Consider the following 115,343-nt stretch of genomic DNA (forward strand, 5'->3'; position numbering starts at 1 on the left):
GCCGTGATCTTCGGCGGTGTGCGCCGGATCTCGGGGGTCTCACAGATCGTCGTTCCAGTGGTCGCTGTTGCGTACCTCGTCCTCGGGTTGCTGGTCGTGGCGCTCAACCTTGGTGAGGTGCCGCATATGTTCGAGTTGATCGTCCAGAACGCGTTTGGCATTGAGGAGATCGTCGGCGGTGGTTTCGCCGCGGCGTTCATGAACGGTATCCGCCGGGGCCTGTTCTCCAACGAAGCCGGCATGGGTTCCGCGCCGAATGCTGCCGCCACCGCAGCAGTTTCGCATCCCGTCAAGCAGGGATTGGTGCAGAGCCTGGGCGTCTACTTCGACACACTGCTGGTCTGCTCGATCACGGCGTTCATCATCCTGCTGTCGAAGCCCGAATACGGCACCACAGCCGGCGCCTCGCTCACTCAGAACGCACTGGCCGCCCAACTCGGTGGCTGGACAGTACACTTCCTCGCGATCGCAATCTTCTTCCTGGCCTTCACCTCGGTTATCGGCAACTACTACTACGGCGAGGCCAACATCGAGTTCCTCACAGGTTCCCGGGGTGCACTGCAAGTGTTCCGCGCGCTGGTCGTGGTGTGCGTGTTCGCGGGCGCCGTCGGGTCACTTCCGCTCGTGTGGGGTCTGGCCGATCTCTTCATGGGTGTGATGGCGACGATCAACCTCATTGCACTGGTTCCGCTGTCGGGTGTCGCGTTCGCGTTGTTCGTGCACTACACGCGCCAGCGGATCCGGGGAATCGATCCGGTATTCCATCGCGCCGACCTGCCCGGGATACGCGGTGTGCAGGTATGGGAGGAGACGGACGCCGCGCACGGCGGGATGTCCGATCGTGGCTGAGCAGCTCGCGCAAGCCTGACAGGTCGCCGCGTCCCGTGGCCTGAAACAATGGCGTCGTGACTACCGGAGCCTGGATTGCCCTAGCGGCCATATTGGCCGTACTGCTCGTCGTCCTCGTCGTCGGCTCGGTGCTGTATCGGCGTCGGCGGATCTCGCTGAAAGCACCCGCGAAGCCGGAGCTCGGGACTCCCGAGAAGGACCGGTCGGGCGGCTATCAGGCCGGCGGAGGGTTCAACTTCAGCCAGGGGTCGACCGCCACGGCTCCGCCGCGTGAACCGGTGCTGCCGAAGCCGGTACCGGAACCCGAGCCACCAATCGAGCCCGAGCGTGAGGTCGAGGCACCGGAACCCCAGCGTGAGGTCGAGGCCCCCGAACCGGAGCCTGAGGTCGAGGCCCCCGAAGCTGAGCGTGAGGTGCCCGCGGGCCCACCCGAACCGGTGGTTACCTATGAACCCGTCGTCGCACCCGAGGTCGAGCCGGTACCTGAACCGGCTCCCGCCACCCCTGTACTGGACAAACCTGTACTGGACGAGATCGCTCCCACGGAGGGGCGTCTCGACCGCCTGCGTGGGCGCCTGTCTCGTTCACAGTCCGCGGTCGGTAAGAGCCTGCTCGGATTGTTGGGCGGAGGCGACCTCGACGAGGACTCCTGGGAAGAGGTGGAGGACACTCTCCTCATCGCCGATCTCGGCACAGCTACCACCACGAAGATTGTCACGTCACTCCGAGAGTTGATGGTATCGCGGAGCGTCCGGACCGAAGCCGACGCTCGCGCACTGCTGCGTGAGGTTCTGATCGCCGAGCTGCGACCCGAACTCGACCGTTCGATCCGGGCTGTCCCGCACGAGGATCACCCTGCGGTCCTGCTGGTCGTCGGTGTGAACGGCACGGGCAAGACCACTACCACCGGCAAGCTTGCCCGCGTTCTCGTAGCGGATGGCAGGCGTGTGCTGCTCGGCGCTGCAGACACGTTCCGCGCCGCCGCGGCGGACCAACTCCAGACGTGGGCCGAGCGGGTGGGCGCTGAAGTGGTCCGGGGTAAGGACGCGGCGGACCCGGCGGCCGTCGCGTTCGACGCGGTGGCGAAGGGAATCGAGAACGGCGTCGACGTCGTACTGATCGACACCGCAGGTCGCCTGCACACCAAGACGGGGCTGATGGACGAACTCGGCAAGGTCAAGCGGGTCGTCGAGAAGAAGGCGTCGGTCGACGACGTCCTCCTCGTCCTCGACGCGACCATCGGCCAGAACGGCCTGGCTCAGGCGCGGGTGTTCGCGGAGGTCGTCGACATCACCGGTGTCGTGCTGACCAAGTTGGACGGCACCGCGAAGGGCGGCATCGTCTTCCAGGTGCAGCACGAACTGGGGGTTCCGGTGAAGCTCGTCGGCCTCGGCGAGGGCGCTGACGATCTCGCGCCGTTCGAGCCGGAAGCCTTCATCGACGCGCTGCTTGGATAACCGGGCCACCGCTAGCCGGAACCGGGCTGACCAACCCCCTGGCGAAACCTGTACGAAACACAATTGGCCCCTGCGTTCACCTACGCGCAACAGTGGGGTGGCAAATCCGAAACACCGAGAATCCAAGCTACTCCCAACGGCGTGCAGACCAGCGCGCGACTAGGAGGTAGTAAGTGAGTCCCGAGGAAGTGTTGGCAAACTCCGGCAATGCCGCATGGATGCTGATGTCCGCATCCCTGGTCCTACTGATGACGCCAGGTGTGGCGTTCTTCTACGGCGGCATGTCCCGGTCCAAGTCCGTGCTGAACATGATGATGATGTCGTTCGGTGCGATGGCCGTCATCGCCACCGTGTATGTCCTGTGGGGTTGGTCGATGTCCTACGGCACCCAGGACATCGGCGGCATCTTCGCGAACCCCTTCGAATTCTTCGGACTGAAGGACACCATCACCGATGCGGACGGCAACTTCATCGCCGGCGCCTTCGGGTACCCCAACGTGATCGATGTGGCCTTCCAGGTGACGTTCGCGATCATCACCACCGCGCTGATCAGTGGTGCGCTCGCCGAGCGTGTGAAGTTCGGTACGTGGATGCTGTTCTCCGGCGTCTGGGTCACGATCGTGTACTTCCCGCTCGCCCACATGGTCTGGGGCGGTGGGTTACTGTCGGGATCGGAGGATGGCCTGGCGGCCAAGATATTCGGTACCACGGACGACGGTGACGGTGGTTTGGTTGCTTCGGTCGCCCCGATCGATTTCGCCGGCGGCACCGTGGTGCACATCAATGCCGGTATCGCTGCCTTCGTTCTCGCCGTGATCATCGGGAAGCGCGCCGGATTCGGTAAGACCGCGTACCGCCCGCACAACCTGCCCTTCGTGATGCTCGGTGCGGCCCTGCTGTGGTTCGGCTGGTTCGGCTTCAATGCTGGTTCGGCTTTCGCCGCCGACGGCAACGCCGGCCTGGCCTGGGTCAACACGACCTCTGCGACCGCCGCGGCGATCCTGGGCTGGCTGTTGACGGAGCGGATCCGGGACGGTCGCGCCACCAGCCTCGGTGCTGCTTCGGGCGCGGTGGCCGGTCTCGTCGCCATCACTCCTGCGGCCGGCGCCCTCAGTCCGGTCGGATCGCTCGCACTCGGCGCGGTCGCCGGCATTCTCTCGGCCCTCGCCGTAGGACTGAAGTTCAAGTTCGGCTACGACGATTCCCTCGACGTCGTGGGTGTGCACCTGGTGTCCGGACTGTGGGGCACCGTGGCCATCGGGTTCTTCGGAACGTCGACTGGTTTGTTCTACGGTGGTGACTACAAGCAGTTGGTCGTTCAGTTCGTCATCGCAGCGTTTGCGCTGGTCTTCACCGGAATCCTGACTGCGATCATTGCGTTCGCCCTGAAACCGATGGGCTGGAGGGTGTCCGCCGAAACGGAGGCCCAGGGCATCGACGAGGGCGAACATGCGGAGACCGCGTACGACCTCGTGTGATCCGCAGTGAAAGAGTGAGCACCGAGTACCGGAGAGTTTGGGAAGGGACAACGAAATGAAGCTGATCACCGCAATCGTCAAGCCATTCACCCTCGAGGACGTCAAGACGGGACTCGAGCAGGCGGGCGTGCTCGGCATGACCGTCAGCGAGGTCCAGGGTTACGGCCGCCAGAAGGGTCACACCGAGGTCTACCGAGGAGCCGAGTACTCGGTCGATTTCGTACCGAAGGTCAGGGTCGAGGTCGTTGTGGATGATGCGGCTGTGGACAAGGTCGTCGAGGTGATCGTGGAAGCCGCCCGCACCGGGAAGATCGGTGACGGCAAGGTCTGGGTCTCGCCGGTGGAGTCGGTCATCCGGGTGCGTACCGGGGAACGCGGCACGGATGCCCTCTGACCCCAACGGGTTCGGCAAATCCGGCCCTGGTCCCGCCGCCAAGGCGGCGGGACCAGGGCCGGTTGCGTCAGGCTGCTCTGACGAGGCGGCGTACCTGGCCCGCGCGCGTCGGCAACTGCTCACCGGTGTTTCCGAGTCCGGCCAGGACTCACCAAATCCTGCCGGTCGCGGACAGCAGCTCGATTCCGCTGCTCTGCGAGATGCTTTCGCCGACTTGCACGAGAACTGGTTGTCGACGAAGGGCGCCGAGATCGGCATCAGGCACGACAGCGGCTTCGCGCTCGTCGCCGTCGGTGGACTCGGCAGGCGGGAATTGCTGCCGTACTCGGATCTCGATCTCCTCCTGCTGCACGAGGACATGGATCCTGCGGTCGTCTCTCAGATAGCCGACCAGCTCTGGTATCCGTTGTGGGACGCGCACATCAAACTCGACCACAGCGTTCGCACCGTCCCCCAGGCCCTCCATGTGGCGGACACGGATATCACGGCGGCTCAGGGAATGCTCGAAGCCCGCCACATCGTCGGCGACGTCGAGTTGACCACTCTGCTCATCAATGGGATACGCCGGAAGTGGCGCACCGACATCCGCAACCGCTTCGACGAACTCATCGCACAGACGAAGTCGCGGTGGGAGCGCAGCGGTGAGGTCGCCCACCGTGCAGAGCCCGACCTGAAGAGCGGTCGTGGTGGGCTGCGGGACGTACAACTGCTGAACGCGCTGTCCATTGCACAGCTCACCGACGGCATGCCCGGGCTCGGTCCCGAATCGCCCGGTGGGGGACTGGCTCTCGCGCATCGTCGGCTGCTCGACGTTCGTACCGAACTGCACCGGGTGGCCGGCCGCTCCCGCGATCAGCTACACGCGCAGGACGCCGACGAAATCGGTGCGGCGCTCCGGATCGGTGATCGTTTCGACCTCGCACGCATGCTCAGCGAAGCCGCGCGCACCATCAGCTACTCGGTGGACGTCGGTGTGCGGACTGCGGGCAACGCCCTGCCGCGACGCGGCTTGGACAGGCTCCGTCGACCACCGGTGCGGCGCCCCCTCGACGAGGGTGTGGTCGAGCACGCCGGTGAAGTGGTGCTGGCGCGCAACGCACGACCGGGGAAGGATCCCGGGCTCGTCCTGCGGGTCGCGGCGGCGTCCGCGAGTACAGGCATGCCGATGTCGGCGTCCACACTGAATCGTCTGGCCGACAGTGCTCCGGAACTGCGTGAGCCGTGGCCGAAGGAAGCTGTGAACGACCTCCTGGTGCTGCTCGGGTCGGGCAGTCGTGCCGTCGCGCCGATCGAGGCGCTCGATCGGACCGGACTATGGGGCAGGTTGCTGCCCGAGTGGGGTGCCGTACGAGATCTGCCACCTCGGGACGCCGTGCATACGTGGACAGTGGACCGTCATCTCGTAGAGACCGCCGCCTACGCAAGCGGTTTCACGACCAGGGTCGCACGGCCCGACCTACTGATGCTGGCCGCCCTGTTGCACGACATCGGCAAGGGGCGCGGCGGCGACCACAGTGTGGTCGGTGCCGAACTGGCCACGCAGATCGGTAAGCGACTCGGGCTGTGGCCGTCCGATGTCGCGATGCTGACGGCCATCGTGCGCCATCACCTGCTGCTGCCGGACACCGCGACGCGTCGTGACGTCGACGATCCGGAGACGGTGAAGAGGGTTGTGGAGACGCTCGGCGGCGACGGCGTGCTGTTGGAGTTGTTGCACGCGCTGACGGAGGCCGATTCGCTGGCCACGGGTCCGGGCATGTGGGGGGGCTGGAAGTCCTCCTTGATCGGGGAACTCGTGCGGCGGTGCCGCTTGGTCATCGCAGGTGAGGTTCTGCCCGCACCTGATCCGCTCGATCCGGAACATCTCGCTCTGGCAGCGGCGGGCGGCATTCACGTCGTACTGCTTCCGGCGGACAGCCCGCACACCTATGTGGTGACCGTCATCGCTCCCGATCAACGAGGTCTGCTGTCTAAGGCGGCGGGTGTTCTTGCGCTGAACTCCCTGCGGGTCTACTCGGCGTCGCTGGGCAGTGCAGAGGGGTCGGCGGTCGACTCGTTCGTCGTGTCTCCGAGGTTCGGAGCGCCGCCGCAGGCGGGTCTGCTCCGGCAGGAACTGATCCGTGCGCTGGCAGGGGAGGTGAACCTGCTCGAGATGCTCGCGGCCAAGGAAGAGGAGGCTCGCGAGAACCGGCGTGTGGCAGCCATGGAGGAACGCGGCGAACCCGCGGTTCCAGTGCAGTACGCGCAGGCCCCGCCGCGGGTCATCTGGTTTGATACCACGTCCCCCGGTGAAAGCATTCTCGAACTCAGGGCCGAAGACAGGCTGGGTCTGCTGTCGCGTCTGGCCGACGCGTTCGACACCTGCGGAGCCGATGTTCTCTGGGCCCGCGTAAGCACCCTGGGATCATCGATGATCGACTCGTTCTGCCTCGCCCTCGGTGACGGTGACACCAGAAGAAGGAGGGGCGAGGTCGAGCGTGCGATTTTGGGCGTGGTTCCGCTGACGAAGCCGAAGACGCCGGAGGACGGTGGGGTGCAGTGATCGGCCGGGCGCGAGCGGCTACGCTGGTGCCCGAGAATGTCCATCGCATACTCGTATGACTTCAGGAGCCCACTCGGTGTTCGAATCCCTTTCCGACAGGTTGACCGGAGCCCTCAAGGATCTGCGTGGCAAGGGTCGCCTTTCCGGAGCCGACATCGATGCTACGTGCCGTGAGATCCGGTTGGCACTACTCGAGGCAGACGTCGCGCTGCCCGTGGTCCGCGCGTTCATCGCCAAGATCAAGGAGCGTGCCAAGGGCGTCGAGGTCTCGGGGGCACTCAACCCGGCGCAGCAGGTCGTCAAGATCGTCAACGAGGAACTCGTCGGGATCCTCGGCGGCGAGACGCGTCGACTGGCCTTCGCCAAGACGCCGCCGTCGGTCATCATGCTCGCTGGTTTGCAGGGTTCGGGTAAGACGACCCTCGCCGGCAAGCTCGCGAAATGGCTGCGCGACCAGGGGCACACCCCGCTGCTCGTGGCTTGCGACCTGCAACGGCCCGGCGCGGTCGCCCAGTTGCAGATCGTCGGTGAGCGTGCGGGAGCCACGGTTTTCGCCCCCCATCCGGGCACGTCCATCGGCGGCGGCGACAACGAGTTGGGTATCAGTGCGGCCGATCCAGTCGAGGTTGCCCGCGCCGGCGTCGAGGAAGCACGCAACAAGCAGTTCGATGTGGTCATCGTCGATACCGCCGGCCGTCTCGGAATCGACGCCGACCTGATGGCTCAGGCCGCGGGAATCCGTGACGCCGTGAACCCGGACGAGACGATCTTCGTTCTCGACTCGATGATCGGTCAGGACGCGGTCAGCACCGCAGAGGCGTTCCGCGAAGGTGTCGGATTCACCGGTGTCGTGCTCACCAAGCTCGACGGCGACGCACGCGGTGGCGCCGCGCTCAGCGTCCGTGAGGTCACCGGGCAGCCCATCCTGTTCGCGTCCACAGGCGAGAAGCTCGAAGACTTCGACGTCTTCCACCCAGACCGGATGGCCAGCCGCATCCTGGGCATGGGCGACATGCTCAGCCTCATCGAGCAGGCCGAGCAGGTTTTCGACCAGAAACAGGCCGAGGCTACCGCCCAGAAGATCGGTGCCGGCCAGCTCACCCTCGAGGACTTCCTCGAGCAGATGATGGCCGTCCGCAAGATGGGACCCATAGGCAATATCCTGGGGATGCTCCCGGGTGCCGGTCAGATGAAGGATGCCCTCGCGAATGTCGATGAGAAGCAACTCGATCGCGTGCAGGCCATCATCCGAGGCATGACCCCCGGCGAGCGCGAGGATCCGAAGATCATCAACGCGTCCCGCAGGCTGCGGATAGCGAACGGTTCAGGCGTGAAGGTGTCCGACGTCAACCAGCTCGTCGACCGTTTCTACGAGGCCCGCAAGATGATGGCCGCAATGGCCGGGCGCATGGGCATGCCGGGTGCGCGCAAGCCGCAGCGCAGCAAGAAGGGCAAGAAGGGAAAGAAGGGCGGCAGGGGACCGACGCCGCCGAAGGTCAGCGGAGGATTTCCCGGCGGAATGCCGGGCGGGTTCCCGGGCATGCCGCCCGGAGGTTTGCCCGCGGGCATGCCCGATCTGTCGAAAATGCCAAAGGGCCTGGACGAACTGCCGCCCGGGCTCGAGGGCATCGACCTGTCCGAGCTGAAGCTGCCTAAGAAGTAATCGGTGGGGGCGCTGCACTTTCGGGGGACCGGTCTTCCCGATGAGCGTCAGGTCGAGTATTGGGTGGACCAGGGTGTCATCTCGGCGGAGCCGATTCCCGGTGCCGAGACTGTGTGCGAATCGGGATGGATTGTTCCCGGACTGGTAGACGCACACTGTCACGTCGGCATAAAGTTCGGCTGCGGTGGAGGCGAGAGCGTGGGCGGGCTGATAGCCCAGGCGGAAACCGAGCGCGATGCCGGTGTCCTGCTGATCCGTGACGCCGGTTCTCCGGTCGATACCAGGTGGGTCGACGACCGCCCCGACCTGCCGCGCATCGTCCGGGCCGGACGGCACATCGCCGCCCCAAAGCGATATATCCGGGGACTCCCGGTCGATCTCGAGGACGAAGCGCAACTGCCGGCCGAGATGGTCAGGCAGGCCCGGGCTGGTGACGGGTGGGTCAAACTTGTCGGCGACTGGATAGACCGCTCCACCGGCGATCTGGCCCCGTTGTGGAGCGATGGCATCCTCGTCGAAGCTATCAAAGCAGCCCATCGCGAAGGCGCTCGCGTCACCGCACACGTTTTTGCCGAGGACGCGCTCCCCGGCCTGATCAATGCGGGAATCGACTGTATCGAGCACGGCACCGGGCTCACCGACGAGACGATCGAACTGATGGTTGCCCACGGCACCGCGCTCGTCCCGACCCTGATCAACATCGCGACCTTCCCGCAGATCGCCGACTCCGCCTCGCGGTTTCCGATCTACGCCGCTCACCTGCGCGATCTGCACTCACGGGCAAAGGACACGATCGGTGCTGCCCGGGAGGCGGGTATCCCGATTTACGCGGGAACCGACGCCGGTGGATCGATCGTCCATGGCCGCATCGCCGACGAGGTCGAGGAGCTGAAGGCGGTCGGGCTGTCACCCGTAGAGGCGCTCGGTGCCGCGTGCTGGGACGCGCGGACGTGGCTCGGGCACCCGGGACTCGAGGCGGGCGCAGCGGCGGATCTGCTGGTCTTCCGGAATGACCCCCGCGTGAGCAGCGATGCCCTCGCCGCGCCTGATGTCGTTGTGTTGCGAGGGAACGTCGTCAAAACCAGATGACCTGGTTTCACGCGCGAGGTGTTCGTCTGGCAGAATGGGGCGCTGTTCGTCGCATCCGGTTACGCACCGAGCGGCGGTCACAGGCTAGAGGCAAAACCGGACGCGCTATTCCTGCGCGTCGCTGAATTGCACGTGACACGTGGGCACACTTGTGTGCGCCCCGAAGGAGAAGTACAGCAGTGGCTGTCAAGATCAAGCTCACCCGGCTCGGCAAGATCCGGAACCCGCAGTACCGCATCGTCGTCGCCGATTCCCGCACCCGCCGCGACGGCCGTTCGATCGAGACGATCGGCAAGTACCACCCGAAGGAAGAGCCCTCTTTGATCGACATCAATTCCGAGCGCGCTCAGTACTGGCTCGGCGTCGGTGCACAGCCCACCGAGCCCGTCGAGGCGCTTCTCAAGATCACCGGTGACTGGCAGAAGTTCAAGGGGCTCCCGGGCGCCGAGGGCACCCTGCGTGTCAAGGAAGCCAAGCCGACCAAGCTCGAACTGTTCCAGGCGGCTCTCGCGCAGGCAGAAAGCGAGCCGGCTGCCGAGGCGATCACCCCCAAGAAGAAGAAGGCCAAGGCCGACGAGACCAAGGCCGCCGACGCCGAGGCTCCCGCCGAGGCGGCTACTGAGAACTCCGAGGCTGCACAGAAGTGAGTGCCGTCGTCGCCGATGCCGTGGAGCACCTCGTTCGTGGCATCGTCGCCAACCCCGACGACGTTCGTGTCGAGTTGATGACCGGGCGTCGGGGGCGCACCGTCGAGGTCCACGTCAATCCTGACGACCTCGGCAAGGTCATCGGCCGGGGTGGCCGTACCGCGACCGCCCTGCGCACACTGGTCTCTGGTATCGGTGGCCGCGGGATCCGTGTCGATGTCATCGACACGGATCAGTAGAGGCCGTCCCACAGTGGAGCTCGTCATAGGCCGGGTCGCCAAGTCGCACGGCATCAAGGGTGAGATCGTGGTCGAGGTTCGCACCGACGAACCCGAGGATCGATTCGCCGTCGGTGCCGTACTGCGGGGACGCAAGCCACGCGAGCAGAATCTGAGTACCTACACGGTGGAAGCCGCCCGGGACCATTCCGGGCGGCTTCTGCTGCGTCTCGAGGGTGTCTCGGGTCGCACAGAATCAGATGCGTTGCGGGGCACACTGTTCGTCATCGACAGTGCAGACCTCCAGCCGTCGGATGACCCCGACGAATTCTACGATCATGAACTCGAAGGTCTTTCGGTGCGTCTCGCCGACGGCACCGAGGTGGGCACGGTCATCGAGGTATTACATTCGGCCGCAGGTGAATTGCTTTCGATTCGCCGTGCCGGCGATCAGTCCGGCGACCTTCTCGTTCCTTTCGTCGCCGCGATCGTCACGTCGGTGTCCGTGGCAGACGGCGTCGTTGAAATCGATCCGCCGGAGGGGTTGCTCGATCCCGATTTCGGTGAATCCGCCTACGGGAAGTGAGTAGGTAGCCATGCGTGTCGACGTGGTCACCATCTTTCCCGAGTATCTGGAACCGCTGCGAGCGGCGCTGTTGGGCAAGGCAATCGACAACGGTCTGATTTCCGTTGACGTGCACGACCTGCGGAACTGGGCGCACGACTTCCACAAGGCCGTAGACGATTCTCCATACGGCGGCGGCCCCGGAATGGTGATGAAACCCACCGTGTGGGGCCCGGCCCTCGACGACATCCTCGACGAGGGTGGCAGCGACGTCGACACCCTTCTCGTCGTCCCCACTCCCGCAGGTGTCCCCTTCACGCAGGCGATCGCCGAGCGCTGGGCGGGAGAGAAGCATATCGTCTTCGCCTGCGGGCGTTACGAGGGAATCGACCAGCGCGTCTTCGATGACGCCGCCCGGCGCGTGCGCGTCGAAGAAGTGAGCATCGGCGACTACGTCCTCATCGGAGGTGAGGCGGCCGTACTGGTGATGACGGAGGCCTTGGTCCGGTTGATCCCGGGTGTCCTGGGCAATCAGCAATCGCACCAGGAGGATTCGTTTTCGGACGGTCTCCTGGAAGGCCCGAGTTACACGCGGCCTGCCACGTGGCGCGGACTCGACGTGCCTCCGGTCCTGTTGTCCGGGGATCACGGCAGGGTGGCCGCCTGGCGCCGCGAGCAGTCGCTGCGGCGTACCGCCGAACGGCGACCGGACCTGTTGCCCTGAACTAGTTTTGGGGCTTCGCCCAGTCGTCGACCACACCGCTGGGGAAGAGCGTCCTCACGACGTCGGTCACGGTGTCCCGGGCGTGCCGGGCGCTGGAGTCTCCCGTCACGTCCATGGACGCCGTATCGGGGTACCCCTCTTCGCCGTCGTCGTATGTGATGTTCTCCCGCGACGCGACGACCAGAACGTAGCGGTTGTCCTCGCCGATCACCCCGGTGGACAGGTGAATCCACCGGCTCGCCACGCAGCACATCCAGCCCTGCTTCACCCCGAGGACCTTCTCGCCCGATAGTCCATCAGGAATGCCGAACCTCTGGTCGTAGCCGTCGGTCCCCATCGGAGTCGCCGAGCGAAGGTAGCCCAGGAACTCGGCGCTGCGGTCGGGCCCGATGCCGTCGCGGTCGTGGAGAAGCCCGACATAGAACGTCACCAAATCTGCGGCCGTGGTCTCGGTGTTCCACCACATGCCGTCCCTGGGTGCGGTGGTGGAGGTGAGCCCGTAGCGGAATGCGACATCGGGCACGATGTCGCTGCCGCCGAGATCGCTCCAGAGTGTGTTGGCGGCGTTGTCGTCGGAGGACTCGAGCATCGGCGCCAAGAGGAGGCGGTCGTACTGGGAGATCGGCCGCTCGCCGAGGGCGTCGAGGTGGAACAGTTGGGCGGCGATGAACAGTTTGGACAGTGACGCCGTCTCGATCGGTTGACTGCCCGCCGACTCCAGGTAGCTTCCTGTGGCGCGGTCGAGCACGGCGATCGACACGTCGGCGCCGCGGGCCGCAGAGGCCGTCGCGACCGCCGCCGAGATGCGTTCGACGAGAGGTGCGACAGGGAAAACATTCGCGGCTGGAAGGGGTTCGAGGTTCGTCGCGGTGGAGGACCCGTCGGGGGTCTGGGTGGCGACCACGGTGTTCGTGTCCGTGGGGATCGTGCTGATGAGTGCCGCGCCGAGCAAGAGGGCAGCGACCGCCAGGTACCAGGCCGGCCTGGGCATAACCTTCTCCTGAGTTTTCAATGACGGCATCACCGCCGACGCCATTGTCTCAGCCTAGCGGTAGTGTCGATTTCTGTGATTCTCAGGACCGTGAACCAGCGTATTGCCGAGGAACTCGACGTTCGGGAAAGGCAGGTCGCCGCGGCCGTGGATCTTCTCGACGGCGGTGCGACCGTGCCCTTCATTGCCCGCTACCGCAAGGAGATCACCGGAACGCTGGACGACACTCAGCTCCGCCAACTCGAGGAACGTCTGCGGTACCTCCGGGAATTGGACGAGCGCCGGGTTGCTGTGCTCGAGTCGATCGACTCGCAGGGAAAACTCGACGATCAGTTGCGTGGGCAGATCATGGTCGCCGACACGAAGGCGCGCCTCGAGGACATCTATCTCCCTTTCAAGCCGAAGGTTCGTACGAAGGCGCAGATTGCGCGCGAAGCCGGCCACGAGCCCGTCGCCGACGCGTTGATCACCGATCCTTCGACCGATCCTGCGTCCTACACGGCGGAACAACTCGAGGGTGCACGCGCGATCCTGGTCGAGCGCTTCGCGGAAGACGCCGACCTGGTGGGCGAGCTTCGCGAGCTGATGTGGACCCGCGGGCAACTGGTCTCCGCGGTCCGTAAGGGCAAGGAGACCGAGGGCGCGAAGTTCGCCGACTATTTCGAGTTCTCCGAGCCGTTCGCCAAGCTTCCGTCCCACCGGATTCTCGCGGTGCTACGCGGTGAGAAGGAAGAGGTGCTCACGCTCACCGTGGCGCCTCAGACGGAGGAGTCGGTCCCGGGGGAGCCCACGATCTACGAAGGCCGGATCGCGGGACGTTTCGGCATCGCCGACCGCGGTCGTCCCGCCGACAGGTGGCTTTTGGACGCCGTGCGGTGGGCGTGGCGGACCAAGCTGATCGTCAAGCTGGGTATCGACACCCGGATGCGTCTGCGCCAGTCGGCGGAGAGGGACGCCGTCGACGTGTTTGCCACCAATCTGCGCGACCTGCTGCTGGCGGCACCCGCCGGTACCCGGGCCACGATGGGCCTGGACCCTGGCTTCCGGACCGGCACCAAGGTCGCCGTCGTGGACGCCACCGGCAAGGTTGTGGCCCACGAGACGATCTATCCTCATCAGCCGCATAACAAGTGGGATGCCTCCCTGGCCACTCTCGCCGGTCTTGTCGCTCGGCACGGCGTCGAGCTCATTGCCATCGGGAATGGAACCGCCTCCCGTGAGACGGACGCGCTCGCGACCGAGCTCATCGCCAAGTTGGGCGCCACGAACCTGACGAAGATCGTGGTGTCCGAAGCCGGGGCTTCCGTGTACTCGGCGTCGGCGTATGCATCTGCGGAGTTGCCCGACCTCGACGTGTCGATCCGCGGCGCCGTCTCCATCGCCCGTCGTCTGCAGGATCCCCTCGCGGAACTGGTGAAGATCGACCCGAAGTCGATCGGTGTCGGGCAGTACCAGCACGACGTATCGGAGACGCTGCTCGCTCGGTCGCTGGGCGCCGTCGTCGAGGACGCCGTGAACGCCGTCGGTGTCGACGTGAACACGGCGTCTGCGCCGTTGCTGTCCCGTGTATCCGGGATCGCCGGGTCACTGGCAGAGGGCATCGTCGCGCACCGTGACCTGAACGGCCCGTTCCGCACCCGCAAAGGACTCAGGGATGTCACGAGGCTCGGTCCCAAAGCCTTCGAGCAGTGCGCAGGCTTCCTCCGTATTCCCAACGGTGACGACCCGCTCGACGCATCGAGCGTCCACCCCGAGGCCTATCCGGTGGTACGCAAGATCGTTGCCGCGAGCGGCGGAGGCGTTCGCGAGATCATCGGCAATACATCGGCCCTGCGCAATCTGAATCCTGCGGATTTCGTTGACGACCGGTTCGGTCTCCCCACGGTCACCGACATCGTCGGAGAACTCGAGAAACCGGGGCGCGACCCCCGTCCGGAGTTCAAGACGGCCACGTTCGCTGTCGGCATCGAGAAGGTGTCCCATCTGAAGCCGGGAATGACGTTGGAGGGGGTCGTCACCAACGTGGCGGCATTCGGCGCATTCGTCGACGTCGGCGTGCACCAGGACGGACTCGTTCATGTTTCAGCGATGTCCCACAACTTCGTCAAGGATCCCCGTGATGTCGTGAAGTCGGGTGACGTGGTGAAGGTGAAGGTTCTCGAGGTGGACGAGGCCCGCCAGCGGATCGCGCTGACCCTACGGTTGGACGACGAGGTGGGAGCGGTCGGTCGCAAGAACGACGGCCCCCGGTCCGGCCAACGGCAGGAGCGTCGCGAGGGCGGGAAGCCACAGCAGGAGCGTCGCGAGGGCGGGAAGCCACAGCAGGAGCGTCCCGAGGGCGGGAAACCACAGCAGGGTGGACGCGAGTCCCGGTCCGCGCCGGGTGGGTCGATGGCCGACGCCTTGCGAAAGGCGGGTTTCGGCAAGTAATTCGGCCGCCGAGGTGACCATCGGCGATTCGGCATTGAAGATTCGGTGGAACCGCTAGTTCTTTACTGAAATAGTGGGTGCGATGCACGATTGGCTGGATAGGGAAATCATTGCGCAGGGACACCTGCCCCTGCTCTTCTTTCTGCTCGGATTCCTCGGGGCGTTCCTGTTCGTCCGGTTCAGCGTGCGGATGATTCGAGCCGAGGTCTCGTGGTGGCCTGGCAACGTGACGCCGGGCGGACACCACGTCCATCACGTTGTCTTCGGCGTGGTGGCCATGGTCGTGTCGGGGGTCTCCCTCATCGCTGTGTACGAAACCGGCACCCAGATCACCGGCGCGGTCCTCGCCGCGTTCTTCGGGGGCGGTGCTGCCCTAGTGCTCGACGAGTTCGCGCTGATTTTCTATCTGCAGGATGTCTATTGGGAGGAAGAGGGCCGGACCTCGGTCGACGCCGTATTCGTTGCGATCGCCGTAACGGGCCTGCTGCTACTCGGGCTCCAACCGCTCGAGGTAATGGACGTCACCAGTTTCCGCGACTCTCCGGATCTCGGGGTCCGAGTCGGGATCGTGCTGTTGTCCGTGGTCAATCTGCTCATCGCGGGAGTGGTGCTGCTGAAAGGGAAGATATGGACGGGGCTGCTGGGTCTGTTCGTCCTCCCGATCTTGTTGATCGGCGCGATCCGGTTGAGCCGGCCGGGCGCGCCCTGGGCCCGCTGGCGTTACACGTCCCGGCCCAAGCGGATGCTTCGGGCGCTCGAACGAGAGCGCAAGTGGCGGAGGCCTGTGACCAGGGCCAAGATCTTCGTCCAGGACTTCATCGCAGGCCCGCCCAGCGCGGAACACGTGAAGAAGGCCGCAGAGCATGCGAGGGTCGCGGCGGAAGCGGAACTCGACCAGGTTGTGTATCCGGCCCCACCACCGGTTTCATCTCGGTCGGTGGTGTCTGGCACAATTGACGGGTTGCCTGGACCAGGCAGCACTACTTGATCAGAGCACGAACCAGACGAGTACCGGTGTCCTTCGGGTCTATGCGTGCCGCTCGGTTCCTCTGCTCCTGCGAAACGCAAGGATGGAACACCCGATGAACACTCTCGATTTCCTGGACAAGAAGTCTCTCCGCGACGACATTCCCGATTTCCGCCCCGGTGACACCCTGAACGTGCACGTCAAGGTGATCGAGGGCTCGAAGGAGCGCGTGCAGGTCTTCAAGGGCGTCGTGATTCGCCGCCAGGGTGGTGGCGTCCGCGAGACCTTCACCGTCCGGAAGGTTTCCTTCGGTGTCGGCGTCGAGCGCACCTTCCCCGTGCACAGCCCCAACTTGGCGCAGATCGAGGTCGTCACCCGCGGTGACGTTCGTCGCGCCAAGCTGTACTACCTCCGTGATCTGCGTGGCAAGGCTGCCAAGATCAAGGAAAAGCGCTGACCTTTCTGATGAGCCCGGCACCGCGTACGCGTGGTGCCGGGCTAATCTGGCTCAAAGACAGATTCTTCGAAGGAGTTCGCATTGTCGTCGGAATCCGAGACCACCGGCGATTCGGCCGCCACCCCGAACGGTGACGGCAGTACCGCGAAGCCCGAGAAAAAGACCCGCTCCTTCTTCCGCGAGTTGCCGATCCTGATTCTGGTCGCGCTCGTCCTGAGTTTCGTGCTGCAGACGTTCATCGCCCGGGTGTACCTCATTCCGTCGGAATCGATGGAACCCACGTTGCACGGGTGCGAAGGTTGCACCGGCGACCGCATCGTCGTGGAGAAGATCGGCTATCACTTCGGTGACCCCCAACCTGGTGACGTCATCGTGTTCCGCGGCCCCGATTCGTGGTCGCAGAACTTCGAGTCCATTCGTTCCTCCAACACGGTGATTCGTGGCGCGCAGGAACTCGGTTCCCTCGTCGGACTCGTTCCGCCGGACGAGAACGACCTCGTGAAGCGCGTGATCGCCACCGGCGGACAGACCGTCGAATGCTGCGACGATCAGGGCCGCATCCTGGTTGACGGCCAACCACTCGACGAGCCGTATGTCGTCATGGACTTCCCCTTCGTCCCCGGCTCCCAGACCTGTGACACAGCACTGAAATCCGCGCGCTGCTTCGGGCCCGTCACCGTGCCCGGGGGGAATCTGTGGATGATGGGAGACAACCGGAGCAACTCCGCGGACTCGCGCTATCACGTCGGCGACGAACTGCAAGGCACCATCCCAATCGACAATGTGATCGGGAAGGCCGTGTTCATCGTGTTGCCGCCCACTCGGATGGGCACGATCAGTTCGCCCGACATCCAGGGCAAGTGACGTCCTGGCCTCCACGCATCGTCATTCGCAGGTCGTCCGGTCTGCGAACGATGGAGTCTGCCCTGATTCGCAGCGGACTCGGTCCGGTGGCCGGTGTCGACGAGGCCGGCCGCGGGGCGTGCGCGGGTCCGCTGGTGGTGGTGGCGTGCGTGCTGGCTCTCAGGCCCAATCCCGCGCTCGCCCGCCTGGACGATTCGAAGAAGCTCACCGAGCGCACACGAGAAGAACTCTTCCCGGCCATCACCAGGCTTGCGCAGGCATGGAGTGTCGTGTCGTTTCCTGCCCACGAAGTCGACCGGATGGGTGTGCACGTAGCCAACATCGAGGGGATGCGACGGGCGGTCGCGGGGCTTTCGACCACGCCCGGTTACGTCCTCACCGACGGCTTCCGGGTTCCCGGACTGCCGGTTCCGTCGCTGCCGGTGATCGGTGGCGACGGGGCCGCTGCGTGCATCGCGGCAGCGAGTGTGCTCGCCAAGGTGTCTCGTGACCGCGTGATGGTTGGGATGGACGACACCCACCCCGGGTACGGGTTCGCGATTCACAAAGGTTACGGCACGCCCGCTCATCTAACGGCGCTCGAGGAGCTGGGCCCGTGCCCTGAGCACCGCCGTTCGTGGTCGAATATCGCCGCACTGCTGGACCGAGTGGATAACATTTCCGAAAGTGCGAGATGATGACCATTCACACCAGAGCAGGAGGATTCCGAGACAGATGAGTGCCGAGGATCTCGAAAAGTACGAAACAGAGATGGAGCTGTCGCTCTACCGCGAGTATCGGGATATCGTCGGCCAGTTTTCCTATGTCGTGGAAACCGAGCGCCGGTTCTATCTGGCCAACTCGGTGGAACTGCTGCCGCACAACGCGGACGGGGAAATCTACTTCGAACTGCGGATGTCCGACGCCTGGGTGTGGGACATGTACCGTCCCGCCCGGTTCGTGAAATACGTCCGCGTCATCACATTCAAGGACGTCAACATAGAAGAGCTCGACAAGCCAGACCTCCGACTGCCGGACAACGGCCTGTCGTAGAGGGCTGACCGCTCGCACGCAGGCTTGACAGCTCCGACCTGGGGTTCTCGCTTGCGTATTTGCCACGGTGTGCCGGGTTGTCCACAACTCGTGACTCATGCACAGCCCAGTCCGTTTGCCCAGTTTGCGCAGATTTCTCGAAAGCTCCGGTGGGGCACGGTGGTGCGAGGCGCGGTCCGCATCGGCGGATCGCCGCGGACGGAGTGGGGGTTGCTGTGGCGCACAATCTCGCGCTCGGAGCACATGGTGAGGATCTGGCCGCCCGGTATCTCACCGAGGCGGGCATGGAGATTGTCGACCGCAACTGGCGGTCCCGATACGGTGAAGTCGATCTCATTGCAGCAGAGGGGGACTGGCTGGTCTTCATCGAGGTCAAGACCCGGCGCGGGCTTCGCTACGGCAGCCCGGCGCAGGCGGTGACGTTCTCGAAGCAGCGGAGAATCCGAATGCTGGCAGTGGAGTGGCTGCGGGACTCGGGCCGGCATTGGTCGCGGGTACGGTTCGACGTCGTTGCGATCATGGTCGGCCACGGCCCTAGGCCGCAGATCGACCACGTTCGGGACGCGTTCTGATGGCGCTGGGACGTGCGCACTCGGTGGCGGTGACGGGGGTGGACGGTCAATTAGTGGAGATCGAGGCCGACATCGGACGTGGTTTGCCCGCAGTCCATCTGGTGGGGCTGCCGGACACGGCGCTGCAGGAGGCGCGGGATCGGATTCGCGCAGCGGTGGCGAATTCCGGTGAGGAGTGGCCGGATTCGAAGGTGATACTCGCACTGTCACCGGCGACGCTGCCGAAAGTCGGGTCGGTTTACGATCTGGCATTGGTCGCTGCCGTTCTGGATGCAGCCAAACAGGTCAAGCGCCAGAAGCTTCGCGAGACCGTCTTGCTCGGGGAGCTGGCTCTCGATGGCCGACTCCGATCGGTCCGCGGCATCCTGCCCGCGGTGCTGGCCGCGAAGAATGCAGGGTGGGCCACGGTGGTGGTTCCGGTGCAGTCGATGCCAGAGGCAGGACTCGTGAGCGGTATCGAAGTGCTCGGCGCGCACGACCTGAAGGCGGTGATCGGATGGCTTCGGGAGGAACGTGAACTCGACTCTCCCGAACCGACGCCACGGATTGCGCAACCGGTGTGCGGGGATATGAGTGAAGTGGTGGGGCAAGCCGAGGCCCGATGGGCCATAGAGGTGGCGGCGGCGGGAGCGCACCACCTTATGCTGACCGGCCCACCAGGCGTCGGGAAGACAATGCTGGCACAGCGGCTTCCTGGCGTGCTGCCGATTCTCACCGAGAGCGAATCACTGGAGGTGACGGCAATCCACTCGGTGGCAGGGCTTCTCCCCCCGGAGCGACCTCTCGTTGATGTGCCGCCTTTCATCGCACCTCACCACACGGCGTCGGTGAGCGCGCTCGTCGGCGGCGGAAGCGGTGTGGCGAAGCCGGGCGCAGTCAGTCGCGCCCATCGTGGGGTGTTGTTTCTCGACGAGTGCGCCGAAATCGGAACCAAGGTACTCGAAGCCCTGCGAACGCCGCTCGAGGATGGTGAGGTGCGGATCGCGCGACGGGACGGGGTGGCCCGGTATCCGGCGCGGTTTCAGTTGATCCTCGCGGCCAATCCGTGTCCGTGCGCGCCGGCGCGGGAGGCGGATTGCGTCTGTGCTCCGACCGCACGGCGTCGCTATCTGGGGAAGTTGTCGGGACCGCTGATTGATCGGCTGGATCTGCGGGTTCGGATGCAGGCGGTGGCAACCGATGCGTTCATCGACGAGGTTGGGGAGAGCACGGAAATGGTCCGGCAACGAGTGTCCGAGGCGCGCGCTGCCGCCGGTGTGCGTTGGTGTGACTACGGGTGGCGCACGAATGCCGAGGTGCCGGGTCCGGCGTTGCGACAGAAGTTCCGGTTGTCGCGTCCGGCATTGGTGCCGGTAGAGCGAGCGCTGCGGAAGGGGCTCATCACGGCAAGGGGTGCAGACCGGGCGTTGCGCGTGGCCTGGACGGTGAGTGATCTGGCCGGATTGGACATGCCCGGCCCGGACCAGGTTGTGACTGCGCTCGGATTTCGTGAGCGGAGCTTTCAATGACGGTGGAGACTCGAAAGGACGCTGACGATGTACGCGGGCACGATCCGCGGCGGCTGGCGTGGGCGTATCTGTCGAAGGTGGTGCAGGGTCCGTGTCCGCCGCTTTCGAGGCTCGTCGAGGACGTGGGGCCGGAGGAGGCTGCCAGGGCGGTGCGCGAACGTGATCTGTCGGAGATGCTGGGGAAGAGGACTGTTGCCCGATCAGGTGTGGATACGGCGGTGCACGATCTCGACCTCGTGACGGGGATGGGTGGCCGTCTCGTGACACCGGACGATGACGAATGGCCGCGGTGGCGACTGCTCGGTTTCGAGAATCAGTCCCGGTCCCGTGACGAGGGCCCGCCGTTGGCGTTGTGGGTGCTCGGTTCACGTTCGGTGGTTGAACTCACCGACCGGGCGATCTCTATCGTGGGGACACGGGCCGCGAGCGGTTACGGCGAGCATGTGACTGCGGAAATTTCAGGTGACCTCGCCGTCGACGGGTGGACGATTGTCTCCGGTGCGGCGTTCGGGATCGATGGCGCCGCCCATCGGGCCGCGTTGGGCGTCGGGGGCCTCACCGTGGCGGTTCTGGCCTGTGGTGTGGATCGGGCCTATCCGGCGGGGCATGCCCGACTGCTGCGGCAGGTCGCCCAGAACGGCGCCGTGATCAGTGAGTATGCGCCGGGGGCGACACCCGCCAAGCACCGGTTCCTCGCACGGAATCGATTGGTGGCGAGTCTGTCCGACGGTGTGGTCGTGGTGGAGGCGGGCTGGCGCAGTGGCGCTCGGAATACGGCGAGTTGGGCGCGCAAACTGGGCCGGCCGGTGATGGCAGTGCCGGGGCCGGTGACATCGGCGTCGTCGACCGGGTGCCATCGGATGATCAGGGAAGGTGAGGCACGGCTTGTGGCGAATGCCGGCGACGTGGTGGAGGAGGCCGGTCCGATCGAATTGAGGGAAGTCGGCGACGCCGGGGTGAGGCGTGATCTCGACGCGCTGTCGGGTGATGCGCTTCTCGTGTATGAGGCGTTTCCGGCGGTCGGGTCGAGGGGGGTTCGGGAGTTGTCCGAGTTGTCCGGGGTTGCGGTCGCCCAGGTTCGGGCGGTGTTGCCGCTGTTGGAGATGGAGGGTTTCGTAACCTCGGACGACACCGGGTGGTCTCTTCAGAGGTGAGAATTGTCGGACTGCCGCAGCGGGGAAGCCCGAGAGTATCGTGGGGGTTCAGTCGATCAACAACGCGCCGCAACACCTGCTGTCGAAATGCTCAGACTTTTAATGCCCAGCGGCACAACAAAGTCGACGAACGAGAACAGAGGGTGGTGTGATTGTTGTGGGTCAGTACGTGGATGTAACCAAGCAGTCCGGCGAGTCGTTCACCGCCTATCTGACCGTGCCCGCGCAGGGATCAGGGCCGGGGCTGGTCTTACTCCAGGAGATCTTCGGGATCAACGACTACATGCGGGACATGGCCGATCGGTACGCCGAAGAGGGCTACGTGGTTCTGGTGCCCGACCTGTTCTGGCGCTCCGGCGCCCGGCACGAGCTCGGCTACGACGAGGAGGGATTCGCGCGTGGCCTAGCGCTCCGAGACGAGCTCAGCGAGGATCTGGTCGTGGAGGACATCGGCGACACGGTACGTGCCCTCCGCGCACGGGGTGACCACGCGGGCGGCGTGGGCGCCATCGGCTACTGTCTCGGCGGACTCCTCGCGTATCTGTCCGCGCTGCGGCTGGACATCGACTGCGCCGTCAGTTACTACGGCGTCGGCGTCCAAGACCACCTCGGCGAGGCGGGTTCACTGACGGTCCCCATGGTCTTCCATCTCGCAGAACTCGACAGGTACTGCCCGGACGCCGCCCGGAATGAAATCAAGGCGGCCTTCGAGGGCAACGACGTGGTCCGAATCTATGACTACCCCGGTGTGGATCATGCCTTCGCGACTCATGGCCGGGACGTGTACGACCCGCTTGCGGCGGGGTTGGCCTATTCGCGGACACTCGCGGTTCTCCGGGACACGATAGGTCCGCGTTACGACCTCTCGGCGCTGTGGGACAGCCACACGTACTACGAGTTCGAGGCCCGCGACGTGCCTGCCACGATGTCGACCATGGTCGACGAACCCTATGTCAACCACATTCCGACGATGACCGGCGGCGTCGGGCAGCGGGACGTCGCGCGCTTCTATGCGCATCACTTCGTTCCCGGCATTCCCGATGACACGAAGACCATCCCCATATCTCGCACGGTCGGTGCCGACCGGGTCGTCGACGAAATGCTCTTCTGTTTCACGCACGACCGCGAGATCGAGTGGATGCTGCCCGGGGTTGCGCCGACCGGCCGTTACGTCGAGATCCCGCTGGTCGCCGTGGTGACGCTGCGCGGCGACAAGTTATACAACGAGCACATCTACTGGGATCAGGCGAGCCTTCTGGTGCAGATCGGCCTACTCGATCCCGACGGTCTCCCGGTCACGGGTATCGAGCAGGCTCACAAGTTGGTGGACAAGTCGCTGCCGTCGAACGAACTCATGCAGAGTTGGCCCGACAGCGAAGGAAAACCGATCGAATAGCCACTTTATAGACAGCCCCCGTTGGCGTGGTGCGTTCGTCGCGGTCGAACTGCCGCACGAGGCGGCTCCGGGCCGAGACGCGTGCAGGGCGTGGGTGCCGCCGCGCCCAGGGGGAAGGAGTCTGGGTGCCGTCGGTGTCGGTCACCGCGCGTCTTCTTGCGAAGTGGCCTACGCTTGAAACGTTTCCTGCGAGGAGGCGCCTGTGGCGAATGTGGCTGCGGCACTCTGGCATCGACTTGATCGAGCATCGGCGTGATTGAGCACCGACTGATCGATCGGGCCGGCGTCGAATGATGCCCCGAGTGGACTTCGAGAACGATCAGGGCTGGGTGCGCGACCGTCCTCGCGGCGAGGGTCGACTCGTTCGAGTGTGCGCCGCGTGTTGTGACGTGTCGATTGGCAACGCGTGCACCCGAGCCGCCGGTTCCGGCGCGCGCGATCCGGAGGAGGTGCGACACCCTTCTCGCTCTGTCGGGGGCCTCCAACGGCAGGCTGTCCGTCGAGGGTTTCAAGCAACTCGAGAAGCGAACCGGACGACCCCTGGTACACCTGGCCGAAGGCAGTGAGGAACGCCGGATCACATACGCCGACACGCAGTCCCGTCCGGTTGCTGTAATTACCAGCCCAGAATGGTCCGGCAGCGAAACCGGTGGCCGCCAGTACGCGCCGTTCACGATGAACATCGAGGAACTCGTACCGTTCCACACCCTCACCGGGCGGATGCACTTCTTCCTCGACCACGACTGGATCGAGGAACTGGGAGAGCAGTTGCCGATCTACCGTCCGCCGCTCGACCTGACCAGGCTGTTCGAGGAATCGGCCCTCGGTACGAATCGGGCCGGCATCGGGCTGACCGTCCGCTATCTGACGCCGCACTCGAAGTGGTCGATCCACTCCGAATACCAGGACAACCTGTTCATGCTGTCGCTCTCCCGCGGAGGTCCGACCATGTGGATGAGTCCGAACGACGCTGCGAAGATCGATGTGCGCGACAACGACTGGATCGAGGCAGTGAATCGAAACGGCGTCATCGTCGCTCGTGCCGTCGTCTCGCACCGAATGCCCGACGGGGTCGTGTACGTCTATCACGCACAGGAGCGCACGATCGATGTGCCGCTCACCGAGAAGACGGGCAAGCGTGGTGGCATCCACAACTCGCTGACCAGGGTGCTGATCAAACCGACGCACCTGGCCGGGGGTTATGCCCAATTATCCTTTGCCTTCAACTATCTCGGTCCCACCGGGAATCAACGTGACGAGGTGACGGTCGTTCGGCGTCGATCACAGGAGGTGACGTACTGATGCGGGTCATGGCGCAGCTTGCGATGGTGATGAATCTCGACAAGTGCATCGGATGCCACACCTGTTCGGTGACGTGCAAGCAGGCATGGACCAATCGCTCCGGGACCGAGTACGTGTGGTTCAACAACGTGGAAACGCGTCCCGGACAGGGTTATCCGCGCACCTACGAGGACCAGGAGAAGTGGAACGGCGGGTGGGTGCGTGACAAGAAGGGGCGGCTTCGTCTGCGTGACGGCGGGCGCCTGAAGAAGCTGTCGCGGATCTTCTCGAATCCGAAGATGCCGTCCATCGACGACTACTAGCGGTCCGAGGACGGCATCGTGCTCGTCGACCAGGACAAATGCCGCGGCTGGCGGATGTGCGTGTCCGGATGCCCTTACAAGAAGGTGTATTTCAATCACAAGACCGGCAAGGCCGAGAAGTGCACGTTCTGCTATCCGCGTGTCGAGGTGGGACTGCCGACGGTGTGCGCGGAGACGTGCGTCGGCCGACTGCGCTACATCGGACTGATCTTCTACGACATGGACAAGGTGCTGGCTTCGGCATCAGTGGAGAAGGACACCGACCTCTACGCGGCGCAACTCGACGTGCTGCTCGACCCCCACGACCCGGAGGTCATTGCCGGCGCCCGCGCAGAGGGTATAGCCCAGGAGTGGATCGATGGCGCACAGCGCTCGCCCATCCACGCCCTGAGCAAGGAGTACCGGGTGGCGCTTCCCTTGCATCCGGAGTACCGGACGATGCCCATGGTCTGGTATGTGCCGCCGCTTTCGCCGGTGGTCGACGCCGTGAGCCGTGACGGCCACGACGGAGAGGACGTCGGCAACCTGTTCGGCGCGCTCGAGTCGTTGCGAATACCCGTGGAATACCTGGCGGGCCTGTTCACTGCGGGCGACACCGACGTCGTCGACGGTGTGCTGCGCCGTCTTGCCGCGATGCGGTCGTACATGCGCGACATCAACCTCGGCCGGGAACCGCAGGCCCGCATCCCGCAGGCGGTGGGGATGGCCGAGGAACAGATCTACGAAATGTACCGGCTGCTGGCGCTGGCGAAATACGAAGAGAGGTATGTGATTCCCACGGCGTACGCCACGGACGGACACCGTCTCGAGGAGGTTGCCACCGAGTGTGCTCTCGACTTCGAGGGTGGACCCGGCATGCATGAGTCGGGCCCCTTCGGCGAGGCCAGCGGCGGGCCCGTTCCGGTCGCCGTCGAGACGTTCCATGCTCTACGCGAGAGACAGACCACCGACGAGATGTCGGCGGACGCGAGCCGTCCGTCGCGGGTGAACCTGCTGAACTGGGACGGCAAGGGATCGCCAACCGGAATGTTCCCCGAACGGGGGGATCGGCCGTGACCCGTCTTCCCACACGGTTGGCACCTGCGGGCTTCGGCCGTCGCCGCCGGGACCGGGGCCAGGATCGCCTGGTCTGGCACACGGCGGCACTGTTGCTGGCCTATCCGGACGGGGACCAGGACGAGCGACTCGACATCGTCGCCGACTTTCTCGAGCACCTACCACCGGCGTCTCGGGCGGTGCTCGGTGAGACCCACCGATTCCTGGGCGAGACGGACATCTATCGCGCCGCGGCCCAGTACGTCGACACGTTCGATTTCCGGCGCCGCACCACCCTCTACCTGACCTACTGGACTGCAGGCGATACCCGCAACCGAGGGCGCGAGATCCTGGCCCTTGCCGACGCGTACCGGTCGTCCGGTGTCGAACCGCCGGGAGACGAGTCGGCCGATCACCTGGCCGTGGTGCTCGAGTTCGCCGCGCTCGTCGACGCCGCCGCGGGTGCGGAACTCCTGTCCGCGCACCGGGTTCCGCTCGACATGTTGCACGCGGTGCTCGGCGAGTCGCGCTCGCCGTACACACCCGTGTTGGGCGCCGTGTGCTCAACCCTGCCGCCTGCGACCGACCAGGATGTGGCGCGGGCCCGGCGCCTCGCCGTGGCAGGCCCGCCAGCCGAAGCCGTAGGGCTCGAGCCCTTCACCCTGACGGTCCCACCGCGACGCGAAGGAGTGAGGTGACATGTCCGCGGGTGAACTGTTCTGGGACGTCGTCCCGTACGTAACCCTGGCGGTCTTCGGGGTCGGCACGTGGTGGCGGCACCGATACGACAAATTCGGGTGGACCACCCGTTCTTCCCAGCTCTACGAACATCGGCTGCTGCGTATCGCCAGCCCGCTCTTCCACTTCGGTATCCTCGTCGTGATCGTCGGACATGTCATCGGACTCGTGATTCCCCAGTCGTGGACCGATGCCGTAGGGATGAGTGAGCAGGTCTATCACAACCAGGCGCTCGTACTTGGTGCCATTGCGGGTGTCGCGACGCTTACCGGCGCGCTGCTCCTGGTGTATAGGCGGCGCACCCGCGGCCCCGTATTCATGGCCACCACCTGGAACGACAAGCTGATGTACGCGGTACTGCTGGCCGCGATCATCGCGGGGCTCACGACGACGGTCCTCGGGGCCGGTGTCGTCGGCGAGGAGAGTAACTACCGCGAGACCGTGTCGCCGTGGTTCCGGTCGATCTGGATACTGCAGCCCCGTGGTGATCTCATGGCCCAGGCGTCACTCGCGTTCCACATCCATGTCGCGATCGCGCTCGCGCTGTTCGCGCTGTGGCCGTTTACACGCCTGGTACACGCATTCAGTGCTCCCGTGACCTATCTGTTCCGGCCCTACATCGTCTATCGCAGCCGCGACGTGGCCCGCAAGGATGAACTCGTCGGTTCCCCTCCGCGTCGGCGGGGATGGTAAAGCTCGGCGCGATGGGGAAGCGTCGGCGGACCGTCTGATTCGGTCGGTCAGGTCTTCGCTTCGATACGCAGGTGCCACACGGTCGCCACCAACAGGATCAGGCACAGCAGGGCCGCCGGCCACACCAACACCGAGCCGACCGGCTCGAGCCATGCGGTCGATGCCGCCGCCGCTACAGTGAGCGACGCCGCCGATGTCATCCCCATCGGAAACGTCGTCGACCACCGCCGGACGTCGTAGTGAAGTCGCGGCCAGCGCACCTCGCATGCCACCAGCACTGCATAGCAGGCCAAGACGCTCCCGATGATCACGACGCCCGCGATCTGCAGAGACCGATGCAGGGAGACGGGCCAGCCCAGCACCTCGGCAGCCATTGCGAGTTCGCCGGCAGCCAACGCGCTGATGGCCAACGCCCCGGCGAACACCCACTGGTCACCCGCGCCGACCCGCAGCTGGTTGAACGAGAACCGGGCGAGCACGATCAGATAGAAGCCGAGGCCGAGCACGAACATCCCCAACGCTGTGGCCGCGAGCCATTGCGCACTCTTTGCCGCGGCGAGGGTCGAACCGAGCACCGCGAGTCCCTGGGTGGCAACACACAGCAGGAAATGCGCCCCTACCGTCGGTGCGGTCCAGTGCCGCACCACCGCCGGCATCAACACGATCCACGCGATTGCCGCGATCACCAGCGCCGCTACTCCGACTGATTCCCACCCGATCAGCACACATCGGGCGCCGAGCACGCTCGTCGCCGCCACACCGGTCAATGCAGGCGGTGTGTCCGCCTCGTCTACCCAACGGGCACGGTCATCAGCCAGTCGCGCTACGAATACCAGGACCAGTACCGACCAGATGAGAACACCGATGACGAACCACAGCCGAGACAACAACTCGAATCCGGCGAGATGTAGAGCCACCGACACGATGCCCGTCGACATCGCGGCGGCCCCGGCACCCGGCGGGATCACCTCGAGCGTGCGGCCGGTGGACGACTTCGCTCGGTGCTCTCGAGACACGTCCCCATGTTGCGCGGCCAAGCCCCCGTCAGACACGCATGCTGCCGATGCTCGGCGCATTCAGCGCACGGGGTCGGGCCCGAACATCAGTCGTCTGCCGCTGATCTCGGTGGGGGTGATCTCCACATAGTTGTACTTGGGCGTCGGAACCCACGAGTGCAACGGCAGTTCGTCTGCCGCGGCGATTTCCTGGGACGTCTGCAGTCGCCGGGCCGTGCCGTGCATGACTACGCTCCACCCGGATTTCAGGTCCACGTGGTCGGCTTCGAATGCGACCTCGCGGTGGATGGTGAGTTCGACGAGTTTGGTGCCCTCGGCGGTGCGGAAGAGGACCTTGCCTTCGTGTGTAACGTAGTTGACCGGGAAAATGTCGACGCGACCGGAGGCACTGACGATCAGCCGGCCCAATTGTTCGGTGCCGAGCAGATCCCAGCTTTCCTCGGCTGTGAGTTCGGTTACAGGGTCGTCGGGACTGTCCTTCGCGGATGTGGTCATGTCCGATGATGGCACTGATGGGTCCCGGTTGTCACCGGTCCGGGTTCTCATCGGGCGCCCGGATCCAGCATGGTCAGCATCAGCGTCGAGGGTTCCAAGGCGGTGACGGCGTGGCGAAGCCGAGTCGTCATGTGCACCAGTCCCCCCGGTCGCAGATCGATGGTCTGATCGTCCGCGGTCACGCGGAGGTGCCCGGATAGCGCCTGCAGCAGGATCGGGAAGGCGGCGGAGTGCTCGCGCAACTCCTGGTCGGCGTCGAACGCGAAGATCACCACCCGGGCACCCTCGGCGACGAGCGCACGGTGCGAGCGCGGCCTGGCTGGGTCGGTCTCGACGAAGGTGCGTAGGTCGTGGTGACACCACATCCGCGCGGCGAGTCCGTCGGAGTGGTCGCAATCGTCGGTGACGCTTGTCGGGGTTGGCTGATCGGTCATGGGGACCTCCTATTTCGGACCTAGTTTATACAAACAAATGTTGTGTAAAATAGAGCGCGCGACCTACGCGGCGCCGACACCCCTCGTTATGGCCGCATTGCCCCCGCAGAGGTGAGGAAAATATTGTGCAACCCGGAAAGAGCGCTGCGGTTCGTAGCGGAGGCGGACTTGGTGATGCTCGATCGGGCCGCCGCGACGAGGTCCTCGCGGTTCTGCGATCCGCGGCAGGGCCGCTGAGCATCGTCGAGGCCGCGGACCTGATCGGGGTGCACCCGAACACTGTGCGGTTTCATCTCGACGTGTTGATCGACGCCGGACAGATCGAACAGTTGCCCGTAGCACCGGCGGGCAGAGGACGTCCGCCGCTTCGTTTCCGGGTCCGGCCGGGCATGGACCCGACCGGGCGCAGGAACTACCTGCTGCTGGCCGAGATCCTCACCGGAGATCTAGCAGCACACCGCGATGGCCGCACCCGCGCGATCGAGGCGGGGCGGGCGTGGGGTCGCGGCATCCTTGGTTCGCCGACCCGGCCGACGGGCACCGATGCGATCACCACGCTGACCGCTCTGCTTGCCGACCTCGGATTCTCTCCCGAGGCCCGCTCCACCGCCGACGGGCGGCAGATCGGGCTGCACCACTGCCCGTTCCTCGACCTCGTCGGGACCCGCGCGGACATCATCTGCCCACTGCACCTCGGCCTCATGCAGGGTGCGATGGCGACGCTCGAATCGCCCGTGACGGTTCAGCGCCTCGAGCCCTTCGTCGAACCGGACTTGTGCCTGGCGCACCTCTCACCCGACTCCGCAGACGCTGCCCCGCCCCAACCGGTCAACCCTTCGCGGCGGGGTGATCGTCGATGACCGTGGCACCGGCAGTGGGCACGGCGGTGACGTTCGTGTGGCTCGGTATGGTGCTGGCCATCTCTTTCGTGGAGGCCCCGCTCAAATTCCGCGCACCGGGTGTCACGGTGCAGATCGGGCTCGGAATCGGGCGACTCGTCTTCCGCGCACTCAACACCGTCGAAGCAATCCTGGCGATCGTGTTGGTCATCGCGGTCGTCGTCGCCGACAAACCCACCTGGATCATGGTCGCCGCACTCGTCGCGGTTGGGGCGCTTGCCGCACAACTATTCGCGGTCCGTCCGAGGCTGACCCGGCGTTCGGATCGGATCCTCGCCGGGGAGGACGCCCCGCGCTCACACGCTCACTTTGCCTACATCGCGCTGGAAGCGGTGAAGGTCCTCGCCCTTCTCGCCACCGGCGTTCTCCTGCTCGCTACCTGAACGCTCGCCACCTGAACCTCTGGGTGCAACGGGCGGTCCACGTTCGGCTCTGCCCACCCGCGGTTCGTCCCGCACCTCGAGTGCGACAACTGCTGTCCCGCGAGTGGGCCGGGTCGGTGAGTGCGAGTGACACCCAATCCGTGTACTACAGCGAAGACATGCCCATCGGTGGCATCATTCCCATCTGCTGCATCATCATGTTGCACATATCCATCATGTCCATTCCCATCATGTCCATTCCCATCACCTCCCTTCGGATCGACTCAACTGAGATAGTCGAGGCGGGTCATCATTCCTGAATCTTGGTGATAACCATTGTGGCAGTGCAGCATCCAGTCACCAGGATTGTCGGCGACGAGGTCCACCGCGAGCGAGCGCATGGGCAGCACGATGACGGTGTCCTTCCGGGGTCCGGGGGTGCCGTCGGGTTTGACGATCTGGAACGTGTGCCCGTGCAGGTGCATCGGATGCCACATCATGGTTCTGTTCGTGAAGGCCAGGCGGGCGCGTTGCCCCTGGTGGATGGTCAACGGTTCGGTCTGGTCGTAGGTGCGGCCGTTGATGGTCCACGTATAGCTCATCATGCCCCCACCGAGGTCCGCTGCAAGGTTCACATCGGTCCGGCCCCGGGGCAGCAGGACTTCGTCGGCGGCGGCGAAGGTGTCCACCGTTCCGACCCGGCCGCTCAGCTCACCGGGCACAAGCGTGGGATCCGGCTCGGACCCGGCACCGGTGCGCAGAAGCGCGCGGGCGTGCCCGTTCTTGCCTTCGGCCGCAGCGACGAGGGGGAAGACGCCGTCCTGGGCGGTGACGATGACGTCGTAGCGTTCGCCCATGCCGAGCAGGAGGGCGTCGACGTCGACGGGCACGACGGGGAATCCGTCGGTGTGGGTGACGGTCAAGGTGTGCTGGGCGAGGGCGACGCGGAAAGCAGTGTCGGCGCCGGCGTTGATGATGCGGATACGCACTCGTTGACCGGGTGCGGCGGTGAAGGTCGTCGGGGCTTCCGGGACACGCCCATTGACGAGGTAAACGGGGTAGTCGACATCGCCGGCGTCACCGCCGAGGAGGGTGCTGGCACCGACTCCGTGCGGGTCCGCGTTCACCGAGGCGGGGGTGCTGTTCTGATCGGGTCCGCGACCCGTGCCGCCCATTCCGGGCATGTTCCCCATGCCAGTTCCGCCCATCGATCCCATTCCGCCCGATTGCAGGTTCGAGAGAATCTGTTGCGGGCTCTGGCCGATTCCCTCGGTCCAGTCGTCGAGGACGACGATCCACTCGGCGTCGTAATTGCCGGGTTCGTCAGGGTCGTCGACGATAATGGGCAGGTAGAGGCCGTAGTCAGTGTCGAGTCCGACGTGTGGGTGTGCCCAGTACGTTCCCGAATGCGGCACCGAGAATCGGTAGGTGAAGCTTTGGCCTGCGTCGACGTTAGGGGTGGCGGGCGCGGCTCCGTCCATGTCGTTGCGCAGTGCAATGCCGTGCCAGTGAACCGAGGTCTCATGGTCGAGGCCGTTGGACACGGCGACCGCGACCTCGTCGCCGACGTTGGCCCGTACCGCGGCGCCAGGAATGCTGTTCCCGTAGGCCAGTGTGCGAACCGTCGGCCCGCCGAGGTCGATCTCGGCGCTCTGCGGGGTAAGCGATGCGTTGACGGTGCGGCCGGTGTGTGGTCGGGCTTCCTCCGCAAGGGAGATGGCGTTCTCGTCGACCGAAGTCACGTCGGGGGAGGATGGGCTTCGGTTGCAGGCGGCCAGCACGAGGCCACCCAGCCCTGCAGCGGTGGCGGTGGCGGTGGCGGTGAGGAAGGTGCGCCGGTTGAGTCCAGAGGCGTTGTCAGGCGAAGAAGTCATGGGGTCTGGTCTTGCCCGGCGCGTAGGTGGGCTCTGCGGATGCGGTACTCGTCGACGTCGATCTCCCCGCGCGCGAAGCGTTCGTCGAGGATGGTGTCCTCGCTACGGGTGTTGGTGTCGTTGGCCACGTAGGTCGGATTGGGGTTTGTGCGGATGTTGCGGAAGAGTGCCATCACCCCGAAGATGACCAATGTCCAGAAGGCGACCATCGCCAGGACCATCAGCACCCAGCCGCCCCAGCTCATTCCGTAGCCAATTCCGTCGTTCCACATCATGGTCGTTCACCTCACCTGATCGTTGTTCGGTCTTCATTGCTGTTGATCGTGGACCCCATCGTGGATTTTGGAACCAGGGGAATCGATGAGGGTTCTGTGTAATTTCGATGAAGATGTGGCCTGCCACGGTGACTGGCACACGACAGGAAGAACACAAGCTGCGACACGTCCACCGGCGGCTCCGCTCAGCGCGCCCGCAGGAGTCCTACTCCCGCGGGCGGGCCGCCACGAACCGCCGCGTTGCCGACAAACTGGGCAGCATGCCGTCGAAGCCACCGCGCCTGACAACCGCACAGAGCACTTCCTCGCGAAACCGGCCATGAACCTCCCCGGTGTGCGTAGCATCTAGACCATCTCGTTCGATTCCCTTCGGGAGGCAGACGTGCGCGGACTTGGCATCGATCTCGGAACCACGAACACTGTCGTCGGGACGCCCGAAGACGGGATCGTCCTGAACGAACCGTCTTTCATGCTGGTTCGGAACAAAGATCCGCACCGCGCCCTCGCGATCGGCCAGGAGGCGCGGAGCGTTGTCGGCCGAACGCCTGCAGGAATCAGTCAGGTTCGGCCCATGCGCGACGGCGTCATCGTGGATCTGGAGTCGGCCCGAGCATTCGTGACGGCCGTCATCGAGAAGGCCGCTCCGCGCAGATGGTACGGCCGGCGGCGCAAGGCCGTCATCACGGCTCCCGCCGGGGCCACCCCACTTGAGCGTCGCGCGCTGCTCGAGGTAGGGCATGAGGCAGGCCTGCGAAAGGTCGGTCTGATACCGGAACCGGTGGCGGGTGCTCTCGGGTGCGGTGTCAATCCACTCGAGCCTCGTACCCATCTCATCGTGAACGTCGGCGGCGGCAACTCGGAGGTCACCGCCATCTGTTTCGGTGGCGTGATCTCGCACCGCAGTTGTCCACTGGCGGGGGAGGAACTGACCGAGGCGTTGCACCACTACCTGCGTGAAGAGCACCAGATCATCGTCGGCGAGCTGACCGCCGAGCGCGCCAAGATAGGCGCACCCGACACCGCCGACGGGGAATCGCTCGTGGTGGAGGGGCTCGACGCCGTCACGGGTCGCGCACGGCTGATCTCACTCGACGTCGAGGAGATCGTGGAAGCGCTGCGGCCGACCACGACCGGAATCGTGCAGACGTTGACCGCCTGCCTGGAAGACCTTCCCCCGCAGGCGATCAGTGACGTGATGTCCGAAGGGGTCCTGGTGATCGGGGGCGGTTCAATGCTCCGCGGACTGTCTCACCTGTTCGAAGAGTCGTTCGGCCTGCCGGTGAAGACGGCCGAGCGGCCGCTGACGTGCGTCGCTGAGGGTGCGACGGCCTGTCTGGATCACCCGGAGATCGTTGCCGCCTACAGCAGCTGATCAGCGAGGCGGTGCCTCACTGGGAGTCCCCGAGGCGGTGCATAGTGCGGCGTGGGAGAAGCAATTAGACAGTACGGTTTGACATAATTCGGTATGCGAGTTGCTCCTCTGGCTTTGTGTGACGGCGATCGAGCGAGACTTGCGACGTTGGCGCGGTCCTCGTCGGTGCGTGCCGGGTTGGCGCAGCGGGCGCAGATCGTGTTGTTGGCGGCGGGCGGCGAGCCGAACACCGAAATTTTGCGGTTGGTGGGTGTCTGACCCGTCAGACAGTGATGTCGTGGTGTGCGCGCTACGACGCGTCCGGAATCGACGGCCCTGTCGGACGAGCAGCGGTCTGGCCGACCACGCACGATCGACCACAGCAAGATCGTGACCGCCACGCTGACGCCTCCACTGAAGAAGCTCGGGGTCACTCATTGGAGTACCCGGTTGCCGGCCGACAAGCTGAAGATCAGCAACAGCACCGTCGCTGATGCGTGGCGTGAGTATGGGATACAGCCTTGGTGTAGAGAGACATTCAAATTCCTCACCGATCCGGAGTTGGTCGGGAAAGTCACCGACGTTGTCGGGTTGTACCTGGATCCGCCGAAGAACGCGGTCGTGCTCTGCGTGGACGAGAAGTCCCAGATCCAGGCGCTGGACCGCACAGTGCCTACGTTGCCGATGCGGATCGGGATTCCTGAACGTCAGACCCATGACTATGTCCGGCACGGCACCACCACGCTGTTCGCCGCGTTGGAGGTGGCGACCGGGACTATGTCAGCCTCGGCACCGCCATCAGGAATTCCTTCGGTTCCTCAGGCATGTGACCCGCCCGTACCCCGACCAGGAGTTGCACTTGGTGATGGACAACTAGGCCACCCGCAAGAAGCAGGAAGTGCGTGATTGGCTGGCGGGGAATCCGCGGATCACAGTCCATGTCACACCCATCTCAGCGCCGTGGATGAACCTGGTCGAGGTGTGGTTCGGAGTCATCGAACGCCAAGCCATCCACCGCGGGACCCTCCACAGCGTCAAGCAACTCGTCGGAAGTATCCGCGACTTCATCAAGGGCTGGAATTCGCGGTCTCAGCCCTTCGTCTGGACAAGACCGCCGACCGGATCCTCACCAAGGCACACCGTCCAACAACTTCAAGAACGACGCACTAGCCCGGACGTTCCGCGAGGTAGCGCTCGAGGATCGACTTGACCACGGGGCCGGACGTTGCCGATCCGAATCCCCCGCCACGGACCATCACCGTGACGACGACTTCGGGAGACTCGAAGGGCGCCACCGCGGAGAACCAGGCGTCGAGACCATCGCCCGGCGCCGACGGATCCTCCGCCGTTCCGGTCTTGGCGCCGGCCGACACCGGCAAGGTGGCGAGCTGCCCGGCCGTACCGGCAGCGGCCGAAGCCCTCATCCCGGCCCGCACCGGATCAAGCAGATCGGCGAAGGGAAGCCGATCAGGCTCCGCCGTCGGAATCGACGCGCCCTCCCCGGTCCCGTAGGCGGCGGCGAGCTGTGGAGTGACCATTGCTCCGGTGCCGATGCCGGACGTCCACCCTGCCACTTGCAGCGGGGTCGCTGTCACGGTGCCCTGCCCGATACCCATCAACACCGTCGAGCCCGGATACCAGGTGGCCCCGATTTCACCGACCGACTCCGGTGTCCCCAGGAAACCTGCGGACTCACCGGGCAGATCGATCGCCGAGCGCCGGCCCACACCCAATTGGTCGGCGACCGTAGCGATCCGCTCGGGACCGAGGAGTAGGGCGAGCTTGTAGAAGTACACGTTGTCCGACCACTGGATCGCCTGCAACAGGTTACTCGGACCCATCGGCTGCCAATTCGCGAACGTGTGCCCTCCGTAGGTGAATGCGGCACCGGTCGCGATCGGCTGCTCCGGATCCAAAACCTGATCTTCCGCGTTCGCCGAGGCGACAACGATCTTGAACGTCGAGCCGGGTGGCGCGGCGGTCTGGTACGCGTGGTTGAGCATCCGGCTGGGCCCCGGACCCTCGGTTTGAGCGGCCAGCGCTACGGCATCGACCGGAGGACCGTAGACGTTGTTGTCGTACCCGGGGACGCTGGCGAGCGCCAGCACCGCGCCGGTCCGGGCGTCCATCACCACCGCGGCGCCCAGGTCACCCTTGCTGCCGCGGACTGCCTGGGTCAGTGCCTCCGTCGCCACATTCTGCAATCCGATGTCCAGGTGCAGCCGCAGGTCGTGGCCCGGCACCGGATCCACGCGCTCTCCCGGAGCGACCACATTTCCCATCGGGTCGACGTACAGGCACTGCTTGCCGTCGCTGCCGCGCAGCAGCGCGTCGTATTGCTTCTCGAGTCCCGCACTCCCGACCCGCGACCCGAGCGCGAGCTGCGGCCAGCGTTCCATGTCCTGCGGATCGCCGATGCCGACGTATCCGAGGACGGAGGCGAGCGAATCCCCGTACGGATAGTGCCGACGCCCGGAGGGAACGACGAGGACGCCGGGGACCTGCGCATCGATGATTTGGCGAGCCTGATCGGGTGCGACCCTGCCGACGACGGTCTCCATCTCCCCGACGCCGCGTTCATCCAGGGTGTTTGTCAGCTCGTCTTGAGAAATTCCGAGCAACGCGGCGAGTGAACCGGGGTCGTTCTCGTCGAACATTCGAGTGACCACCGAAATGGAGTATTCGGCAACATTGGTCGCCAAGGGCACGCCGTTCCGGTCGACGATCTGACCGCGCTCGGCAGGCAGACGGATGCAGCGATTCATCTGTTCATCGCTCAACGCGCGCAACTCAGAACCGCGATCGCCCTGCAACTGCCAGGTGAACACGGACATCGCGACGAGGAGTGCGGTGACCGCGGCGGTTCCCACCGTCATGCCCCGAGGCCGTCGCCGACGTGTCGGCGGCTGAGCCCACAGCGGCCGAGCGACACCGTCTCGGCGAACTGCGAGCACCAGCCCGATCGCAACGAATCCGACGAGTGCGACCGTGCCCCCGTAACTGAACATCGGGAGCGGCATTCCGGTATGGGGCAGCAGCGACAGGCTCGCACCGATCGACAACACTGCGTGGATCCCGAACAACCCGCCGATGCCCGCGGCTACGAGCGCAGCTTCTCTGGTCCTGGCCCTTCGTGCGGCGAGAGCGGCACGCCACGTGATCACCAAGCTGGCTGCCACGACTGCAAGGCCCGCGAACAGACCCCACCCGTACACGACGCTCGCGAACGCAAGGTCGTGCTCCGATTCGGGAAGGTATTGCGCCCTCAGTCCGTACATGGGCTCTCGCGCCAGGCCCCACAGCCCACCGCTGCCTACCGCGATGTCGGCCTGAAGCGATGCCCAGCCCGACCCACTCGGGTCAGCATCGCTCGACAGGAACACCTGGATCCGTTCGAGTTGGTACGGGCGGAGGAAAAGTCCGAGAATGGGCAGCGCGGCGATTACCAGTCCGAACAGCGGCAGTAGCGGCAACATCGGCACCCTGGCGAGGATCAGCATCAGCGCCGCTACCGACGCCAGCACCACGGCACTCGACAGGTCGGGCTGGACAGCGACCAGGGCAATCACGCCGCTCGCGATCAACAACATCGTCACCAACCGGCCGAACGTGTAGCCGCGGGCCAGGATGGTCGCCGACACCAGGACCACACCGAGCTTGGCGATTTCGGAGGGTTGAACGGAAAACAGGCCGAAATCGAGCCAGCGTTGTGCGCCCTTGACCGATACCCCGACGAACGGCACCGCTATCAGCATCGCGACGGATACTCCGAGAGTCACCCATCCGAATCGTTGCAGTTTGCTCACCCGCATGCGCGAGATGAGAAACATCACCCCGATGCCGACGACGGCAAAGCTCGCGTGGCGGACCGCTTGCGATGTGAGTCCGATCGACACCAAGTTGAGAAGGCCGAGAACGGTGAGAACGACCGCGGCCGTGACAATCCAGGGATCGGACTCCCGGTCTTGTCCCCGCACAGGAACACTGTCTCCGCTCATCAGCAGGTCGCTTCCTCGGCAGGCACGTACAGCGGCTCCGAAGCAGTAACTGCCGGGGAGCTCGTGACCGCAGCGACAGCCAGGGCGTAACCGGGCGGCACGAACGTCTTGCTCAGGCCGTATACCTCATCCCGACCCGGCTCGGCACGCATTGTGACGTCGCCGCCCGATTGCACCTCTCCGGTGCATCGGTCGTAGACATTCAGCTTCCAGGTGACCGTGTCAACGGTGGCGGCCGGGTCGAGCCGAACGTCCACTCGTACGGCACACGTCTGTCCGGCGCTACACGATCCGTCTGCGAAACTCGCTGTGACGCCAGTGATCTGACCCGCACTGGCCGGGGCGCCGGTCTGGACGGCCGCCGGCTCGACGCCGCCGGCATCCGTCGCGGCCACGGACGGGTCCGCAGGTACGGCCGGCGGCGGTGACACCGGGCGAAGGGTGTCTTCATCCGAGAGGGTCACCGGATTGACGACCGTGTTCCAGCCATTATTCAGCTCCGTCCACACACGGGGGCCCGTCGCTACGGCCCCGACGACAACGACGATCGCGAGCAGGGTGAACACTCCCTGACGCCAGGAGGGCCTTCTCCGACGACTGTGCCAGGCGTTTCGGACCGGCGGATACCAGCCGGCGGATGGCGCGAGGGACCCGGCCGGCACGTTGGCCCGATCTTCCATCGCCCGATCATCCGGAAGGGGCCGTTCCATCGTCGCCTTGACGAGTTCGCCGATCTGGCGTCTCCGCCGGGTCTCGTCGTCCGGGTCGAACTCGGGAGCGACTGCCCGGCGAACCCGGCGCACCAGATCCTCCAGATCTGTTGTTTCTGATACCGATTCGATTACAAGATCGCCGAACTCCGGCCCCCGGCAGTTCGTCGCGATAGCCCGAAGCAGGCCCGTGATCGCATCGTTCATCTCGATGCGTGATGCGGCGCTCGCGGGGCCATCGATCGTGATCTGTCCGCCGTCGGACACCATCACGGCGTCGTCCCGCAGGGCGATCGGACGACCACCCCCGCCGCCCGCCAGTTCGAGCTGGCCGGCCAAGTCCGTGACCAGTTGCGCAGCTTGCGCCGGTGTCAGCCTCGCGACCGCGAGCAGCGTCGGGAGTGCGACACGGACACAGTCTCCACCTGAATCGTCATCGATCAGTTCGGGTGGTTCCGATCGGGCCGCGGCGGGCGCGCCGCTGCTCGCGTGGACTCCCAAGGCTGCTTCGTTCATCGCGCACCCCGAAACGGTCTGCCTCCCGCGGGTGACACCGAACCGGAACGGGTGGGCGGTGGACTGGGCTGTGCTTGTTCCTGTCGAAACCCTTGCGCCTGCTCGAATCTATTTAACTCCGATCCGGTCCGTCGAGGGGAGAAATCGCGAAGATGAAAGGGCTCGAGCGCCCGCCCGGCGGGCGGGAGACGCCCACGGCCGGGGCGCCTGCCCCACTACCTGTCGGCCGCGACGGCGGCCCTCGGCGCATTCGCGGTGGTGTACGGGAAGGGCTGTGCCTATCGCGTGCGCTGGCGGGCGGTCACGTCGGCGCTTGGACGGCACGGGGCGGCACGGGGCGGCCCTCGACGCCGACGGTGAGAATCTGCGCCGACGGATCCCACGCACCACGCCCGACGATGCGGCTCCGGCTCGGGCGAGCGATGCACCTGCGCGGGTGGTCGCCGCTGATCGTCGTGCGACTGCTCGTCGCCTGCCCGATGCATGGCTGGCAGGTACGCGCACGGCAAGGTGACACCGCGCTTCCAAGCGCGGTGTCACCTATCAGTGTTCTTGCGCGGCGCGTAGGTGGTCTCTGCGGATGCGGTACTCGTCGACGTCGATCTCCCCGCGCGCGAAGCGTTCGTCGAGGATGGTGTCCGCGCTACGGGTGTTGGTGTCGTTGGCCACGTAGGTCGGATTGGGGTTTGTGCGGATGTTGCGGAAGAGTGCCATCACCCCGAAGATGACCAATGTCCAGAAGGCGACCATCGCCAGGACCATCAGCACCCAGCCGCCCCAGCTCATTCCGTAGCCAATTCCGTCGTTCCACATCATGGTCGTTCACCTCGCCTGATCGTTGTTCGGTCTTCATTGCTGTTGATCGTGGACCCCATCGTGGATTTTGGAACCAGTGGAATCGATGAGGGTTCTGTGTAATTTCGATGAAGATGTGGCCTGCCACGGTGACTGGCACACGACCGGAAGAGCGCAAGTGGCGACGCAGTGTGACGATGGAGGGCATGGACAAAATGCCAGCCCTCTCATCTGAGGGCACCGGATATCGGGCGTTGGTGGTCGACGATGAGCGCCCGTTGGCCGCGATCGTTGTCGGCTACCTCGAACGGGAGAACTTCGAGGTCGCGGTGTCCTACAACGGGGTGGATGCGCTTGCGCGCGCCCGGGAGATCGACCCCGATGTCGTGATCCTCGATCTGGGGTTGCCCGGCATGGACGGAATCGAGGTGTGCCGGGGGCTCCGGACGTTTTCCGACGCCTACGTGGTGATGCTGACCGCTCGAAACGCGGAAATGGACACAATCATCGGCCTGTCCGTCGGCGCTGACGATTACGTCACCAAACCGTTCAGTCCGCGGGAGCTGGTTGCCCGTATCCGTGCGATGTTGCGCCGGCCCCGGAATGGGTCGGCAGATGAGCCGCGGTCGCCTGAGCCGCGTGCTGGTGAGATTGCGCTGAGGGTGTTCGGTGCGCTGAGAATTGACGTCACCGGACGGGAGGTTCATCTCGGTGAGAGTCCGGTGATGTTGACCCGCACCGAGTTCGATGTTCTGGCGGCGTTGTCGTCTCGGCCGGGTATGGCCTTCAGTCGGCGTCAGTTGATCGAGGCGGTGTGGGGGGAGTCCTGGGTCGGTAACGAGCACCTCGTCGACGTGCATGTCGGGCACTTGCGCCGAAAACTTGGCGACGACGCCGCCGCGTCCCGGTACGTCAACACCATCCGCGGGATCGGGTACCGGATGGGTACCGGGCAATGACGGGGCCACGCTCAGCGCGCTCTCTCATCCCGCGCAGGGTGAGTGGCGGCCCCGGCCTCGGACTGCGTCTGCTGCTGGCGCAGTCGATGGTGCTCGTCGCAGGTGGTGCGACCTCGTGGGTGGTCGCGGGGTTGGTCGGTCCACCGCTGTTCCGCGAGCATCTGAACCGCGCCGAGGTACCGGCCTCGTCCGATGAGCAGTTCCATGCCGAGCTGGCATATCACTCCGCTACGGCGATTTCCTTGGCGGTGGCCATTGGGGCGGCCGTTCTGGCGGCGTTGGTCGTGACCTGGTATTTCAGTCGGCGCTTGCAGCGCTCGGTGACGGAAGTGTCGTCGGCCGCCACCGCGGTGGCCGACGGTTGCTATGGCATCCGGGTCTCGCCACCGCACCTGGGCGAGGATTTCAACGCACTCGCCGAAGCGTTCAACCGGATGGCCGTCCGGCTCGAGTCGGTGGAATCCACTCGCCGTCAACTGCTCGGTGATCTCGCCCACGAGATCCGCACACCGGTGTCGGTGCTCGAAGCGTACATGGAGGCACTCGAGGACGGTATCGAGACGTTGGACGCCGATACGATCGCGATGCTCCGCACCCAGACTCACAGGCTCGCCCGATTCTCGGAAGACGTCGGTTCACTCTCCCGTGCAGAGGAGACCGGAGCGTCGATCGAGCCCGCATGGGTGGCCCCCGGGGTGCTGATATCCACCGCGCTCACCGCCGCCGCCGACCGCTACGCGGCCAAAGAGGTGGCGTTGGCCGCGCATGTTCCCGCGGACCTCCCTCGGCTGTGGGCCGACCCGGAGCGGCTCGGGCAGGTGCTGGGCAATCTACTCGACAACGCATTGCGCCACACCCCGCTGGGTGGCCGGGTGGATGTGACCGCGGAACAGCGACTCGGGGTGCTCGCGATCTCGGTGACCGACCTCGGCGACGGAATCTCTGCCGGACACCTCCCGTACCTGTTCGAGAGGTTCTATCGGGTCGACGCGGCTCGCGACCGAGAGCACGGAGGAGCAGGGATCGGCCTTTCGATCGCCAAGGCGCTTGTCGAGGCGCAGGGCGGTCACATCACCGCGAGCAGCGACGGCCCGGGAACGGGAAGCACCTTCACCATCACCTTTCCCCTCCGCCGGCACCTGCGATGAGGAAGTACCGCCGACTGCGATCGCACGACATGGGCGCGGCCGCTTGATTTATCTCCCGCCCGGCGCAACTGTTACCAGGATGAGCACGGACCTCCCGGCGCCGCTGAAACGGGTACTCGACGAGTACGCGCGGCATCTCGAGCTCGAACGCGGCCGTTCACAGCACACAGTGAAGGCCTACGTCGGGGATGCGAAGTCGCTCCTTCAACACTGGTTGTCGACATCTCCCGAAGCTCATCTCGGCGAGCTCGACATCAAGGTGCTGAGGGCGTGGCTGGCTGGTCAGTCCGCGGCAGGTGTTGCCCGGACGACACTCGCTCGGCGAACGTCGTCAGTGCGCAACTTCACTGCCTGGTTGCTGCGGACGCGTCGTATCTTTGTCGATCCCGGAGCTCGTTTGGGTGCGGCGAAGGCTCACCGCACACTGCCCGCGGTCCTACGGCAGTCGCAGGCGGCCGATGTGATGGACGCCGCCGAATCGGGTGCGCAGCAGCAAGATCCGATTGCTCTGCGCGACCGCCTCGTCGTGGAACTGTTGTATGCGACGGGGATTCGGGTGGGGGAACTGTGCGGCCTCGATCTCGGATCGGTGGACCGTGAACGACGCCTCCTGCGCGTGATAGGTAAGGGAGACAAGGAACGTTCGGTGCCCTACGGAAAGCCTGCGGCAGAAGCGGTCGATCTGTGGTTGCACGTCGGCCGACCGACGGTCGCGACGGCCGCCTCCGGGCAGGCCCTTCTGCTGGGCAAACGAGGAAAGCGGCTGGACCAGCGGCAAGCACGCACAGTCGTGCATGACGTTCTGTCAGCGGTTCCGGGTGCTCCCGACCTCAGCCCACACGGCCTCCGTCACACCGCAGCCACACACCTCCTCGAAGGTGGCGCCGATCTGCGCGTGGTCCAGGAACTGTTGGGGCATGCGAGCCTCGCGACCACCCAGTTGTACACCCATGTTTCCGTCGAGAGGCTGCGTGCGGTCCACGATCAGGCGCACCCCCGGGCCTGACCCGTTCAATTGCGTCGCGTGACGAACCTTCAGTCAACCTCCGGGGGTACGGACGGGTTCGAGCCGCACCGGTGCGACACGGACGAGGCCGAGGGGGTTCAGGTACTTGCGGTCCCGGCGCAGGCCCCAGTGCAGGCACGCCGCGACGGGCGCGACGCAGCCCGGGTGGCCGGGTTCGAGGATGCCGAGCACGGTGCCGCGGCCGACCCGCATCCCGGCGGTGACGCGGGCGGTGACAGGCTCGTATGTGGTGCGCAGGCCGCCCGGATGGTCGATCGAAACCACCGGTTTACCCGCGACTGTGCCCGCGAACGCAACCACACCTGTGCCGGCAGAGAGCACGGCCCGATCGGGTGCGCCCTCCAGGTCCACCCCGCGATGCCCGGGCAACCAGTCGTGTTCGGGGTTGTCGTACGCCCGAACCACCCGTGGCCGCGGATGCAGCGGCCAGTCGAAAGCGCTGGTCGATGCGGCATCGGCGGGTGGTGCGAGAAGGGCGGCGCCGGTGAGGAGAGTGGCAGCAGTGGCTGCCGCCGTGAGCGCTCGCGCGATAGCTCCGCAGATCGTCATGCGTCGACGATGTCGCATCTCCGGGTGCAAAACGGGCGGCGGAAGAAACTGTGGATGGACGTTGAGCCGTCCACAGATTGTGCGGAACCCTTGTGCCGGCGGTCAGGACATGAAATGGGGGAGTGCGGTTAGGACATGAAATGGGGGAGTGCGGTTAGGGCCAGCGACATCGAGGCCGTACACTGATCAGGCGGTCTGTGCTCCCACAGTCCGACTTCGCGCATCCGTGCAAGTTATCGACCATCGGCTGGTCTCGTATCTTGATGCGAGTTCCGGTGGTTCGAGGGTGCCAGGGCGGAGCGTTACCGACGCTCCGCATCAACCGGTAATGAAAGAGAGATACACAGCTATGGCTGTCGTAACAATGAAGCAGCTGCTGGACAGCGGCACACACTTCGGTCACCAGACTCGCCGGTGGAACCCGAAGATGAAGCGATTCATCTTCACCGACCGCAACGGCATCTACATCATCGACTTGCAGCAGACACTGACGTACATCGACAAGGCGTACGAATTCGTCAAGGAGACCGTTGCCCACGGCGGCACCGTCCTTTTCGTCGGCACGAAGAAGCAGGCCCAGGAGTCCGTTGCGGCCGAGGCCGCTCGCGTCGGGATGCCCTATGTCAACCAGCGTTGGCTCGGCGGCATGCTCACCAACTTCACCACCGTCCACAAGCGTCTACTCCGCCTCAAGGAACTCGAGACGATGGAGCAGACCGGTGGATTCGAGGGTCGCACCAAGAAGGAAATTCTCATGCTCACGCGTGAGATGACCAAGCTGGATCGCACCCTCGGTGGTATCCGCGACATGGCCAAGGTTCCTTCCGCCGTGTGGATTGTCGATACCAACAAGGAGCACCTCGCAGTTGCCGAGGCTCGCAAGCTGAACATCCCGGTCATCGCGATCCTGGACACCAACTGCGATCCCGACCTGGTCGACTACCCGATCCCGGGTAACGACGACGCCATCCGTAGCGCCGCTCTGCTCACCAAGGTCGTCGCTTCCGCCGTCGCCGAAGGCGTGCAGGCGCGTGCCGGACTGAGCGTCGACAAGGACGCGAAGCCCGAGGCCGGCGCCGGTGAGCCCCTCGCCGAGTGGGAGCAGGAACTGCTGTCGCAGGCAGCTCCCGCCGCAGAGGTAGCGGCCACGGAGAGCACCGAGGTTGCTGAAGCCCCCGCAGCAGAGGCGACGGCCACTCCGGCTGCCGAAGCCCCCGCAGCAGAGGCCCCCGCGACCGAGGCCTGATCTATCGCACACGGCCCTGACCAGAGATCCTGTGGTCGGGGCCGTTTGCTGGTCTGCCCCCGCGTACTACCCTGACTTACGTCCGAACAGACATATGAGGAGGCTCGCTCACCATGGCGAACTACACTGCCGCTGACGTCAAGCGGCTCCGCGAACTCACCGGCTCCGGAATGATGGCCTGCAAGAACGCTCTCGCCGAGGCTGACGGCGACTTCGACAAGGCCGTCGAGCAGCTGCGAATCAAGGGTGCCAAGGACGTCGGCAAGCGTGCCGAGCGCACCACGGCCGAGGGTCTGGTCGTCTCCAAGGACGGCGTTCTGCTCGAGATCAACTGCGAGACGGACTTCGTTGCGAAGAACGACGACTTCCTTAGGCTCGCCGAGTCGATCGCCGCGGTCGCCGCAGTCGCGAAGCCCACCGACATCGAGGCACTCAAGGCTCTCGAGCTCGACGGCAAGAGCGTTGACACGGTCGTTCAGGAGCAGTCCGCGAAGATCGGTGAGAAGCTCGAACTGAGCAAGATCGCCTCCTTCGACGGACCGGTTGCGGTCTACCTGCACAAGCGCAGCGCGGACCTCCCGCCAGCCGTCGGCGTCCTGATCGAGTACACCGGTGAGGGCCAGGGCGCTGCCGAGGCTGCCCGCGGTGCTGCAATGCAGGTCGCGGCCCTCAAGGCGAAGTACGTCACGCGCGACGAGGTCCCCGAGGACATCGTCGCGGGCGAGCGTCATATCGCCGAGGAAACCGCCCGGGCCGAGGGCAAGCCGGAGCAGGCTCTGCCGAAGATCATCGAAGGCCGCGTCAACGGCTACTTCAAGGATGTCGTGCTTACCGAGCAGTCTTCGGTGCAGGATTCGAAGAAGTCCGTAAAGGCAATTCTCGACGAGGCCGGCGTCACCATCAAGCGTTTCGTTCGCTTCGAGGTCGGCGCCTCGAGCTAGTCGCGTGAGTCGTAGGCCCCGTCGGACAAATGTGCTCGCCCGGCGGGGCCTACGTATGCCGCCACGGTCCTGATAAGGCAGGATGAAGACGGCGAGGGTCGAATGGGTATAGAGCGGTGCGTGGGTGCACTCGTCTGCCGTAGAGGAGTCGACGAGTGCTGTGGAGACCAGTGATGTGGAACTGAGGAGAGCGATGTCCGAACCAGTCAGCGAACGTGGGGGATTCCATCGAGTCCTTCTCAAGCTCGGCGGAGAAATGTTCGGTGGTGGGAAGGTTGGCCTCGACCCCGACGTGGTGACCAAGGTAGCGCAGCAGATCGCCGGAGTCGTACGGTCCGGAGTCCAGGTGGCAGTCGTCATCGGCGGCGGAAACTTCTTCCGTGGAGCGGAACTGCAGCAGCGAGGATTGGACCGGGCGCGTTCCGACTACATGGGCATGCTCGGGACCGTGATGAATTGCCTTGCGCTGCAGGATTTCCTGGAGAAGGAGGGTATCGACAGTCGTGTCCAGACGGCGATCACGATGGGCCAGGTCGCCGAGCCGTACATTCCACTGCGCGCCCAGCGGCATCTGGAGAAGGGTCGCGTTGTGATCTTCGGCGCAGGCATGGGCATGCCCTACTTTTCGACGGACACGACGGCGGCGCAGCGTGCACTCGAGATCGGCGCCGAGGTTGTCCTGATGGCCAAGGCCGTCGACGGCGTGTTCACTGCGGACCCGAACCTCGACCCGGACGCCTCGATGTACACGCAGATCACTCACCGGGAAGTGATCGAGCAGGGACTCAAAGTGGCCGACGCGACCGCTTTCAGCCTTTGTATGGACAACGAGATGCCGATCATGGTGTTCAATCTGCTGACCGAGGGGAATATCGCTCGAGCAGTGTCCGGTGAGAAGATCGGAACGCTCGTCAAGTCATGACGCGCGACACGCTCGACGCAGCGTCTTCTCGAAACAGGGCTCTCGCGAAACAGGGCTTTCTCGAAACAGAGGCAGTGACGAATCGATGCAGAACGACATGGAGGAACAGCTGTGATTGACGAAGCTCTCTTCGAAGCCGAGGAAAAGATGGAGAAGGCTGTCAGTGTGGCCAAGGACGATCTGGGATCCATCCGGACGGGCCGCGCGAATCCGAGCATGTTCAACCGCATCGGGATCGACTACTACGGGTCCTTCACCCCGATCACTCAGTTGGCCAGCATCAACGTGCCGGAAGCGCGGCTCGTGGTGGTCAAGCCCTACGAGGCTGCACAACTCGGCCCGATCGAGACCGCTATCCGCAATTCCGACCTCGGCGTCAACCCCACCAACGACGGAAACCTGATCCGCATCTCCGTTCCGCAGCTCACCGAGGAGCGTCGGCGCGAGTTGGTCAAACAGGCCAAGTCCAAGGCCGAGGACGCAAAGGTGTCGGTGCGCAGCGTACGCCGGAAGGCCATGGACGAACTGTCGCGGATCCAGAAGGACGGCGAGGCAGGCGAGGACGAGGTCGGGCGAGCAGAGAAGGAACTCGACAAGACGACGGCCCGTTACGTCGGGCAGATCGAAGAACTGGTGAAGCACAAGGAAGCCGAATTGCTGGAAGTTTAGCTATGAGACGAGGAGTGGATCGGGGACAGTGACCGTGCCAACAGAACACGGGACCCCACGCGGACCCACATCAGAAGGTGACTCCTCAGGACCTCGCTCCGAGGGCAAGCCTTCGCGAGAGGCGGCCACTACCACGAAGTCGAAGGCAGGCCGAAACCTGCCCGCGGCAATCGCGGTCGGTGTCGGACTTGGCGCCGCCCTCATCGCGGTTCTGATCTACCTGCCCCTGGTGTGGATCGGCGTTGTATCAGTTGGGATGGCGGTGGCCACCTGGGAGGTCACCAAGCGACTCCGGGAGTCGGACATCAGCGCGCCCCGGATTCCGTTGCTCCTCGGCGGTCAGGCGATTCTGTGGCTCGCGTGGCCCTTCGGCCCGGTGGGGGTGCTCAGTGCGTTCGCGGGCACGGTGCTGGTCTGCATGGTGTGGCGCCTGTTCGACCACGGTCTGAAGGCGACGCCGCGGAACTTCCTCCGAGACACCGCGATCACAGTGTTCGTGGCCTCGTGGATTCCGCTGTTGGCGTCGTTTGCTGTCCTGATGGTGTTGCAGGAAGACGGTGCCGGTCGCGTCTTCTGCCTGATGATCGGCGTCGTCTGCTCCGACGTCGGCGGCTATGCGGCGGGCGTTTTCTTCGGCAAACATCCGATGGTCCCCGCGATCAGCCCCAAAAAGTCGTGGGAGGGGTTCCTCGGGTCGCTGCTGTTCTGTGTGATCGGCAGCGTCCTTTCGGTCACTCTGATCCTCGACGCGAACTTGATGATCGGTGTGCTCCTCGGCGTCGTCCTGGTGGTCGTGGCAACGCTCGGAGATTTGATCGAATCCCAGGTCAAGAGGGAACTGGGCATCAAGGACATGGGCACGCTCCTGCCCGGGCACGGCGGCATCATGGACCGTCTCGACTCCCTTCTGCCGTCGGCGTTCGTGACGTGGCTCGTGTTGACGGCCCTCGTCTGACCGCCTGGTCGCGATGATTCCGAGCCCGAACATCTGGCATTGGCCGGATGTGTACGAAGTCGAGAACCGCGCCCAGGACGTCGACGGAGCGATTTTCCGGTACCTGCGAGCGACCTTCGATTGGACTGGCAACACCGTCGTCGACGTCGGTTGCGGGTCGGGATTCCACCTGCCCGTGTTCGCGGAATCCGCGCAGACGGTCATCGGTGTCGAGCCGCACACCCCGCTGCTGAACCTAGCCCGCCAACGTGTGGCCGACATGCGCAACGTCCGGGTGATGGACGCCTCCGCCGAACGGATACCCCTCGGCGATGCGAGCGTGGATCTCGTGCATGCGCGCACGGCCTACTTCTTCGGTCCGGGGTGTGGCCCCGGAATCGCTGAGGCGTTGCGTGTTCTCCGACCGGGCGGAGCGCTCGTGGTGGTAGATCTCGACGCCACCGCTCATCCGTACGGCACGTGGATGTGTTCGGACCTGCCGCAGTACCGTTCGGGGCCCGTAGAGACATTCTTCGCCGCACAGGGCTTCGACCTCGTGCGGGTGGAGACGAGGTGGGCGTTCTCCGATCGCGAATCGCTCCGCGGAGTTCTGAACATCGAATTCACGAAGCGGACGGCGGCGAGGGCGTTCGCACGGACACCGGGCCTGTCGCTCGATGTGCGCTATCGCATACACGCCCGCCGAAAGCCCGCCGTCCTCGAAACACTCTGATCGCCGCGTTGCTACTGCGGGGCGTTGTACCGCTACTGCGGGGGCCAATCTCTTGACGGCGGGGTCTTGACCGCGGGGTAATGTCTCGCTACCGCGGGGCAACGTCGAATAGTCGCGCGAGAGCGTTGATCTTCTTCGCCTTCGCGAGCTTGGGGGCATCGCTGCCGTCTCGGATACCCGATCCGTCCTCGCCGAGGTCGGCGATGACGTCGCGTGCCCACTCGGCCTCGGCCGGCGATGGGCTCAGCGCGTCGTTGACGGGCGCTGTCTGCGCAATCGTCATGCACAGTTTCCCGGTCATGCCCATCGACAGGGTCAGGGCCGCCGCCCGTGTCAGCGCGTCGACGTCGGTGCCCAGTGTGGGGCCGTCGATCGGGGCGGCGATGCGAGCCGCTCGACTCGTCACCGACAGCCTCGACCGCGGATACGCCATCGCCAACGGCGAGTCGTCCATGCCGGTATCGCGGCGGAAGTCGCCACTGCCGAACGCGAGCCGGAATGTGGCCTCGGTGCGCGCGATCTCGGGTGCAGCCTCGAGACCCACAGCGGATTCGATGAGGGCAAGAACCTTGGTGCCACCGCGGAGTCTGTCCGCGGTCGCGTCGACCTGCATGCCGCTCTCGGTCTTGGCGAGCATGACGCCTTCGAGGCCGGGCACATCACTGAGGGCGTCCAGGTCGTCGGCCCAGTAGGGGGTGGTGGCGTCGTTGATGCGTACCCACGCTCGACGGCGCTCGCTGAGCCACGCGACGACATCGGCCCGGGCCTGGGGTTTGCGGTCCGGGGTGACGGCGTCCTCGAGGTCGAGAATGACAGCGTCCGCGGCACTGGTGTGTGCCGCCTCGAAGTTCTCGGGTTTTCCAGCGGGAACCAGGAGCCAGGAACGCGCCTGTTCAGCAGCGATGCGCGGTGCGATAGTCGTCTCCATGTCGGCTGTCTCCATGTCGGCCTTCACAGTCGTGTCTCTTCGGTGATGTCCACGACAACAATCATGCTCGTTTAACGCCCCTACGATCCACTCGCGTAACTACTGTTCGGTCAGTTACTTGTGTTCAGCTTGCGCCGCAGGCGAGCCGCATGTCGAATCTGGACGGTTTCAGCGCCGACCGACGCCGGAACCGCGACCATCGGGGATCTTCGAAAGCGAGTTCGAGGAGTCGTCCGGTGTTGTCGGCATACATTGATCTTCGTCCACCCGGACCGGTTCCGTGTGTGCATCGGGCGAGTGGACGACGATGATCTGGCATGCATGCGAGAGCCACGGCGGAATCAATGGGACAATGGCAGAACTATGGTTGTTTCGCTTCCTCTCGTGTTCAACGCGCCCCGGCGTGGGATGCCCCCTCGGCATCTCGCGGACCTCGACTCCGCCGAACGTCGGGAGGTGGTGAAGGAACTAGGGCTCCCCGGATTCCGCGCCGACCAACTGGCCCGGCAGTACTATGGCAGGCTCGAAGCAGACGCCGAGAAGATGACCGACCTGCCGGCGGCGGTGCGAGACCAAGTGGGCTCGGAGCTGTTCCCGGTCCTGCTGACCCCGGTCAAGCACCTCGCGTGCGACGGCGGCGAGACGCGGAAGACGTTATGGAAGGCGAACGACGGCACGCTGCTCGAAAGCGTCCTCATGCGCTACCCGGACCGTGCGACCCTGTGCATCTCGAGCCAGGCAGGTTGCGGAATGGCTTGCCCGTTCTGCGCGACCGGCCAGGCCGGACTGCAACGCAATCTGTCAACGGCCGAGATCGTCGACCAAGTGCGTGCCGCGGCGGCGGCGCTGCGGGACGGCGAGGTGGCCGGTGGCCCGGGTCGACTGTCCAACGTCGTGTTCATGGGAATGGGCGAGCCGCTCGCCAACTACAAGCGGGTGGTGGCGGCCGTGCGCCGGATCACCTCACCGGCCCCGGACGGCCTCGGGTTGTCGCAGCGGTCGGTGACCGTCTCGACCGTAGGGCTGGCGCCTGCCATCCGCAAGCTGGCCGACGAGGATCTCAGCGTCACTCTGGCGGTGTCCCTGCACACGCCCGACGACGAACTGCGGGACACACTGGTTCCGGTCAACAACCGGTGGTCGGTCGCCGAGGTCCTCAAGGCTGCCCGGTACTACGCCGACAAGACCGGCAGGCGGGTTTCGATCGAGTACGCGATGATACGAGATGTCAATGATCAGCCGTGGCGCGCAGATCTGTTGGGCAAGAAGTTGCGCAAAGCCCTTGGCGCCTTGGTGCATGTGAACCTTATCCCGCTCAATCCCACTCCGGGCAGCGAATGGGACGCGAGTCCGAAGCCGGTCGAGAAGGAGTTCGTCCGGCGCGTGCTCGCGCAAGGCGTGTCCTGCACTGTGCGTGACACGCGCGGTCAGGAGATCGCAGCAGCCTGCGGTCAACTCGCGGCCGAAAACTGAAGTCGCGAAACGCAAGCAGAGTCCGATGAACCCATTCGTTCCCGACTGATCGGGACGAGCGGGTTCATCGTCAGTTCGCCTTCGAAATTGGCTTGGTTTTCGAAACTAGCGGGGCTTGCGCCGCACGACGATGTCGCGGATGAGGATGCCGACCAGCAGGGCTGCGGAGCCGATCAGCCACAGGTCCTCGACCCTGCCGGTGTGGTTGCCGATGATCAGGGTCAGCAGGAAGACCGCGAAGAACCACCCGAAGAAACGGAACGTCTTGGGGGCTTCACCACTCCAGCCCCAGGCTGCGGACGGAACCTCCGCGGTGTCGACGTGCGAGGCCACGATGGGGTCGCTGGACGAGGGCTCCAACTGGGTACCGGCCACGATCGATCCTCCTGCAGATTCGGTTGCGCTACTCGACATATCGTGGCATACGACCGCCTGTCGTACGTAGCGGGGCCATCCGTTGCCGGAAACCGCAGAGCCATCAGGAACAATGGTCGGGTGGATGAAACCAGGCCCACTCGTGTCCTACTGCTCGGCAGTACCGGTTCGATCGGCACCCAGGCGTTGGAGGTGGTTGCCGCCAACCCGGACAAGTTCGAAGTCGTGGGTTTGTCCGCGGGCGGGGGAAACGTCGATCTGCTGGCACAACAGATCCGGGACACGGGTGTGTCCTCCGTTGCAGTCGCAGACCGCGGGGCCGCCGGCGCACTGGGCCTGCCAGGTGTGCTGAGCGGTCCCGACGCGGCAACCGAACTGGTGCGGACCACCGAGGCGGACGTCGTCCTCAACGCTGTCGTCGGATCCTTGGGGCTCGAGCCGACCCTGGCGGCACTCGAGTCGGGGGCGCGCCTCGCGCTGGCGAACAAGGAGTCACTTGTTGCGGGTGGGCCACTCGTGACGGCCGCTGCGGCACCCGGCCAGATCGTGCCCGTGGACTCCGAACACTCCGCGCTGGCGCAGTGCCTGCGTGGGGGGCGCTCGGAGGAGGTGGACAGGCTCGTGCTCACCGCGTCCGGAGGGCCCTTCCGCGGCTGGAGTGCCGAAGATCTCGAGAGTGTGAGCCCGGCGCAGGCGCAGGCGCATCCCACATGGTCGATGGGTCCGATGAACACACTGAATTCCGCAACCCTGGTCAACAAGGGACTCGAGCTGATCGAGACCCACCTGCTGTTCGGTGTCGACTACGACCGGATCGACGTCACCGTCCATCCTCAGTCGGTTGTGCATTCGATGGTGACGTTCACCGACGGTTCGACGCTGGCACAGGCCAGCCCGCCCGACATGAAGCTACCCATCGCGCTTGCGCTGGGCTGGCCGGACCGGGTCGCGGGGGCCGCGGCCGCGTGCGACTTCACGGCGGCGTCCACCTGGGATTTCGAGCCGCTCGACGGTACGGTCTTTCCTGCTGTCGACCTCGCTCGGGACGCCGGCAAGAGAGGCGGATGTCTCACCGCCGTCTACAACGCTGCCAACGAGGTCGCCGCTCAGGCATTCTTGGACGGCATCATCCGGTTCCCCGCCATCGTCCGCACCGTCGCGGCGGTGCTTTCGGAGGCGGACGAGTGGTCGGCTCCACCGACTAACGTGGAAGACGTCCTGGCCGCAGACGGCTGGGCACGTGATCGGGCGCGTCAGCTCGTGAAGCAGGAAGGCTAGAACTGCATGGTGTTCGTAGTGGGCGTTGTTCTCTTCGCCCTGGGGATCGCACTGTCGATCGCGCTTCATGAAGCGGGCCACTTGTGGGTGGCAAAGGCCACCGGCATGAAGGTGCGCAGGTACTTCATCGGTTTCGGACCCAGGATCTTCTCGTTCCGTCGCGGGGAAACCGAGTACGGGCTCAAGGCGCTCCCACTCGGTGGGTTCTGCGACATCGCCGGTATGACGGCGATGGACGAACTCGAGCCGGACGAGCAAGACCGCGCCATGTACAAGAAGGCCACCTGGAAGCGGCTCGCGGTGATGTCGGGCGGCATCGGCATGAACTTCGTTCTCGGCCTGGTCCTGGTCTTCGTACTCGCCGTCGGGTGGGGGCTGCCCAACCTCAGTCCTCCACCCGCGACGGCGCTCGGCGATATGAGTTGTGCGCCCGCCACCCAGTCCGAGGATGGTCGGGTCGCAGCGTGCACGGGAGATGGACCTGCCCAGCAGGCCGGCCTCCAGCGGGGTGACGTGGTCACCGCCGTGGGTGACACCCCGGTCGACACGTGGGCGCAGTTCGTGTCCGCGACCCAGGCACAGACCGGTCCGGTGGACTTCACCGTCGAGCGTGGCGGCGAGACCCTTACGTTCGCCGTGGTGCCACAGGAAGTGCAGCGGTATGTGATCGACCCGCAGACCGACGAGAAGTCGTCGGAGACGGTGAGCGCGATCGGCGTCGGACCCGACTATTACCTTCCGACCCAGTACAACGCGCTGGCGGCGATCCCGGCATCCGTGGCCTTCACAGGTGACATGTTCACCATGACCGCGGAGCGCATGGTCGAGCTGCCTGGCAAGGTCGTGGATCTGTGGCATTCCGTGACCGGCGGGGAGCGTGACCTGGATACCCCGATCAGCGTCGTCGGCGCCAGCGTCATCGGTGGTGAGGTGGCCGAGCGCGGACTGTGGGAGGTGTTCATTCTCCTGCTGGCCAGCCTCAATTTCTTCCTGGGGATGTTCAACGTCCTCCCGCTGCTCCCGCTCGACGGCGGACACATGGCGGTGGCGGTGTACGAGCGCGTCCGGGACTTCTTCCGCGGCCGCCGGGGACTGGCGCACGGCGGACCGGTCGACTACATGAAACTGCTGCCCGTCACCTACGTTTTCATCGTCGTCGGCGGCGCGTACATGTTGCTGACTCTGACCGCCGACATCGTCAACCCGATCCAGCTCTTCCCGTGATCGCTAAACTCGACCTCGAGCTACGAAAGAAGGCCCCCACGTGACCAGCCCGGTCGGATTAGGAATGCCGGAAGGCCCGGCCGCGGTTCTCGCGCCCCGACGCAAGACCCGCCAACTCGAGGTCGGAGCGGTTGGTGTCGGCAGCGACTCTCCGGTGTCCGTGCAGTCGATGTGCACCACGAAGACCCACGACATCAACGCCACCCTGCAGCAGATCGCCGAACTCACCGCGTCCGGCTGCGACATCGTGCGTGTCGCCTGCCCGCGTCAAGAGGACGCCGACGCGCTCGCGATCATTGCGAAGAAAAGCCAGATCCCCGTCATCGCCGACATCCACTTCCAGCCGCGCTATATCTTCGCCGCCATCGATGCCGGCTGCGCGGCCGTACGCGTGAATCCCGGCAACATCAAGGAGTTCGACGGGCGAGTCGGGGAGGTCGCGAAGGCGGCCGGGGACGCCGGCATCCCGATTCGTATCGGTGTCAATGCGGGCTCGCTAGACCCGCGTCTGATGCAGAAGTACGGCAAGGCGACGCCCGAGGCGCTCGTGGAGTCGGCGCTGTGGGAGGCGAGCCTGTTCGAGGAACATGGCTTCGGCGACATCAAGATCTCAGTCAAACATAACGACCCGGTCATCATGGTCGAGGCGTACCGCCAACTGGCCGCTCAATGCAACTACCCGCTGCACCTCGGTGTAACCGAGGCAGGCCCTGCGTTCCAGGGCACCATCAAGTCCGCGGTCGCATTTGGCGCACTGCTCGCCGAGGGTATCGGCGACACGATCCGAGTGTCGTTGTCCGCGCCGCCCGCAGAAGAGATAAAGGTCGGCACGCAGATACTGCAGTCGCTGAACCTGCGCCCACGGAAGCTCGAGATTGTGTCCTGCCCGTCGTGTGGTCGCGCGCAGGTCGACGTGTACACGCTGGCGGACGAGGTCACCGCGGGACTCGAAGGCATGGATATCCCGCTGCGCGTGGCCGTGATGGGGTGTGTCGTCAATGGCCCCGGTGAGGCACGGGAGGCTGATCTAGGTGTTGCGTCGGGCAATGGCAAGGGGCAGATCTTCGTCAAAGGTAAAGTCATCAAGACTGTGCCCGAGGCGCAAATCGTCGAAACTCTCATTGAGGAAGCGATGCGGATCGCGGAGGAGATGGAAGGCGATTCGACGTCCGGTTCACCCGTCGTCACGGTCAGCTGACCGGAGGTCTACGGTGGCCGTCGAAACGACTCCCGTTTTCGGCAAGTTCGTGGCAATCTAGTGGGCACGACTACTAGCTGACAAGGTTGGGTAGATGCTCAAGCTCCTCGGTGCGAAACAGTTGAGCAGTCGAGACGCGGCACTCGCGCTCCGCGTGCTCGACGCCGATCCTGTCGCTGCCTGCATGGTCGCCGCCCGGGTGGAGCATGGCGGAACCGACCCCCGGATGATCCATGGAGAGTTGTGGAGTCGCGGCGGGCCACTCGAATCGCTGTGTTTCTCTGGCGCGAATTTCGTCCCGCTTCGCGGCAGCACCGATGATATGCGGGCGTTCGCAGATCGGGCCTGCCGGACACCGCGCATGTGTTCGTCCCTGGTCGGCCGGGCCGAGCTGACCCTGCCGCTGTGGGGGATGCTCGAACTGGACTGGGGGCCCGCCCGTGAGGTCCGCGCCGATCAGCCGTTGCTGGCCTTGGCAAGTACACCGCTGTGCCGACCAGATCCGCTGGTACGGCAGGTGCGGATGCGCGAACTCGACCAGTACCTTCCCGCCGCTGTCGCGATGTTCATCGAAGAGGTCGGCATCGACCCCCGCGCCAACGACGATGGTCGTGGCTACCGCCGGCGCGTCGCGAACCTCATCGCGGCGGGCCGGGCGTGGGCGCGGTTCGAGGACGGTCAGGTGGTCTTCAAGGCCGAGGTGGGATCGGTGTCCTCCCGGGTAGGGCAGATTCAGGGTGTCTGGGTACATCCGAGGTACCGGGGGCTTGGATTCGGAGCGGCCGGTACGGCGACGGTAGCTCAGGCGGTCATCGCCGACGGCCGGGTCGCCAGCCTGTACGTCAACAGTTTCAACACCATCGCCCGCAGTGTGTACGCGCGCATCGGCTTCAGCCAGGTTGCGACTCTCGCCACAATTCTCCTGGACTGACATCGCGCCCTGCCTACCCTGCCGACAGTGTTCGTCGACATAGCATGGGCGGCGATGAACCTTCGGCCCTTCCTTCACACACGCATTCTTCACGCACGTATCGTCCGGTCGATCGCCCTCGGTGGGGTCGCTGTGCTGATCGTGGGTGTGACGGCGTGCACGCCGCGACCGGACGGCCCGGAACCGGCGGCCCAGGCGTTTCTGGCAGCCTTCGCCGAACGGGATTCCGAGCGGGCCGCGGGCCTCTCGGACCGTCCCGACGCCGCCCGGCAGACCCTCGAGTCGACGTGGAAGTCACTGCAGGCCGAATCTCTCGAGGCTGAGACGACGGACGTCCGCGTAAGCGGTGACACGGCCACCGTGGGTTACACCTACGAATGGCATCTGACGAAGGATCGGGTGTGGACATATTCGGGCGAACTCCAGATGGGCCGACGCGGCGGCGACTGGGCTGTGCGCTGGAGTTCCACCAACGTCCATCCCCGACTGGGGGATCGTCAGACGATGTCGCTGCGTACCGTTGCGGCGCCCAGGGCGCGAGTCAACGAGCATTCCGGATCGGACGTGCTCGTGCCAGGTGTCGTATATCGCGTGAAGTTCGATGCGACGGAATCAGGCAATGTGATCAGGAGCGCGCAGTCATTGGCTTCGACGCTGGCGACGTTCGACAGCACCCTCACCGCGCAGTCGATCGCGGAATCCGCCACCGCGGTGAATGGTGACTACCTCGTCACCCGGCTGAGGTTGGAGGACTACGACCGGGTCGCGGGCGTGCTCGGTGGGATCCCCGGTGTGACGGTGTCCGACGAGGCCGACCTGGTGGCTACCGACCGGACGTTCGCCCCCGATCTCATCGGCCAGGTGAAGAAGACGGTGATCGACGAGGTCGACGGTGAGGCCGGTTGGAGCGTGGTCACCGTCAATCAGAACGGCGTCGACACCGATGTGCTCACCGAGACACCGCCCAAGCCCGTCCCGTCGTTCTCGATCAGTCTGGACCGGCCCATACAGATTGCCGCGCAGAATGCCGTGAACGCCCGACCTGACCAGACGATGATGGTGGTCGTTCAGCCCTCGACCGGCAACATCCTCGCCGTGGCTCAGAACGAGGCGGCCGACAGGGACGGACCAGTCGCCCTGACCGGCCTGTATCCGCCGGGTTCCACCTTCAAGATCATCACTGCGGGTGCGGCGATCTCTTCGGGTATCGCGACACCCGACACGATGGTGCCTTGCCCCGGTCGTATCGAGATCGGTGAGCGAAGCGTGCCGAACTACAACGAATTCGCGCTCGGCACGGTGTCGATGGCCACTGCGTTCGCCCGGTCGTGCAACACCTCGTTCGCGAAACTGGCGAGCGAGATGAAACCGAACGCGCTGACCGTCGCGGCTTCGCAGTTCGGAATCGGTGCCGACTACAAGGTCGTCGGTCTGCCAACCTACACAGGTTCGGTACCGGAAGCCGATGATCTGGTCCAACGAACGGAGGACGGTTTCGGACAGGGCAGGGTGGTGGTCAGCCCCTTCGGTATGGCGTTGGCAGCCGCGACCATCGCGCATGGTTCGACACCGCTGCCGGGGTTGATTGCCGGACGGGAAACGGCGACCGACGGCGACCCTCCGCCGATCAGTAGCGAGATGGTCGACGGTCTCCGCACAATGATGCGACTCGTGGTGACGAGCGGCACCGCCGGGCGGATCGCGGATCAGGGCGAGGTGTACGGCAAGACGGGTGAGGCCGAGGTCGAGGGCGGGTCGCACGCCTGGTTCGTCGGCTACCGCGGCGATCTCGCCTTCGCGACCCTTGTGGTGCGAGGAGGAAGTTCAGACAATGCCGTCGCCGTGACTCGCGACATGTTCGCGGCGCTGCCCGAGTGGTACTGACCTGCGTGGCAACGGATCGCTAGGGGAGTGGCCCGAGTTTGCGTGCGGTGACCACCGCCTCGTGGCGCGACCGCGAGTCGAGCTTGCTCATGGCGCTGCGTAGATGGCTCTTCACCGTCTCGGGGCCGACTGAAAGGCGTTGTGCTGCGTCGAGGTTCGTGCATCCGAGCGCAATGTGGGACAGCACGTCGATCTCGCGTGGCGAGAGGTGAACGCCGGTCTCCTCGACGTCGGAGTCGGCTCCAGGCCGGAGTGCGCCTGCGATCCGTTGCGATAAACCCGCGTAGCCGGGCCTGCAACGAAGGATCGGTGATCGTCTGTGCAACGCTCCGTAGTTCCGCGTGAATGTCACGCATTTCTTCGGCGCTTGCGCCGTCGACACCGTTGTCGTCGAGAGTGCCCATCATTTCGAGACGGCGATCGATCTCGTCGCGGATGGCGGCGTAGAGGACGGCACGTGAGGTGCCCCGCACAACGACGGGCACCGCGAGGACGGACCGAAGGCCCTCGCGGTGGACGTGCCGGTCGAAGTGGTGCGTGATGGTCGAGGAACTGCCGTAGTCGTCAACCGAGGCTGGGGCGCGCTGGGCAACCACCCGACCTCCCAGACCGGAGCGTGACGGTATGGCCAGCCCCTCGAGGTTGTTTGTGCGGGTACCGACGAACTCGCTGAGGTGCAGTGTGTCGTCCTGCACCTCCCTGCCGAACAGGACCGGTGCGAGGGCGTGAGCTGCGATCGAGCGCAGCTCACCACGCAATGCGTCCCCGTCACGAGGGCGCAGCAACGACGGTGCGTGAGCGTCCAAGTCGGGCACCCCATTCCGGGGTAGTCTTGGCGAGCTGTGAGCAGGATCATAACCGTAGCGAGTTCGAGTGAGAGCCGAACCTTCTGTACCGAGCACATGAGAGCGCAAGGAGTGCCGCATGACCACAGATCCCACCGCACGCGTGCGTGAGCTGCTGAACCAGTACGACACGCCGACGGCGTCCGCGGCGGAATTGCTCTGTGATCGGCACCCAGCAGATGACGTGGCGTTCACCGTCGTGGAGGCGGACCTGTCGTCGACGGACCTCACCTACGGATACCTACGCGAGCAGTCGACCAGGTTCTCGGCCGCACTCGCGGATCTCGGTGTCGAGCCCGGTGACCACGTCGCAACGTTGATGGGCAGGTCCGCGGAACTGGTTGTCGCACTGCTCGGCATCTGGCGCCGCGGCGCCGTCCACGTCCCGCTGTTCACCGCCTTCGCTCCACCGGCCATCGAGTTCCGGCTCGCTGCCAGCGGCGCGAAGGCCGTGATCTCGGACGCTGATCAGCTCGACAAGCTGCTTCCGGACAAGGACATTCCCGCGGACGCGTCGTGGAGGGTGGTGGTTGCGGGAGGAGACGGCACCGCCGCGCTCGATTTCGGCATGCTGGTGGAGGAGCACGATCCCGGCGACTCAGGGGGTGTCGCCGTGACTGTCGGCGGCAACGGACCTTTGGTCCAGCTGTTCACGAGCGGCACCACAGGAACTCCGAAAGGCGTGCCTGTGCCCCTGCGCGCGCTCGCCTCATTCCACGCGTACCAGGAATTCGGATTCGATGTACGTAAAGACGATGTGTTCTGGAACGCGGCGGACCCTGGCTGGGCGTACGGCCTGTACTACGCGCTGCTCGGGCCTCTCGCCGCCGGTAGCCGCAGCATCCTGCTTCACGCCGGGTTTTCCGCACCGCTCATGTGGAAGGTGATGGAGCGCTTCGGCGTCACCAACTTCGCGGCAGCGCCGACCGTGTATCGGAGTCTGCGCGCTGACCCGACACCAATCCCCGACACGGTGCGGTTGCGTCGCGCCTCTTCCGCGGGCGAACCGCTGACACCCGACGTGATCTCATGGTCGAAGGCCAACCTGAACGTGCTCGTGCGCGATCACTACGGCCAGACCGAACATGGCATGTTCATCGCCAACGCCTGGGTGGAAGGCCTGCGGGAAGTGGTCCGGGAAGGCTCCATGGGCAAGCCGCTGCCAGGCTGGACGTGTGCAGTTCTCGAGAACGACTCCGACACCATCGCCCCGCCTCGCACCCCCGGGCGGGTCGCGATCGATACCCTGAGCAGCCCATTGATGTGGTTCACCGGATACGCCGACGCTCCCGAGAAGACCGCGCAGCGGTTCACCGAGGACGGTCGTTGGTACCTCACCGGTGATGCAGGGCAGACCGACGAGGACGGCTTCTACTTCTTCTCCGCCCGCGACGACGACGTCATCATCATGGCCGGCTACCGGATCGGCCCCTTCGACGTCGAGAGTGTGCTGGTGATGCACGACCACGTCCTCGAGGCCGCGGTCGTCGGCATGCCCGACGAGTTGCGCGGCGAGGTTCTCGAGGCGTTCGTAGTGCTCCGCGACGGTATCGACGGCACCGACGAACTCGAGGTCGAACTGCAGACGCTGGTCAAGAAGAAGTTCGCTGCCCACGCCTACCCGCGCGCCGTGCATTTCGTCCCGAATCTGCCGAAGACTCCCAGCGGCAAGGTGCAGAGATATCTCCTACGTCAGAAGTAGCCTGGTTGTTCCTGGCGCCCAACTCCCGACGCCCGACGGGTGAGCGGCTCGGTGAGTTGTCTATGCCTCGCGTCGAAACAGGTAGTACTGTGCCGAACGCTTGAATGCCACTCCGCGTTGGCTGGTGAGGATCTCTTCGAATCTGTGGTCGGTTGGGCGTTTCGCTACCTGAAAGTCCGTGAGATCGCTGGTACGAAACGAGTGGGCAGTTGCGGTTTGGACGGCGATCAATCGGTAGCGGGGATCGAGCATCGCAATCGATGCATCACCGTGTGAATTGTTCGCCAAGAGGTACCCACCCACCTTTAGGTAGCGGGTGCAGAAATGCGATATCGGTCCTGCAAACAATGAGATGAGTACGTCAGCAGAATCGTCGTCGACCTCGGAAATCGGCTCCTGGTAGTCGGTAATGAGGAACCTCGCGCCCGGTGGCGTGTGGTCGAGGTTCCGCACCCGTTTTACGTAGTTTTTGTCCTTGTCGACGAAAGTCACCTCGGCCCACACGTTGAGTGGAGTCGCGTCGAGGAACGAGCCCGGATACAGTGCGACGCGACCACCGGCGAGCTCACGCGCTGCTTCGTATACCGCAGTGCGGTCACCGATCTTGGCCAGGTAATCCTCGAACATCGCTTCGACTCTAGACCAGTTGTGCGGTTGGCCGCGCGGCGTTTCCTGCCCGGCAGGAGAACTTTCCGAGGGAATGAGGATTGGGGCCCGTGGAGTGGTGTAAATCGTCGGGCGCGTGGTTCCGTGGTGTCGGCGACCATGCTGATCGCGCACCATCGGACTGGTGGGCTGGCTGAAGATGGTGCGGACCGCTGTGGTCAACCCTCCGGCTCGGCCTTACGTATGCTGGCGAGCATTTAGTATGCCTCAGTGATTACCGCGTGCCGGTCAGTTCGATGGAGGCAGACTGGTACAGCGCCGTCGCGCGGTCTCCCTTCAGAGTCTGCGAGGAAAATCGACGCAATCCGGCCTTCGAGAAGGGCGTTGAAATACATGAATGGTCATCCTGACGCAGTAGTTGTCGGCGCCGGTGTAATCGGCAGTTCGATCGCTTTGCAACTGGCAAAACGGGGAAACGACGTCCTGGTAGTCGACAAAGCCGGCGGCCCCGGCTATGGATCGACCAGCGCGTCGAGCGCCATCATCCGATACAATTACTCCACTCTCGACGGAGTTGTGACCGCTTGGGAATCAGGTCAATGCTGGACCAATTGGCGAAGCTACCTAGGTTTGGATCAGGATGTCGCGGTCGCCCAGTTTCACAGGACCGGAATGGTTTTTCTCGATGCCGACATAGCTCCCCGAGACCGCACCATCAAGCTGTTCAAGGGTGTCAACATCCCCTACGAGGAATGGGACACCGCTGAGCTGGTCCAACGCGTACCCGGAATCGACCCTGGCCGCTACTTCCCACCCAAACCGGTCCACTCCGACGAATTCTTCGATGATGCCACTTCCACGCTGGGTGCCCTCTTCACCCCCGACGCCGGATTCGTCAACGACCCCCGGCTCGCGGCCGCCAATCTCGCGCAAGCAGCCGCTGCTCACGGAGCCACCTTCAGGTACCGGGCAGCCATTGTCCAGATCGAGCAGACCACCGACGGACTGTGGCACCTACGTCTAGGCGACGGCACCACCATCGACACACCGGTCGTAGTCAACGCCGCCGGACCCTGGTCTGGGGCACTGAACAAGATTGCCGGCGTCGGAGCCGACTTCACAGTATCCGTCGCCCCTATGCGTCAAGAAGTCCACCATGTCAGTGCGCCCCCCGGATTCAACGCCGGAGGACAGCTCGGCCCGAGCATCGCCGATATGGACTTGGGAATCTACACACGACCCGAAACCGGGGGCGGCTTCCTCATCGGCGGAACCGAACCCGACTGTGACGCCCTCGAATGGATCGACGATCCCGATACCGTCAATCTCAGTAGAACCGCGGACCGCTTCGAATCCCAAGTGATGCGAGCTGCGCGACGGTTCCCCGATCTGACCGTGCCGTCTCAACCAAGTGGCATCGCCGGCGTCTATGACGTGGCGTCGGATTGGACGCCGATTTACGACAAGACAGATCGAGACGGGTTCTACGTGGCGATCGGAACCAGCGGCAATCAGTTCAAGAATGCTCCCCTCGCAGGCGAGTTCCTGGCCCAGATCATTACGGAAGTCGAGGCGGGTCACGACCACGACCACGACCCGGTCCAGTACATCGGGCGCACGACAGGGCTTACCGTCGACCTCGGGTCGTTTTCCCGGAAGCGCGCGCTGAATGCCGAATCTTCGGGAACTGTTCTCGGCTGACCATCTTGCGCACAACCTGAATCGCCGCTGGGCGGTTCGATAGATGTCAATGAGTTTCCAGAATCCGAACCGATGATTGCCAGATTGAAATGGTTCATCGGTTCGGCTCCACGGCGTTGTGGCCGTGAGTCAGGGCGAGCTACAGATCTACTTCGGGGAACGACTACGCCCGCGGCTTGTCGGATGTCAGGAAGAGGACTTGGCTTCGGTGAACTCCTCGAGGATGTTGCGGACCTGCTTCATGATCTCGGGGGAGTCCATGGTGTCGTGCGTTGCGGCCACCGTTCGCTCGGTGATGCTTCCTTCCACGAACTCTGCCCACTGAGGGCCTAGTGGTTCACTTGGCTTTCCGTCGTGAGTGGTATCAGCACGAACTATCAGCAGATCTCCTACGTAAATGGGGGACTGGTAGTCCCGTCGGAGTCTTGCGTTGTTGACAAAAATTTCGAGGAGCGAGTCCTCGAGGGCTGAGAATTCTGGAGAATTCGTGATATCGCCGTATCTGACTTCTGCGGCCGCGCGAAAATCCTTCTGAATTGCGGCCTCGTCTGTCATGACTTGCCTAGTTGGCTCGTGGTTGGCAGGAATGCTTGGTGCGCTATCCATCAGGACAAGCTGAGTCACTGATCGCCCCCGCCGATCAAGCTCGACTGCCATGGCGTGCGCGACGACACCACCAAACGACAAGCCGAGCAGTTCGATTGGGCCACTAGGTGAGAGGGCAACCACTTCGTCGACGTAGTCGTTCACCATTTCCGGTATCGAGCGTGCGAGTGGTGCAGTGCCGTCGAGGCCGTGGGCTTGGAGACCGTAGATCGGTTGGTCCGGAAGGTGCTGCGCCAGAGCCAGATAGCTCCAGGCAGACCCTGCACCTGGATGGATGCAGAAAAGGGGCGGCCTCGAACCGGAGGGACTAATGGTGAGGAGTGGGGCCAGGGGGTTCGTTGATTCGATCGTGAAGTCGCGGTGTAGCAGGGGGCTCAGTTCGGCGATGGTGGGTGTGTCGAACAGTGCCCGGATGGGGAGTTCGATGCCGAGTTCGGTGCGGGCCCGGCTCACGAAGCGGGTCGCGAGGAGGGAATGGCCGCCGAGGTCGAAGAAGGAGTCGTCGATCCCGACCCGGGGGATTCCGAGTATTTCGCTGAACAGTGCGGCCAGGGTGTGTTCCTCACCGGTGCGGGGGCCCGGTAGTGGCCGGTGTCGAAGTCGGGGGCGGGTAGGGCTTTGCGGTCGAGTTTGCCGTTGGCGGTCAACGGGAGTGCGTCCAGGACCACGATCGCGGCGGGCACCATGAAGTCGGGGAGTTTGTCGCCGACATACGCCCGGAGGTGGGAAACGAGGTCGGATACCTGGTCCTGGTCCTGGCCCTGCTGGTCGAGGACGATGTATCCGACGAGTTGGGTGTCGGCTGTGGTGGGTTCGTGGCCGGGGTCCGGGTTGGTGGGGCGGGCGATGACCACTGCGTGGGTGACGGCGGGGTGGGAGGTCAGGGCCGCTTCGACTTCGCCGGGTTCGACCCGGAATCCGCGGATCTTGACCTGTTGATCTGCTCGGCCGATGAACTCGAGGACACCGTGTGTGCTCCAGCGCACCAGGTCGCCGGTGCGGTACATGCGTGTGCCGCCGGTGTCGAACGGGTTGGCCAGGAATCGTCCCGAGGTCAGTGCGGGCTGTCGGGTGTAGCCGCGCCCGAGTTGGGCACCGGCAATGTACAACTCGCCTACAACCCCGACCGGGACGGGGTGCAGTCCGGTATCGAGGACGTAGACCTGCACATTCGCCACTGGTGTCCCGATCGGCACACTCGCCGTGTCAGCCGCGGAAACCCTGTGGAATGTCACATCCACCGCGGTTTCGGTGGGGCCGTACAGGTTGTGTAGTTGCGCTGAGGGGAGCGCGGTGCGGCAGTGCTGGGCGAGACCGTTCGAGAGGGCTTCCCCACCCGCGAAGAGGTGCCGCAGCGAGGTGCACAACGCGAAGTCTGGGTGGTTCACCACCGCGTCGAGTACGGAGGGCACGAAGTGGACCGCCGTCACGTCCTCTTCTCGAATTACTCGGAGAATCTGGGCCGGGTCTTGGTCGGCATCGGGGGGTGCCATCACCAGTCGGGCGCCGACCTGTAGTGGCCAGAAGAGCTCCCGGACCGACACATCGAACGAGATCGAGGTCTTCTGTAGCACGGAGTCGCCGCTGGTCAGTGGGTAGGAACGCTGCATCGAGTGCAGTCGGTTCGCTATCGCACGGTGGCTGATCGCGGCGCCTTTGGGGGTTCCGGTGGATCCGGAGGTGTAGATGAGGTAGGCGAGGTTGGCCGGGTGTAGTGGTGTGGTGCGGTCGGCGTCGGTGGGGTTCCCGGGTGCGACACCGGGTTCATCGGTATCAGCGGCACCGGGTTCATCTGTGTCGGTGAGCATGTGGGTCAGGGGTGTGGGGGGGAGTCCGGTGGCGGTGGTGGTGTCGGTGATCAGGAGTTCGGGGTGGGCGTCGGTGAGGATGAAGGTGGTGCGTTCGCTGGGGTAGTGCGGGTCGAGGGGGAGGTAGGCGGCACCGGTTTTGAGGACGGCGAGGAGTGCGATGATCAGGTCGGTGGAGCGGGGGAGTGCGACCGCGACGATGGATTCGGGGCCGATCCCGGCCCGGATCAGTCGCCATGCCCACCGGTTCGCTGCGGTGTTCAGTTGCGTATACGTCCACTGCCCGTTGCCGCAGGTGACGGCGATCCGGTCCGGGGATTGTCGTACCTGGTGTTCGAACAGGGTGGGCACGGTGGATCCCGGTACCTTGGCCGCGGTGTCGGCGGCGGTGGTGGTGTTGTTCCACACCTCGAGGATGTTGCGGCGTTCCTGGTCGTCGAGGAGGTCGAGGGACCCGAGCCGATCGATTCCGCCCACGGACACCTCGTGCACCAAGGCCTCGAGGCGCTCGAGTAATTTGTCGATATCCGAGCCGGTATAGCGTTCGGCGTCTGCTTCGATCTCGACACCGATGGCCTGGTCACGACCACCGTAAATGAAAATTATGGAGATATCGCGCACCGGACCGGTGCGAACCAGATGGTAGGAGGCATCGACTCGGCCGATTTTCAAGTTCGAGTTGAATTTCATGACGTTCAGAGACAAGCCGAAAAGCGGAGTGGAATGGTTTGCTCCCCTACCGATTCTCATCCACTCCATCCGAAACCTCTGGTGCGGCAGGGCGGACCTCAACGCGTCCGAGATGGCGGATACCACATCCCCGAAGCGGCCGAAATTATCGCCTTCAACAGCGATCGGGATCATATTGGAGACCGTTGTTGGAGCGCAGAGAGAATCGGGGTACGGCCGACCTGTCACCGGAAGCCCGAAAGGAAGTGTGGCACTACCGGACATTCGCTGACCGAACAGATATCCAAAAGCTATCAGAGTAGAGGTGAGAGAGAAATCCAGTCTGCTGCTCACATCGTGAACGGCTGAGGATACGGAACTGGAAAATTCTGTACGCCTACGTACTACCTTCTTGGCCAAGGTGGGCCACTGCCCAGACAGGGTCACGGGTGCAGGAAGGCTACGTACCCGGTTCTCCCAGTATTTTTGATCCATGGAGAATTCTTCGGAGCGTTGGTACTCGGAATCTATCTCCAGCATCCGGTCGAGAGGGACGAACCACCCGGGCGGCCGAGACACGGACTCCGTGATCGACCCGTACAGCTCGGCTATTCTCGAACAAATCAGTGACGCACCGTATCCGTCCAATGCGATGTGGTGGCAAAAGATGAACAGTAGCGAGCGGTCGCGACTTATCGTTATGAGGGCGCAGTTTGTGGCGAATTTGTGGGCTAGAAGACTTTGTTCATTCAGCTTACGTGACATCCAATCCTCGGCGGACTGAACTGGATCGACCTCCTCGGATACGTCGACGGTCTCGATATCGAACTCCCGCGTATCGTAGATGATCTGCTCGATCGAATTCATACCGACACGAAAACTGGACCGTAGGGCTTCAGACTCTGTGATAATGACACGTAGTGCCGCGCTGAGTGCATCTCGATCCACACACGACCGTATTTCCAAATATTCTCCGATATTGAATGTCGACGACTTCGGATCAAGAATTTCGGAAAATGAGATTTCAACCTGACCGCTCGTGAGCGGAAGAGTGCGGAAGCCGACGGTCTCTGACATTGAGTAATCCTGATTCTGTAAAGCTGGCCAGAAGGGTAAGTCAGCTAGTCCCTCGGTATCGGGCAAGAAATCTTCTCGAGTGAATTCTTCGGCGCGCCTCACCGGGTGACGGTTGCGCCCTCTACCGGTGGCCGATCAGTGCATCACGCAAGCTCTTCGGGCGAACGAAGGCCAGAGGGAACGCTGGTCTTCGGTATTCACCAGAACGTAGAATTGACTGTTGTCATCGTCAAACGGGTTGTCGTCTCGGTCCAAATCACCGTTGCACCAACGTGTCGTCATCGCGCAACACTCACGCGTTGATCGCCCGGCATGTTGATGGTCGGTTCTCGATGGGCTTTGGACTCGACCCTGTTTCTACAGATCGCCGATGGCTGTCCCATCTCGCCTGTCTTGCTGGGTCCCGTCGGGTGTGGCCGTCACCGAGTGTGGTGAGGTCACTCGACCGTACGCAGCGAAGATTCTCAGGCGGGGCTGATAATTCCCAACGTGGAACACGCCAGTGATCATGGTGGAAGCGTATCGACTTGTCAACCGCCGCAACGAGTTTAGTTTGGAGTGGCAAGAGTTGACGTTAACTTTACCCGCGCTTGAATGTTGTCGATGGAGGTCGGGAGATGGACGGATCGGTTGCCGGTCGTGATGTTGTAGACACCGGACGAGGGATGGGCTCAACGAAGGGGACGGGTCTCCCGTCGGCGAGTGCCGTCGACGACTCGTGCAGCGTTGCCGGTCTCGTCCCCCTCATATCGCCGCCGAAATAGGCATCTTTCGTGCCTGCGCCGACAAGTGGGTAGGCCGCTACCGTGACTTCGGCGAGTGGGTCTGCTCGACCGACCGAGTGTGCCGCGCCACCAGCCGACGGCCACACCAGCCGAGGTCGTGGACCCGATCGAGTGGTTGCCGTCGAGAGAAGAAGTGGTTGGCCCGCAGGATCGCCCTGGAACTGGTCGGTGAGAGTCTTGGTACGCACAATCTGCCGATACCTGGCCCATGTGGGATTGAACGGGGTGGGTTGCTCGACCCGACCGGTGAGAGCAACCGGGCGTCGCGACGAGTCGTCGCACACTGACCGGGACACATGGTTCACGTCGATGCGAAGAAGGCACGACGGGCACCCGACGAAGGTGCTGGCGGGTACACGGCCGCGGCAGAGAGCTGGCCAGGAAGGCTGGCCGCGCCGAGACCGCTGGTGCGCGATCCGGACACGCCTACTTGCATTCCGTTGTGGACGGGTTCTCCCGTCTGGCCTATCCCGCGTCAAGAAGTTCACCACGTCTGTGCTCCCTGGATTCGACACCGGAGTACGGCTCGGTCCGTGTATCGCCGACCTGGACGCGGGGATCTACGCTCGGTCCGACACCCGAAGCGGCCTCCTCATCGTGCGAGGTGCGCGGCGGTTCCCTGATCTGACCGAGCCGTCTCAACCACGTGGCATCGCCGGCGTCTACGACGTCGCGTCGGATTGGACGCCGATTTACGACAAGACAGATCGAGACGGGTTCTACGTGGCGATCGGAACCAGCGGCAATCAGTTCAAGAATGCTCCCCTCGCAGGCGAGTTCCTGGCCCAGATCATTACGGCAGTCGACGCGGGTCACGACCACGACCCGGTCCAGTACACCGGCACACGACAGGGCTCACCGTCGAGCTCGGGTCGTTTTCCCGCAAGCGCGCGCTGAATGCCGAATCATCGGGAACGGTTCTCGGCTGACCACCTGGCGCGGACCAGACGTGGTCACAACTTAGACCTCGAGCTCGGTGTTCAGGGCGGCGGAGAGATGGGCGTCGTGCTCGGCGGCCTGACTGAGAGCGGCACTGGCCAGCCCTGACAGCGAGCGCACCCCTTGCTGCTTGGTGTGCAGCGCGGTGATCAGAGAGAACGCGTCGTTGCAGATCCCGACCCAGTGCCGGTCGGTCTCCCCGCGGACGGAGGAAGGCTCCGCGGCCACCTCGGACGCGATATCTGGACGGCAGACCGGGCACGGCCGACGGTCTTCGACCCGCGAATTCGTCGGCCTTCATGTCGGCGACCGCGGGCAGGTTCTTCCCCGTGATCACCGAGCAGTCGGCTCGGTGCGCGACGCAGGAGACCCCCCACCCGGTGGGCGATGAACAGACCACCCTCTTTCCGGTAGATGCTCAGTTCGGTCCAGTGCAGCGAGTCCGGTCGCTCACTGGTGATGTGCGCGAGCAGGGTGCCGGTGAACGCCACGACCCGGATTCCGTCGCGGATTTCGATCCGCTGCATGGGTCCGTGGACCGTCGGGTCGACGTCCAGGTCGTCGTCCAGGAGGTGCGGGGTGTGCGGGTCCAGTTCGGCTCGGTCGCCGTCGATCTCGGAGTCGGGCAGGGGGTGATTGACATGTGAACACATCGTAGTGGTCTCTTTCCTGTCGGTGTTGCCGGAAGGATCACCCCGCATTCGCGAGGACCACGGCGTGTTCCGTTGGTGCACGCACCTGTGCCGGCACAACCCCCTTCATCCACGGGGAACACGCCCTTCGTTTCCAATGATGAACTCGAACATGGGATCACTCCCGCATTCGCGAGGACTACCGGCGTATCTGACTGCCTTCTGCGCCACCCACCGAAGTGACGCTGTGCCGCGCCCGGCGGGTCCGGAAACAATGGGTCCGTGCCCAGGTCTAACCTGGTAGTCATGTCTGTCCGCACCGCGCTGAGCCCTGGAACCGTGTCTCCCGTCCTCGCCGTACCGATGAGTATCGAGCGTCCCGAGTATGCATGGAGACCTACGGCGAACGAGGGCAACGAGCCCTGGGTGCAGACCCCGGAGACCATCGAGGCCATGCGGGTGGCGAGCAAGATCGCGGCACGGGCGCTGCAAGAGGCGGGTAAGGCTGTGGCGCCCGGTGTCACTACGGACGAACTTGACCGGATCGCCCACGAGTACATGATCGATCACGGCGCCTACCCGTCGACGCTCGGCTACAAGGGGTTTCCCAAGTCGTGCTGCACGTCGCTCAACGAGGTCATTTGCCACGGAATCCCCGACTCGACGGTGATCGAAGACGGGGACGTCGTGAACATCGACGTCACCGCGTACATAGGCGGAGTGCACGGCGACACCAACGCCACGTTCCTCGCGGGGGACGTCGCGGAGGAGAACCGCCTGCTGGTCGAGCGAACCCGTGAAGCGACGATGCGTGCGATCAAGGCGGTCAAGCCGGGTCGCGAACTCAACGTGATAGGCCGCGTCATCGAGTCGTATGCCAACCGTTTCGGCTACGGCGTCGTGCGTGATTTCACAGGCCACGGCATCGGCGAGACCTTCCACAACGGGCTCGTGATCCTCCACTACGACGAGCCTTCCGTGGATACGGTGATCGAACCGGGGATGGTGTTCACGATCGAACCGATGATCAACCTCGGCGACATCGGGTGGGAGATCTGGGAAGACGACTGGACCGTCGTCACCAAGGACCGCAAGTGGACGGCTCAGTTCGAGCACACCATCGTGGTCACCGAGACCGGCAACGAGATCCTCACCCTGCCTTGAGTGTCGAGCGGTGGAAGGGGGCCTTGCTCGTAGCCGGTACAACGTCGGACGCGGGCAAGAGCGTGCTCGTGGCGGGGCTGTGTCGGATGTTGGCTAGACGAGGGGTGCGGGTCGCGCCGTTCAAGGCCCAGAACATGTCGAACAACTCCGTCGTCACACTGGACGGCGGCGAGATCGGGCGCGCACAGGCGTTCCAGGCGGCCGCCTGCGGTCTCGAGCCGAGCGTCCGGTTCAACCCTATTCTGCTGAAACCGGGGAGTGACCGCACTTCCCAACTCGTGGTGCGTGGGCGAGCGGTGACGTCCGTCGGCGCCCGCGACTACATCGAACATCGTGAACATCTGCGTGCGGTGGTGACCGAGGAACTGAGCGCGCTGCGCGCTGACTTCGACGTCGTGATCTGCGAGGGAGCTGGTTCTCCGGCCGAGATCAATCTGCGTGCAACCGATCTGGCCAACCTCGGTCTCGCGCATGCAGCGGAGATCCCTGCAATCGTTGTCGGCGACATCGACCGCGGGGGAGTGCTGGCCCACCTGTTCGGCACAGTGGCGGTCCTGCAGCCGGAAGACCAGGCCGTCATCGCGGGGTTCGTGATCAACAAGTTCCGTGGCGAGGTCTCGCTGCTGACACCGGGGCTCGAGCAACTGACGGCGATGACGGGCAGGCCGACGCTCGGTGTGATTCCCTTCGCCGACGGCCTGTGGATGGATGCGGAGGACTCACTGGGGGTCGTCGCTGATGCGGCGGTGGGGCGACCCGCTCCGCCGATCGGCGAAGACTGGTTGCGCGTGGCGGCCGTTCGACTGCCCCGCATCTCCAATTCGACCGATGTCGAGGCACTCGCGTGCGAGCCCGGAGTGTCGGTGCGCTGGGTTACCGATCCTTCGCGCCTGCATGACGCTGATCTGATTGTGGTACCGGGTAGCAAAGCGACTATCGCCGACCTGGAATGGTTGCGTCGCAACGGTATTGCGGATGCGATTGTGGGTCACGCGAAGCGAGGGCGACCGGTGTTCGGCATCTGCGGCGGCTATCAGATGCTGGGGTCCGTCATTGTCGACGATATCGAGTCCGGCCGCGGCACGGTGGCCGGACTCGGACTGCTCGACCTGGAGGTGGAGTTCGAGGTGGACAAGGTACTCACGCAGGTTCGCGGCGATGCCCACGGAGTACCAGTGTCCGGCTACGAGATCCACCACGGCCGCGTGCGTCGCAGTGGCGATGACCCACTGCTGCATACGGGGGCCGGTGCGGCGGAGGGAAGCATTCGCGGCGCCGTGTACGGAACTCACTGGCACGGCCTGCTCGAGGCCGACGAATTTCGCCGACTGTTGCTTGACGATGTTGCCGTGCATGCGGGGAGAACCGGATTCGTGGCCGCCCCTGATACGGATGTCGCTGCCGTCCGGGGCGCGCAACTAGACGTGCTGGCGGATCTGGTCGAGCAGAACCTCGATCTCGACGCACTCGAAGTGCTGATCAGCGAGGGCGCACCGAAAGATCTTCCCGCGATTCGGTCGGGACTGACGCTCTAGGAGCTGCACCTTCGGTTCGAACCGAAGGTGCAGCCGACGTCAATGGGTCTGTAGCCAGCCGCTCGGCGAGCGATGAAACGGGGGTCCACAGCCTCGCTGGTGGACTCCCGTTTCAGTGAAGTGCGGGTCTATTGCATGTTGCCGCCGTCCCCGCCCGAAGATCCGAGGGACTCCAATAGCTTCTTCAAGATGTCTTCAACACTCTCCATGCTAACTCTCAATTCCATTGTGTCGATTTTGCATTGGGCCGCGCGCGTGCCCTGGAATGTACTCGTATGGGCGCGGAATAGTAACCCATCAGGCGCAGAAATGGATCTGAATCAGGAGAATAGCTCTATTGCTGTGGTGGCCAGGGTGATCGAGGTGGTGAGGTTTGCTCACACTTCTTCCGATACGGCCGAGGCCGCGCAGTCGGGGTAGGAACCTGGCCCCTCCGCCCAGCAGATCGCGGCCGGATGAGAGGGGCGGGATTTCAGCGCTCGGGCGAACGTTCGGCTGTACCGGCCTTCCTCCGGCGGTACTGTTGCCATACTGCGGTGACGATCACGGCCCCGATGAGTGATCCAAGGATACCGCTGGGGCGCAGTGATACTCCGTCACCTGCAACCATGCTCGCGAGCAGTCCGCCCACCAGTGATCCGGTGATGCCGGCGATGAAGGCAAAAGTCCAGTCCAGTCGTGCGACGGCCGTGCCCAGTATCAACTGGGCTCCTGCTCCCACGAGTATCCCGAAGAGAAGTATTCCAATGATGAGCATGAGTCGGTATGTCCTTTCGCGAGAGGGCGAGCGAGAACTACTCAGGTGACCTGAACATGCACTTCGAGTCATTCTGGCTGCATTTCTCGTCATGCGTTGGCGAACGCGCACGAAACAGATGGCCTGTCAGAAAGCCGTGCCGTCGCATCGAGTCCCGATCGCGTAGTTTTTAGCCATGGAACTGACCCACGTGGCGCTGGCAGAAGGCAATTGCGCGGTTCGGATTGACGGACCGTTGAGCAAACACACTGTTCTTCTCCTGCCAGGAGCTGGCGACAGCGCGGCGGTTTACGACGGCGTCTGTGAGCGCCTCCACAATTCGGATCTGCGCACGATCGTGCCCGAGGACATCACCGGTCTCGACGATCGGTCGATCATGGCTCTGCTCGATGAACTGAAGGTGGGGTGGGTCAACCTCGCAGGCAGTAGGGAAGGTGCCGGGTTGGCCTGGTCGTTGGCGGCCCGCCAGTTCGGCCGTTTCGCCAGCCTGGTGGTGGCCGATCGAGGTCACCCTGCGGCACCCGACTCGGAGGGCGTCGTGCGCGGATCCGACTGCCCACCGGTCGAACTCCCCACGACGGTAATGGTGGGCAGCCCCGACCGGCGGGCCGAAGCAGATGCGAGTGGGCGTTTCGTCTACTCCGATTTCCGCGTGGTCCAACTCGACGGCGTCGCCAACATTCCGGCGTCCGCTCCCGCCGAGTTGGCTACCGAGATCGTTCTGCGGACCAGTCCCTGGTAGGCCTCGGAATGCACACGACGATGCTCAGCGCGGGGCATACATGATCACTGCCATACCCAGCAGGCAGATCAGGGCGCCCGAAACGTCCCACCGATCCGGGCGGAATCCGTCGGCCACCATGCCCCAGATAAGGGAGCCCGCGACGAACACTCCGCCATAGGCCGCGAGGATTCGACCGAAGTTGGCGTCAGGTTGCATTGTCGCGACGAAGCCGTACGCTCCTAGCGCCGCTACACCGGCGCCGATCCAGATCCAGCCCCGGTGCTCGCGGATACCCTGCCAGACCAGCCAGGCACCCCCAATCTCGAACAGCGCCGCGACCACGAACAGCGCGGCAGACCTGGCGATCGTCACTTGAGTGGCACGTCGAGGCCGAGGAGAGCGTTCTCGACCACCTCGGGGAGTGCCGGGTGGATCCAGTACTGCCCCCGTGCCATCTGCTGCGCCGAGAGTCCGAAGCTCATCGCCTGGATCAGAGGCTGGATGACCGTGGGTGCCTGCACACCGATCACGTGGGCGCCCAGCAATTGCCCGGTGCCACGCTCGGCGATGATCTTGCAGAGTCCCTCGTCGTCCTCCATCGCCCACCCGTAGGCGACGTCGCCGTACGGTTGCACCTTGACCGTCACGTCCCAGCCCGCGTCGCGTGCCTGCCGCTCGGTGAGACCGACGTGCGCAATCTGCGGGTCGGTGAACACGGCAGCGGGAACGAACCGGTGGTCGGACCGGCGCAAATCCGCCCCATCAGCCCACGCATCTTGCAGGAGGTTGTGTTGGACCACCCGGGCCTCGTGGTTGGCGACATGTTTGAGCTGATACTCCGACGAGACGTCTCCGAGCGCGAAGACTCCCTCGGCACTGGTCCGGTGGAACCCGTCGACGACCACGCGCCCGTCGTCGGCGACGGCGATCCCGCCGGCGGCTGCCCCGAGGGTGTCGCCATTGGATCGGCGTCCGGTGGCGACGAGGAGGGCGTCACCGGAGACGACAGTGCCGTCCTCGAGTTCGACTGCGACGCCGTCACCGCCTCGGCGCACGGCCGAGACGGCGTGGCCGCGGTGCACGTCCCATTTCTTCTCAGCCAGATCAGTAAACCGATGGGACACGTCGTCGTCAAGGTGTCGGAGCAGGTGAGGGCCACGCGCGATGATCGACACCCGCGTGCCGAGCGCGGAGAACACGTGCGCGAACTCGGCGGCGATAAACCCCGCACCGATGATCACAAGGTGTTCAGGGAGTTCGGGAAGCCGCATGATGTCGTCGTTCGTGTAGTACGGCACTCCCGAATCCTGGACGACCTCGGGAATGATCGGCCGCGATCCGGCCGCGATCACCACCTGATCGGCGCTGATGACTTGCCCGGTTCCGGTGTCGATGGTGCGTTCGCCGACGAATGTCGCGTGCCCGCGGAACAGCGTCGTATTCGGGCTGTCCTCGGCGCGGTAACGCTCACCGCCGGCGGAGATCGGGTCGATGCGGCCGAAGACCCGCTTGACGATGTCAGACCAACGCACACCCTCGAGTTGCGCATCGACACCGTATTTCCCGGAGTCGGTGACCGTACGCGCCACCTCGGCGGCGTACACGAACATCTTGGTGGGGATGCAACCCACGTTCAGGCACGTCCCGCCGTAAGTGCTCTCTTCCAGAATCGCGATCTTCTGATCCGCGAACCGGTCGTCGGGCAGCGAGTTTCCAGAACCTGAACCGATGATCGCCAGATCGAAATGAGTCATCGGTTCGCCTCCGCAGCGTTGTGGCCGTGCAACCAGTCCAGCCATAGATCCACCTCGGTGAACGCCTTGGCCCGAGGCTCGTCGGAAGATAGGAAAACGTCGTGCCGGGCGCCGGGAATGGGCACGATCGTGGTGCGGTCACCGAGACACCCGGCCCACCGCGCGATCTGCCGGACATCGAGCACGGCGTCGGCCGTGTCGACCGCGGGATCGTAACGCGGGGCGAAGTACGACGCCTTCGACCGCAGGATCAGGGCGGGGACCCCGATGTCGAGCCCGCGGTGCAACTGTGCGTGCCCGCGTCGCACGGCGCGCAGCCACCCGAACGTCACGGGGAAGCCGCCGAGCGGCTTCCAATCCAGGTTGTAGTTCCAGATGCCGTTGCCCTCGACGTGCAGACTCACGCCGTAGGTGTCGAGGTTGGTCTTCGGGATGACGGACTTTTGCTTGACCCGACCCAGTGCTCCGACGGCCATCGTGCCCACGTTCCGCATATACGAAGGCCCCTGCAAGTCGAACCACGGGCTGTTGAGAATTACCCCGCTGATACCGAGGGCCGCAGGGCCGCCGCCCTTGCGCTGCAGACGGTTCAGCCACAGCGGCAAGACCAGGCCGCCGGTCGAATGCGCGACCAGCAGGACCTCCCCGCCATCGGTTTGGTCACGGACCAGGCGCAGCGCCTCGTTCAGTTCGGCGTCGTAGAAGGAGAGGTCGGAGACGAAGTGCGCCGTCTGCCCCGGCTCGAGTGAACGACCGCACTTGCGCAGGTCGAGTGCGAAGAACGCGTAGCCCTGCTTCGCGAAGTGCTCGGCCATGTGCTTCTGGAAGAAATAGTCGGTGAATCCGTGGACATAGAGTACGGCGCGGCCGGTCCTCTTCGTCACTTGTGCTGGTTGATAGCGGATCAACGTCGCCTTCACCTCGCCCTCACCGTCGGGGTCGGTGCCGAGTGGAATGGTCAGCTGTTGATATCCGTCGCCGAGAACGTCGGCGGTCCATGTAGTCACAAATCACAATCTAATAGGCGCGTTGGCGGCGCGTGGAGGCGCACAATCAGGGGAGGTAATTCCTGCATCTACGCGCGGGTAACCTGATCGGCAAACACGGCAGGCGTATTCACGTACGGCTATGGACAAGGAAGTCGATATTCCAGTGTCAGATCAGAATGCGGTAGAGACGAAAACGGATGTAGTGCTCGTAGGTGCGGGCATCATGAGTGCGACGCTGGGAGCGATCCTGCGTCAGGTGCAGCCCGACTGGTCGATCACCACATTTGAGCGGCTCGATGCAGCGGCCGCCGAGAGCAGCGACCCGTGGAACAACGCTGGCACCGGCCACTCCGCACTGTGTGAGCTCAACTACACCCCGCAGAACTCCGACGGCAGCGTGGACGTGGCAAAGGCCGTCAACGTGAACGAGCAGTTTCAAGTTTCGCGGCAGTTCTGGGCACACGGCGTCGAGACCGGTGTGCTGACCGAGCCCAAGGATTTCATCAACCCCGTCCCGCACGTGAGCTTTGTGCACGGCGAGGCCAACGCGAAGTACTTGCGAGCCCGCTACGCCGCGCTCGTCGGTCATCCCCTGTTCGCGGGGATGGAGTACATCGGTGACCCCGACGAGTTCGCCCGCCGACTGCCGTTGATGGCAAAGGGCCGTGACTTCAGCGATCCGATTGCCCTCAACTGGAGCAAGGACGGCACCGACGTCGACTTCGGTGCCCTCACCAAGCAACTCCTCAGCTATATCGGATCCTCCGGCGGGGTTGTCCACTTCGGGCACGAGGTCACCGATCTCACGAAGCAGTCCGACGGTAGCTGGGTGGTGAAGATCACCAACCGGCGTAACGGTGCCAAGAAGGTCGTGCGCTCGAAGTTCGTGTTTGTCGGTGCCGGTGGCGGTGCACTGCACCTGCTGCAGAAGTCGGGGATCGCAGAGGCGAAGGGCTTCGGCGGATTCCCCGTCAGCGGTGCCTTCCTGCGCTGCACCAACCCCGAGCTCATCGACGAGCACCGTGCCAAGGTCTACGGCAAGGCCGCGGTAGGCGCGCCGCCCATGTCGGTGCCGCACCTCGACACCCGCGTCATCGGCAACAAGCCCGGCCTCTTGTTCGGCCCCTACGCCGGCTGGTCGCCCAAGTTCCTCAAAGAAGGCCGTGTCACCGATCTGCCCAGCTCAGTGAAGCCGAACAATCTGCTGTCCATGCTCGGTGTCGGCGTCACCGAACTCGGCCTCGTCAAGTACCTGATCAGCGAGCTCGCGATGTCCGAGGCCGGTCGGATCGAGACCCTCCGCGAATTCGTTCCGAAGGCGCTCGGCAAGGACTGGGAACTGATCACCGCGGGTCAGCGCGTGCAAATTGTCCGCCGCGCCAAGGGCAAGGGTGGCGTTCTCGAATTCGGCACCGCCGTGGTCAACGCAAGTGACGGAAGCCTCGCCGGACTGCTCGGCGCGTCTCCCGGTGCGTCGACCGCAGTGCCCGCCATGCTCGACGTGCTGCAGCGCTGCTTCCCGACCCGGTACGAGTCGTGGAAGCCGAAGCTCCAGGAGATGGTGCCCTCGCTGGGCGTCAAGCTGAGCGACGACAACGAAATGTTTTCGCAGGTTTGGGACTGGACGTCGAAGGTGCTGCAGCTAGACACCAGCCATGTCGAGGATGCGTCAGTCGCGGTCTGAATTCCTGGCCGATGCGGGCGTGCGGTCGCGTGCGCTACGGGGCGTTGTGGGATAGTTGCCTGTCATGACGGCAGTTGCGTTGAAGCGTTCGTGGGCGCTCGATCTCGACAACAAGACGCTCTACCAGTTGCTCGAGCTTCGTGTGCAGGTCTTCGTCGTCGAGCAGGCGTGCCCATACCCGGAACTGGACGGCCGCGATCTGCTTGTCGAAACGCGCCACTTCTGGCTCGAGCAGGACGGTCGGGCCGTCTGTAGCTTGCGCCTGCTCGAGGAACATGAAACCGGCTCAACGTCGTTCCGCATCGGGCGGCTGTGCACCGCCGCCCCTGCCCGGGGGCAGGGGCACGCCACGCGTCTCCTGCGCGCCGCGCTGGCCGAGGTGGGGGAGGCGCCGTGCCGGATCAAGGCGCAGACCTACCTCGTAGACATGTACGCACAGCACGGTTTCACGCCGGAAGGCGAAGAGTTCGTCGAGGACGGGATCCCGCACGTCCCCATGTGGCGCGGCGGCGGTGCCGCTCGTGTTGCCGGCGGCGGTGCCGCTCGTGTTGCCGGCGAGCTCGCCGAACCAGACCCGTCGTCTTCGGGTCGGTGACCGCCGACTAGGGTCGGCGAATGAATGTCCGTGGGGAAGTCCTGTTCGAATCAGGCGCGGTCCCGCCACTGTGATGGATCCCTGATCTGCCGCCACGCGGCAGTCTGTCCGGTTTCCTAGCCAGATTGCCGCGGCGTTCGCAACGGCCAAGCTTCCGGCGAGGAAACCGGGACGTGAAGGGATGCATCGTGCGCACGGATCGTGAAGTGGACCAGCCTCGACCGGACTTTTCAGCTCAACCTGATTTCTCACAGGGATTTCCGTTCAGTGCGGTCGTCGGCCAGGAACGGTTGCGACTTGCGCTCGTCCTCTGCGCGATCCATCCCGGAATCGGCGGCGTCCTCGTTCGAGGCGAGAAGGGCACGGCGAAGTCGACGGTGGTTCGCGCACTCACCGCCTTGTTACCCGCAGTCACCGACGAGGACGGGACGCGGCCCGCGCGGCTGATCGAATTGCCCGTCGGTGCCACCGAGGACCGCGTCGTCGGCTCCCTCGATCTAGAGAAGGTCCTTCGCGACGGGGAGCGCGCGTTTCAACCCGGTCTCCTGTCGGCGGCCCATCAGGGGGTCCTCTACGTCGACGAGGTCAACTTGTTGCACGACCACCTGGTCGACGTGCTCCTCGACGCGGCGGCGATGGGCCGCGTTCACGTCGAGCGGGACGGCATCTCGCACTCGCATGCCGCCCGTTTCGTGCTGGTCGGCACCATGAACCCGGAAGAGGGCGAACTGCGGCCGCAACTGCTCGACCGATTCGGATTGGCTGTCGACGTCGCGGCGTCGCGGGATGTGGACGTGCGTATGGAGGTGGTCCGGCGACGCCTCGACTTCGAGCGTGACCCCGAGCGGTTCGCCGAGCGCTATGCCGATCAGGATGCCGCTCTCGCGGCCACGATCCTCGTGGCCCGTGACCGGCTCGACTCAGTCGAACTCGACGACATCGAGTTGCGTCGGATCGCCTCTGTCTGTGCGTCGTTCGACGTGGACGGCATGCGTGCCGATCTCGTGCTCGCCCGGACCGCGACGGCTCACGCCGCCTGGCGGGGCGCTGAAGCGGTCACGGCGGAGGATGTCCGGGTGGCAGCGGAACTCGCCCTGCCACATCGTCGCCGGCGCGACCCTTTCGACGAACCCGGACTCGACCAGGAACAACTCGACGACGCGCTCCGACAGGCGGACGAGGACGCCTCGGTCGGCGCCGAGCAACCGCCAGAGCAGGAATCAGGGACTGGACCGGAGAGTTCGGGTGGCACGGACGCCGACCCGGACGACCCCGACGACCCGGACGACCCCGACGACCCAGACGACCCGGACGGACCGGGAGGCGGGACTCCGCCGCCCGCCCCACCTGAGCGTCCGGCCGGGCCGACCGGAACCCAGTTCACCACCAAGCTTCTCGAGGTGCCCGGAGTCGGCGAAGGAGCGCCGGGCCGGCGTTCCCGCGCGCGCTCCTCTCGTGGCCGTGCAGTGCGCTCCACCTCGGACCAGGGCCACGGCCTGCATCTGGTGGGCACACTCTTCGCGGCGGCCGGCCAACAGGTTGCCCGCGGCCGAACCGCCGGTCGGATGATCCTGGACTCTGCCGATCTGCGCGGTGCGATCCGCGAGGGTCGCGAGGGCAACCTCGTCGTGTTCGTCGTGGACGCGTCGGGGTCGATGGCCGCGCGCGATCGGCTTTCGGCCGTCACCGGGGCCGTCGTCTCACTTCTGCGTGACGCCTACCAGCGCCGGGACAAGGTCGCCGTGATCACCGTGCGGGGACGTTCGACTGAACTCGTCCTGCCGCCCACCTCGTCCGTCGATATCGCTGTCCGCCGCCTGCGAGGAATGAAGACAGGTGGAAAATCTCCTCTGGCAGAAGGCTTTCTGCGTGCCAGGGAGGTCGTGTTGCGGGAACGTTTGCGCGATCCGCAGCGCCGGGCTCTCGTCGTCGCCCTGACGGATGGGCGGGCGACGGGCGGCAAAGATGCGTTGCACCGTGCAAAGGTGGCCGCGGGACTTCTCGCCGACAGCGCCGTCGCCTCGGTGGTCGTCGACTGTGAGACGGGCATGGTCCGACTGGGACTGGCCTCGGAACTCGCTCGCTTGCTGCGAGGCGGATACGTCCGCCTCGGCGAACTGTCCGCCCAGCAGGTCGCGGGTGTCGTCCGAGCCGCGGCGTAATCCCAACGCGAACCGGCAGGAGAAGGCAAGACATGCCCAAGGGTGTTCCCGAGAACGTTCCGCAGGACGGACTCACCACGCGGCAGCGTCGCAATGCGCCCGTGTTCGCAGTTCACACCGGAGCAGGGAAAGGAAAGTCGACGGCGGCGTTCGGTATGGCGTTGCGTGCGTGGAACCAGGGCTTCGACGTCGGGGTGTTCCAATTCGTGAAGAGCGCCAAGTGGAAGGTGGGAGAGGAAGCCGCCTTCCGCGCCCTCGGGCAACTGCACGAGGACACCGGTGTCGGCGGCGCAGTGCAGTGGCACAAGATGGGTGAAGGCTGGTCGTGGACGCGCAAACACGGCAGCGAGGAAGATCACGCCGCCGCGGCCGCCGAGGGGTGGCGTGAGATCGCCCGCAGGCTGGCATCCGAGGAACACCGGTTCTATGTGCTCGACGAGTTCACGTATCCGCTGAAGTGGGGGTGGGTGGACGTCGACGAGGTAGTCGAGGTCCTGCGGAACCGCCCCGGCAACCAGCACGTGGTTATCACCGGCCGGGATGCGCCGCAGGCGCTGATCGACGCTGCGGATCTGGTGACGGAGATGACCAAGATCAAGCACCCAATGGATGCAGGCCGAAAAGGCCAGCGAGGGATCGAGTGGTGACTACGCTTGACGCGGTTCCGGCGGTGGTCATCGCGGCACCCGCATCGGGAAGTGGAAAGACCACTGTTGCAACAGGGTTGATCGGAGCGCTACGGGAGTCGGGCCGTGTGGTGGCGCCGTTCAAGATCGGCCCCGACTACATCGACCCCGGCTATCACGGACTTGCCGCGCGGCGGCCCGGCCGCAACCTCGATCCGGTGATGGTGGGCACATCGCGGATCGCCCCGCTGTTTCGTCATGGCAGTTCCGGCTGCGACATCGCGGTGGTCGAGGGCGTCATGGGATTGTTCGACGGGAAGATCGACGCGGGCTCGCACGAGCCCTCGGCCGAGGGCTCGACAGCCCAGGTAGCGGCGCTGCTCGGCGCACCCGTCGTACTGGTGGTCGATGCTCGCGGGCACAGCCAGAGCCTGGCGGCCGTGCTGCACGGCTTCTCGACCTTCGACTCCGGGGTGCGCATCGGCGGCGTGATCCTCAACCGGGTCGGGAGTCCCCGGCACGAGCAGGTGCTTAGGCAGGCGTGCGAACGCATCGGGCTACCCGTACTGGGCGTGGTCCCGCGCATGGCCGAACTGGCGGTCCCGTCCCGCCACCTCGGTCTGATCCCGGCTGCCGAACACGGCGCCGCCGCGGTGAACGCCGTCGACGCGATGACTCGCCTCGCTGCGCGCCACCTCGACCTTTCCGCGATCAGCACCCTCGCGTCCTCGACTGTCGACGGAGCAGCGTGGGATCCCGCTGCCGAGGTCGGACCGGTTGCGCCCGGTGACCGTCCGGTCGTGGCGATGGCGGGCGGCCGGGCCTTCACCTTCGGGTACGCCGAACATCGCGAACTCCTGGACGCGGCGGGCGCAGAAGTGGTCACGTTCGACCCGTTGCACGACGAGCTGCCGGTGGGCACGCGCGGCGTTGTACTTCCCGGTGGATTCCCCGAGGAATACGCCGTCACGCTTGCCGAGAACACCGCACTGCTGACGCAGATACGAGAGCGTGCGGCCGCGGGAGCGCCGATACACGCGGAGTGCGCAGGCCTGCTCTACCTCGCGCGCAGCCTGGACGGCCGCGCGATGGCCTCCGTGATCGGAGTCGATGCGTCGTTCGGGTCACACCTGACGCTGGGCTATCGCGAGGCCGTCGCGCTGACGGACTCGTCACTCTTCACCGTGGGTGAGCGGGTGGTCGGTCACGAGTTTCATCGCACATCTCTCGCCGACTCCGACGTCGACAGCGGGGCCGCAGGGTTCGCCCCTGCCTGGGGCTGGCGGCCCTGGGACGGCGCGCCTGCCCGCGAAGGTTTCGTGGGAGACGGAGTGCACGCGTCCTACCTGCACACCCACCCTGCGGGTCATCCGGGGGCGATCGCACGATTCGTGGCCGCGGCGCGGGCGTTCTCTGCTCATGGCTGACATCTGTGTCGGCATCGGTTTTCGCGCCGGAGCCGGCAGCGAGGACCTCCTCGCGGCGGTCCGGCATCTGCTGACCTCCGCGAATTTGGATTCGGACACGACCCTCTGTTGCTTCGGCACCCTCGCCCGCAAGGCGAGCGAACCCGCGGTACTCGGCGCTGCGTCTGTGTGGGGGGTTCCGGTCCTGGGATTCGGTGCCGGGGAACTCGCCGCCGTCACCGTTCCGAATCCGTCGAACCGGGTGTACTCGGAGACGGGATCGTCGAGCGTGGCGGAAGCGGCGGCCGTGCTCGGTGCAGGGGGTGGACCCCTGATCGTGACCAAGTCGTCCGAGAATGGCGTCGTCGTCGCGGCAGCCCGTAAAGTTTCGTAGGTTCGAAAGGACACTTGCAGAATTTTCAAGAGAAACGAGGAGAACGCGTGCCTGCTGCCACCGGAGACGAGACCAACTATCTGGTCGGACTCAACTTGGCCGATCGTCGTGTGGTCGTAGTCGGTGGCGGAACCGTGGCCCAACGCAGGCTGGGATCCTTGATCGCCTCGGGCGCGCGCGTTCATCTGATCAGTCGCGCGGTTACGCCCGCGGTCGAGGGGATGGCGACGGCTGGGCAGATCACGGTGGAACTGCGCGAGTACCGAGACGGTGACCTCGACGGTGCCTGGTATGCCATCGCCTGCACCAACGAGCCGGATACCAACGCGGCGATCGTCGCCGAAGCCGAGCGGTACCGGATTTTCTGCGTCCGTGCCGACAACGCCCGCCGAGGCACGGCCGTCACACCGGCAAGCGCACGTTACGACGGCATGAGCATCGGCGTCCTGGCGGGTGGTGATCATCGCCGGTCCGCGAAGGTGCGAACCGCACTGGTGGAGGGTCTGCAATCGGGTGCCGTCGCCGACACCGCCGAGGCGTTGTCCGCCGGTGTCGCGCTCGTCGGCGGCGGCCCGGGGGATCCCGACCTGATCACGGTGCGCGGCCGGCGTCTACTCGCCCGCGCGGACGTCGTCGTGGCCGACCGCCTGGCCCCGCCGGAGTTGCTCGCCGAACTGGGATCGGACGTCGAGGTGATCGACGCCGCGAAGATCCCCTACGGTCGCGCGATGGCCCAGGAGGCGATCAACGCCACCCTCATCGAGGGCGCGAGGGCAGGAAAGTTCGTGGTTCGACTCAAGGGCGGCGATCCGTACGTGTTCGGGCGCGGGTACGAGGAGCTCGAGGCGTGCGCCGCGGCGGGTGTGCCGGTCACCGTCGTTCCTGGAATCACCAGCGCAATCTCGGTGCCCTCTGCCGCCGGCATTCCGGTGACGCATCGAGGCGTCACGCACGAGTTCGTCGTCGTCAGCGGTCACGTCGCCCCCGACCACCCGGATTCTCTCGTCGACTGGACCGCACTGGCCCGGTTGAAGGGCACGATTGTGTTGCTGATGGCCGTCGAACGCATCGAAGCCTTCGCGGCGGTTCTCATGCAGGGCGGGCGGGCCGCTGATACCCCGGCCACGGTCATCCAGGAGGGCACGCTGCGAACGCAGCGCACGCTGCGCGCCGATCTGCAGACCGTCGCCGGGCGCGTCAAGGAGGAACAGATCCGTCCGCCCGCCATCGTGGTGATCGGACCGGTCGCCGGGTTTTCTGTGGACGCTGGGTAACGTGACCCCCCGTGTCTGACTCCCGAGTACCCGAAACCGAATCTGCGTCGGATGATTCTGCGCCGAAAGTCCCGGTGACCCCCGTCGTGGCCACCCGGGTGATGGGTCTGGCCATCATCGTGCTGAGCGGACTCCAGATGATGGTGGTTCTCGACGGCACCGTTGCCAACCTCGCGCTCGCACCTCTGCAGTCGGACCTCGGCCTCAGCGACAGTGGCCGCAACTGGGTGCTCACGTCGTACGCGCTGGCATTCGGCGGTCTCATGTTGCTCGGCGGACGACTCGGCGACGCGTTCGGCCGGAAGAAGATGTTCATCGGCGGTGTCGCTCTGTTCACTGTCGCATCGCTGCTGTGCGGCCTGGCCGTGGGCGAGTTCATGCTGGTCGTCGCCCGATTCCTTCAGGGCGTCGGGGCAGCGGTCGCATCACCGACAGCGTTGGCGCTGGTGGCAACCACGTTCGCCGCCGGTCCTGCGCGTAACCAGGCCATCGCGATCTTCGCTGCCATGACGGGAATCGGATCGATCGCAGGCCTGATCATCGGCGGCGCTCTCACCGAGGTGTCCTGGCGTCTGATCTTCCTGATCAATGTGCCGATCGGTGCGGTCATCGTGATGGGCGCGGTCATCGCGCTCGAGGAGACGGTAGGGGAGCGCCTGGTCCTCGATGTCCGGGGCGCCGTCCTGGCGACGGTCGCGGCGACCGGTGTGGTGTTCGCGCTCACCGAAGGTCCGGAACTTGGCTGGACCAGCCCGTTCGTGCTCGGTTCTCTGGTTGCGGGCCTGGTCTTGTTCGGCATCTTCCTCTACGTCGAGCGCACGGCCGACAACCCGTTGCTGCCGTTCTCGTTGTTCGCCGACAAAAATCGGGTCGCGACCCTGGTGGCGATCTTCTTCGCGGGCGCGGTGATGTTCACCGTCGCGGCGTTCGTCGCGCTGTTCGTCCAGGACATCCTCGGGTACAGCCCCCTGGAGGCGGGCCTGGCGTTCATTCCGTTCGCGTTCGGACTGGGAGCCGCGGCGGCGGTGGCATCCAGGCTCGCAGTGCGGGTTCAACCCCGGTGGCTGGTGGTCACGGGCGCCCTGATCATGGTGGTCGGGCTGCTCTACGGTTCCACGCTCGACGACTCCGCGACCTACCTTGCAGACCTGTTCCCATCCGTCATCGGAATCGGCTTCGGCGTCGGACTCGCTGTCGTTCCCCTCCCGCTGTGCGCGATTGCGGGTGTGCCGGAGACGGAGATCGGTCCGATCGCCGCCATCGCCCAGGTTGCGCAGACTCTCGGCGGGCCCCTGGCCCTTGCGGTCATCGGTGCGATGGCCACCTCGCGCACACTGTCGCTCGGCGGCATCTCCGGGAAGGTCGCCGACATGAACCCGGTCCAACTCGCTGCCCTCGGTGACGGGTACACGTTCGCGCTGTTGGGTAGCGCCGGTTGCGCCCTGATCGCCGGTCTGGCCGCATTGTTCATCCGCTTCACTCCGCAGCAGGTCGCCCAGGCGCAGGCTGCAGGGAAGTCCGCGTAGCAGGTGTGAGCGCCCCTACTTGGACGGGTCAGCCGGTGAGGATGATCAGCTCATTCTCCGACGCCACCTCGATGCACAGCCCGGCTTTCGACGCCACGCGTGCGACGCCGCGGACGTCCGTCGGTTCCGCTCGCGAAACGGCGAGGGCGCGGGCCAGCAGGCCCTTGTGATGTTTGTTGAAATGACTGACGACGCTGCGGGTGCCGTCCGGCTTCTCGGTGAGCACCGTCGCGACCACCGCCTCGGGGACCGGACCGAGTTGCTGGTACACACCCGACCGTAGATCGACGACGAGGCCGTCAGCTTCCGCGGTGATCGCACGGCTCAGTTCGGGCTTCCACAGTGACCGGAGGGTACCGAGGCAGGGAAGCTTCGACCCCCCGGACAGTCGGTAGGCGGGGATGGGATCGCTTGCGCGAACAGCGCCGAACAGCGCCGAACCGATCGCCAGCCGCGAGCGCGCCTTGGACTTCTGGGCCCTGGTGAACGACTTCGCGTCGAGGGCGTCGAACAGGACGCCGGTATAGCGGTCGAGTGCGGGCAGGGTGGGGGAGAGCCACAGCTTGGCGTTCCGCTCGATCTCACCGGCCTGGGTGGGGCCGAGGCCAAGTGCGATCTGCGAGGCCTCGACATCAGCGGCCAGCGCGACCAGCGTGTTGACCAGTGCTTCGCGGGTTTCGGTGAGCGTCGGCATGGACAGCTCGGCCAGGTCGAGGGGCAAGTCGGCTCCGCCGTCGGACTTGGTTTCGGACGGGGGGAGTAACACCAGCACGCACGAAACCCTACCGCCGCTCTGCGAGGCAGTGCCGACGGAGTCGGGTGACCTCACGGCAGTGCCGACGGAGTCGGGTGACCCCGGCAGTGCCGACGGAGCCGGGCGACCCCACGGCGACTATTCTGACTTCCCGTGATTACCCGCCTGTCCCACCTGTTCCTCCGCACTTTGCGTGACGACCCCGCCGACGCGGAGGTTCCCAGCCACAAGCTGCTGGTCCGTGCCGGTTATGTGCGGCGTGTCGCACCCGGCGTGTACTCGTGGTTGCCGCTGGGTCTGCGCGTACTGCGCGAGGTCGAGCGGGTGGTGCGCGAAGAAATGAACGCGATCGGGGCACAAGAGATTTCTCTGCCCGCGCTGCTTCCGCGGGAACCGTACGAGGCATCCAACCGGTGGACCGAATACGGCGACGGACTGTTCCGGCTGAAGGACCGCAAGGGCGGCGACTATCTGCTGGGTCCGACACACGAGGAGTTGTTCGCGCTCACAGTCAAGGGCGAGTACAACTCGTACAAGGATTTCCCGGTCACGCTCTACCAGGTGCAGACGAAGTACCGCGACGAGGAGCGTCCACGCGCCGGCATCCTCCGTGGCCGTGAGTTCGTGATGAAGGATTCGTACTCCTTCGACCTCACCGACGAGGGACTGAACGCGTCGTACCGGGCGCACCGCGATGCCTACGAGAAGATCTTCACCCGACTTGGCGTCAATTATGTGATCGTATCGGCCATATCCGGGGCAATGGGCGGCAGCGCCTCCGAGGAATTCCTCGCCGAGAGCGAGATCGGTGAGGACACCTACGTCCGCTGCCTCGAGTCCGGCTATGCCGCGAACGTCGAGGCTGTGAAGACGGTGGCTCCCGAACCCATCCCCTTCGACGGACAGGCCGCGGCACAGGTGTACGACACACCAGACACCCCCACGATCGCGACCCTCGTCGACTGGGCCAACAGCGCCGGTCTCGGCCAGACCGTGACGGCCGCCGACACCCTGAAGCACATTCTTGTCAAGACCCGGCATCCCGACGGCAAGTGGGAACTGCTCGGCATTGGTGTCCCCGGTGACCGCGAAGTGGATGACAAGCGACTCGCTGCCTCCCTCGAACCCGCCGAGTTCGAACTGCTCACCGAGGCTGATTTCGAGGCCAATCCCTTCCTCGTGAAGGGATACATCGGACCGAAGGCGCTGCAGGAAAACGGGGTTCGCTATCTCGTCGACCCGCGCGTCGTCGAGGGAACCAGCTGGATCACCGGTGCCGATGAGAAGGGCAGACACGTCGTCGGTCTCGTCGTCGGCCGCGACTTCACCCCGGACGGCACCATCGAGGCCGCCGAGGTGCGCGATGGCGACCCGTCGCCCGACGGTGCCGGCGCTCTCGTTGCCGCGCGTGGCATCGAGATCGGTCACGTCTTCCAGCTCGGGCGCAAGTACACAGACGTGTTCAGCGTCGACGTCCTCGGTGAGAACGGAAAGCCAGTTCGTCCCACCATGGGGTCCTACGGGGTTGGGGTGTCTCGACTCGTTGCGGTGATCGCCGAACAGCATCACGATGACAAGGGGCTCCGATGGCCGGCTGAGGTGTCACCGGCGGACGTCCACGTCGTCATCGCAAACAAGGACGATGCAGCTCGCGAAGGCGCCGAAGGGCTCGCCGCCGAACTGGACCGGGCAGGTCTCGAGGTAGTCCTCGACGACCGCAAGGCCTCGCCCGGGGTTAAGTTCAAGGATTCCGAACTGCTCGGTATCCCGCTCGTGGTGGTTGTCGGCCGCGGTTGGAGCGAGGGCATTGTGGAGGTACGCGACCGCTTCACGCGATCCAGCAGAGAGGTGGCCGTCGACGCTGCAGGCAGTGAGATCGTCAAGATCGTGAGGGGATGAGCCGAGAGATGGGCTTTATGCCCGAACTGCTAGCGTGGCTTGACAAATATCGACGAAAGGCACGCTGTGGCACACTCTCTGCTGTTCGATCCGAGCTCCTATGATCCCCAGCAATTCGATCCGGAGACGCGTAGGCAACTGCGGGCGCTGATCGAATGGTTTGAGGCGCGGGGCAAGGAGAAGCTGCTCGCGGACGACCTCGAGGCAGTGTGGCCCGCCGACTTCCTCGAGTTCGCGAAGCAAGAGAAGCTGTTCGCGACATTCTTGACACCAGCCGAATTTGCGGATGGCGATCCGAACAAGCGCTGGGACGCCGCGCGCAATGCGGCGCTCAGCGAGATCCTCGGATTCTACGGGCTCGGATACTGGTATGCGTGGCAGGTAACCATTCTCGGTCTCGGTCCGATCTGGATGAGTGAGAACCGCGCCGCCAAGGAACGCGCCGCGAAACTGCTCGACGACGGCGGAGTTCTCGCGTTCGGACTCTCGGAGAAGGAACACGGCGCCGACGTCTACTCGACGGACATGCTGCTGACCCAGGGGGATGCCGACTCGGGTCTCGCGTTCACCGCGACTGGCGACAAGTATTACATCGGCAACGGTAACGTCGCGGGGATGGTGTCGGTGTTCGGCCGGCGCACCGACGTGGACGGTAGCGAGGGCTACGTCTTCTTCGTCGTGGACAGTGCCCACCCGGCGTACCACCTGCAGGACAACGTCGTGCACGGTCAGATGTATGTCAGTGCGTTCCGGCTCGAGGACTACCCGGTTCGAGAGGAAGATATTCTGCACACGGGGGTCGCGGCGTTCGAGGCCGCGTTGAACACCGTCAACGTCGGCAAGTTCAACCTCAGCACGGGTTCGATCGGGATCTCCGAGCACGCCTTCTACGAGGCGATCACCCATGCGCGGCGCAGGATTCTGTACGGCAACCCCGTCACCGATTTCGGGCACGTACGCGGGAACTTCGTCGACGCCTACAGCCGCATGATCGGGATGAAACTGTTCAGCGCGCGCGCAGTCGACTACTTCCGCAGCGCGAGCCTCGAAGATCGCCGGTACCTGCTGTTCAATCCGATGACCAAGGCGAAGGTCACCTCGGAGGGCGAGAAGGTCGTGGCCCTGATGCACGATGTGGTCGCGGCGAAGGGCTACGAGAAGAACACCTACTTCCGTGTGGCGTCCCAGTTGATCGGCACACTGCCGAAGCTGGAGGGCACTGTGCACGTCAATGTCGCACTGATCCTCAAGTTCATGCCGAACTACCTGCTCAACCCCGCCGAGTACCCCGAGATCGGCACCAGGTTCGATGACTCCGACGATGCGTTCTTCTGGGCGCAGGGTCCGACCCGAGGCGCCGCCAAGATCCAATTCCACGACTGGACCGGGATCTACGAGAAGCACTCCGACATCCCGAACGTGGCGCGGTTCTATGAGCAGGCAGTCGCGCTGCGTGAACTTCTCGTCACGGCTCCGCCCAGCGCGGATCAGCAGAAGGACCTCGACTTCCTGCTCGACCTCGGGCACCTGTTCTCGCTCGTGGTGTACGGGCACCTCATTCTCGAGCAGGCCGAGATCACCGGTCTCGATCCTGCCCTGCTGGGTCAGATCTTCGACTTCCAGATCCGTGACTTTTCCGGCTATGCCGTTGCACTGCACGGTAAGTCGTCCGCTACCGAGGCTCAGCAGAAGTGGGCACTCGGAGCGATCCGCCGTCCGGTTGTAGATGCGGAGCGATTCGCCCGGGTGTGGGCACAGGTGGAGAGCCACGAGGGAACTTACGAAATGCGACCGTAGTCGCTGCTCTGCGACGCGAGGCCGCCCATTCGGTAGCTCCTGAGCTATCTGTTCTGCGGCCTTCCGAGTGCTAAGTATACGTGCAGAAGCCCCCTCGACGAGGGGGCTTCTGCACGTCGGTGTCCACCCACCCTGGTGTCTACCCACCCATGGTGTGGAAGAAGCAACACCTCCGGGTGGGCGTGCCACCACCGGGGATTCTGGTCGCTTCGGAGTATGCGCGGCAAGCTGGTTGACAAGCAAGGACGTAACGTCACACCGGCCGCGAGCGAAGAAACCGAGGAGGACAACATGTCGAACATCCCGGTTGCACACGAGAACGATGGCCGTCGCATCACGGTCAGGACCGACGACGGTGTCCCGCTAGTCGTTCGCGAGTTCGGTTCGCCCGATGCAGTGACCACGGTGGTGTTCGTCCACGGTCACTGCCTGCGCACGGAATCCTGGTGGGCGCTGCGCGAGCAGTTGGTCCGGTTCTGGCGCAACGACGTTCGTATGGTCTTCTACGACCACCGAGGGCATGGTGCGTCAGGCGAAGCACCTGCCGCCACCTACACGATAGATCAACTCGGTCGTGACCTGGGATCCGTCCTGAACGCCGTCGCACCGCGAGGCCCGGTCATTCTTGTCGGACACTCGATGGGCGGGATGGCCACACTGGCGTATGCGCGGCAGAATCCGCGCGCAATCGGATCACGCGTTGTGGGCACGGCCCTGATCTCCACGGCTTCATGCGATCTCGCAGAGGTCGGTCTCGGGCGCCATCTGCGCAGTCCGGCGGTGTCGCTGTTCCGCACCGCGGTGAGGCGGGCGCCCCGGGTCATGCACGGATCGAAGAGGCTGGGCCGCACGGTTTGCACGGCGATCGCCCGAGCGGCGGGTGCCCGCAATCGTGCCGTCGACCCTCGCCTTGCGGCGTTGGTCGCAGCGATGGCCAACACGACGTCCGTGGTAACGATGTCGAGCTTTCTCGAATCCCTGCTCGGATTCGACGAACGGCACTCCCTGGCCACGCTTGCGAACATCCCGTCGCTGATCCTGTGCGGTTCGGTGGACAACCTGACACCATTCCAGCATTCCGCCGCGATGGCCTCGATGCTTCCGGCTTCGGAACTCGTGAGCGTCGACGGAGCGGGACACTCGGTGATCCTCGAATACGCCACCGACGTCGCCATCGCCATAATCGGTCTCATCGAGCGGATCACGCACGGCGACTCCGGGGCCGTCTCCGACGAACTGATGGCCGTCGGCTGATCAGAGATCCCGTTCGTTGATGATCCCGCTGCGCATGGCCCGCTCGGCCAGGTTGACCCGCTTCTGATTCTGCGGGAGATCGCCGACGCCGAACTTCGCGAACAACGCCCGAAGGTGGGTCTTGATCGCGTCGACGCTGAGGAAGAGTTCTTGCGCAATCTGCTGATTCGAGGCGGGGTTCGCGAACGCCGCGCCGTGCTTGTACGGCCGGCACAGTGCCATGAGGATCGCACGCTGTGTGTCGGTCAGCGATCGAACCTCGGGCATATCCGCTCCGATCCGGGTGGCCTCGTCGAGTGCGCCGCCGAACTCGAGATACCGGATTTTGGTTCCGCCGATGCGGATGTTATCGCCCTGGCGGAGTCGGCGACGTCCGGCGAGCCGCTCGCCGTTGACGAATGTGCCGTTGCGGGAGAGTCCGTCATCGAGGATGGTCCAGTGAGAGCCGACACACTCGAGCACGGCATGCAGCCGCGAGACCTCGTCATCCTCGGCCAGGAGCAGGTCAGACCCCGGAGAGCGACCAATAGTGACACGCGCAGAATCGCAGGAGAGGTCCACAGTGTGGTGGTGACCTTCCCGGTCGGAATAGCTCAGTCGAGATTCGCTGGCTCGGTCCACGGCGACACCCCCTTCGGTCAATCGTGCCCCGTCACCTGGTCGGTGAGCAAGATCAAGAGCGCAAACTCCTGATGAGGAATCAGTTCTCGGCGTCGGCTCCCAGGAGGCTGTCGAAAGCGCACACGGCGAGTTCCTCGAGCGCGGGATCCTGTCCGGCATGCTCGGGTACCTGCATCGCGAGCAGGGTGTTGAGCAGCATCCCGTTGGCGATGAAGTTGCGGGCCTGATCCGGGCTGCAGTCGGTGCGCGATCGGATTTGCGTGTAAAGACTGGACATCCAGCCTCGGGCCCGCGCGCCGATCTCCGGGTTCGCGCCGGACGTGAAACCGTGCATCATTACGAGGAGTAGGTCGCGGTCCTCGAGTAGTTCGGTGTACGCGACGCCCAACGGGTGCCAGGAGTCGTCGTTGTCCGGGTCCGCGGCGACGTCGTCGAGGTAGGGCTCGAAGGTGTCCATGATTCGATGCATCGCACGGTCGAAGACGTCGGCGAACAGCCGCGCCTTCGAACCGAACATGCGCACCACATAGGGCTGGGACACCCCGGCCTCCCGGGCGACCGCGTCCGTGGTGGTGCCGTGGTACCCGTCCCTTGCGAAAGCGCGGGAGGCGGCGGCCAGCACGAGATCGCGGCGGTCGTTCGCGCTCATTCGAGTCTGTTTCACCGGCGAAGCCATTTTGACATGTTATCAGCCGATTACTAGTCTCCCAAATAGGTAATCATCCGATGCTTACTAAGCTTGGGCCTCCTCGCCCACACTCACGACTCAGATTTGAGGATCCGTCATGACGACACTCTCCGAACGCCTGGAAGACGAATCGGCGGCACCGCCACCAGGTCAGACAACGGCGCCGCCAGGGCAGACTCGCGGCCGAATCGTGCCTGTCTGGCTGGCAATCGTCGCTGCCTCGATGCCTATGTTCATGGCCACACTCGACAACCTGGTGTTGACCAGTGCCTTGCCCGTGATTCAGCGTGACCTCGGCGCGTCGGTGGGCCAACTGCAGTGGTTCATGAACGCTTTCACGCTCGCCTTTGCGACACTGATGCTGACGCTGTCGGCGCTTGGTGACCGGCTCGGCAGGCGTCGCGTATTCCTCTGGGGTATCGCACTGTTCGCACTGGCATCCATCGCATCAGCCTTGTCGACCACCTCGGAGATGCTGATTGCCGCGCGGGCCGTCCAGGGTGTCGGAGCTGCCGCGATCATGCCGCTCTCGTTGACCTTGCTCGCCGGCGCGGTGCCGCACGCCAAGCGTGCGCTCGCCATCGGTGTATGGGGTGGCGTCTCAGGGCTGGGTATCGCGCTCGGACCGGTCGTCGGGGGCGCCGTCGTCGACGGCGTGTCGTGGCAGGCCATCTTCTGGATCAACGTTCCGGTTGCGGCTGTGGCGATCCCGTTGGCGCTTTATGCACTCGGTGAGTCGAAGGGGAAACGGCAACCGCTGGATCTGCCCGGCGTACTCCTTGCCGGAGTCGCCGTGTTCGTCGGCGTCTGGGGAATCGTGCACGGCAACGAAGACGGGTGGACCAGTACCACAGTTCTCGGCGCGCTCATCGGCTCCGCCGCGTTGCTCGCGGCGTTCGTGGTCCGCGAGTTGCGCACGCCGTTCCCGCTGATCCCACTGCGACTGTTCCGGTCCCGGCAGTTCTCCCTCGCCAACGTAATCGGGCTGACGTTCACTCTCGGGATGATGGGTGCGGTCTTCCTCCTGTCGCAGTACCTCCAGATCGCCATGGGATATTCGCCGTTCGAGGCGGGGTTGCGGACCTTGCCCTGGACGGCCGCTCCGATGGTGGTCGCGCCGATCGCGGGGATCCTCGCACCGCGACTGGGGTTGCGTGCGCTCCTCGTTACCGGACTGGTCCTGCAGGGACTGTCCCTGCTCTGGATGGCGTCGCTCATCGTCCCCGGGGTCGCCTACAGCAGCATGATTCCCGCGTTCGTCATGGCCGGCGCGGGCATGGGCCTGACGTTCGCGCCCACCGCGACCGCCGTCCTCGCCGACATGCCCGAGGCCGACCACGGAACGGCGAGTTCGACCAACGCCACACTCCGTGAGATCGGTATCGCGCTGGGTATAGCGCTACTCACCGCGGTATTCCTCTCTGCGGGGGGAAGCCTCACACCCACTGGATACGTCGATGCACTCGCACCCGCCTTGAACGTGGGAGCCGGATTTGTTGCAATTGCGGTTGTCGCGGCAGCTTTGATGCCAGGCCGGACCAAGGCGGTCATGGCGTCGAGATAGCCGTCACGTCGTGTGGGCGTCCCGGCTGCCGGAAACCAAGCGTGGTCAGGGCTGGCCGGGGAACGGATCTGTGACGGGGTCCGTGCCGAGGGCGACGTGCCAGTCGGCTTCCCTGATCGCCGCGTCGGTGAGCGCCTTGACACCGAGCGAGCGAGTGTCCCCCGTCTCACCGTGTTCGACGACTGCTCGCCAGGCGACGGCGGTGTCTGCCTCCGCCTGCGCAGCCAATTGGGCTGCGGTGATCGGATCGACAACTGGGAACGGCAGTGTGTAGCCCGCCGCGGCGGCGGGGGCTGCCATGTCCGCTGCGGTCAGCATGTCGGTCAGGGAATCACGGCAGGCCCGGTGGCCCCCGGCGTCAGCAGCCACCTGCGTCGCCCGGGTCGGGTTGGAGAAAGCGGCGACCACTCCATAGGCGAACACCGCTGCATGTTCTGCGGTCAGGGCGTCAGCGAGGCTAGGACCCTCCCCCGCGGTAGGCGTGGTCATCGCAGCAACACCGCCAGATAGGTCGCACACGCGGCGCTGATCGATGCACACAGTCCCGCCCGGTATGCGGTGAGCGTCCGAGCCGAATCGGCCGCGTTGCGTTGCGATTCGGCCAGGCCTGCCCGTAATTGATCCAGGCCGGGGGGTGCGGTCGGACTCGTCGGGGGAGGCGACGTGGTGGGTGCGGTGCCGTCGGGATAGCTACCAGCGAACCTGGCGATTTCGGCGTCCAGAGCGTCGGCGTGTGCGGTGCGCTGAACGCGGACGAGTTCCAGTGCCGCAGCCCGATCGGGGACCAGTGCGATCGTCGCTGCCGCGCGTGCCGCGTCGCGGCGAGCCAATCGCGATTGGGCGATCAGGGAATCGGTCTCGGCGCCGGAGTCGTCGGCGGTGGCGCACCCCGTCAACAGGGGGATGCTCGTGACACCGAAGGCTGAGGCTGCCGCGAACCGGATAGCGGTGCGCCGGGACACGGTGGGACCGAGGTTTAGACGCCGGGAGGCGGGGGGCTTGAGCACCGTTCCATGGTGCCAGGTCGGGTCGCAATCCTGGGAATCGAGGACCGGGGCTGGTCACGGGCACACCGAATCGGCGTTACTCTTAGATGCTCGAACCAGTCGGGACGGGTGTGAGGTGCTGTGCGCGCAGCAAGGTGAACGCCCGACCCAGACGCCCCACCGATGACAATTGAAACGAGGAGCTTTCCCGATGCCGGTTCCATCCAAGGAGAGGGTGACGGAAGTCATCTCCGATCTGGTGCAACGCCAAGGCTACGACGTGGAGGACGTTGCCGTCACTCTCGCCGGTAGGCACAGCGCGGTCCGGATCATGGTGGACAGCGACTCCGGACTCCAGCTCGACGCGGTTGCGCAGTTGAGCCACGAGATCTCGGAAGTATTCGACTCGATCTCCGATTTCGGCGAGTCCCCGTACACGCTCGAGGTCACATCTCCGGGTATCGGCCGGCCACTCACACACGAGCGGCACTGGCGCCGGGCCCGTGGCCGCAGGGCCCGCATCGATCTCGCGCACGAGACGGTCGTGGGTCGGATCGGTGCGTTCGACGGCGAGTCGGTCTCTGTGGTGATCGGTTCGCGCGCAGGCCTGGATATTCGCCGTATCCATATCCGTGATGTCCACAAAGCTGTTGTGCAGGTGGAGTTCTCGAAGCCCGATCCACGAGAGTTGGAGTTGGCGGGCGGAATTCCCGAGGGCCGGGTGGCGCCTGCGGACGCCGAGGCGTCGGACGATGGAGAAGTAGAGGAGTTGGACAAGTGAATATCGACATCAAAGAGTTGCGCGCCATCGAGGCGGACAAAGGCATCTCGATCGAGACGGTCATCTCGACCCTTCAGACGGCATTGCTGACCGCCTATAGGCACACCGAAGGGCATCAGGCGCACGCGAGGATCGATGTGGACATCAAGAGTGGCGTCGTGCGGGTGATGGCACATGACGTCGACTCCGAGGGGAACATGATCGGCGAGGAGTGGGACGACACTCCGGAAGGGTTCGGGCGGATCGCCGCGACCACCGCGCGTCAGGTCATCCTGCAGCGTCTCCGCGACGCCGAGCACGAGCGCAGCTTCGGCGAGTACGCCACGCACGAGGGTGAGATCGTCGGTGGCGTCGTTCAGCGCGACACGCGGGCGAATTCTCGCGGGATGGTCGTGGTGCGGATCGGCAGCGAGGCGCACGGCACCGAAGGACTGATCCCGCCGGCAGAGCAAGTGCCCGGTGAAAATTACGAGCACGGAGAGCGACTCAAGTGTTACGTCGTCGGTGTCGCCCGCGGCCAGCGTGGACCGCAGATCACGTTGTCGCGCACACACCCGAACCTCGTCCGGAAACTGTTCGCGCTCGAGGTTCCGGAAATCGCGGACGGTTCGGTGGAGATCATCGCCGTCGCCCGCGAGGCCGGACACCGGTCGAAGATCGCCGTTCAGTCCCGAGTGCAGGGGTTGAATGCGAAGGGTGCGTGTATCGGCCCGGTCGGTCAGCGCGTGCGCAACGTGATGAGCGAACTTGCCGGCGAGAAGATCGACATCATCGACTTCGACGATGAGCCGGCCCAGTTCGTCGCCAACGCACTGTCGCCGTCGAAAGTGGTCTCCGTCACTGTTGTAGACGCGGAGGCGCGGGCTGCGCGTGTCGTCGTTCCAGACTTCCAGTTGTCGCTGGCAATAGGCAAAGAGGGGCAAAATGCCCGTCTTGCTGCGCGCTTGACGGGGTGGCGAATCGACATTCGTAGTGACGCGGCTCCCGCCCCGGATGCAGCAGATGGACCCGCGGCGAGCAGTCATTGACACGGGAATGCGGAGATCGGGGCGAGTCGGCGGTACAGTGGTCAATGGTTCAGCATGAGCTTCGCAATCCTGCGCGTGTTCGCTCCGGTTCACCGGTACGAACATGCATAGGATGTAGAGAGCGCGCGCTGGCTGTCGATCTACTCAGGGTCGTGGTAAGTGAGAACGGGCCGAAGGGCCACATACTCGCCCCGGACCCGAGGCGCAGGCTTCCCGGACGAGGTGCGTGGCTGCACCCCGAGCAGGCTTGTCTGAGTCTCGCGGAACGACGCCGAGCATTCGGCAGAGCACTGCGGTTGTCCGGCAGTGTCGACACGTCAGTAGTCGATCACTGGATGCTGGCAGGACACACACCCAGAGCAATACCTCTCGAACAGAACAGGCACAAGCACTCATGAGCACACCGTGAAGCACCAGCGATGATCGTCCATCGGAGATAACCCGAGGTCGTGCGGACCCCCCGCTGAGGGGACCCTCCTGCTCGACCTCATCAGTGAGGAGAGCAGTGGCAGGCAAGGCCCGCGTGCACGAGTTGGCTAAAGAACTCGGTGTCACAAGTAAAGAACTACTCGCAACGCTCAAGGAGCAGGGCGAGTTCGTGAAGTCGGCGTCCTCCACGGTGGAGGCGCCCGTTGCTCGTCGTCTGAGGGAATCGTTCCCATCTGAGACATCCACCGATTCAGTAGCCAAACCCGGTGCGCCCGCGCCGAGTGCCCCGGCGACCGCCTCGAAGCCGGGTGGACCACGGCCAGGGCCTAGGCCCGGCCCCCCGGCAGCGCCCGCGACTCCTGCGGCCGAGGCGCAAGCCCCGGCCGCACCCGAAGCACGCGCTGTCACCCCGGCGGCACCGACGACCAGTGCCCCCAAGCCCGGTCGTCCCACCTCGGTTGTACCCGCAGCCCCGGTTGTACCCGCAGCCCCGGTTGTACCCGCAGCCCCGGCCGCACCCGCAGCCCCGGCCGCACCCGCAGCCCCGGCCGCACCCGCAGCCCCGGCCGCTCCGGCGGCTAGCGCTCCGGCAGCCAGCGCTCCGGCTGCTCCGGCGGCTAGCGCTCCGGCAACTCCGTCGACGGGCGCGAAGCCGGGTGGCCCGCGTCCAGGTCCGAAGCCCCCGCGCATCGGTAACAACCCGTACTCGTCGGCTCCGGCCGAACGTCCGGCCCCGCGTCCGGCTCCGGGTCAGGGTGGTCCCCGTCCGGCTCCGGGTCAGGGTGGTCCCCGTCCGGCTCCGGGTCAGGGTGGTCCCCGTCCGGCTCCGGGTCAGGGTGGTCCCCGTCCGGCTCCGGGTCAGGGTGGTCCCCGTCCCAGCCCGGGCTCGATGCCTCCTCGCCCCAATCCGGGTGCGATGCCGGCCCGGTCGGCGCGGCCCGCTCCCAGCGGTCGTCCCGGTCGTCCCGGCGGAGCTCCGGGCGGTCGTCCCGGTGGCGGCGGCGGTGGCGGTGGCGGTGGCGGATACCGCGGTGGTGGCGGTGCTCCCGGTGCAGGCGCAGGTGCACCCGGTGGCGGCGCTCCCGCAGGTGGATTCCGCGGTCGTCCCGGTGGCGGCGGTCGCCCCGGTCAGCGTGGTGCCGCAGCCGGAGCGTTCGGTCGCCCCGGTGGCGCCCCACGTCGCGGTCGCAAGTCGAAGCGGCAGAAGCGGCAGGAATACGATTCCATGCAGGCGCCCGCCATCGGTGGCGTGCGGTTGCCCCGTGGCAACGGCGAATCCATTCGCCTCGCTCGTGGCGCCTCTCTCTCGGACTTCGCTGAGAAGATCGATGCGAACCCGGCAGCATTGGTGCAGGCACTGTTCAACCTCGGCGAGATGGTGACGGCAACCCAGTCGGTCAACGACGAGACACTTGAACTGCTCGGCGGCGAGATGAATTACGTCGTCCAGGTGGTGAGCCCAGAGGACGAAGACCGCGAACTGCTCGACAGCTTCGACCTCACCTACGGCGAGGACGAAGGCGGCGAAGAGGACCTCGAGTCCCGTCCGCCGGTGGTCACCGTCATGGGCCACGTCGACCACGGTAAGACCCGACTGCTGGACACGATCCGCAAGGCCAATGTTCGTGAAGCCGAGGCCGGCGGTATCACGCAGCACATCGGTGCCTACCAGGTACTCACGGAGCTCGACGGCAATGAACGTCTCGTGACGTTCATCGACACTCCCGGTCACGAGGCCTTTACGGCCATGCGTGCCCGCGGTGCCAAGGCCACCGACCTCGCGATCCTGGTCGTCGCCGCCGACGACGGCGTCATGCCGCAGACGGTGGAAGCGATCAACCACGCCCAGGCGGCCGACGTGCCGATCGTGGTCGCGGTGAACAAGATCGACAAGGAAGGCGCGAACCCGGACAAGATCCGGCAGCAGCTCACTGAATACGGACTGGTCGCCGAGGAGTACGGCGGAGAAACCATGTTCGTCGACATCTCGGCGAAACAGGGCACCAACATCGACGCACTGCTCGACGCTGTGCTGTTGACAGCGGATGCCGCCCTGGACCTGCGAGCAAACCCGGACATGGATGCTCAGGGTGTTGCCATCGAGGCGCACCTCGACCGTGGACGCGGCCCCGTCGCAACCGTGCTCATCCAGCGCGGAACGCTACGGGTCGGCGACTCGATCGTGGCCGGCGATGCATACGGTCGTGTGCGCCGCATGGTTGACGAGCACGGCGACGACGTGCTCGAGGCCCTGCCCTCGCGTCCCGTCCAGGTGGTTGGTTTCACGTCGGTTCCAGGGGCAGGCGACAACCTGCTCGTGGTCGACGAGGACCGTATCGCCCGTCAGATCGCGGATCGGCGCAATGCGCGTAAGCGCAACGCCCTGGCCGCAAAGAGCCGCAAGCGCATCAGCCTCGAGGACCTGGATTCGGCTCTCAAGGAGACCTCGCAGCTCAACCTCATCCTCAAGGGCGACAATTCGGGAACCGTGGAGGCTTTGGAAGAGGCCCTGCACGGCATCGTGATCGACGACGAGGTGCAGTTGCGCATCATCGACCGTGGTGTCGGTGGCGTCACCGAGACCAACGTCAACCTGGCCGCCGCGTCGAACGCGATCATCATCGGGTTCAACGTCCGCGCTGAGGGCAAGGCGACCGAGTTGGCGAACCGCGAGGGCGTCGACATCCGGTACTACTCGGTGATCTACCAGGCCATCGACGAGGTCGAGAAGGCGCTCAAGGGCATGCTCAAGCCGATCTACGAAGAGGTCGAATTGGGCAAGGCGGAGATCCGTGCGATGTTCCGTTCTTCCAAGGTTGGCAACATTGCCGGTTGCCTCATCACCTCTGGTGTCGTCCGTCGCAACGCGAAGGCCAGGCTGCTGCGTGACAGCGCGGTTGTCGCCGAGACCGTCACCATTTCCTCGCTCAAGCGGGAGAAGGAGGATGCGGTCGAGGTGCGCGAGGGTTACGAGTGCGGTTTGACTGTCACCTACTCGGACATCAAGGTCGGTGACGTCATCGAGGTCTACGAGCTTCGGGAAAAGCCGCGCGACTAGTCACCACCAGTGTGGGGTGGCGTGGAAGTGTCATCCGGTGTGAGTGCTTCCCCGGCCGATTGAATCGGTCGGGGAAGTGCACACCTGCCAAAGGAGGAAGGCTTGTACGTAGGTGCGCTCGAGCTCGACATTTTGCTCGGTGACGTGCGATCTCTGAAAGAGAAGCGTGCAATGGTCAAACCCGTTTTGGCCGAGCTGCGACGCTACGGCGTCTCGGCGGCGGAGACCGGAGAACAGGATCGGTTCCGGCGGTCGATGCTTGGCGTCTCGATGGCGAGTTCGGGAGTCGATCACATCCACGAGGTACTCGACACATGCGAGAGGCACGTCGCCGAGTTGCCTGAATTGCAACTCCTTGCCGTCCGGCGAAGGATTTTCGGCCCCGAGGACTGACCCGGTGCGCCCTGCCCGCCCCGCCGCCCGCGCGGCGCGGCGTGCAGAATGAACTACACAGCCGGACACGTAATCACAATTCATCGAGCGACCAGGGAGAGGAGTCTGATTGTCATGGTGGATCCCGCCCGGGCACGCAAACTCGCCAAGCGCATCGGCACTATCGTCGCTATGGCGATTGATCATGAAATTAAGGACCCTCGACTGGAGTTCGTCACCATCACCGACACCAAGGTGACAGCCGACCTCCACGACGCCACCGTGTACTACACCGTCATGGGGGCCGACCTTGAGTTCGAACCGGATCTGGTCACCGCGGCGGCCGGGTTGGAGAAGGCGAAGGGAGTTCTGCGCTCCAAGGTGGGCGCAGGAACCGGCGTCAGATTCACACCGACGCTGACGTTCGTCGCGGACACGGTCCCCGACACTGCCCGTCACATGGAGGAACTCCTGGCTCGTGCTCGCGCCGCCGATGTGGAGGTCGCGCGAGTCGCAGCCGACGCGACTCCGGCCGGAGACCCCGACCCGTACAAGGAACCCTCAGTCGATGTCGATGTCGATGTCGATGTCGATGTCGACGAGTCGTCCGGTTCGCGCCGGGCGCACTGACACGGAGCGACATGACCCATACTCAGGAGACGTCCCTGTCTGAACTGGATCGCCAAGAGGTGCACCTGCCGCAGGCGGTCGCGGTTCTCGAGAATGCAACGTCGGTGACGATTCTCTGTCACATCCAACCCGATGCCGACACGATCGGTAGCGGGCTCGCCCTGGCACTGGTGCTCGAGCGCAAGGGAATCCCGGTGCAGGTTGCCTTTGGCGCGCCGGACGAGTTGCCCGAGTCGATGCGTGAGCTTCCGGGCACTCACCTACTGGTGCCGGCAAGTCAGGTTCGCCGCAACGTCGATCTGTTGGTCACGGTGGACTGCGGCAGTGCGGGGCGTCTCGGGAGGCTTGCCGATCGCCTCGAGACCGCGGGTGAGACGCTCGTGATTGACCACCATCGGTCCAACACCCGATTCGGTCATATAAACCTGATCGAGGAGTCTGCGGAGTCGACGACCGCTGTCGTGGTACGGATGTTCGATCTATGGGGTGTGGACATCGACGCAGACGTCGCGCACTGCCTGTACGCGGGCTTGGTGACCGACACCGGTGCGTTCCGCTGGGTTCAGCCCGGCACCCACGCCCTGGCCGAGAGGCTCCTCGCCACCGGCATCGACGGCGCTCGCATAGCCCGGCGCCTGCTCGACACCCATCCGTTCGGTTGGCTGCCCATGCTCTCGGAGGTGCTCGCGTCGGCGAAACTCTTACCCGACGCGGCAGGGGGGCGCGGACTGGTCTATGCGGTCATCCGGCAGGCCAACGTCGGAGGCCTCCGTTCCGAGGAGATCGAGAGTGTCATAGATATCGTCCGGACCACCTCCGAGGCCGAGGTGGCCGCAGTCCTCAAGGAAGCCGCGGATGGTAGCTGGGCGGTGTCGTTGCGGTCGAAATCAGACGTGGACGTCTCCCTCGTGGCGGGGAATCTCGGCGGCGGCGGTCACCGGTTCGCCGCTGGCTACACCGCCACGGCAACCGCTGCTGAGATAGTGACGTCGCTGGTCGACTCGCTCGGCTGAGGCCCTCTTCTTGGCCGATGTCTCAGTAGTGACGGGCGACGTCAGCGCCCGCACGGTGTTCGGGCTGGCGCTACCCGCGCTCGGCGTGCTCGCCGCCGAACCGATCTATCTACTCTTCGACATCGCCGTCGTCGGACGACTGGGTGCGATGGCCCTCGCAGGGCTCGCCATCGGTGGTCTCATCCTGACTCAGGTCAGCACTCAGCTGACGTTCCTGTCCTACGGCACAACGGCACGAGCGTCCCGGATGCACGGCGCCGGTGACGAGCGCGGTGCCGTGCGGGAGGGTGTCCAGGCGACGTGGCTGGCGGCAGGTATCGGTGGTCTCGTAATCGCCCTGGTCCATCTGCTTGCACGGCCGATCACATCCGCGATCGCCGGGGAGCGCGCCATCGCGGTGGCCGCCGAGGATTGGCTGCGGATCGCGGTCTTCGGCGCCCCGCTGATCCTGATCACGATGGCGGGCAACGGGTGGATGCGCGGGGTTCAGGACAGTGTGCGACCTCTACGTTTCGTGATCGCGGGTCTCACCGTGTCGGCCGTGGCCTGCCCCCTGCTGGTGCACGGGGAGCCCCGCGACTGGGACTGGAGGGCTCGGCCGTGGCTAACGTCGCTGGGCAGAGCCTGTCGGCGAGTCTGTTCGTCGGCGCCTTGGTGACCTCGCGGGTGTCCCTACGTCCTCGGTGGCAAGTCATGCGTGCCCAGATGGTGCAAGGCAAGGACCTGATGCTTCGGAGCCTCGCATTCCAGGCGTGCTTCCTGTCGGCCGCCGCCGTCGCGTCCAGGTTCGGCGCAGCTGCGGTGGCGGCTCACCAGGTGGTGCTCCAGCTGTGGAATCTTGTTGCTCTCACGCTCGATTCTCTCGCGATCGCGGCCCAGGCGCTGGTGGGTGCCGCTCTCGGCGCCGGACGTGCTCGCGCAGCCACGCAACTGTCGTGGCGAATCACCTGGTGGTCGACCATCTTCGCCATGGGACTGGCCCTGATCTTCGCCGTCGGTCACGCACTCATACCCGGAATATTCACCTCCGATCGAGCGGTGCTCGGCGAAGTGGCGATCGCGTGGTGGTTCTTCATCGCGATCATGCCGGTCGCCGGCGTGGTGTTCGCCCTCGACGGAGTGCTCCTCGGGGCCGGCGACGTCGCCTTCCTGCGGAATGCCACGCTGGTGTGCGCACTTTTCGGCTTCCTCCCATTGATCTGGCTCTCGATGTTGCACGATTGGGGCCTGGCGGGAATCTGGACGGGACTGGCGTTGTTCTTAGTTCTTCGGATGCTTGCTGTGGTGTGGCGGGTCGGTGCGGGCCATTGGGCTGTGGTCGGGGCCGACCTACAGGCACAGCGCGGATCGCAGTGATCCGGTGGCGAAATATGATCGGAAAGGTGGTTGACGTGGCACCCAAATTGATGGCGGTGAGCGACATCCATGTGGGGCACAGGGGGAACCGGCCTGTCACAGAGGACATCTACCCCGATTCGCCCGAAGACTGGTTGATCGTCGCGGGCGACGTCTCGGAGAAGACAGACGACATTCGCTGGGCATTGGGACTCCTCCGTAGCCGCTTCGCCGAGGTCATCTGGGTACCCGGCAACCACGAATTGTGGACGACGGCGAAGGACCCGGTACAGATCTACGGCGCCGCCCGCTACGACTACCTCGTCACCATGTGCCGCGAGATCGGCGTCATCACTCCCGAGGATCCGTTCCCGGTGTGGGATGCAGACGACGGCCCTATCACGCTGGTCCCGATGTTCCTGCTGTATGACTACACGTTCCTGCCCGAGGGCGCCGCGACGAAAGAGGAAGGCCTCACGATCGCGCGCGACAAGAACGTGGTGGCCACCGACGAATTCCTGTTGTCGAGCGAACCGTACGGAACCCGCGACGCGTGGTGTCGCGACCGGGTCGAGACGACGCAGGCACGCTTGGATGCTTTGCCCGCCGGGACGCGCACCGTCCTGATCAACCACTTCCCACTGGTGCGTGAGCCGACTCAGGTGCTGTGGTACCCGGAATTCTCGCTTTGGTGCGGCACCGAAATGACAGCGGATTGGCACACCCGGTACAACGCCGTGTGCGCCGTGTACGGGCACCTACATATCCCGCGTACCACCTACTACGACGGGGTCCGGTTCGAAGAGGTGTCGCTGGGCTACCCCAGGGAGTGGCAGAAGCGGGGTCTCCCGGAGAGGCTTCTTCGGCAGATCCTGCCGGTACCCGAGTATCCGCCGGGAACGTTGAACAAGTGGGGAGGCCACTTCAAGGTGACTCCCGAGCAGGAAGCCGAAGTCGAGAAGATGCGGGCGAGGAGAGGCCTGTGATCGAGAAAATTCTGCCGGCCGGAGTGGCGTCCTCGGAATTGTTCGCGGACCCGCCGGGCCTCCGTCCGCATCCGCAGGAGGAGGCCCTGATCGGGAGGGCAGTGGAGAAACGGCGCCGAGAGTTCACGAGCGCGCGGCATTGCGCCCGCCTGGCGATGGCGAAGTTGGGTGTAGAACCCGCCCCGATTCTGCGTGGCGACAAGGGTTCCCCATTATGGCCACGCGGGGTGGTCGGAAGCCTTACGCACTGTGACGGCTATCGTGGCGCCGTGCTCGGGCACTCGATGCAGGTGCGGTCCCTGGGAATCGACGCCGAACCACACGAGGCGTTGCCCGATGGCGTGTTGGACGCGGTTAGCCTCGAGACCGAACGGGCGTGGCTTTCGGCTACAGATGTCTCGGCGCTCTGGCGTGCAGAGGGCGGCGGTCCGGTGCACCGCGACAGGCTGCTGTTCTGCGCCAAGGAAGCCACCTACAAGGCGTGGTTCCCGCTCACGCGGCGGTGGCTCGGGTTCGAGGACGCACACATTACGTTCGAGTCCTGCGGGGACGGCACGGGTACTTTCCACTCAGATATTCTCATCTCCGGGGAGACCGTCGCCGGGCCACCGTTGGCGTCGTTCGACGGACGGTGGCTGGTATCCGACGGGTTGATCATCACTGCGATCGTCGCGATGTAGCCGTTGCTGATTTCGCCAGCGGTGCCACAAGCTGGCAGAATCCGTACCCGTGTCTGCACGTGAAAAGCCCTCTTCCGGTCTCGTCGGTGCCGGACTGCTCATCGTCGACAAGGACGCGGGCATCACCAGCCACGACGTTGTGGCCCGTTGTCGGAAGCTGCTCGGCACGCGAAAGGTAGGGCACGCGGGCACTCTCGACCCGATGGCCACCGGTGTTCTGGTTCTTGGAGTGGAGCGGGCAACGAAGTTGCTCGGTCTTCTCGCGTTGACCACGAAGGCGTATACCGCCACGATTCGGTTGGGGCAGGCCACCACCACCGACGACGCCGAGGGTGAGATCGTCGCGGCCGCCGATGCCTCCGGCCTGACCGACGAGCAGATTGCCGCTCAGGTGGACGCCCAGACCGGGGACATCCGGCAGATCCCCTCGAGTGTCAGTGCCATAAAGGTAGACGGAAGACGAGCGCATGCGCTGATCCGAGCGGGCGAGGAGTTCGAACTCGACGCCCGTCCGGTCACGGTGTCGCGGTTCGACGTCGTCGCCAGGCGGACGCAGGGCACGTTCGTCGACCTCGACGTAGAGGTGGAATGCTCCTCCGGAACGTATATCCGGGCGCTCGCGCGTGATCTCGGCATCGCGCTGATCGGCGTCGGAGGACATCTCACCTCGCTGCGCCGAACCCGGGTGGGACCGTTCACGCTCGACCATGCGCGCACCCTTGAACGACTGGCCGAGGAGCCGGGGGTGAGCTTCGACATCGACGCCGCCGCGCAGACCGCGTTCCCGCACCGGCAGATCGACGCCGACGAGGCCGAATCGATCAGTCACGGCCGGTGGCTCGAACCCATCGGAATCGAGGGCGTCTACGCCGCCATCGACCCGAGCGGGCACACGATCGCACTGCTTCAGGAGCGCGGAAAGCGCGCCAGTTCCGTTATGGTGGTCCGGCCCGCGACCTTGAGATAGTCGCTCATACCAGCCAGATAGCCTGGGCTGCAGGGTTTCCGAGATCGATGGAATCCTCGTCGGCACCGAGCTGGATAGACGCGGTGCCCGCGTAGTCGCGCCGTTCCAACATCGTGACGGTGACGTCCAGCGCCACGCCGACCGAGTCGAAGTAGCGCAGCATCGCCGGGTCGGAGTCCGAGATTCGGGCGATGCGACCGCTCTCGCCGTTGGCGAAGTCGCTCAACTGGCGGGCTGGAGGAGCGGGCACCGAGCCGTCTACGGAAGGAATCGGGTCGCCGTGCGGGTCGCGCTCGGGATGACCGAGCTTGATATCCATCCGGGCGATCATGAGATCCGAGACGGCGTGCTCGAGCACCTCGGCCTCGTCGTGCACCTCGTCCCAGCCGTATCCGAGTTCCTGAACCAGGTACGACTCGATGAGACGGTGCCTGCGGACCATGCCGACAGCGGCGACTCGGCCCGCCTCGGTCAAGGCGATGGACCCGTAGCGGGCGTGATCGACAAGGCCCTGGTCGGACAGTTTCCGGATGGCCTCGGACACAGTGGATGCGGACACCCCGATCTTCTCGGACAGGAGTTTCGTGGACACCCGCTCCTGTGACCACTCCTGAACCGTCCAGATGACCTTGAGATAGTCCTGCGCCACTGCCGAGAGTGCCCCGGTCTCGGATGTGGAGCCCTCGGTCACGCGCTCATCATTCTTGTTCATCGCCACGCCCACGAGCTTAGGCAAGTCTTACTCCTGAGATACATCGGCACACCTGTTCCGTGACGCCAGGCCCGGCTCGGAGAGCGTGAACTGCGAGGTCGTGGCGCCTCCTCGACAAGCGACTCCGGCGCACACCCGGTCCGGGGATGGACATCAGCGTGCGGCACCGTAGGCTGCGAGTCGTGCTGAGATGGCGTGGTCTCGACGAGGTTCCTGCCGACTGGGGTCGTTGTGTACTCACGATCGGCGTATTTGACGGCGTGCACCGAGGTCACGCCCAACTGATCAGTCGAGCGGTGGCGGCTGCTCGACAACGTGGAATACCCAGCGTGCTCATGACTTTCGATCCTCACCCGATGGAAGTTGTTCGTCCGGGCAGTCATCCCGCCCAGCTCACGACCCTCGCCCGTCGCGCAGAGCTTGCGGAGGAATTGGGCATCGACGTCTTCTGCGTCATGCCGTTCACCGCCGAATTCATGAAGCTGACGCCGGAGCGCTATGCCCACGAGGTCCTGGTAGAGCGCCTGCACGTGGCCGAGGTCGTCGTCGGCGAGAACTTCACGTTCGGGAAGAAGGCCGCCGGGAACGTCGACCTCCTGCGTCAGATCGGTGACCGATTCGGGTTCGCGGTCGACGGCGTGACGCTAGTCGCCGAGCACGCAGTCACGTTCTCGTCCACCTACATTCGCTCATGCGTGGATGCCGGCGACATGAGTGCCGCGACGGAGGCGCTGGGCCGCCCACACCGGGTCGAGGGTGTCGTCGTCCACGGGGACGGGCGAGGTCGTCAGCTCGGTTATCCCACCGCCAACGTCGCGCCGCCCATGTTTGCCGCGATTCCCGCGGACGGCGTGTACGCGGCGTGGTTCACGGTGCTTGGGCATGGTGTCGATCTGGGGACAGTCACGTCCGGGGAGCGGTATATGGCCGCGGTTTCGGTCGGAACCAACCCCACGTTCTCTGGGCGCACTCGCACGGTCGAAGCATTCGTCCTCGATCGGGAAGCCGACCTGTACGGGCAGCATGTCGCCGTCGACCTCGTGGAGCGTCTGCGTGGCATGGAGAAGTTCGATTCCGTCGACGACCTCATCGTCGCGATGGGCAATGACGCGAAGCGCGCACGCGAGATCCTGACCACATCGGGTGACGTGGGGTAAAGCCGCTGCATTTCAGCTGGTAAAGTGGCTTGCTGGCGTGTGCTGCGGTTCGTGGTGGCCTCGCCGAGTTTCGACCCATGTGCGCGAACGTCATCACCAGGAGTGAACCAGTGGCACTGACCACCGAAGAGAAGAAGCAGGTTCTGAGCGAGTACGGCCTGCACGAGACCGACACCGGTTCGCCGGAGGCGCAGGTGGCCATGCTCACCAAGCGCATCGTCGATCTCACCGAACACCTCAAGATGCACAAGCACGACCACCACTCCCGCCGCGGCCTGCTGCTGCTGGTCGGACGTCGTCGTCGACTGCTCAAGTACGTCCAGAAGGTCGACATCGGGCGCTACCGCTCGCTGATCGAACGCCTCGGACTGCGTCGCTGAGTTCGAAGACACGGCGATTGTTCGATCGCCGATCACTCCGATAGCCGGCGAGGCCTTGCTTAGACTGGGCTTCGCTGGCTATCGGTGTAGAGCTGCCGAAGGCAGCGCTACCGTATGCACCTGAGAATGTGGTGTCGGTCTTCGGTAGTGGTTTTCCGGACACTGTCCGGGAGGCTTCGATCGACGGCCGCCTCCGCACAACGACATCCCGAGATATCGAGAGGGGGATGTTCCTCGAGTGCGCAGTTCTCGCCAGGAGGGTGAGAACGCCCGCGTGGGTACGGCGAAGACGAGAGGGAAGTGAAAAGAAGAGATGACAGAAAATTCCGCAGTAGAGGTCGATGAGGGCGTGTTCGAGTCCACCGCCGTGATCGACAACGGGTCCTTCGGTACCCGCACCATTCGATTCGAGACCGGGCGGATCGCCCAGCAGGCCGCCGGAGCCGTCGTCGCCTACCTCGACGACGAGACCATGATGCTGTCAGCGACGAGCGCCAGCAAGCACCCCAAGGAGCACTTCGACTTCTTCCCCCTGACGGTGGACGTCGAGGAGCGTATGTACGCAGCAGGCCGTATTCCCGGCTCGTTCTTCCGTCGTGAGGGCCGTCCCTCCACGGATGCCATCCTCACCTGCCGCCTGATCGACCGCCCGCTGCGCCCGACGTTCGTCGACGGTCTGCGCAACGAGATCCAGGTCGTCGTCACGGTGATGAGCCTGAACCCGCAGGACCTGTACGACGTGGTCGCCATCAACGCCGCGTCGGCTTCGACGCAGATCGCCGGACTGCCCTTCTCCGGACCCGTCGGTGGTGTGCGGGTCGCGCTCATCACGTCGGAGGAGAACAAGGCCGGTCAGTGGGTCGCATTCCCCACCGTCGATCAGCTCCAGAACGCCGTCTTCGACATGGTCGTCGCCGGTCGTATCGTTTCCGGCAGCGGTGACGACGCAGATGTTGCGATCATGATGGTCGAAGCCGAGGCCCCCGAAAATGTGATCTCCATGATCGAGGGTGGCGCCCAAGCCCCCACCGAAGCGATTGTGGCCGAAGGCCTCGAAGCCGCCAAGCCGTTCATCGCTCGTCTGTGCGCCGCACAGCAGCGTCTCGCGGACAAGGCGTCGAAGCCCACCGGCGAGTTCCCCGTCTTCCCGGCATACCAGGACGACGTCTTCGCAGCCGTCGAGGCCGCTGCTGCCGAGAAGCTGAGCGCAGCTCTGACGATCGCGGGCAAGCAGGAGCGCGACGAGAAGACCGACGAGGTCAAGGTCGAGGTCCTCGCGCAGGTCGCCCCGAACTTCGAGGGCCGCGAGAAGGAGATCGGCGCAGCGTTCCGCTCGCTGACCAAGAAGCTGGTGCGTCAGCGCATCCTCCGCGACCAGTTCCGCATCGACGGTCGCGGCATCACGGACATCCGCTCGCTCTCGGCCGAGGTTGCCCTCATTCCGCGCGCACACGGTTCGGCGCTGTTCGAGCGCGGCGAGACTCAGATCCTTGGTGTCACCACGCTCGACATGGTCAAGATGGCGCAGCAGATCGACTCGCTCGGCCCCGAGACCAGCAAGCGCTACATGCATCACTACAACTTCCCGCCGTATTCCACCGGTGAGACGGGCCGAGTCGGTTCGCCCAAGCGGCGTGAGATCGGTCACGGAGCACTGGCGGAGCGGGCGCTGATGCCCGTGCTGCCGAGCGTCGAGGAGTTCCCCTACGCCATCCGTCAGGTCTCGGAGGCTCTCAGCTCCAACGGATCCACCTCGATGGGCTCGGTGTGCGCGTCGACGCTCGCACTGCTCAACGCTGGTGTGCCGCTGAAGGCTCCGGTCGCCGGTATCGCAATGGGCCTGGTGTCCGATCAGGTCGACGGCGAGACCCGCTATGTCGCCCTGACCGACATCCTCGGCGCCGAAGACGCATTCGGCGACATGGACTTCAAGGTCGCGGGCACAAAGGACTTTGTCACCGCGCTGCAACTCGACACCAAGCTCGACGGAATTCCGTCGCAGGTCCTCGCCAGCGCGCTGTCGCAGGCCAAGGATGCTCGGGCGACGATCCTGGAGGTCATGGCCGAGGCCATCGACAGCCCGGACGAGATGAGCCCGTTCGCTCCGCGCGTGACGGCGATCAAGGTCCCGGTCGACAAGATCGGTGAGGTCATCGGCCCCAAGGGCAAGATGATCAACTCCATCACCGAGCAGACCGGCGCCAGCATCTCTATCGAAGATGACGGCACCGTGTTCGTCGGTGCGACGGACGGCCCGTCCGCGCAGGCTGCGATCGACATGATCAACGCCATCGCCAACCCGCAACTGCCGAAGGTCGGCGAGCGCTTCCTGGGCACGGTCGTCAAGACCACCGCCTTCGGTGCGTTCGTCTCGCTCCTTCCGGGCCGCGACGGATTGGTTCACATCTCGAAGTTGGGCAGCGGCAAGCGCATCGCCAAGGTCGAGGACGTCGTGAGCGTCGGCTCGAAGTTGCGCGTCGAGATCGCCGACATCGACAACCGCGGCAAGATCTCACTGATCCCTGTCGAAGAAGACGGTGCGGCTCCGGCTGAGCAGAGCGAAAAGGCGGCTGCCGAGAGTTAATCCTTCTCCCAGTCAGCATCCCGGCGGCCCCGCACTGTTCTCGTGCGGGGCCGCCGGTCTCTTTGGCCGTCCGCCGAGACGTACCATCGCCGCAGGCAAGTGCGTGCGTCCTCGACCGTCCCACCCAACTCATCGATGTTACATTCGATGGCGTGACTTCAGATGGTGTGTCGTGGCTTGTTCCGGTGGTGAGGCCCTATTCTGGCGCCGCGAACCCGTTGCGATACTCTGTGGCCCTGTAGCGTGCGTCGCGCTGGATCGGGGCCTTTTGGCTCGGACGGGGCCGGGGTAACAGTTCTGACGGAAGGTGTGCCCCGGTGACCCACAACGACCGGACCACCCGCCTCGGACAGGTAGATGTTCGGCGCAAAGCACGGCGTAGTCGGCTGGCCGGGTTGCGGGCGCCGGTAGCGACCCTTTCAGTGGCGCTGCTCGTCACAACCGGCGTCGGGTGGTGGGGACAGTCGAATCTTGCGAACGGGTTCGCCACCTCCAACGCGCTCGGCGCGGGCGCCCCTACCTCCACCGGAGGTTCGACGAATATTTTGTTGATGGGACTCGACTCGCGCAAGGACCAGCAGGGCAACGACCTGCCGCCACAAGTCCTCGACCAACTCCACGCCGGCGACAGCAGCGTCGGCGGCTACAACACAAATACCCTGATCCTCGTGCACGTACCCGGGGATGGCAGCAGTGCGACGGCGTTCTCGATTCCGCGCGACGACTACGTCGCGGTCAGCGGGATTCCGGGCAACGATCACGTCAAGATCAAAGAGGCGTACGGCCTGAAGAAGGCTGCTGTCGAAGAGGACCTGCGAGCCCAAGGTGTCACCGACAAGACCACCTTGGAGACCAGGGGCCGCGAGGCGGGCCGAGCCTCCACCCTGGCAACCGTTCGTAACCTTGTCGGCGTCCCGATCGACCGGTTCGCTGAGGTCAATTTGGCCGGCTTCTACGACCTCACCACGGCACTCGGTGGAGTGGACGTGTGCCTCAACCACGCGGTGCAGGATGACTTTTCCGGCGCCAACTTCCCCGCGGGGGACCAAAGGCTTGACGCGGCACAAGCATTGGCGTTTGTTCGGCAACGCCACGGTCTAGAGAATGGCGACCTCGATCGCACACGCCGCCAGCAGGCCTTCCTGGTGTCGGTGGTGCACGAGTTGGAGAAGTCGGGGACGTTCTCCAATATCGGCAAGCTCAAAGCCCTCGTTGAGGCGGCACAGACCAACATTGTGTTCTCCTCGGGCTGGAATCTCGTCGACTTCGCCCAGCAGGTCGGCAAGATCGCGGGGGATCTCGAATTCCAGACCCTGCCCGTGCTGCGGTACGACGTGATCGACGGACAGGACGTGAACATCGTCGACCCCGCCGAGATCAGGTCACTGGTACGCGCCGCCTTTGGCGACGAGGCGGCAACCCAGACATCAACCGCGAAACCATCGAGCACCGTCGACGTCCTGAACGCCGGTATCACAGACGGTCTCGCGAGCAAGGTGTCGTCGGCTCTCGGCGGCCTCGGGTACGCCCCCGGAGAGATCGGGAACGACGAGGACGGACCGAGCTTGATCTCCTCGATCTCGTATGGGGCCGGTGCTGAAGCCGACGCTGACGCCGTTGCTCAGCTGTTAGATCTGTCCGCGACCCCCGACGCGGACGTCTCGTCGGCACACATTCGAGTCGTTCTCGGATCCGACTTCACCATGCCGGACTCCTTCCAGCCGTCGTGGGGGAGGCAAGAGCTTGGGGCCGCTCAGAGCCCCCTCACATCGACACCCGACGCAGATGGTGTGGCGCCACCCGATCAAGGCAGCGTCTTCAGCGGAGACGGTGTGCCCTGCGTCAACTGACCGTGCGCGCCGTCGCCCATCGTGGCTACAAGTAGGGGCACGAGCACACTGTAGAGGCTGGTGAGCGACGGTCGGGTGCCACGTGTAAAGTTTTGCGTTCGAAGACTCCCAGCTTTCGAGGACTACTGAATCACTACATGGCCAAGACTGATCGCAATCGCGCTGCGTTGCTGACCCAAGCACCCAACCTGGCCGAACCGGACGCCGGAGTCAGGCGCACTGTGCTTCCCGGTGGGCTCCGGGTCGTCACCGAATTCGTCCCCGGCGTTCGATCCGCGTCCGTGGGTGTCTGGGTGGGCGTCGGCTCTCGCGACGAGCAACCGACGGTCGCGGGCGCCGCACATTTTCTCGAACACCTACTGTTCAAGGCCACCCCGTCGCGCACTGCCCTTGACATCGCACAGGTGATGGATGGTGTCGGCGGAGAACTCAATGCCTTCACGTCCAAGGAGCACACGTGTTTCTATGCGCACGTGCTCGATGACGACTTGGCCCTCGCCGTCGACCTGGTCAGCGACGTGGTCCTGCGGGGCCGTTGCCGGTCGTCCGACGTAGACGTGGAACGTCAGGTTGTCCTGGAAGAGATCGCGATGCGCGACGACGATCCGGAAGACCTGCTCGGCGACGCCTTCCTGACCGCGCTCTACGGTGACCACCCGGTGGGTCGTCCGGTGATCGGCAGCGTCGAGTCCATCGAGTCGATGACGAGAACGCAACTCCACTCCTTCCATGTGCGCCGCTACACGCCGCCGCGCATGGTGGTGGCCGTCGCAGGCAACGTGGAGCATGAACCAACGGTCGAGTTGGTGCGGCGTGCATTCGCCGGGCACATCGAGTCGGTGTCCGAACCTGTGCCGCGCCGCGCCGGAACGCTACGTCTGCGGACCGAGCCGACTCTCAGCTTGACCAATCGGGACAGCGAGCAGGTCCACCTCTCACTGGGGGTGCGCGCGTTCGGCCGGCACGAGTCGCACCGGTGGGCGCTGTCGGTGCTCAACGCCGCGGTCGGGGGCGGGCTCAGTTCCAGGCTTTTCCAGGAAGTTCGGGAGATCCGCGGTTTGGCATACTCGGTGTATTCGAGCATCGACACGTTTTCCGACACCGGTGCATTCTCCATCTACGCAGGGTGCCAGCCAGAGAACCTCGGGGAGGTCGCCGCGGTGATCCGCGAAGTACTGTCGAATGTCGCCTCCGAGGGCATCTCCGACGCAGAGTGCGCCCGCGCCAAGGGGTCGTTGCGGGGCGGTCTGGTTCTGGGACTGGAAGATTCGGGCTCCCGGATGCACCGCATCGGTCGGAGTGAACTGAACTACGGCAATCACCGCAGCATCACCGAGACCTTGGCCAAGATCGACGCGGTCACCACGGACGAGGTTCGCGACGTCGCGAGGGTGCTACTGCAACGTTCGTTCGGGGCCGCCGTGGTCGGACCGTATCGGCGCAAGCGAGACCTTCCGGCTTCGGTGCGGGGCATCGTCCGCTGACGAGTTCGCTGACCGAGGAGGAGAAGCCCGAGATGAAGATTCGTGGAGCGGTACTCGAGGAGATCGGCAGAGCGCGCCCCTTCTCCGAGTCAACACCCATTTCGATCGCAGAACTCGACCTCGAGGAACCCTGCGCGGGCGAGATCCTCGTCCGGATCGAGGC

Annotated in this window: 102 protein-coding genes and 7 pseudogenes (2 of these 109 cut by a window edge); 81 read left to right on the plus strand and 28 right to left on the minus strand. The window is 64.9% G+C overall.

Annotated features, from left to right (window positions below):
- The 11 genes from RM2_RS03920 to trmD form a co-directional block, all read left to right on the plus strand.
- Positions 1–849, plus strand: partial view of an alanine/glycine:cation symporter family protein gene (locus tag RM2_RS03920; protein ID WP_072687541.1) — the 3' portion only. It extends 594 nt beyond the left edge of the window; the window shows 849 of its 1,443 coding nt (coding positions 595–1,443); its start codon lies off the left edge, out of view; the stop codon is at positions 847–849.
- 56 nt (positions 850–905) lie between these two features.
- The gene (ftsY, locus tag RM2_RS03925; RefSeq protein WP_072687542.1) at positions 906–2,306 is read left to right on the plus strand and encodes a signal recognition particle-docking protein FtsY; all 1,401 of its coding nucleotides are present in this window, start codon (positions 906–908) and stop codon (positions 2,304–2,306) included.
- A 218-nt stretch (positions 2,307–2,524) separates the two neighbouring features.
- Positions 2,525–3,784 carry an ammonium transporter gene (locus RM2_RS03930; RefSeq protein WP_072687721.1) on the plus strand — a complete coding sequence of 420 codons (1,260 nt, stop codon included), beginning with the start codon at positions 2,525–2,527 and terminating at the stop codon, positions 3,782–3,784.
- Between the two features lie 55 nt (positions 3,785–3,839).
- A complete protein-coding gene (locus RM2_RS03935) occupies positions 3,840–4,178 on the plus strand; it encodes a P-II family nitrogen regulator (RefSeq protein WP_072687543.1) in 339 nt (112 codons plus the stop codon).
- A complete protein-coding gene (locus RM2_RS03940) occupies positions 4,168–6,720 on the plus strand; it encodes a [protein-PII] uridylyltransferase (protein WP_072687544.1) in 2,553 nt (850 codons plus the stop codon). The genes RM2_RS03935 and RM2_RS03940 overlap by 11 nt, the downstream gene beginning before the upstream one ends.
- 76 nt (positions 6,721–6,796) lie before the next feature.
- Positions 6,797–8,383: a signal recognition particle protein gene (gene ffh / locus RM2_RS03945; RefSeq protein WP_072687722.1), complete on the plus strand. Its 1,587-nt coding sequence runs from the start codon at positions 6,797–6,799 to the stop codon at positions 8,381–8,383.
- Positions 8,384–8,386: 3 nt separating this feature from the next.
- Positions 8,387–9,472, plus strand: coding sequence for an amidohydrolase family protein (locus tag RM2_RS03950; protein WP_072687545.1), 1,086 nt, complete (start codon positions 8,387–8,389; stop codon positions 9,470–9,472).
- A 179-nt stretch (positions 9,473–9,651) separates the two neighbouring features.
- Positions 9,652–10,119 (plus strand): 30S ribosomal protein S16, encoded by a 468-nt coding sequence (rpsP, locus tag RM2_RS03955; RefSeq protein ID WP_072687546.1) that lies wholly within the window; start codon positions 9,652–9,654, stop codon positions 10,117–10,119.
- The gene (locus RM2_RS03960; RefSeq protein ID WP_072687547.1) at positions 10,116–10,358 is read left to right on the plus strand and encodes an RNA-binding protein; all 243 of its coding nucleotides are present in this window, start codon (positions 10,116–10,118) and stop codon (positions 10,356–10,358) included. Before rpsP ends, RM2_RS03960 begins: the two co-directional genes overlap by 4 nt.
- A gap of 13 nt (positions 10,359–10,371) precedes the next feature.
- On the plus strand, positions 10,372–10,923 hold the full coding sequence (rimM, locus tag RM2_RS03965; RefSeq protein ID WP_072687548.1) for a ribosome maturation factor RimM: 552 nt from the start codon (positions 10,372–10,374) through the stop codon (positions 10,921–10,923).
- Positions 10,924–10,933: 10 nt separating this feature from the next.
- The gene (gene trmD / locus RM2_RS03970) at positions 10,934–11,626 is read left to right on the plus strand and encodes a tRNA (guanosine(37)-N1)-methyltransferase TrmD (protein ID WP_072687549.1); all 693 of its coding nucleotides are present in this window, start codon (positions 10,934–10,936) and stop codon (positions 11,624–11,626) included.
- Between the two features lies 1 nt (position 11,627).
- Here the strand turns inward: trmD and RM2_RS03975 are convergent, their stop codons facing one another.
- Positions 11,628–12,617, minus strand: a complete 990-nt coding sequence (locus RM2_RS03975; protein WP_072687723.1) for a serine hydrolase — start codon at positions 12,615–12,617, stop codon at positions 11,628–11,630.
- Between the two features lie 75 nt (positions 12,618–12,692).
- On the opposite strand from RM2_RS03975, the gene RM2_RS03980 reads away from it, so the two are divergent.
- From RM2_RS03980 to narI, 14 genes and pseudogenes are all read left to right on the plus strand, one after another.
- A complete protein-coding gene (locus RM2_RS03980; protein ID WP_084721637.1) occupies positions 12,693–15,047 on the plus strand; it encodes a Tex family protein in 2,355 nt (784 codons plus the stop codon).
- An 82-nt stretch (positions 15,048–15,129) separates the two neighbouring features.
- Positions 15,130–16,035: a hypothetical protein gene (locus RM2_RS03985; protein ID WP_072687725.1), complete on the plus strand. Its 906-nt coding sequence runs from the start codon at positions 15,130–15,132 to the stop codon at positions 16,033–16,035.
- A gap of 94 nt (positions 16,036–16,129) precedes the next feature.
- The gene (gene rplS, locus RM2_RS03990; protein WP_072687550.1) at positions 16,130–16,471 is read left to right on the plus strand and encodes a 50S ribosomal protein L19; all 342 of its coding nucleotides are present in this window, start codon (positions 16,130–16,132) and stop codon (positions 16,469–16,471) included.
- 81 nt (positions 16,472–16,552) lie between these two features.
- The gene (gene lepB, locus RM2_RS03995; RefSeq protein WP_072687551.1) at positions 16,553–17,335 is read left to right on the plus strand and encodes a signal peptidase I; all 783 of its coding nucleotides are present in this window, start codon (positions 16,553–16,555) and stop codon (positions 17,333–17,335) included.
- Positions 17,332–18,012, plus strand: a complete 681-nt coding sequence (locus RM2_RS04000; RefSeq protein ID WP_072687552.1) for a ribonuclease HII — start codon at positions 17,332–17,334, stop codon at positions 18,010–18,012. Before lepB ends, RM2_RS04000 begins: the two co-directional genes overlap by 4 nt.
- A gap of 37 nt (positions 18,013–18,049) precedes the next feature.
- Positions 18,050–18,367: a DUF2469 domain-containing protein gene (locus RM2_RS04005; RefSeq protein WP_005240496.1), complete on the plus strand. Its 318-nt coding sequence runs from the start codon at positions 18,050–18,052 to the stop codon at positions 18,365–18,367.
- Positions 18,368–18,582: 215 nt separating this feature from the next.
- Positions 18,583–18,939, plus strand: a complete 357-nt coding sequence (locus RM2_RS04010) for a YraN family protein (RefSeq protein WP_072687726.1) — start codon at positions 18,583–18,585, stop codon at positions 18,937–18,939.
- Entirely contained in the window at positions 18,939–20,447 is a 1,509-nt protein-coding gene (locus RM2_RS04015; RefSeq protein ID WP_072687553.1) for a YifB family Mg chelatase-like AAA ATPase, read from the plus strand. The genes RM2_RS04010 and RM2_RS04015 overlap by 1 nt, the downstream gene beginning before the upstream one ends.
- The gene (gene dprA / locus RM2_RS04020) at positions 20,444–21,601 is read left to right on the plus strand and encodes a DNA-processing protein DprA (protein ID WP_072687554.1); all 1,158 of its coding nucleotides are present in this window, start codon (positions 20,444–20,446) and stop codon (positions 21,599–21,601) included. The genes RM2_RS04015 and dprA overlap by 4 nt, the downstream gene beginning before the upstream one ends.
- Before the next feature lie 148 nt (positions 21,602–21,749).
- Complete coding sequence (locus RM2_RS04025) at positions 21,750–22,997, plus strand: dienelactone hydrolase family protein (RefSeq protein ID WP_245813726.1); 1,248 nt, start codon at positions 21,750–21,752, stop codon at positions 22,995–22,997.
- A gap of 450 nt (positions 22,998–23,447) precedes the next feature.
- A pseudogene (locus tag RM2_RS04030) lies at positions 23,448–24,299 on the plus strand (molybdopterin dinucleotide binding domain-containing protein); the annotation flags it as partial.
- A pseudogene (locus tag RM2_RS04035) lies at positions 24,299–25,657 on the plus strand (4Fe-4S dicluster domain-containing protein). The pseudogenes RM2_RS04030 and RM2_RS04035, both read left to right, overlap by 1 nt.
- A gap of 17 nt (positions 25,658–25,674) precedes the next feature.
- A complete protein-coding gene (narJ, locus tag RM2_RS04040; protein WP_072687728.1) occupies positions 25,675–26,334 on the plus strand; it encodes a nitrate reductase molybdenum cofactor assembly chaperone in 660 nt (219 codons plus the stop codon).
- A gap of 1 nt (position 26,335) precedes the next feature.
- On the plus strand, positions 26,336–27,067 hold the full coding sequence (gene narI / locus RM2_RS04045) for a respiratory nitrate reductase subunit gamma (RefSeq protein ID WP_072687555.1): 732 nt from the start codon (positions 26,336–26,338) through the stop codon (positions 27,065–27,067).
- Between the two features lie 47 nt (positions 27,068–27,114).
- Here the strand turns inward: narI and RM2_RS04050 are convergent, their stop codons facing one another.
- From RM2_RS04050 to RM2_RS04060, 3 genes are read right to left on the minus strand one after another with little or no spacing between them, the layout of a single operon-like run.
- Positions 27,115–28,083, minus strand: a complete 969-nt coding sequence (locus RM2_RS04050) for a tellurite resistance/C4-dicarboxylate transporter family protein (protein WP_072687556.1) — start codon at positions 28,081–28,083, stop codon at positions 27,115–27,117.
- Positions 28,084–28,143: 60 nt separating this feature from the next.
- The gene (locus RM2_RS04055; RefSeq protein ID WP_072687729.1) at positions 28,144–28,578 is read right to left on the minus strand and encodes a pyridoxamine 5'-phosphate oxidase family protein; all 435 of its coding nucleotides are present in this window, start codon (positions 28,576–28,578) and stop codon (positions 28,144–28,146) included.
- A gap of 47 nt (positions 28,579–28,625) precedes the next feature.
- On the minus strand, positions 28,626–29,012 hold the full coding sequence (locus tag RM2_RS04060) for a cupin domain-containing protein (protein ID WP_072687557.1): 387 nt from the start codon (positions 29,010–29,012) through the stop codon (positions 28,626–28,628).
- Between the two features lie 125 nt (positions 29,013–29,137).
- On the opposite strand from RM2_RS04060, the gene RM2_RS04065 reads away from it, so the two are divergent.
- Together RM2_RS04065 and RM2_RS04070 are read left to right on the plus strand one after the other, a co-directional pair.
- Positions 29,138–29,872: a helix-turn-helix transcriptional regulator gene (locus RM2_RS04065; protein ID WP_072687558.1), complete on the plus strand. Its 735-nt coding sequence runs from the start codon at positions 29,138–29,140 to the stop codon at positions 29,870–29,872.
- Positions 29,869–30,294 (plus strand): hypothetical protein, encoded by a 426-nt coding sequence (locus tag RM2_RS04070; protein ID WP_072687559.1) that lies wholly within the window; start codon positions 29,869–29,871, stop codon positions 30,292–30,294. The genes RM2_RS04065 and RM2_RS04070 overlap by 4 nt, the downstream gene beginning before the upstream one ends.
- A gap of 263 nt (positions 30,295–30,557) precedes the next feature.
- Here RM2_RS04070 and RM2_RS04075 read toward each other — a convergent pair whose 3' ends face one another.
- Together RM2_RS04075 and RM2_RS04080 are read right to left on the minus strand one after the other, a co-directional pair.
- Positions 30,558–32,147 carry a multicopper oxidase family protein gene (locus tag RM2_RS04075; RefSeq protein WP_072687560.1) on the minus strand — a complete coding sequence of 530 codons (1,590 nt, stop codon included), beginning with the start codon at positions 32,145–32,147 and terminating at the stop codon, positions 30,558–30,560.
- Complete coding sequence (locus RM2_RS04080) at positions 32,144–32,422, minus strand: SHOCT domain-containing protein (RefSeq protein ID WP_072687561.1); 279 nt, start codon at positions 32,420–32,422, stop codon at positions 32,144–32,146. The genes RM2_RS04075 and RM2_RS04080 overlap by 4 nt, the downstream gene beginning before the upstream one ends.
- Positions 32,423–32,804: 382 nt before the next feature.
- On the opposite strand from RM2_RS04080, the gene RM2_RS04085 reads away from it, so the two are divergent.
- Together RM2_RS04085 and RM2_RS04090 are read left to right on the plus strand one after the other, a co-directional pair.
- On the plus strand, positions 32,805–33,794 hold the full coding sequence (locus RM2_RS04085; RefSeq protein ID WP_072687562.1) for a rod shape-determining protein: 990 nt from the start codon (positions 32,805–32,807) through the stop codon (positions 33,792–33,794).
- Positions 33,795–33,887: 93 nt separating this feature from the next.
- Positions 33,888–34,983: pseudogene (locus RM2_RS04090) on the plus strand (IS630 family transposase).
- On the opposite strand, the gene RM2_RS04095 reads toward RM2_RS04090, so the two are convergent.
- From RM2_RS04095 to RM2_RS04105, 3 genes are all read right to left on the minus strand, one after another.
- Complete coding sequence (locus RM2_RS04095; protein ID WP_072687563.1) at positions 34,940–37,771, minus strand: FtsW/RodA/SpoVE family cell cycle protein; 2,832 nt, start codon at positions 37,769–37,771, stop codon at positions 34,940–34,942. The pseudogene RM2_RS04090 and the gene RM2_RS04095 sit on opposite strands and share 44 nt — an antisense overlap.
- Positions 37,771–38,997, minus strand: a complete 1,227-nt coding sequence (locus RM2_RS04100) for a hypothetical protein (RefSeq protein ID WP_072687564.1) — start codon at positions 38,995–38,997, stop codon at positions 37,771–37,773. The genes RM2_RS04095 and RM2_RS04100 overlap by 1 nt, the downstream gene beginning before the upstream one ends.
- Positions 38,998–39,540: 543 nt before the next feature.
- Positions 39,541–39,813, minus strand: coding sequence for an SHOCT domain-containing protein (locus RM2_RS04105; protein WP_072687565.1), 273 nt, complete (start codon positions 39,811–39,813; stop codon positions 39,541–39,543).
- A 176-nt stretch (positions 39,814–39,989) separates the two neighbouring features.
- Between RM2_RS04105 and RM2_RS04110 the strand changes: the two genes are divergently transcribed.
- From RM2_RS04110 to RM2_RS04120, 3 genes are all read left to right on the plus strand, one after another.
- On the plus strand, positions 39,990–40,751 hold the full coding sequence (locus tag RM2_RS04110; RefSeq protein ID WP_072687730.1) for a response regulator: 762 nt from the start codon (positions 39,990–39,992) through the stop codon (positions 40,749–40,751).
- Positions 40,748–41,899 carry a sensor histidine kinase gene (locus tag RM2_RS04115; protein ID WP_072687566.1) on the plus strand — a complete coding sequence of 384 codons (1,152 nt, stop codon included), beginning with the start codon at positions 40,748–40,750 and terminating at the stop codon, positions 41,897–41,899. The genes RM2_RS04110 and RM2_RS04115 overlap by 4 nt, the downstream gene beginning before the upstream one ends.
- A 79-nt stretch (positions 41,900–41,978) precedes the next feature.
- Positions 41,979–42,905: a tyrosine recombinase XerC gene (locus RM2_RS04120; RefSeq protein WP_072687567.1), complete on the plus strand. Its 927-nt coding sequence runs from the start codon at positions 41,979–41,981 to the stop codon at positions 42,903–42,905.
- 33 nt (positions 42,906–42,938) lie between these two features.
- Here the strand turns inward: RM2_RS04120 and RM2_RS04125 are convergent, their stop codons facing one another.
- Positions 42,939–43,475 carry a M23 family metallopeptidase gene (locus RM2_RS04125; protein ID WP_072687568.1) on the minus strand — a complete coding sequence of 179 codons (537 nt, stop codon included), beginning with the start codon at positions 43,473–43,475 and terminating at the stop codon, positions 42,939–42,941.
- A gap of 349 nt (positions 43,476–43,824) precedes the next feature.
- Between RM2_RS04125 and rpsB the strand changes: the two genes are divergently transcribed.
- The 6 genes from rpsB to RM2_RS04155 all read left to right on the plus strand — a co-directional run bounded on the left by rpsB (position 43,825) and on the right by RM2_RS04155 (position 48,920).
- Positions 43,825–44,721, plus strand: coding sequence for a 30S ribosomal protein S2 (gene rpsB / locus RM2_RS04130; RefSeq protein ID WP_072687569.1), 897 nt, complete (start codon positions 43,825–43,827; stop codon positions 44,719–44,721).
- 113 nt (positions 44,722–44,834) lie between these two features.
- Complete coding sequence (tsf, locus tag RM2_RS04135) at positions 44,835–45,662, plus strand: translation elongation factor Ts (RefSeq protein WP_072687570.1); 828 nt, start codon at positions 44,835–44,837, stop codon at positions 45,660–45,662.
- Positions 45,663–45,855: 193 nt separating this feature from the next.
- Positions 45,856–46,584, plus strand: a complete 729-nt coding sequence (gene pyrH, locus RM2_RS04140) for a UMP kinase (protein WP_072687571.1) — start codon at positions 45,856–45,858, stop codon at positions 46,582–46,584.
- A gap of 111 nt (positions 46,585–46,695) precedes the next feature.
- Complete coding sequence (frr, locus tag RM2_RS04145; RefSeq protein WP_072687572.1) at positions 46,696–47,253, plus strand: ribosome recycling factor; 558 nt, start codon at positions 46,696–46,698, stop codon at positions 47,251–47,253.
- A 28-nt stretch (positions 47,254–47,281) separates the two neighbouring features.
- Positions 47,282–48,208, plus strand: a complete 927-nt coding sequence (locus RM2_RS04150) for a phosphatidate cytidylyltransferase (RefSeq protein ID WP_084721629.1) — start codon at positions 47,282–47,284, stop codon at positions 48,206–48,208.
- A gap of 13 nt (positions 48,209–48,221) precedes the next feature.
- Positions 48,222–48,920 carry a class I SAM-dependent methyltransferase gene (locus RM2_RS04155; RefSeq protein ID WP_072687573.1) on the plus strand — a complete coding sequence of 233 codons (699 nt, stop codon included), beginning with the start codon at positions 48,222–48,224 and terminating at the stop codon, positions 48,918–48,920.
- A gap of 88 nt (positions 48,921–49,008) precedes the next feature.
- Here RM2_RS04155 and RM2_RS04160 read toward each other — a convergent pair whose 3' ends face one another.
- Complete coding sequence (locus tag RM2_RS04160) at positions 49,009–49,863, minus strand: HpcH/HpaI aldolase/citrate lyase family protein (RefSeq protein WP_245813728.1); 855 nt, start codon at positions 49,861–49,863, stop codon at positions 49,009–49,011.
- Between the two features lie 348 nt (positions 49,864–50,211).
- Here RM2_RS04160 and rlmN point away from each other — a divergent pair, with 348 nt between their 5' ends.
- Positions 50,212–51,321 carry a dual-specificity RNA methyltransferase RlmN gene (gene rlmN, locus RM2_RS04165; protein WP_218017209.1) on the plus strand — a complete coding sequence of 370 codons (1,110 nt, stop codon included), beginning with the start codon at positions 50,212–50,214 and terminating at the stop codon, positions 51,319–51,321.
- A gap of 105 nt (positions 51,322–51,426) precedes the next feature.
- Here rlmN and RM2_RS04170 read toward each other — a convergent pair whose 3' ends face one another.
- Entirely contained in the window at positions 51,427–51,696 is a 270-nt protein-coding gene (locus RM2_RS04170) for a DUF2631 domain-containing protein (protein WP_072687734.1), read from the minus strand.
- A 120-nt stretch (positions 51,697–51,816) separates the two neighbouring features.
- Between RM2_RS04170 and dxr the strand changes: the two genes are divergently transcribed.
- From dxr to RM2_RS04195, 5 genes are all read left to right on the plus strand, one after another.
- On the plus strand, positions 51,817–52,974 hold the full coding sequence (gene dxr / locus RM2_RS04175) for a 1-deoxy-D-xylulose-5-phosphate reductoisomerase (RefSeq protein WP_072687574.1): 1,158 nt from the start codon (positions 51,817–51,819) through the stop codon (positions 52,972–52,974).
- A gap of 6 nt (positions 52,975–52,980) precedes the next feature.
- Complete coding sequence (locus RM2_RS04180; RefSeq protein WP_072687575.1) at positions 52,981–54,198, plus strand: M50 family metallopeptidase; 1,218 nt, start codon at positions 52,981–52,983, stop codon at positions 54,196–54,198.
- A 40-nt stretch (positions 54,199–54,238) separates the two neighbouring features.
- Positions 54,239–55,396 (plus strand): flavodoxin-dependent (E)-4-hydroxy-3-methylbut-2-enyl-diphosphate synthase, encoded by a 1,158-nt coding sequence (ispG, locus tag RM2_RS04185; RefSeq protein ID WP_072687576.1) that lies wholly within the window; start codon positions 54,239–54,241, stop codon positions 55,394–55,396.
- A gap of 94 nt (positions 55,397–55,490) precedes the next feature.
- Entirely contained in the window at positions 55,491–56,327 is an 837-nt protein-coding gene (locus RM2_RS04190) for a GNAT family N-acetyltransferase (protein WP_072687577.1), read from the plus strand.
- 54 nt (positions 56,328–56,381) lie between these two features.
- Entirely contained in the window at positions 56,382–58,211 is a 1,830-nt protein-coding gene (locus RM2_RS04195; protein WP_072687578.1) for a penicillin-binding transpeptidase domain-containing protein, read from the plus strand.
- Between the two features lie 19 nt (positions 58,212–58,230).
- Here RM2_RS04195 and RM2_RS04200 read toward each other — a convergent pair.
- Positions 58,231–59,026, minus strand: a pseudogene (locus RM2_RS04200) (helix-turn-helix transcriptional regulator).
- A gap of 109 nt (positions 59,027–59,135) precedes the next feature.
- Here RM2_RS04200 and RM2_RS04205 point away from each other — a divergent pair.
- Positions 59,136–60,758 carry an AMP-binding protein gene (locus tag RM2_RS04205; protein WP_072687579.1) on the plus strand — a complete coding sequence of 541 codons (1,623 nt, stop codon included), beginning with the start codon at positions 59,136–59,138 and terminating at the stop codon, positions 60,756–60,758.
- A 60-nt stretch (positions 60,759–60,818) separates the two neighbouring features.
- Here RM2_RS04205 and RM2_RS04210 read toward each other — a convergent pair whose 3' ends face one another.
- On the minus strand, positions 60,819–61,385 hold the full coding sequence (locus tag RM2_RS04210; RefSeq protein ID WP_072687580.1) for a hypothetical protein: 567 nt from the start codon (positions 61,383–61,385) through the stop codon (positions 60,819–60,821).
- 372 nt (positions 61,386–61,757) lie between these two features.
- On the opposite strand from RM2_RS04210, the gene RM2_RS04215 reads away from it, so the two are divergent.
- Positions 61,758–63,065, plus strand: coding sequence for an NAD(P)/FAD-dependent oxidoreductase (locus RM2_RS04215; RefSeq protein WP_072687581.1), 1,308 nt, complete (start codon positions 61,758–61,760; stop codon positions 63,063–63,065).
- Between the two features lie 186 nt (positions 63,066–63,251).
- Here the strand turns inward: RM2_RS04215 and RM2_RS04220 are convergent, their stop codons facing one another.
- From RM2_RS04220 to RM2_RS04230, 3 genes and pseudogenes are all read right to left on the minus strand, one after another.
- Complete coding sequence (locus RM2_RS04220) at positions 63,252–64,223, minus strand: alpha/beta fold hydrolase (RefSeq protein ID WP_373863285.1); 972 nt, start codon at positions 64,221–64,223, stop codon at positions 63,252–63,254.
- Entirely contained in the window at positions 64,121–67,225 is a 3,105-nt protein-coding gene (locus RM2_RS04225) for a non-ribosomal peptide synthetase (protein WP_072687583.1), read from the minus strand. Before RM2_RS04225 ends, RM2_RS04220 begins: the two co-directional genes overlap by 103 nt.
- A 159-nt stretch (positions 67,226–67,384) precedes the next feature.
- A pseudogene (locus RM2_RS04230) lies at positions 67,385–67,507 on the minus strand (MbtH family NRPS accessory protein); the annotation flags it as partial.
- A 436-nt stretch (positions 67,508–67,943) separates the two neighbouring features.
- Between RM2_RS04230 and RM2_RS25050 the strand changes: the two are divergent.
- Positions 67,944–68,479 (plus strand): annotated as a pseudogene (locus RM2_RS25050) (helix-turn-helix domain-containing protein); the annotation flags it as partial.
- A gap of 26 nt (positions 68,480–68,505) precedes the next feature.
- Positions 68,506–68,907 (plus strand): FAD-dependent oxidoreductase, encoded by a 402-nt coding sequence (locus RM2_RS04235; protein ID WP_072687584.1) that lies wholly within the window; start codon positions 68,506–68,508, stop codon positions 68,905–68,907.
- A gap of 63 nt (positions 68,908–68,970) precedes the next feature.
- On the opposite strand, the gene RM2_RS04240 is transcribed toward RM2_RS04235, so the two are convergent.
- Positions 68,971–69,177, minus strand: coding sequence for a hypothetical protein (locus RM2_RS04240; RefSeq protein ID WP_072687585.1), 207 nt, complete (start codon positions 69,175–69,177; stop codon positions 68,971–68,973).
- A gap of 71 nt (positions 69,178–69,248) precedes the next feature.
- Between RM2_RS04240 and RM2_RS04245 the strand changes: the two genes are divergently transcribed.
- The 3 genes from RM2_RS04245 (at position 69,249) to RM2_RS04255 (ending at position 72,280) form a co-directional block, all read left to right on the plus strand.
- Positions 69,249–69,596, plus strand: a complete 348-nt coding sequence (locus tag RM2_RS04245; RefSeq protein ID WP_072687586.1) for a hypothetical protein — start codon at positions 69,249–69,251, stop codon at positions 69,594–69,596.
- A 291-nt stretch (positions 69,597–69,887) separates the two neighbouring features.
- Positions 69,888–70,745: a type I methionyl aminopeptidase gene (gene map, locus RM2_RS04250; RefSeq protein ID WP_072687587.1), complete on the plus strand. Its 858-nt coding sequence runs from the start codon at positions 69,888–69,890 to the stop codon at positions 70,743–70,745.
- On the plus strand, positions 70,742–72,280 hold the full coding sequence (locus RM2_RS04255; protein ID WP_072687588.1) for a cobyric acid synthase: 1,539 nt from the start codon (positions 70,742–70,744) through the stop codon (positions 72,278–72,280). Before map ends, RM2_RS04255 begins: the two co-directional genes overlap by 4 nt.
- Before the next feature lie 472 nt (positions 72,281–72,752).
- Here the strand turns inward: RM2_RS04255 and RM2_RS04260 are convergent, their stop codons facing one another.
- Complete coding sequence (locus tag RM2_RS04260) at positions 72,753–73,037, minus strand: GlsB/YeaQ/YmgE family stress response membrane protein (RefSeq protein ID WP_072687589.1); 285 nt, start codon at positions 73,035–73,037, stop codon at positions 72,753–72,755.
- 175 nt (positions 73,038–73,212) lie between these two features.
- On the opposite strand from RM2_RS04260, the gene RM2_RS04265 reads away from it, so the two are divergent.
- The gene (locus RM2_RS04265) at positions 73,213–73,779 is read left to right on the plus strand and encodes an alpha/beta fold hydrolase (protein WP_072687590.1); all 567 of its coding nucleotides are present in this window, start codon (positions 73,213–73,215) and stop codon (positions 73,777–73,779) included.
- Between the two features lie 24 nt (positions 73,780–73,803).
- Here RM2_RS04265 and RM2_RS04270 read toward each other — a convergent pair whose 3' ends face one another.
- From RM2_RS04270 to RM2_RS04280, 3 genes are read right to left on the minus strand one after another with little or no spacing between them, the layout of a single operon-like run.
- Positions 73,804–74,133, minus strand: coding sequence for a YnfA family protein (locus RM2_RS04270; RefSeq protein ID WP_072687591.1), 330 nt, complete (start codon positions 74,131–74,133; stop codon positions 73,804–73,806).
- Positions 74,130–75,515: a mycothione reductase gene (gene mtr / locus RM2_RS04275; protein ID WP_072687592.1), complete on the minus strand. Its 1,386-nt coding sequence runs from the start codon at positions 75,513–75,515 to the stop codon at positions 74,130–74,132. The genes RM2_RS04270 and mtr overlap by 4 nt, the downstream gene beginning before the upstream one ends.
- Entirely contained in the window at positions 75,512–76,522 is a 1,011-nt protein-coding gene (locus RM2_RS04280) for an alpha/beta hydrolase (protein ID WP_072687593.1), read from the minus strand. The genes mtr and RM2_RS04280 overlap by 4 nt, the downstream gene beginning before the upstream one ends.
- 121 nt (positions 76,523–76,643) lie before the next feature.
- On the opposite strand from RM2_RS04280, the gene mqo reads away from it, so the two are divergent.
- The 8 genes from mqo to RM2_RS04320 all read left to right on the plus strand — a co-directional run bounded on the left by mqo (position 76,644) and on the right by RM2_RS04320 (position 86,171).
- Positions 76,644–78,188, plus strand: coding sequence for a malate dehydrogenase (quinone) (gene mqo, locus RM2_RS04285; RefSeq protein WP_072687594.1), 1,545 nt, complete (start codon positions 76,644–76,646; stop codon positions 78,186–78,188).
- A gap of 64 nt (positions 78,189–78,252) precedes the next feature.
- Positions 78,253–78,783: a GNAT family N-acetyltransferase gene (locus RM2_RS04290; protein ID WP_072687595.1), complete on the plus strand. Its 531-nt coding sequence runs from the start codon at positions 78,253–78,255 to the stop codon at positions 78,781–78,783.
- A gap of 206 nt (positions 78,784–78,989) precedes the next feature.
- Complete coding sequence (locus tag RM2_RS04295; RefSeq protein ID WP_072687735.1) at positions 78,990–80,945, plus strand: magnesium chelatase subunit D family protein; 1,956 nt, start codon at positions 78,990–78,992, stop codon at positions 80,943–80,945.
- Between the two features lie 32 nt (positions 80,946–80,977).
- Positions 80,978–81,592, plus strand: coding sequence for a cob(I)yrinic acid a,c-diamide adenosyltransferase (cobO, locus tag RM2_RS04300; RefSeq protein ID WP_072687596.1), 615 nt, complete (start codon positions 80,978–80,980; stop codon positions 81,590–81,592).
- A complete protein-coding gene (locus RM2_RS04305; RefSeq protein WP_072687597.1) occupies positions 81,586–82,998 on the plus strand; it encodes a cobyrinic acid a,c-diamide synthase CobB in 1,413 nt (470 codons plus the stop codon). Before cobO ends, RM2_RS04305 begins: the two co-directional genes overlap by 7 nt.
- Positions 82,991–83,371, plus strand: coding sequence for a cobalamin biosynthesis protein (locus RM2_RS04310; RefSeq protein WP_072687598.1), 381 nt, complete (start codon positions 82,991–82,993; stop codon positions 83,369–83,371). Before RM2_RS04305 ends, RM2_RS04310 begins: the two co-directional genes overlap by 8 nt.
- A gap of 47 nt (positions 83,372–83,418) precedes the next feature.
- Positions 83,419–84,645 carry a uroporphyrinogen-III C-methyltransferase gene (cobA, locus tag RM2_RS04315; RefSeq protein ID WP_072687599.1) on the plus strand — a complete coding sequence of 409 codons (1,227 nt, stop codon included), beginning with the start codon at positions 83,419–83,421 and terminating at the stop codon, positions 84,643–84,645.
- Between the two features lie 11 nt (positions 84,646–84,656).
- The gene (locus RM2_RS04320) at positions 84,657–86,171 is read left to right on the plus strand and encodes an MFS transporter (protein WP_084721632.1); all 1,515 of its coding nucleotides are present in this window, start codon (positions 84,657–84,659) and stop codon (positions 86,169–86,171) included.
- A gap of 28 nt (positions 86,172–86,199) precedes the next feature.
- On the opposite strand, the gene yaaA is transcribed toward RM2_RS04320, so the two are convergent.
- The gene (gene yaaA, locus RM2_RS04325; RefSeq protein WP_072687600.1) at positions 86,200–86,943 is read right to left on the minus strand and encodes a peroxide stress protein YaaA; all 744 of its coding nucleotides are present in this window, start codon (positions 86,941–86,943) and stop codon (positions 86,200–86,202) included.
- A gap of 135 nt (positions 86,944–87,078) precedes the next feature.
- Between yaaA and RM2_RS04330 the strand changes: the two genes are divergently transcribed.
- The 3 genes from RM2_RS04330 to RM2_RS04340 all read left to right on the plus strand — a co-directional run bounded on the left by RM2_RS04330 (position 87,079) and on the right by RM2_RS04340 (position 91,875).
- On the plus strand, positions 87,079–88,824 hold the full coding sequence (locus RM2_RS04330; protein ID WP_072687601.1) for a proline--tRNA ligase: 1,746 nt from the start codon (positions 87,079–87,081) through the stop codon (positions 88,822–88,824).
- A gap of 66 nt (positions 88,825–88,890) precedes the next feature.
- Positions 88,891–90,621 (plus strand): acyl-CoA dehydrogenase family protein, encoded by a 1,731-nt coding sequence (locus tag RM2_RS04335; RefSeq protein WP_072687602.1) that lies wholly within the window; start codon positions 88,891–88,893, stop codon positions 90,619–90,621.
- Between the two features lie 291 nt (positions 90,622–90,912).
- Positions 90,913–91,875, plus strand: a complete 963-nt coding sequence (locus RM2_RS04340; protein WP_072687737.1) for an alpha/beta fold hydrolase — start codon at positions 90,913–90,915, stop codon at positions 91,873–91,875.
- Here the strand turns inward: RM2_RS04340 and RM2_RS04345 are convergent, their stop codons facing one another.
- Positions 91,876–92,496, minus strand: coding sequence for an FHA domain-containing protein (locus RM2_RS04345; RefSeq protein ID WP_072687603.1), 621 nt, complete (start codon positions 92,494–92,496; stop codon positions 91,876–91,878).
- 79 nt (positions 92,497–92,575) lie between these two features.
- On the minus strand, positions 92,576–93,172 hold the full coding sequence (locus tag RM2_RS04350; RefSeq protein ID WP_072687604.1) for a TetR/AcrR family transcriptional regulator: 597 nt from the start codon (positions 93,170–93,172) through the stop codon (positions 92,576–92,578).
- 109 nt (positions 93,173–93,281) lie between these two features.
- Between RM2_RS04350 and RM2_RS04355 the strand changes: the two genes are divergently transcribed.
- Positions 93,282–94,748 carry a DHA2 family efflux MFS transporter permease subunit gene (locus RM2_RS04355; RefSeq protein ID WP_072687605.1) on the plus strand — a complete coding sequence of 489 codons (1,467 nt, stop codon included), beginning with the start codon at positions 93,282–93,284 and terminating at the stop codon, positions 94,746–94,748.
- A 45-nt stretch (positions 94,749–94,793) separates the two neighbouring features.
- On the opposite strand, the gene RM2_RS04360 is transcribed toward RM2_RS04355, so the two are convergent.
- Both RM2_RS04360 and RM2_RS04365 read right to left on the minus strand, forming a co-directional pair.
- Positions 94,794–95,237: a ferritin-like domain-containing protein gene (locus tag RM2_RS04360; RefSeq protein WP_072687606.1), complete on the minus strand. Its 444-nt coding sequence runs from the start codon at positions 95,235–95,237 to the stop codon at positions 94,794–94,796.
- On the minus strand, positions 95,234–95,755 hold the full coding sequence (locus RM2_RS04365) for a hypothetical protein (protein WP_072687607.1): 522 nt from the start codon (positions 95,753–95,755) through the stop codon (positions 95,234–95,236). The genes RM2_RS04360 and RM2_RS04365 overlap by 4 nt, the downstream gene beginning before the upstream one ends.
- Positions 95,756–95,945: 190 nt before the next feature.
- On the opposite strand from RM2_RS04365, the gene rimP reads away from it, so the two are divergent.
- From rimP to truB, 11 genes and pseudogenes are all read left to right on the plus strand, one after another.
- Positions 95,946–96,515 carry a ribosome maturation factor RimP gene (gene rimP, locus RM2_RS04370; RefSeq protein ID WP_072687608.1) on the plus strand — a complete coding sequence of 190 codons (570 nt, stop codon included), beginning with the start codon at positions 95,946–95,948 and terminating at the stop codon, positions 96,513–96,515.
- Positions 96,512–97,543 carry a transcription termination factor NusA gene (nusA, locus tag RM2_RS04375; RefSeq protein WP_072687609.1) on the plus strand — a complete coding sequence of 344 codons (1,032 nt, stop codon included), beginning with the start codon at positions 96,512–96,514 and terminating at the stop codon, positions 97,541–97,543. The genes rimP and nusA overlap by 4 nt, the downstream gene beginning before the upstream one ends.
- A gap of 44 nt (positions 97,544–97,587) precedes the next feature.
- The gene (locus RM2_RS04380; RefSeq protein ID WP_072687610.1) at positions 97,588–97,941 is read left to right on the plus strand and encodes a YlxR family protein; all 354 of its coding nucleotides are present in this window, start codon (positions 97,588–97,590) and stop codon (positions 97,939–97,941) included.
- A 107-nt stretch (positions 97,942–98,048) separates the two neighbouring features.
- Positions 98,049–101,030 carry a translation initiation factor IF-2 gene (infB, locus tag RM2_RS04385; RefSeq protein WP_072687611.1) on the plus strand — a complete coding sequence of 994 codons (2,982 nt, stop codon included), beginning with the start codon at positions 98,049–98,051 and terminating at the stop codon, positions 101,028–101,030.
- 102 nt (positions 101,031–101,132) lie between these two features.
- Positions 101,133–101,423: a DUF503 domain-containing protein gene (locus RM2_RS04390; protein ID WP_072687612.1), complete on the plus strand. Its 291-nt coding sequence runs from the start codon at positions 101,133–101,135 to the stop codon at positions 101,421–101,423.
- Positions 101,424–101,537: 114 nt separating this feature from the next.
- Positions 101,538–102,032, plus strand: a complete 495-nt coding sequence (rbfA, locus tag RM2_RS04395; RefSeq protein ID WP_072687613.1) for a 30S ribosome-binding factor RbfA — start codon at positions 101,538–101,540, stop codon at positions 102,030–102,032.
- 11 nt (positions 102,033–102,043) lie between these two features.
- On the plus strand, positions 102,044–103,045 hold the full coding sequence (locus tag RM2_RS04400) for a DHH family phosphoesterase (RefSeq protein WP_072687614.1): 1,002 nt from the start codon (positions 102,044–102,046) through the stop codon (positions 103,043–103,045).
- 10 nt (positions 103,046–103,055) lie between these two features.
- Positions 103,056–104,435, plus strand: a pseudogene (locus RM2_RS04405) (MATE family efflux transporter).
- Between the two features lies 1 nt (position 104,436).
- A complete protein-coding gene (locus RM2_RS04410; RefSeq protein WP_072687738.1) occupies positions 104,437–105,366 on the plus strand; it encodes a metallophosphoesterase family protein in 930 nt (309 codons plus the stop codon).
- Positions 105,363–106,046 (plus strand): 4'-phosphopantetheinyl transferase Npt, encoded by a 684-nt coding sequence (gene npt, locus RM2_RS04415; RefSeq protein ID WP_072687615.1) that lies wholly within the window; start codon positions 105,363–105,365, stop codon positions 106,044–106,046. The genes RM2_RS04410 and npt overlap by 4 nt, the downstream gene beginning before the upstream one ends.
- A gap of 49 nt (positions 106,047–106,095) precedes the next feature.
- Positions 106,096–107,013: a tRNA pseudouridine(55) synthase TruB gene (gene truB / locus RM2_RS04420; protein WP_072687616.1), complete on the plus strand. Its 918-nt coding sequence runs from the start codon at positions 106,096–106,098 to the stop codon at positions 107,011–107,013.
- A gap of 4 nt (positions 107,014–107,017) precedes the next feature.
- Here the strand turns inward: truB and RM2_RS04425 are convergent, their stop codons facing one another.
- Positions 107,018–107,725: a metal-dependent transcriptional regulator gene (locus RM2_RS04425; protein ID WP_072687739.1), complete on the minus strand. Its 708-nt coding sequence runs from the start codon at positions 107,723–107,725 to the stop codon at positions 107,018–107,020.
- 182 nt (positions 107,726–107,907) lie between these two features.
- Between RM2_RS04425 and RM2_RS04430 the strand changes: the two genes are divergently transcribed.
- The 6 genes from RM2_RS04430 to RM2_RS04455 form a co-directional block, all read left to right on the plus strand.
- Positions 107,908–108,882, plus strand: coding sequence for a bifunctional riboflavin kinase/FAD synthetase (locus RM2_RS04430; protein WP_218017210.1), 975 nt, complete (start codon positions 107,908–107,910; stop codon positions 108,880–108,882).
- A 110-nt stretch (positions 108,883–108,992) separates the two neighbouring features.
- Complete coding sequence (gene rpsO, locus RM2_RS04435) at positions 108,993–109,262, plus strand: 30S ribosomal protein S15 (RefSeq protein ID WP_072687740.1); 270 nt, start codon at positions 108,993–108,995, stop codon at positions 109,260–109,262.
- 313 nt (positions 109,263–109,575) lie between these two features.
- A complete protein-coding gene (locus tag RM2_RS04440) occupies positions 109,576–111,846 on the plus strand; it encodes a polyribonucleotide nucleotidyltransferase (protein WP_072687618.1) in 2,271 nt (756 codons plus the stop codon).
- A 317-nt stretch (positions 111,847–112,163) separates the two neighbouring features.
- Complete coding sequence (locus RM2_RS04445; RefSeq protein WP_072687619.1) at positions 112,164–113,696, plus strand: LCP family protein; 1,533 nt, start codon at positions 112,164–112,166, stop codon at positions 113,694–113,696.
- Positions 113,697–113,833: 137 nt separating this feature from the next.
- A complete protein-coding gene (locus RM2_RS04450) occupies positions 113,834–115,180 on the plus strand; it encodes a M16 family metallopeptidase (RefSeq protein ID WP_072687620.1) in 1,347 nt (448 codons plus the stop codon).
- 32 nt (positions 115,181–115,212) lie between these two features.
- Positions 115,213–115,343, plus strand: partial view of an alcohol dehydrogenase catalytic domain-containing protein gene (locus RM2_RS04455; protein ID WP_072687621.1) — the 5' end (the start) only. Its footprint extends 976 nt past the window's final position; 131 of the gene's 1,107 nt are visible here — the first part of the coding sequence; it begins with the start codon at positions 115,213–115,215; its stop codon lies off the right edge, out of view.

Origin of the sequence: Rhodococcus marinonascens NBRC 14363 (assembly GCF_001894885.1) — a bacterium.
Taxonomy (GTDB): domain Bacteria; phylum Actinomycetota; class Actinomycetes; order Mycobacteriales; family Mycobacteriaceae; genus Rhodococcus_F; species Rhodococcus_F marinonascens.

What these genes read in the sequence shown, in the direction of transcription:
- RM2_RS03930 (WP_072687721.1), top strand. Translation starts at nt 2,525, where the DNA reads ATGCTGATGTCCGCATCCCTGGTCCTACTGATGACGCCAGGTGTGGCG.
- RM2_RS03935 (WP_072687543.1), top strand. Translation starts at nt 3,840, where the DNA reads ATGAAGCTGATCACCGCAATCGTCAAGCCATTCACCCTCGAGGACGTC.
- RM2_RS03940 (WP_072687544.1), top strand. Translation starts at nt 4,168, where the DNA reads ATGCCCTCTGACCCCAACGGGTTCGGCAAATCCGGCCCTGGTCCCGCC.
- trmD (WP_072687549.1), top strand. Translation starts at nt 10,934, where the DNA reads ATGCGTGTCGACGTGGTCACCATCTTTCCCGAGTATCTGGAACCGCTG.
- RM2_RS03975 (WP_072687723.1), bottom strand. Translation starts at nt 12,617, where the DNA reads ATGCCCAGGCCGGCCTGGTACCTGGCGGTCGCTGCCCTCTTGCTCGGC.
- RM2_RS03985 (WP_072687725.1), top strand. Translation starts at nt 15,130, where the DNA reads ATGCACGATTGGCTGGATAGGGAAATCATTGCGCAGGGACACCTGCCC.
- rplS (WP_072687550.1), top strand. Translation starts at nt 16,130, where the DNA reads ATGAACACTCTCGATTTCCTGGACAAGAAGTCTCTCCGCGACGACATT.
- RM2_RS04005 (WP_005240496.1), top strand. Translation starts at nt 18,050, where the DNA reads ATGAGTGCCGAGGATCTCGAAAAGTACGAAACAGAGATGGAGCTGTCG.
- RM2_RS04015 (WP_072687553.1), top strand. Translation starts at nt 18,939, where the DNA reads ATGGCGCTGGGACGTGCGCACTCGGTGGCGGTGACGGGGGTGGACGGT.
- dprA (WP_072687554.1), top strand. Translation starts at nt 20,444, where the DNA reads ATGACGGTGGAGACTCGAAAGGACGCTGACGATGTACGCGGGCACGAT.
- narI (WP_072687555.1), top strand. Translation starts at nt 26,336, where the DNA reads ATGTCCGCGGGTGAACTGTTCTGGGACGTCGTCCCGTACGTAACCCTG.
- RM2_RS04055 (WP_072687729.1), bottom strand. Translation starts at nt 28,578, where the DNA reads ATGACCACATCCGCGAAGGACAGTCCCGACGACCCTGTAACCGAACTC.
- RM2_RS04060 (WP_072687557.1), bottom strand. Translation starts at nt 29,012, where the DNA reads ATGACCGATCAGCCAACCCCGACAAGCGTCACCGACGATTGCGACCAC.
- RM2_RS04070 (WP_072687559.1), top strand. Translation starts at nt 29,869, where the DNA reads ATGACCGTGGCACCGGCAGTGGGCACGGCGGTGACGTTCGTGTGGCTC.
- RM2_RS04075 (WP_072687560.1), bottom strand. Translation starts at nt 32,147, where the DNA reads ATGACTTCTTCGCCTGACAACGCCTCTGGACTCAACCGGCGCACCTTC.
- RM2_RS04080 (WP_072687561.1), bottom strand. Translation starts at nt 32,422, where the DNA reads ATGATGTGGAACGACGGAATTGGCTACGGAATGAGCTGGGGCGGCTGG.
- RM2_RS04095 (WP_072687563.1), bottom strand. Translation starts at nt 37,771, where the DNA reads ATGAGCGGAGACAGTGTTCCTGTGCGGGGACAAGACCGGGAGTCCGAT.
- RM2_RS04100 (WP_072687564.1), bottom strand. Translation starts at nt 38,997, where the DNA reads ATGAACGAAGCAGCCTTGGGAGTCCACGCGAGCAGCGGCGCGCCCGCC.
- RM2_RS04105 (WP_072687565.1), bottom strand. Translation starts at nt 39,813, where the DNA reads ATGATGTGGAACGACGGAATTGGCTACGGAATGAGCTGGGGCGGCTGG.
- RM2_RS04110 (WP_072687730.1), top strand. Translation starts at nt 39,990, where the DNA reads ATGGAGGGCATGGACAAAATGCCAGCCCTCTCATCTGAGGGCACCGGA.
- RM2_RS04115 (WP_072687566.1), top strand. Translation starts at nt 40,748, where the DNA reads ATGACGGGGCCACGCTCAGCGCGCTCTCTCATCCCGCGCAGGGTGAGT.
- RM2_RS04120 (WP_072687567.1), top strand. Translation starts at nt 41,979, where the DNA reads ATGAGCACGGACCTCCCGGCGCCGCTGAAACGGGTACTCGACGAGTAC.
- RM2_RS04125 (WP_072687568.1), bottom strand. Translation starts at nt 43,475, where the DNA reads ATGACGATCTGCGGAGCTATCGCGCGAGCGCTCACGGCGGCAGCCACT.
- rpsB (WP_072687569.1), top strand. Translation starts at nt 43,825, where the DNA reads ATGGCTGTCGTAACAATGAAGCAGCTGCTGGACAGCGGCACACACTTC.
- tsf (WP_072687570.1), top strand. Translation starts at nt 44,835, where the DNA reads ATGGCGAACTACACTGCCGCTGACGTCAAGCGGCTCCGCGAACTCACC.
- pyrH (WP_072687571.1), top strand. Translation starts at nt 45,856, where the DNA reads ATGTCCGAACCAGTCAGCGAACGTGGGGGATTCCATCGAGTCCTTCTC.
- RM2_RS04155 (WP_072687573.1), top strand. Translation starts at nt 48,222, where the DNA reads ATGATTCCGAGCCCGAACATCTGGCATTGGCCGGATGTGTACGAAGTC.
- RM2_RS04160 (WP_245813728.1), bottom strand. Translation starts at nt 49,863, where the DNA reads ATGGAGACAGCCGACATGGAGACGACTATCGCACCGCGCATCGCTGCT.
- rlmN (WP_218017209.1), top strand. Translation starts at nt 50,212, where the DNA reads ATGGTTGTTTCGCTTCCTCTCGTGTTCAACGCGCCCCGGCGTGGGATG.
- RM2_RS04180 (WP_072687575.1), top strand. Translation starts at nt 52,981, where the DNA reads ATGGTGTTCGTAGTGGGCGTTGTTCTCTTCGCCCTGGGGATCGCACTG.
- RM2_RS04190 (WP_072687577.1), top strand. Translation starts at nt 55,491, where the DNA reads ATGCTCAAGCTCCTCGGTGCGAAACAGTTGAGCAGTCGAGACGCGGCA.
- RM2_RS04195 (WP_072687578.1), top strand. Translation starts at nt 56,382, where the DNA reads ATGAACCTTCGGCCCTTCCTTCACACACGCATTCTTCACGCACGTATC.
- RM2_RS04205 (WP_072687579.1), top strand. Translation starts at nt 59,136, where the DNA reads ATGACCACAGATCCCACCGCACGCGTGCGTGAGCTGCTGAACCAGTAC.
- RM2_RS04210 (WP_072687580.1), bottom strand. Translation starts at nt 61,385, where the DNA reads ATGTTCGAGGATTACCTGGCCAAGATCGGTGACCGCACTGCGGTATAC.
- RM2_RS04215 (WP_072687581.1), top strand. Translation starts at nt 61,758, where the DNA reads ATGAATGGTCATCCTGACGCAGTAGTTGTCGGCGCCGGTGTAATCGGC.
- RM2_RS04225 (WP_072687583.1), bottom strand. Translation starts at nt 67,225, where the DNA reads ATGTCAGAGACCGTCGGCTTCCGCACTCTTCCGCTCACGAGCGGTCAG.
- RM2_RS04245 (WP_072687586.1), top strand. Translation starts at nt 69,249, where the DNA reads ATGTCGGCGACCGCGGGCAGGTTCTTCCCCGTGATCACCGAGCAGTCG.
- map (WP_072687587.1), top strand. Translation starts at nt 69,888, where the DNA reads ATGTCTGTCCGCACCGCGCTGAGCCCTGGAACCGTGTCTCCCGTCCTC.
- RM2_RS04260 (WP_072687589.1), bottom strand. Translation starts at nt 73,037, where the DNA reads ATGCTCATCATTGGAATACTTCTCTTCGGGATACTCGTGGGAGCAGGA.
- RM2_RS04265 (WP_072687590.1), top strand. Translation starts at nt 73,213, where the DNA reads ATGGAACTGACCCACGTGGCGCTGGCAGAAGGCAATTGCGCGGTTCGG.
- mtr (WP_072687592.1), bottom strand. Translation starts at nt 75,515, where the DNA reads ATGACTCATTTCGATCTGGCGATCATCGGTTCAGGTTCTGGAAACTCG.
- mqo (WP_072687594.1), top strand. Translation starts at nt 76,644, where the DNA reads ATGGACAAGGAAGTCGATATTCCAGTGTCAGATCAGAATGCGGTAGAG.
- RM2_RS04290 (WP_072687595.1), top strand. Translation starts at nt 78,253, where the DNA reads ATGACGGCAGTTGCGTTGAAGCGTTCGTGGGCGCTCGATCTCGACAAC.
- cobO (WP_072687596.1), top strand. Translation starts at nt 80,978, where the DNA reads ATGCCCAAGGGTGTTCCCGAGAACGTTCCGCAGGACGGACTCACCACG.
- RM2_RS04310 (WP_072687598.1), top strand. Translation starts at nt 82,991, where the DNA reads ATGGCTGACATCTGTGTCGGCATCGGTTTTCGCGCCGGAGCCGGCAGC.
- RM2_RS04340 (WP_072687737.1), top strand. Translation starts at nt 90,913, where the DNA reads ATGTCGAACATCCCGGTTGCACACGAGAACGATGGCCGTCGCATCACG.
- RM2_RS04350 (WP_072687604.1), bottom strand. Translation starts at nt 93,172, where the DNA reads ATGGCTTCGCCGGTGAAACAGACTCGAATGAGCGCGAACGACCGCCGC.
- RM2_RS04355 (WP_072687605.1), top strand. Translation starts at nt 93,282, where the DNA reads ATGACGACACTCTCCGAACGCCTGGAAGACGAATCGGCGGCACCGCCA.
- RM2_RS04360 (WP_072687606.1), bottom strand. Translation starts at nt 95,237, where the DNA reads ATGACCACGCCTACCGCGGGGGAGGGTCCTAGCCTCGCTGACGCCCTG.
- rimP (WP_072687608.1), top strand. Translation starts at nt 95,946, where the DNA reads ATGCCGGTTCCATCCAAGGAGAGGGTGACGGAAGTCATCTCCGATCTG.
- RM2_RS04380 (WP_072687610.1), top strand. Translation starts at nt 97,588, where the DNA reads ATGGTTCAGCATGAGCTTCGCAATCCTGCGCGTGTTCGCTCCGGTTCA.
- rbfA (WP_072687613.1), top strand. Translation starts at nt 101,538, where the DNA reads ATGGTGGATCCCGCCCGGGCACGCAAACTCGCCAAGCGCATCGGCACT.
- RM2_RS04400 (WP_072687614.1), top strand. Translation starts at nt 102,044, where the DNA reads ATGACCCATACTCAGGAGACGTCCCTGTCTGAACTGGATCGCCAAGAG.
- RM2_RS04425 (WP_072687739.1), bottom strand. Translation starts at nt 107,725, where the DNA reads ATGAACAAGAATGATGAGCGCGTGACCGAGGGCTCCACATCCGAGACC.
- RM2_RS04440 (WP_072687618.1), top strand. Translation starts at nt 109,576, where the DNA reads ATGACAGAAAATTCCGCAGTAGAGGTCGATGAGGGCGTGTTCGAGTCC.
- RM2_RS04450 (WP_072687620.1), top strand. Translation starts at nt 113,834, where the DNA reads ATGGCCAAGACTGATCGCAATCGCGCTGCGTTGCTGACCCAAGCACCC.